The organism is Conexibacter sp. CPCC 205762, from assembly GCF_030646155.1.
Taxonomy (GTDB): Bacteria; Actinomycetota; Thermoleophilia; order Solirubrobacterales; family Solirubrobacteraceae; genus Conexibacter.
Map to the genome: position 1 here is coordinate 1 of NZ_JAUTDN010000016.1, position 101,917 is coordinate 101,917.

Below are 101,917 nucleotides of genomic sequence, written 5' to 3' on the forward strand. Positions count from 1 at the left end.
CGCCCGCACCGGCTCCCGCCCCGCCCGCGCCGGCCGCCGCCGCGGCGCCGGCCGGCAGCGCGGACGCGAACAGCGGCTCGCCGGCGCCCGACAACGGCCCCGCGCCGGCGAGCCGCAGCCCGTCAGGCGCGACGACCGACCCGCTGCGCTGCGCGAAGTGGTCGGCCGGCCAGGCGCTGTAGGCGACGATCGCCGAGGCGATCGCGAAGATGCACGCCGCCGCCGCCAGCAGCGCTCCCGTCGTCCCGATTCCCGCGATATAGGCTCGTGTCGCCCGCATCCTGCTCCCCCGCCGCTCGAATCCCGTTTCGATACCCAGACGATCGACGGTAATGCGACAAACAGGATAAGAGTGCGTCAGGTTGCTGACAGCGCCCTCCTCCGATGAGCAGGATTGGGGTGGTTCGCACGCAGTCGCGGCACGTCGCCGCTCCGTCTCCTCCTCCGCGCGTCCAAGCGGCGCTCGCGCGCGCCGCGGGCCCGTCAGGCGGTCGCCGGGCGGCGGCCTCTGGCCGGCTTCGCCGGTCTTCTGGCCGGCGGCTCGTCAGCGACGAAGGAGCCGCCGTTGCGCGCGCGCATCACCAGCAGCCAGACGACGCCGAGCACGAACATGATCAGGCTCTCGACCTGCGCCGCCGTCATGAAGCCGACGACGCTGTCGTTGCGACGCGCGAACTCGACCAGGAACCGCTCGACGCCGGCGCCGATCAGGTAGATGCCGAACAGCGTGCCCGGCTTGAAGCGGTCGCGCAGGTTCCACAGCACGAACGCGAGCAGCCCCATCGTCAGCGTCTCGTAGATCGGCGTCGGCTGCACCTCGACACCCGGGTCGGTCGGCACCGAGCCGTGCGGATAGCCCATCGCCCACGGCAGGTCGGAGGCCTTGCCGTAGTCGCCGTCGCCGGAGACCTGGCAGCCGATGCGGCCGATCGCGTAGCCGAGCGGCAGGCCTATCGCCGCCATATCGGTCAGCGCGAGCGAGAAGAAGTTGCGCCACTTGGCCCAGATCAGCACGGCGACGACGCCGCCGATCAGGCCGCCGTACCAGATCAGCCCGGCGCCGCTGAAGAGGTTGCCGAAGACGTCGTCCTTGACCTCGTCCCAGTTCTGCAGCAGGAAGTAGCCGCGCGCGCCGACGAGACCGCCGATCAGCGCGACGAAGAGGATCTCGTAGGCCCAGTCGACCGGCTTGCCCAACTCCTTCAGCCGGCGCGCTATGACCGCCGCCCAGCAGAGGAAGTTGAGTGCGAAGAAGATCCCGAAGGTCTGCAGCTGCAGCCCGAAGACGTCGACCGATTTCAGCACTCGCCGAAGGCTACAGCGCCGCCGCCGCGGGCGGTCAGCCGAGGTAGTTCAGCGGCTGCGTGACGGCGCCGTTGATGCGCACTTCGAAGTGCAGGTGCGGGCCGAACGAGAAGCCGGTGTTGCCGGAGAGGCCGATGACCTGGCCCTGGTTGACGTGCTGGCCGACGCTGACCTGGATGACCGACTGGTGGGCATAACAGGTCGAGACGCCGCCGCCGTGGTCGATGCAGGTGTAGTTGCCGTAGCCGCCGTTGTAGCCGGCCATGATCACGGTGCCGCTGCCGCCGGCGTGGATCGGCGTGCCCTCGCCGACGCCGATGTCGATGCCGGGGTGGCAGTTCTCCCACGAGCGCGCCTCGCAGAAGGGCGAGGTGATCGGGCCGTTGACCGGCCAGATGAAGCGCCCGTTGCCGGCGACCTGGCCGCCGCTGGTTGCCGTCGAGGAGGGGTTCTGCGCGGCCTGGATGCGCTTCTGGATCTTGTCCTGCTGCGCCTGCAGGCCTCTGATGTCCTCGTTCAGGTGGCCGGCGCGCTCGCGCACGGTGCCGAGCAGCGCGCGGCGGTCGCCGCGGACGCGGTCGATCGCGTCACGCTTTCTCTCGACCGCGATGCGGGCGCGGGCGACCTCGTTGCGGCGCTGGTAGATCTCGTCGGCGATCGACTGCTGTCTTCTCTCGAGCGTGTCGAGCCGTCTCGTCTCGGTCGCCGCCTCGGCCTTGGCGTCTCTGACGGCGGTGATGATCGTCTTGTCCTGCTCGCCGATCCGCTGCAGGTAGGCGCCGTTCTCCAGCAGCTCCGCGAAGCCGTCGGAGGAGAGCACGACGCTGACCATGTCGGGCTCGTCGGACTTGTAGAGCTCGACGAGGCGGGCGGCGAGCGTTCTGCGCGCCGAGTCGAGGCGGGTTCTCAGTCTCGCCAGGCGGGCGCGCACGTCGCGCAGGTCCTCCTGGGTGGTCGCCAGCTCGCGGCGCTTGTCGTCGAGCTGGCCCTGGATCTGGTCCTGTCTGGACTGCAGCACGTCGACGTTGCCCTGCAGGCTGTCGATTCTCTTCGTCAGCGCGGTGATGTCACTGGTGAGCACGCGCGCTCTGCCGCGCACCTGGTCGAGCTGACCCTGCTTCTGCTCGATGCGGCCCTGCAGCCGGTCGACGTCGTCCTGCGAGTCTGCGCCGGAGACGACCGGCAGCATGACCCAGACGACCAGGGGCAGCAGAAGAGTGACGAGCAGGAGGCGGAGGCGCATGCAGCGGGCGAGTCTAGGTACGGCCGTCGCCGGACACCAAGCCCGGGGTCACAGTTATGGAACTGCCTGGCGACCAGCCCTGCGGCGGTTTGCAGGGGTTTCGACGCAGCTCAGGGTAGCAACGGCGCGTGCGCGCTGCGACATTGGTCCAGAAGTTGCAGAAATTCCCATTTCACCCTTTTGGTTGCCGCACGCGCGTGTGTAACCTCGCCAGGTCGATGGCACCTGACCGTGACTACCGTCGTTCGCACGGCTCGATCGGCGGCGATCTCAGCGCCCAGATCGAGTCGATCGTGCACGCGGCCGAGCGCGAGGCGCGCGCCGTCGAGCGGACGATCGAGCAGCGCCGCCGCACGGCCGAGGAGGAGATCGACCGCTACCTCGCCGCCGCGCGCCTGCGGGTCGATGCCGAGGCGGCCGCCCGCGCCGCGCGGCTGGAGTCGCTCTCCGGCGCCGCCCGCCGCCTCGCCGACCAGCTGTCCGACGCCGCCGCCGCGCTCAACGAGGAGCTGCAGCGCGACGAGCAGGAGCTGAGCGGCGCACTGCCGCGCACGCCATGGCCCGCGCCCGAGCCCGCCGCGCCCCCGCGCCCCGCCGCCGCGCGCGAGCCGTTCGAGGACGACGCCTTCGCCGCCCCGTCCGCCCCACGCGAGCCGTTCGCGGACGACGCGCTCGGCGCGCCGCGCTCAGCGACCCCGCGCGAGCCGTTCGAGGACGACGCCTTCGCCGCGCCGCGCCCCGCGGCGCCGCGCGAGCCGCTCGAGGACGACGCCTTCGCCACGCGCGACCCGCGCGTCGCCGACCCCTTCCCCGCGCACGAGCCGGCCGCGCCGCCGGCGGCAGCGCCACGGCCGACCTGGTCGCGTGCCGCCGCGCCCCCGGAGCCGGCGCCGCTGCGCGTCGCCCAGCCGCCCGCCCCCGCCGCGCCCACGCCCACCGCCGCTCCCGCGCCGACCGGCGAGCTGACGAACGCCGCCCGCCTCGTCGCGATCGAGATGGCCGTCGGCGGCGCCTCCCGCGCCGATGTCGACGAGCACCTCCGCAGCCGCTTCGGCGTCGAGGACCCCTCGCCGCTGCTCGACGACGTCTTCGGCGCCGAGTCGCACCCCGCCAGCCGGCTGGCGTGGGGCGAGCCGTAGGCCGCGCGCGGCCCCGTGTAGGCACCGCGGCGCTTAGGAGCGCCTGATGCGGACCTGCGATCATGAGCTGCGACCTGCACTTCAGGAGGATCGCCGCAATGCCCCGCCCATCGAATTTCGGCAAGGACACCGGGCTCCAGGTCCGGATGACGATGACGTTGTTCCTGCTCGGCCTCGTCTACGCCGTGCTGATCGGCGTGATCGTCGCCGCCAACGCGCTGCCGCTGCTGATCATCGTCGGCGGCCTGCTGGCGGTGCAGTTCTTCGCCTCCGACAAGCTCGCGCTGCACGCGATGGGCGCCCGCGAGGTGACGCCGCAGGAGGCGCCGCAGCTGCACGCGATGGTCGAGCGCCTGTGCGTGCAGGCGAACCTGCCCAAGCCGCGCGTCGCCGTCGCCAACACGCCGATGCCGAACGCCTTCGCGATCGGCCGCTCGCCGAAGAAGGCGACCGTCTGCGCGACGACCGGGATCATGGAGCTGCTCTCGCCCGCCGAGCTGGAGGGCGTGATGGCGCACGAGCTGACGCACGTGCAGAACCGCGATGTGATGGTGATGACGATCGCCAGCTTCTTCGCCGCGATCGCCTCCTACATCGTCCAGTTCGGCTTCCTCTTCGGCGGTGGCGGCGACGACGATGACGACGGCCCCGGCTTCTTCGTCGTGATCCTCGTCTCGATCGGCGTCTACATCCTCTCGTTCCTGCTGCTGCAGGCGCTCTCGCGCTACCGCGAGTTCGCCGCCGACCGCGGCGCCGCGATCATCACCGGCCGCCCGAGCGCGCTCGCCTCGGCGCTGATGAGAATCTCCGGCACGATGGACCGCATCCCCCAGCGCGACCTGCGCGCCTCGGAGGAGCTGGCGGCCTTCTACATCTTCCCGCCGCACGCGAAGAACTCGCTGATGAACCTGTTCTCGACCCACCCGCCGATGGAGAAGCGGATCGCCGCGCTGAGCCGCCTCGAGGCGCAGCTCCAGGGCGCCGCGTAGGGTTCGCCTCCATGGGCCTCTTCGACATCCTCACCGGCAAGCGCAGACTGGCGAGACCGGCGCCGGACCGCCTGTTCGCGATGACGACCGCGAACATCAAGTTCGAGATCGAGCTGGGGATCAGAACCCGCGGCCTCGCCGGGATCGTCTTCCAGCCGCTCGCGACCGCCGACTTCGACGGCATCGTGAGAGACATGATCGAGGTCGTCCAGGGCATCTCGGGCGACTCCGACACCGAGGTCGAGTCGCGCGACGACGAGTACCAGTACCGCTGGATCGTCCTCAAGGACAAGGACTTCGACGACCTCGTCGTCGGCATCAACGCCGTCAGCGGCGCGCTCGAGGCCGGCGGCTACGGCGACCGCATCCTCTGCGCCGTGTTCGCCTTCGAGGGCGCCGACGGCAGACCGCTCTACTGGATCTACAACTACAAGCGCGGCGCCTTCTACCCCTTCGTCCCCGCCGGCGGCGCCCAGCAGCGCAACAGCGAGGCCGAGCTGCGGCTGAAGGCGCAGGTCGGCGCCGAGCTGCCGATCGAGGCCGAGCTGGAGCGTTGGTTCCCGCTCTGGGGCATCCCGATCTGAGCCGCTGAAACGACGAGCGCCGGCCCTCTCGGACCGGCGCTCGGCACATCTCAGGTGTTGCGGCTGTCAGCCGGGGATCAGGCCCTCGCCGGTGAACTCGTGGCGCGCCTCTTCGTAGGAGGTGTCGGCCGGCGGGATGATCACGTCGGAGCCGTGCAGCTCGTCGGCCTCCAGCGGCGTGCCCTCGGCGCGGACGAACGCGACGATCTGGCTGAACAGCTCCGTGAAGCGGGCCTCGTCCTCGGCCTCCGCGGCCGCGACCGCGTCGTTGTCGAGCTGGTTGAGGCGATCCGCGGCGTCGTCGGCGAGCCTCCACTGGCCCTCGCCCGAGATGCGCACGATCATGCCGGCTTCTCCGTGCTCGCGCCGGCGTCGCCGCCCGCGGCGGGCGCGTCGCCCGCGCTCAGCTCGGGAGCCGGGGCGCTGCCGCCCGACAGCTCCGCCTTCAGCTTCTCCAGCTCGTTGTCGACCGCGCCACCGGCGCCGAGCGCCGCCAGCTGACGGTCGATGTCGTCGGTGCCGGAGCCGAGCTCGGTCAGGTCCTCGAAGGCACCCGCTCTCTCCAGCTCGTCGACCGCCTGCGCGCGAGCGCGCATGTTCTCGGTCTTGTCGAGCGCGCGCTGCATCGCGAGGCCGACGTCGGCCATCTCCTCGCCGACGCCCGTCGCCGCCTCGGAGATCCGCACCTGCGCCTCGGCCGCCGAGTACTGCGCCTTGACGACTTCCTTCTTGGTGCGGAAGTTCTCGATCTTCGACTGCAGCTTGGCCTGGTTGTCGACCATCGACTGCTGCTGCTGCTCGAGCTCGGCGATCTGCGTGTCGAGGCCCTGCAGCTCACCCTGGATCGCGGCCTTGCGCTCCAGCGCGGTGCGCGCCAGCGGCTCGTTGCCCGCCGCCAGCGCCTGACGCGCCTGCGTGTCGAGCTTGACCACCTGCTGCTCCATCTTCTGCGACTGGAGCTGAAGGCGCTTCTTGGACGTGACGACGTCCGCGAGGCCCTTCTTCACGTTCTGCAGCAGCTCCATCTGCTTCTGGTAGCTGTACTCCAGCGTCTCCGACGGATCCTCGGCTTTGTCGAGCATCTTGGAGATCTTCGCCTTGACGACGGTGGAGAAGCGCCCGGACAAGCCGGCCATCAGGATCCTCCTCTGGCAGGGTCGGTAGTCACAGCGTCAAGCCTATCGAGCGCGGCCTTCCGCCGAAGGGCGGCAGACCGTGCGACCGACGCTCAGTAGTTCTCGGGGTGGCGCGCCTTGAAGCCGCGCGTCGACCATCTGCCGGGGCGCCAGCGCGGCCCCTCCTCGCCCGGGCCGCTCGTGTCGAGCCGCAGGCCGGCGATGATCACGAAGGCGTGGCCGGGGTTGGTGTAGACCGTGATCCACGTGCCCTTGCCGGCATCGCCCCATGACATGAAGCTGGACGAGTCGAGCGGGCTGTCGAGCAGGTCGGCGCCGTGAAGCGCGTAGGAGACCGTGCCGGAGCAGTCGTAGCCGGCCGCTCTGAAGCTCTGGTGGCCGCCGCCGTAGATGTACGGCTTGTCGAGCAGTTCGTTCGCTGCCCAGACCGCCTCCTGGACCTCCGGCGGCGCGGCCGCCGGGGCGTAGGCGATGCCGCCTCTGAGGACGGCGCGGCTGCCGGGAACCGTCGGGCGCGCGTCGGCGGGGGCGACGCTGTCGAGGCCGGCGCCACCTGCGGCGCTGCCCTGCTGCTGCTGAGACTCCTGCACCTGCGGGGCCTGGGCGGGCGACTTCTTCTTCGCCTTTCTCGCCTTCTTGGCCTTCGCGGCTCTCGTCGACGTCTGGGAGCTCGGGACGCCCGCACCCCCGGCCTCAGCGGCGTTCGCCGCGGGAGCCCAGGTGGCCGTGACCGTCATGAGACCCAACGCGACCAGGGTCCGTGCGCGCAACAGAATTCCTCTTTCGTAGGCCTCCGGGGTTAGCTGTCGGGCTGGCGCGGAAAGAGCCGGCGCCTCCCACCGGACTGCGTGAGATTCGCCCCAACGACTTGGGTCCCCCGGTCCAGGGCTTCAGGCCCCGGATTCGGCGTTGGCGGGCATCCTAGGGAGGCGAGCGGCGTTACGTCAACCCTCAGCGATTGTGAAAATTCCCGCGTATTGCGGTCTGGCGTCGCCGACGACGCCTAGGATGCCGAGCATGGCTCTCTCTCATCTTTCCTTTAGGCGCCGGATGCGCCCGCTCGCCGTGGGCGTCGCGGTGGCGCTCAGCGCCACCTTCGCGGTCGCCTGCGGCAGCAGTGACGACGAGTCGGCGTCGTCGCCGACCGAAGGGCCCGCGAAGCTCGCTCCCAGCAGCGCGACCGCGTACGGCGAGGTGCTCGTGCGCCCCTCGGGCGACGTCGCCGAGGGCGTCGAGACGGCCGCGCGCCGGATGCTGCGCGTCACCGACGCCGGCGGCGAGCTGCGCAGACTGCTCGACGAGGGCTTCGCCGAAGATGGCGAGAGAGACGTCTTCAGCAAGCGGATCGACCCGTTCCTGGGCGACACGATCGGCGGCTTCCTGCTGATCGACACCGCGCAGCAGGTCGAGAACCCCGACGGCGCGGTGGTCATCTCCGTCAGAGACAGAGACGCCGCCGAGAGATTCCTCGACGAGCAGGAGTCCAGAGGCAGACTCGGCGAGAGAAGAACCTACGCGGGCGTCGACTACTGGGTCGAGGACGACGGCTCCAGCGGCGCGCTCGTCGACGACTTCCTCGTCGCCGGCACCGAGACCGGCCTCAGAGCGGCGATCGACACCTCCAGAGGCGGCTCGCTCGCCGACGAGAGCCGCTTCAAGGATGCCGTCGACGACCTCCCCTCCGACCGCCTCGCGTGGGCGTACGCGGAGCCGCGCGCGATCGTCAACGCCGTCCAGGAGGGGCTCAGACAGCAGGCGCAGCTGAACCCGAGCCTGAGCGCTCAGCTCGAGCAGCAGCAGGAGCAGATCGAGAGAACGCTCGGCAACGAGCCGCTGACGGCCGCCGTGACCGCGCGCGCCGACCAGGTCGTCGTCGACTTCACCTCCGCCTCCGCCGAGATCCCGCAGGGCGGCGACGGCGCGGTCGACCTCGGCGGGCTGCCGGGCGCCGCCTGGGCCGCGCTGGCGATCCCGCCGCTCGGCGACGCCTTCCTCGACGAGCTGAGACAGTCGGGCGACTACGACGAGGTCGCGAGACAGCTGAGAGCGGCGACCGCGCTCGACCTCGAGCGCGACGTCTTCGGCTGGCTCGGCGGCATCGGCGCCTTCGTCGGCGGCACCTCGCCGCTCGACCTCAGCGCCGGCATCGTGATCGGCTCGACCGACGCGGCCGGCTCGGAGAGATTCGTGGCGAGACTGGAGCGGCTCGCCGGCGCGATCGGCCTGCAGACGACGCCGACGACCGGCGCCGGCAGAGGCTTCCAGGTGCGGATCCCGGACTTCCCGCAGCCGCTCGCCGTGATCGCGCGCGACGACAAGGTTGTGCTCGGCCTCGGCGTCTCCTCGACGCGCGACGCGGTCGATCCGAGCGAGACGCTCGGCGACACCGAGCCCGGCAAGTCGGCGATCGCCTCGCTCGGCGACGGCTACGACCCCGCCTTCGTGCTCGTGCCGCAGCCGCTGCTGACGCTCCTGAGCGCGGTCGGCGTCGACCAGGACCCCGAGTTCCAGCAGGCGCTGCCGTACCTCCAGGCCTACAGATCGATCGTCGCCGGCTCCCGCAGCGAGGACGGCAAGACGACCGGCCGGCTCGTGCTGAACCTGCAGGATCCGGACGAGAACCCCTGATCGTCGGAAGGCGCACGTTCACGGCGCCTTCACCGAACGTTCACCGCCCACCGGCTCCGGCCGGTGGGCGGGGCTCTATCGTGCTGGGGGCATGTTGCGCCGTAGCCTCGCCCTCGCCGGTCTGCTGCTGCTCCTGCTGACCGGGCTCGCCGGCTGCGGTGGTGGCGACGACGACGGCACCGCCCAGAAGACGCCGACGCCGGTGATCGGCTCCAGCGGCGACCAGCCGGAGGCGACCGAGCAGCTCGGCTTCCCGGCCTTCGCGACGAAGAACACGACCCGCGTCGGCGGCGCCGACGCGGTCGCCAACGCCGCCGCCGCCGCGCGCGCCGTCTATCCCGGCAGCGCGCCCAACACGCAGCCGCCGGCGGTCGCGGTCGCCGACGCCGGCGACTGGCAGTCGGGCCTCGCCGCGGCCGTGCTGATGAGCAGCCCGCTGCGCGCGCCGCTGCTGCTGAGCGACGGCAGATCGCTGCCGCAGGCGAGCGACGAGGCGCTCAGAGCGCTGGCGCCGACCGGCGTCGAGTCGCTCGGCGGGATGCAGGTCGTGCGCGTCGGCTCGAACACGCCGGCGCCCGCGGGCATGCGCTCGACGACGATCGAGGGCGAGGAGCCGGCGGCGCTGGCCGCGGCGATCGACAGATTCCAGGCGAGCGCGAGCGGCAGACCGACGCGCAACGTGATGGTCGTCTCGATGGAGGATCCGGCCTTCGCGATGCCGGCTGCTGCCTACGCGGCCAAGAGCGGCACGCCGATCCTGTTCGTCAGACGCGACGAGGTCCCGGGCGCGACCTTCGCCGCGCTGCGCAGCCACGGCAGACCGCGGATCTACCTGCTGGGCCCGGTGCCGGTGATCAGCCAGAGAGTCGAGAGAGCGCTGAGAGGGCTCGGCACGGTGACGCGGATCGCCGGCGAGGACTCGGTCAGAAACGCGATCGCCTTCGCGCGCTACAGCGACGGCAGCTTCGGCTGGGGCGTCGTCGACCCCGGCCACGGGCTCGTCTTCGCCAACGACAGACGGCCCGCGGACGCGGCCGCCGCGGCGCCGCTGTCGGCGAGCGGCTCATACGGCCCGCTGCTGCTGCTCGACGACGCCGCGACGCTGCCGCTGCCGCTGGGCGAGTACCTGCTCGACGTCCAGCCCGGCTACGAGCGCGATCCCGTCCGCGGCGTTTACAATCACGCCTGGCTGATCGGCGACGAGACGGCGATATCGCTTCCCGTCCAGTCGCGGATCGACAGCCTTCTGGAGATCTCCCCCGTCAGAGCGAGCGCGCCGTGAGCAGATACGAGCACCCCGACCGCCTGCGCCCCGGGCGCGAGGTCACCGTCGATGACGTCCGTCAGCTGATGGGCGCCTCCACCCCCCACTTCGCCGGGCAGCTGCGCGAGCGCATCGCGCGCCTGATCAGAGGCCTCCCGGCCGACCACCCCGCGCGCGTCGAGGGCGAGCGCGAGCTGGCCCGCCTCGAGACGATCGCCTTCCACGGCGAGAACCGCGGCACCCCGGCCCAGCCGGGCATGCAGACGCTCGCCAGCGTCGACGACGCGGCGTAGCGCCCGCGCTTCCGCACGACTCTGCGCCGTCACTGCGACGGCGCAGCAAAATTTTCGCCGACGGCACTCGTCGGCGCCCGTTCCTGCCCCATAGTCGGTCGCGATGCCGTCCGCGCCCGACCACCCGCTGCTCGCCGTCAGCCAGCTCGCCTACGAGCAGGCCAACGCCGCGCTGGCGCGGCAGCAGGACACGCTGCACGCGCTCGCGGGGCGCGCAGTCATGCTCAGCTCGGCCAACGCCGTAGCGGCGTCCTTCTTGACCAGCTCGACCATTGCTGTCGGCTCGCTCGGCCCATTCACCTGGGCTGCCCTCGCCGCCTTTGCAGTCGCTCTGATCATCACGCTGTCTGCCGCGATTCCGCCCCGCCGAGTTGAGAATCCACTGCGCGCGACCGTCCTCTTGGAAGCTGCGGCACACGATGCGCGTCTTCGTGACCCGGGTGCCGCGCACCGGGCAGTTGCACGCCATCTCGACGCCAGCCACCTGCGAAATCAGGCGTTGATCGCCCGAATTGCGACGTCTCTGCAAATCGCCTTCGCTTTCATTGGCGTTGCAGTACTTTGCTGGGTAGCGGATCTCGCCGTGAGGGGATAGGTTCGAACGATGCGACAGTTGCCGCCCAAGTACGACCACGATGTGATCGAGCGCGAGACCGGTCTTCCCAACCCAATGTGGACGGACGCCGATTTCGCATGGCCGAACGGCACGCCACGCGAGCGGATCGTGCGCGCTGCGAAGCGCGCCGCGCGCTGGCTGCGGCAGGTTCGAACAGCGGCCAGCGGCCGGGCGGTCGGATAGGGTCGGTCGCATGCGGCTCGGACTCTTTCTCGCCTACTGGCCCTGGTTCACGCCCCAGGAGCAGGTCGACCTGGCGGTGCTTGGCGACGAGCTCGGGCTCGACTCGATCTGGATCTCGGAGGCGTGGGGGCAGGACGCCGTCTCGGTGCTCGGCCTGCTCGCCGGCAAGACGGAGCGGATCGGGCTCGGCTCGGGCCTGATGCAGATCCCCGCCCGCCAGCCGACGGCGACGGCGATGGCCGCCGCCTCGCTCGACGTCTTGAGCGACGGGCGCTTCCGGCTCGGGCTCGGGCTGTCCGGCCCGCAGGTCTCCGAGGGCTGGTACGGGACCGCCTTCAAGAGACCGCTCGGCCGCACGCGCGAGTACGTCGAGATCGTGCGCATGGTGCTCGCGCGCAGAACGGTCGCCTACGACGGCGCCGAGTGGACGCTGCCGCTGCCGGCCGAGGCGCCCGGCGCGACCGGCCTCGGCCGCCCGCTGAAGCTGCTCGCCAAGCCGGTCCAGCAGCGGATCCCGATCTACCTCGGCGCGATCGGGCCGAAGGCGGTCGAGCAGACCGGCGCGCTCGCCGACGGCTGGCTGCCGTTCCTGCTCAACCCGGACGACCCCGACGTACTGCTCGACCCGCTGCGCAGGGGCGCCGCCGGCGCCGGGCGCACGATCGACCAGATCGACGTCGCGCCGGTCGTGCCGACCGCGATCGCCGACACGGTCGAGGAGGCGCGCGCGCACGTCCGCCCCTGGCTCGCCTTCTACCTCGGCGCGATGGGCGCGAAGGGCAAGAACTTCTACGTCGACCTCGCCGCCTCCTACGGCCATGGCGACGCCGCCCGCCGCTGCCAGGAGCTGTTCCTCGACGGCGACCGCGCCGGCGCCGCCGCCGCGCTCGACGACGAGCTGCTCGACATCTCGACGATCGCCGCGACGCCCGACACGCTCGCCGAGCGCGTCCGCCGCTACGAGGCGATCGGCGCCGACACGCTCGTCGTCGTCCCCGGCGGCCCCGACAAGGCCGCGACCGTGCGGGCGCTGGCCGAGGTCGTCGGCGCGTCCGCGGCGCCGGCGGCGTCGTGAACGCCGACGGCGACGTACGCGGGGCCGCGAGCGGCCCGCCCGCGGGCATCCCCGGCAGCTCGCTCCCCGGCCCCTTCGCCGTCGGCGTCTACGCCGACAAGCTCAGACAGCAGCTGCGCGGCTTCGCGCGCGTGCAGGTCTTCGGCGAGCTGTGGAACTTCCGCACCAGCCGCACGACGGTCTACTTCGAGCTGCGCGACCCGCGTGGCGCGCTGCCGTGCGCGATGTGGCGCAGCGACTTCGACGAGCTCGGCGTCGAGCCCAGCGACGGCGCCCAGGTCGTGCTCGCCGGCGGCTGCGACTACTACCCCGGCAGCGCAACCTCCTCGCCCTCCTTCTCGTTCCGCGCGACCGACCTGCGGATCGCTGGCGAGGGCGATCTGCTGGCGCAGGTCGAGCGGCTGCGGCGGATGCTCGCCGCCGAAGGCCTGCTGGAGCCGCAGAAGCACCTCCCCCGCCCGCTGCTGCCGCGCACGATCGGCGTCGTCACGGGCGAGACCGGCAAGGCGCGCGACGACGTCGTCGCGGCGCTGAAGCGGCGCGGCTGGGCCGGCCGGCTGGTGTGGGCGTTCGCGCCGGTGCAGGATCGTCACGCCGCGCCGAGAATCGCCCAGGCGCTGCGGGACCTCGCCGCGATCGAGCAGGTCGAGGTGGTGATCGTCGCGCGCGGCGGCGGCTCGCTCGCCGACCTGTTCGCCTTCTGCGACGAGACGCTCTGCCGCACCGTCGCGCTCCTGCGCGTGCCGGTGATCGCCTCTGTCGGCCACCACACCGACCGCACGCTGATCGACGACGTCGCCGCCGTCTGCTGCTCGACGCCGACGCACGCCGCCGAGGCGGCCGTGCAGCTCGACGTCGCGCAGGCGCGCGCGGCGCTGCTGCGCGAGACGCGCCGGCTCGACGCCCACGGCCGCCGCGCCGTGCTGGAGCGGGCGCGCACGCTCGCCGGCCTCGCGCGCGCTCCCGCCGAGCACATAGCGCGCCACCGTCGCCGCCTCCACCAGCAGCTGCGCGAGCTGCGCGCCGCAGCCCGCCGCCGCAACGCGCGCGAGGCAGACCTGACCGCGACCCGCCTGCTGGTGCTGCGGCGCAAGCGCGACGTCACCGCCGCGGAGCGCACGCGCGCCGAGACGCTGCTGCGCAGCGACGGCGAACGGCTGCGCCACAGCTCCGACGCCGCCATCAGCCGCCGTGCGCGCGACCTCGAGCGGCTGCGGCTGGCGCTCGCCGCGCACGACCCGGCACGCGCGCTCGAACGCGGCTACGCGCTCGTCGAGGACCGTGACGGCGCGCTCGTCACCTCCGCCGAGCAGGCGCGCGCCAGCGGCGCGCTGGAGCTGCGCTTCCACGACGGTCGCGTCCGGGCCGACGTGGAGGATGCGGCAAGATGAGCAGCGTGCAGATGGGCATCGAAGGAAGCGGCGACGAGCCCGGCGCCGCCGAGCAGCAGACGTACGAGCGCGCGAGCGCGCGGATCGAGGAGATCATCCGCCGGCTCGACTCCGGCGAGGCCGGCCTGCGCGAGACGCTGGAGCTGGTCGCCGAGGGCAGACGGCTGGTCGAGTTCTGTGCCGGCGAGCTGGAGGCGGTCGGCCGCGGGCTGGAGGAGCTGAAGCTGGACGAGCTGGTCGCGCGCCTCGAGCGCGGCCCCGAGGGAGGATCCGCCGCATGAGCACCTACGCGAAGCTCGCGCCGCTGCCGCTGCGCGTCGACGGCTACGAGCTGGAGGGGCTGCAGCTCGACGTCTCCTCCGGCTTCACGCGCAAGTCGACGGTGATCCACCTCCACGGCGGCGGCCATGAGGGCCTCGGCGAGGACGTCGTCTACGACGCCGAGGACCAGGAGAAGCTGCAGGCCGCGGGGCCGGTCCAGCCGCTGGAGGGCGACTGGACGCTGGGCGGCTTCTGCGCCCACGTCGACGCGCTCGACCTCTTCCCCGAGGAGCCCGTCCACGGCGAGGTCTCGCGTCTCTACCGTCGCTGGGCGTTCCACTCGGCGGCGCTCGACCTGGCGCTGCGCCAGGCCGGCAGAGCACTGCACGAGCTGCTGGAGCGGGAGCCGCGGCCGCTGACGTTCGTGATGTCGCTGTCGCTCGGCGAGGACCCCAGACCGGAGCGCGTCACGCAGCTGCTGGAGCGCTACCCGTCGCTGCGCTTCAAGCTCGACGCCTCGCCCGGCTGGGACGACGCCGTGATCGCGACGTTGAGAGCGACCGGCGCGATCGACTCGCTCGACTACAAGGGCATGTACAGAGGGACCGTCGTCGACACGCCGGCCGAGCCGGGCTGGTACAGACGCGTCGCCGACGCCTTCCCGGGCGCCTGGCTGGAGGATCCCGACCTGAGCGCGCCCGGCATCGTCGAGACGCTCGCCGGCGAGCGCGACCGCATCACCTGGGACGCGCCGATCCACTCGATCGCCGACGTCGAGTCGCTCGCCTTCCCGCCGAAGATGGTGAACATCAAGCCGTCGCGCTTCGGCGGGCTGGAGCGGCTCTGCGCCGGCTACGACTACTGCGCCGAGCACGACATCGGCGCCTACGGCGGCGGGCAGTTCGAGCTCGGCGTCGGGCGCGGGCAGGCGCAGCTGCTGGCGGCGATCTTCCACCCCCACGGGCCGAACGACCTCGCCCCGAGCGCCTACAACGTCTGGCCGCCGGCCGACGGGCTGCCGGCGAGCCCGCTGCAGCCGCGCCCGAGCGCGACCGGCTTCCGCTGGGAGTCGTAGGCCGTCGCCGCCGCGTGCCGCGCGCTGTGGTGCGCGCGGCGATGTGGCTGAGGGGGCGAACTTTCGCGTGAATGCCCTCTAACTGCTCATGCACGCACGCCTCAGCAGTCTCCCGCCGCTGCAACTGCGGCCGCCGCTGGACACTGTCCACGGCCGCCGCGCGGTCACCCCGCTCGCGCGCCTGCGCGGGCTCGCCGGCCTCCCTGCCCCACACGGCGCCGCGCTGCTGCTGCCGGGCACGCGCTCGGTCCACACCGTCGGGATGCGCTTCGCGCTCGACCTGATCTGGCTCGACCGCGACGGCCGCGCGCTGCGGATCGACCGCGCGGTGCCGCCGCGCCGGCTGCGCGCCTGTCGTCGCGCGCACGCCGTGCTGGAGGCGCCGCCGGGGGCGGCCTCCGCGCTCACGCCTGGATCGCGGGTGCTCTGAGGCCGTGCGCTCTGAGGTCGTGCGCGAACAGCTCGGTCAGCGGCGCCGGTCTGCCGATGTGGAAGCCCTGCGCGTCGTCGACGCCCAGCTCGCGCAGCAGCGCCATCGTCTCGACGTCGCCGACGAACTCGGCGACGGTGCGCTTGCCGAGACCTCTCGCGATCTCGACGATCGCGCGCACGACCAGCTGGTCCTCGTGGCTGCTCGTCAGCTGGCGGATGAAGTCGCCGTCGATCTTGAGGTAGTCGAACGGCAGCCGCTTGAGGTAGTAGAAGGAGCCGAAGCCGGCGCCGAAGTCGTCGAGCGCCAGCTCGCAGCCCAGCTCGGCGAGCGTCGCGGCGAAGGCGCGGGCGCGGTCGACGTTGACGATCGCCGCCGTCTCGGTCACCTCGAAGATGAGGCTGCCGCGCGGCGGCGCCATCGCCTCCAGGTCTCGCTCGATCATCTCCAGCAGCTCCGGGTCGGAGACCGAGGCGCCGGAGAGGTTGACGGCCAGCTTCAGCGAGCGGCCGGCGAGCCGCTGCTCGGCGATCGTCGTGATCGCCTGGTGGGTCACCCAGCGGTCGATCTCGGTGATCAGGCCGGAGCGCTCGGCGATCGGCAGGAAGGCGGCCGGCGGGATCAGGTCGCCGGCGTCGCTGCGCATCCGCAGCAGCAGCTCATGGCTCTTGGGCAGACCGGTCTGGAGGTCGACGACGGGCTGCTGGAAGAGCACGAACGAGTCGTGCTCGAGCGCGTCGCGCATCCGCTGCGACCAGGCCATCCGGTCAGTCATCGCCTGCTGGCGCTGCTCGGTCTCGACCGAGATCGCGTGACGGTCGCGGCCGGCCTCCTTCGCGTCGTACATCGCGATGTCGGCGCTGACGAGCAGCTCCTCCGCGCTCAGCGGCGTGTCGCCGTCGAACAGCGCGATGCCGGCGCTCGCGGTGAGGCCGATCGGGTGGCCGTTGTCGGAGACGACCGACTGCTCGCGCACGACTCTCAGCAGCTCGTGTATGACGCGCTCGGCCTCCTGCCGCGAGACGCCCGCGAGCAGCATCGCGAACTCGTCGCCGCCGAGGCGGCCGAGCACGTCGGTCTTGCGCAGCCGCTTCGCCAGCAGCCGCGCGACGCGCACGATCACCTCGTCGCCGGCGGCGTGGCCGAGCGTGTCGTTGATGTCCTTGAAGTGGTCGAGGTCGAGCACGACGACCGCGCCGCCGTCGCCGCCCGCGGCGCTGCGCTGCTCCAGCTCGCGCTGGAAGGCACGGCGGTTGTAGAGGCCGGTCAGCGCGTCGTGGTCGGCGAGGTAGGCGAGCTGGCCCTCGAAGCGCTTGCGGTCGGAGATGTCCTCCAACTGCTTGATGCAGTAGCGCGGCACGCCGGAGCTGTCGCGCACGAGCGAGACCGAGAGGCTGACCCAGACCGAGCGGCCGGTCGCGTGGATGATCCGCCGCTCGAGCCGGTAGGACCGCAGCTCGCCGCGCATCAGCTGGTCGAACTGCTCCTCCTCGGCGTCGGCGGCGTCGGAGTGGCCGAGCAGGTCGACGTTGGCCGCCAGCAGCTCGGCCTCGGTGTAGCCGGTGATCTCGCAGAGCGCGTCGTTGACGCGCAGGAAGCGGCCGTCGAGGTCGGCGAGCGCGATCCCGATCGGCGCGCCCTCGAAGGCGAGACGGAAGCGCTCCTCCGCCTCGGCCAGCGCCTCGGCCGCGCGGCGGCGGGCGCTGACGTCCTCGACCTGGGCGATGAAGTGGAGCGGCTCGCCGGCGGCGTCGCGCACGAGCGAGGCGCGCAGCTGGCACCAGATCTCCCTGCCGTCGGCGCGCCGCAGCCGCGACTCGGTGTGGAACGTCTGGCGGGCGCCGACCATCAGCTCGCGGAAGGCGGCGAGCGACTCGGGGCGGTCGGCCGGGGCGACGTGGTCGAGCACCCCGAGGCCGACGAGCCGCTCGCGGTCGCTGCCGACCATCTCGCAGAGCGCGCGGTTGACCTCGGTGAAGCGGCCGTCGACGTCGAACAGCGCTATGCCGATCGGCGCGTCCTCGAAGGCGGTGCGGAACTGCTGCTGGGCGTGGGCGAGCGCGTGCTGGCCGGCGCGCAGGTAGTTGACGAGCCAGCGGACGGCGGCGCCGATCGCGCAGGCGGCGGCGAGGAAGACGATCGTCCGCAGCCAGCGCGGCAGGTCCTGGCCGACCGACGACATCGGCACGAGTGCGAACGCCAGCACGACCCCGGTCACGAAAGGAGCCAGCTCGCGCAGTATTGCGCCCGCGCGCGTGGGGGCAGACGTCGTCGTCACTCCCCGAACATCGGCCGCGCGCGGCCGCTTTTGACACCCGGACGGTCGTTTTGGGAGCGCAAACGCGCCAGGGATCGGTGCAGGTCGGCCGGGCGCGCGGGGTCTAGCACGATTGGGAACGCGCGCTCCGCATGGTGGAACCGGCGCTGTTTGATCCTCCTCCTCCCTACTGTTCTCGCCGTCCAATAGGACGTTCAACGGAGTTCGATCGAAGAGGGAGCAAGGGCGTGGAGGAACGTCTCGGCATCGCAGGATCCGGCGCGATCGCGTGCGGCTTGGCGGCGACGGCGGCACAGCATGGCGAGGTACTCCTGTGGGCCCGCTCGGACGCCTCCGCCGACCGCGCCCGCAAGGCGGTCGCGAAGTGGTGCTCGAAGCTGAGCGAGGAGCCCACGGCCGACCGCGTCACGATCGTCTCGTCGCTGGAGGAGCTGGCCGGCGCGACCTACCTCGTCGAGGCCGTCGCGGAGGACCACGCGACGAAGGCCAGCGTGCTCAGCGAGCTGGGCCGCCACAGCAACGGCAGCTCGGTGCTGGCGACGACGACCTCGTCGCTGTCGGTCACCGCGCTCGCGCAGGAGACCGGCAAGTCGGAGCGGTTCGTCGGCCTGCACGTCTTCAATCCGGTCCCGAAGATGGACCTGATCGAGCTGGTCTACTCGCCGGACGCGACCGACGAGGTCAAGCAGCGCTCGCGCGAGCTGTGCGCGAAGCTCGGCAAGACCGCCGTCGAGGTGCCGGACATCGCCGGCTTCGTCGTCAACCGGCTGCTGTTCCCCTACCTCTTCAGCGCCGTCGACCTGCTTGAGGAGACCGGCCTCGAGCCGGCCGCGATCGACAAGTGCATGCAGCTCGGCGCCGGCCACCCGATGGGCCCGCTGGCGCTGCTCGACTACGTCGGCCTCGATGTCTCGAAGGCGATCGGCGAGGCGATCGGCGTGCAGGTGCCGTCGCGCGTCCAGCAGCTGGTCGCCGCCGGCGACCTCGGCAAGAAGACCGGCAAGGGCTTCATCGACTGGACGAAGTAGCCGCTGCTCCGCGCGCGTCCAGTTGGGCGCGCGCGACGCGGAGGCGCGCGGCGGCGGACAGCGCCTGCAGCGTGGAAGCGCGCGGCAGCAGAAGGACACGCGCGATGGGAAAAGTGCTGCAAACGAAACGTGAGAGTGTTCTCAGTCGCAGCTTAAGACTGGTTCAGGTGGTCGCCCAATACTCCTGAGTGCGACGTACCTCACAGCAGCACCTCCTCCCAGAAGCACAAAAGCGGCCCGCGCAAGCGGGCCGCTTTTGCGTTGTCGAGGCGGACCCACCTAGCCCACCACGCTCCTCCTCCACCCAACCGCCGGCTCCTCTCAGGCCGATAGTGCGGTTGCGCGCAAGGAAACGTAGCGGACTCTCAGGTTTCGTGCACTCTCAGGAGGGTTGACGCGGAACGCTCAGACACCCGCGATCGCGGCGTCGAGCTGCGCCGCGAGCGCGAAGTCAGCCTCCGTCAAACCGCCCTCGCTGTGGGTCGAAAGCGTCAGCCGAACCTTGTTCCAGCCGTGCACGAGGATGTCCGGATGGTGGTTCGCCGCCTCCGCGAGCGCGGCGACGCGGTTGACGAGCGCGATCGCGGCGGCGAAGTCCGCGACCTCCGTCTCACGCACGATCGCGTCGCCGTCGCGCGTCCAGTCGCTGCCGGAGAGCCGCTGCGCGACCTCCTCGTCGTTCAGTCGTGGCATATCGTTTCTCCCATGCGCATCGTGAGTCTCGTCCCGGCCGCCACCGAGCTGCTGTTCGCGCTCGGCAGAGGCGGCGACGTCGTCGGCGTCACCCACGAGTGCGACTACCCGGATGCGGCGCGGAGCGTGCCGAAGATCACGCGCGACACGCTGCCCGAAGGCCTCACGCCCGGTCAGGTCGACGCCGCCGTGCGCGCCCGCACGCAGCACGGCGAGGCGATCTACGAGCTCGACGAGGCCGCGCTGGTCGCGCTCAGACCTGACCTGATCGTGACGCAGGCGCTGTGCGCGGTCTGCGCCGTCTCCTACGACGACGTGCGCGCGATCGCCGCGCGGCTCGATCCCAGCCCGAACGTGATCTCGCTCGACCCGCACACCTTCGGCGAGGTGCTCGGCGACGTCCGCACGCTCGCGGAGGCGACCGACAGCAGAGACGCGGGCGTCGACCTGATCGCCGATGCCTCGGCGCGGGTCGACCGCGTACGGCTGGCGGTCCGCGGCCGGCCGCCGTTGAAGGTCGCCGCGCTCGAATGGCTCGACCCGCTCTACATCGCCGGCCATTGGACCCCGCAGCTGATCGAGTACGCCGGCGGCTTCGACGTGCTCGGCCTCGCCGGCGAGCGGTCGGAGCGGCGCGACTGGGACGAGATCGCGGCCGCGGAGCCCGACGTCGTGCTCGTGATGCAGTGCGGCTACGACGTTGCCAGAGCGCATGCGGAGGCGCTCAGATACGCCGACCGGCTGGCCGCGCTCGGTGCCGGCGAGGTCGTCGCCGTCGACGCCAACGCCTACTTCTCGCGGCCCGGCCCGCGGCTCGTCGACGGGCTCGAGCTGCTCGCCCATGTGCTCCACCCGGAGGCGGTGCCGAACGCCCCCTCCGAGCCGCTGACGGTCGAGCTGTAGCGACCGCTCGCCCGCCCGCTTCGCAGGCGCAACGGCGCTACCGGAAAGCGGTGTCAGAAATGCGCGGTTCCCGCTGGACACACTGGAACGCTCCTGTTTATAGTCGGGGGATGCTCCCCATCCGCAACAACCGCGCGCTCGTCGCTGCGGCCGCCACGGCGCTGCTGCTGGCCGCCGCACCGTCGGCGATGGCCGCGAGAGGCTCGCTCTCCGGCTCGATCAACCCGAACAAGGGCCCGATCGGCTCGCCGATCAACCTCAAGATCGGCGCCAAGCTCGACGCCGACAGCTCCGACAAGGAGCGCGGCACGCTCACCAAGATAGAGCTCTTCTTCCCGCCCAACGCGAGAACGAACGGCGCGAAGTTCCCGTCCTGCTCGCCGGACCAGATCAACGCCACGAGAAGCTTCAGCAGCTGCCCGAAGGGCTCCAAGATCGGCGGCGGCACGCTGCGCGCCGACGTGCCGGCCGTCCCGGTCTTCAACGTCCCGGGCGACATCACGATCTTCAACGGCAAGGGCGGCAAGAGCGTCACGATCAACATCGAGGCGCACAACCCGGTCGAGATCTTCGAGGCGTTCCCGGCGACGCTGGTGAAGACCAAGGGCAGATACGGCTACCACCTGACCGGCAACATCCCCTCCTCGCTGCAGGAGATCAACGACGGCTGGTTCGCCGAGGTCAGCAGATTCGACACGAGCATCTCCGCGAAGTGGAGAGGAACGCCGTACATCGAGTCGACGACGCTCTGCCCGAAGAGCCTCAAGGTGCCGATCGGCGGCAGATTCTCGTTCCTCAGAGACAACGCGCCGCTGAGCGTCACGTCGACGATCGCCTGCCGCCGCTGAGCTAGCGTCAGCGCAGGCCGAAAGGGCCGGTTCCACAAGGGAATCGGCCCTTTCTGAAACGCACAGCATCGTCCAAAGTTCCGGTCCCCAAACAGACCGTGTTCCGGCCCCGACCAGGCGGTCGGTTCGGGCTGGACGGGCTGGTACACGCTCGTTTACTGTGGCTGGATGGTTCGTACACGAGCAGGTCGCACTCTCGCCGTCGCAGCAGCCTCGACGCTGCTCCTCGCCACCGCCCCCGCGGCGATGGCGACCCAGTCGACGATCAGAGGAAGCATCAGCCCGAACAAGGGCAAGCCGGGCACCGCTCTGGCGCTCTCGGTCGGCTTCACGATCAAGAGAGAGAACAACGAGAACAACACGCTGAGCAAGGTCGTCCTCAGCTTCCCCAGAAACGCAACCGTCAACGGCGCGAAGTTCCCCTCCTGCAAGCCGGAGCAGATCAACGCGACGAGAAGCTTCAGCAGCTGCCCGAAGGGCTCCAAGATCGGCAGCGGCAGCCTCCGCGCCGACGTGCCGGCCGTCCCGGTCAGCAACGTCCCGGGCATAGTCACGCTCTTCAACGGCCCCGGCGGCAAGTCGATCACCGTCAACATCGTCGCCCACAACCCCGTCGAGATCTTCGAGGCGTTCAAGGCGCCGCTGAAGAAGGTCGGCGGCAGATACGGCTACGTCCTGACGGCGCCGATCCCGACGACCCTGCAGGAGATCAACGACGGCTGGTTCGCCCAGGTCACGTCGTTCCAGACGAAGGTCAAGGCGACCTGGAGAAACCTCCCCTACATCGCCGCGAAGAAGTGCCCGGCCGGCGGCAGAGCGCCGATCGCCGGCGCCTTCACGTTCAGCCCCGGCGGCGAGATCCCGGCCTCCGCGTCGACGACCGCGACGAGCTTCATCACCTGCAAGTAGCAGCTCGCAGCTGAACGACGGCAGTCCGCTTCACCGCAGCGCCCGCGCCCCGCGCGGGCGCTGCGTCGTTCCGGGGCCTACCCCGCGAGGGCGACGCCGCCGGCGAAGGCGGCCAGCCCGACGATCCCCGCGCCGACCGCGCCGAGCGCGTACGGCAGCCGCGCGCGATCGACCTGCTGGAAGACGAAGCCGATCAGCAGGCCGCCGAGGAAGCCGCCGACGTGGCCGCCGACCGAGATCCCCGGGAACAGGAAGGTGAAGAGGAAGTTGATGACCGCGACCGGGGCCAGGCCGGAGGCCCAGATGTCGATACCGCGGGCGCGCGCCTCGACGATCGCCGCGCCGAGCAGGCCGAAGGCCGCGCCGGAGGCGCCGACCGTCGCCGCGTTCGGCTCCATCACGAGCGCGCCGAAGGCGCCGGTCAGCAGCGTCGCGAAGTAGAGGACGGCGAAGCGCAGCTTTCCGAGCGCCGGCTCGAGCATGTTGCCGAGCACCCAGATGAACCAGCCGTTGAAGAGGATGTGCAGGAACCCCGAGTGGAGGAACCCGTACGTGATCATCCGGTAGTACTCGTTGTTGAACTCCAGCGCCGGTCTCCACAGCGCGAAGTTCTGGTAGAGCGTGCCGCCGGCCTGGCCGATCTGGCCGCCTGAGGCCATCTCGCCGACGAAGACGAGCACGCAGGCGGCGAGCAGGATCACCGTGACGCTCAGCCCGGAGCTGGCGAGGCTGGCGCCTCCGCCGACGGGCCCGCGCTGGACGCGCGTCTTCTCCTTCGCGCACTCGGGACAGCGCATGCCAACCGGCGTCGGCGTCATGCAGTCGGTGCAGATCGGGCGCCCGCAGTTGGAGCAGGCGACGCCCGTCTCACGGGTCGGATGGCGGTAACAGGTCGGCATGGAGGCGCTGACGCTAGCAGGGCGACCTTCAGGAAAGCTCAGCCCAGCGAGGCGCGAGTTCCCGCCGTCGTGGCGGGCGTCGCGCAGCCGGAGTGGAACTCGCTTGGCGGAGCCCTCAGTCCCGCTGCGGGAGCAGCTTGCGCGCCTCGTCGGCGACGTCGCGCACGGTCCGCTCGGCGAGGTCGAGCAGGTCGACCGACTGGTCCTTGCGCCGGCGGCGGCCGTTGCGGACGCGCAGCGCCACGAGCGCGGTGCCGGCGCCGGCGCCGATCACCGTCGCGACGACCGGGCGGACCCAGTTGCGCGGGTCGCGCATCGACGACAGCTCCCACGCCTCCAGCTCGTCGGCGGCCAGCTCGGTCAAGCTGACGAGCGTCCGCTCCAGCCGCAGCGCGAGCGCCTCCGGCGGCTCGACCGGCTTCAGCGCGGCCTTCAGCCGCTCCTCGAACTCGGTCGTGCTCATCTCGCCGTCGCCTCCGGCTGCGAGACGATCCCTTCCAGCTGCTTGATCGCGCGGTGGAGCAGCACCTTCGTGGCGCCGTCGCTGCGACCGAGGGCGCGCGCGATCTCGCGGTTGTCCATCCCCAGCGCGAAGCGCATGATCAGCGCCTCGCGGCGATCGTCGGGCAGCTGCTGGACGCCTGCGAGGATCTCCTCCAGCTCCTCGCGCCCCTCGACCAGCGTCTCGGTCGTGTGCGGGGAGGAGATCACGGCCGCGTCCTCGATCGCGGCCTGCGGCTTGCGCGCGCGGTCGCGGTAGAAGTTCGCCGCCAGGTTGTGGGCGATGCGGATGAGCCACGGCCGCAGCGGGCGGCCGTCGGACTCGCGCAGCGCGCGCTCGTAGTGGCGGTAGGCCTGCAGGAAGGTCTGCTCGGTGAGGTCTTCGGCGTCGTGATGGTTGCCGACGCGGTAGTACGAGTACGAGTACACGTCCCGCAGATGCGTCCGATAGAGGTCGGAGAACTCGCGGTCGAGCTCCGCCTTGGATCTGCTCGGGGGGTCGGGCACTGCATCGCAGTATCTCGCGCCAGCAGCGGCGGCGCTAGGCGGCCTTCGCCTTGCGCGGACGAACGGACGGCTTCGTCATCGACGCGGTCCACTGCTCGGGGTCGATTCTGCCCTCCACGAGAGCGGCGAGACCGCTCGTCGCGGGCGCGTCGACGCCCGCTCTGCCGAGCATCTCGGCGAGTAGCGCGACCGAGTCGACCGACTCGGCCGTCTGGCCGAGCGCACGGGCGATCTCGTCTGCCGTGAGGCCCTGCGCGAGCAGCTCCCCGGCACGGCGGTTGCGGCTGCCGTCGGCGACGACGGTCGCGACCAGGTCGCCCGCGCCGGCGAGGCCCGCGAAGGTCGCCGGATCGGCGCCGCCGTCACGGGCGAGCTGAGCGACCTCGGAGAAGACCTTGCCGGCGGCGGCGCCGGCGACGTTGGGGCCGGCGGTCGCGGCCGCGGCGGAGGCGGCGAGCACGGCGGCGTTCTTGGCGCAGCCGGCCAGCTCCACCCCGCGCACGTCGGCGGTCGTGTGGACGTCGATGCCGGCGGCGATCAGCACCCTCGCCAGCTCGTGCGCGAAGGCGTCGTCATGCGAGGCGAGCACGATCGAGGCGCCGTTGACGAGCGCGTCGGCGGCGTGCGACGGGCCGCCGAGGGCGGCGACCGAGCGCGCCTGCACGCGCTCGGCGGCGAACGCCGACGGCAGCGTGCCGAGCGGCGGCACAAGGCCCTTGGAGACGACCAGCACGCCGGCGCGCGCAGGGACGCGCGCGCCGTGGGCGGCGAGCGCCGCCGGCAGCGCCCGCGCCGGCACGGCGAAGCAGACGAGGTCGTGGGCGCTCAGCTCCAGCTCTGAGGCGGGCGCGACACGGACGTTCTTCGGCAGCTCGACGCCCGGCAGGTAGCGGCCGTTGGCGTGCTCGCGGCCGATCGCCTCGGCCTGCTCGCGGGTGCGCGTGCCGAGATCGACCTCGAGGCCGGCTCTGGCGAGCAGGACGGCGAGCGTCGTGCCCCACGGGCCGGCGCCGATGACGGCGGCGCGGCGCAGCGGCGTCTGGCCGCCGAGCCACTCCCACTGCAGCATCACGTTCGGCCAGATCCGATCCGTGACGGCGGCGGCCAGCTCGCGCGAAGGATCCTCGACGTGCGGGAAGCGCAGCGGCTGCCCGGCGCGGACGCGGACCTTGCGCGGGCGTATGCGCCAGCCCTTGCGGACGTCGGTCGTGCCGATCAGCGCCAGCGGCACGACCGGGACGCCGGCCTCCAGCGCGAGGCGGCCGACGCCGCGCTTCGCTCTCGCGGGTGGGCCCGGGCGCACGCGCGTGCCCTCGGGGAAGATCAGGACCGAGTCGCCGCGCGCGAGGATCGCCTTCGCGGTCTCGATCGTGTCCTTGTCGCCGTTGCCGCGCGAGACGGGGAAGGCACCGAGCGAGTTGAGGAACCACGCCTGCAGCCGCTTGGCGAACAGCTCCTCCTTCGCGACGTAGTACAGCGGCCGCCGCGACATCGTCCCGATGATGAACGGGTCGAGGAAGCTGCGGTGGTTGGCCGCGAAGATCACAGGCCCGTCCGGGATGTGCTCGCGGCCGATCCGCGACAGCCGGAAGTACAGATGGAAGAACGGCTGGAAGAACGCACGGACGACCCAGTAGACGATCGGGTTGACGCCGCGTTCGCGAGCACGTCGGTGCAGGGCGCTGTTTCTCTCGCTCATCGGTCTTACGTACACCGCTTCACCGCTCGGTTACAGCTCCGTTGGAGCGCGCTAAGGTGCTGCGGATGGCGATCGACCCCAGACGAACGTTGCGTGGAGCCCTCGCCGGAGGCGTCGCCGCCGGCCTCTGGGCGCTGCAGCAGCCGCTCGACAAGCGCCTCTTCCGCTCCCGCTACGACGACGTCGAGCTGCTCGGCCGCTTCGTCACCGGCGAGCGCGACGGCTGGCGTGCGCCAGGCGCCGCGATGCACGTCGCCAACGGCGCGTTGTTCGGCGCCGTCTACGCCCAGGTCGCGCCGCTGCTGCCCGGCCCGCCGGCCGCGCGCGGCGCGCAGACGGCGCTGTTCGAGCACCTCGCGCTGTGGCCGGCCGGCCGCCTCAGCGACCGCTTCCACCCCGGCCGCGCGGCGCTGCCGAGACTGACCGGCGACCGCCGCGCCTTCTGGCTGGCGGTCTGGCGCCACGCGCTCTTCGGCGTCGTGCTGGGAGAGCTGGAGGCGCGCCTCAACCGCCCGCCGGCCGATCCGGCCGCCGCGGACGACGCCGCCCCGGAGTCGAGCGTGCCCGGCTTCGACGGCGATGCCGCGCGCAACGGCCACGGCAACATCGAGCGCGCGATCATCAGCGGCGACGACTGACGCGGCCCGTCCGCGGCCGCCGCTCGAACCGCTCGCAGCCTGTTTACAAGGCGGTCTCGCAACCGGGCGGACGTGCCGGATCCGCCGTGACGACGGGTGATCGCGGGCTCCAGGGGCGCTCTCGCCGGAGCTTGGACCGGGGCTCGATCCGGTCCCGATCGGGACCGGGAACGGGACCAGGCGCTCAGGCCGCGCGCGCGGCCGGCGCCGGCCAGTCGATCTGATCGCGCGGGACGCCGACGGCGACCGCCAGCACGGCGCGCGTCGCGTTGCGGGGGGAGCAGCGGGCGTGCTCGATGTCGTAGATCTGGCGTGAGCTGACGCCGGAGCGACGCGCGAGATCCTCGCGCGAGAGACAGGCTCGTTGGCGGGCGTCTCGCAGCAGCACGGTCGCAAGCGTACCTGCTGCGACGGCCAAGATCCTGTTGAAGCGGCCGATCCGGAGGAACCTCCGGAGGAACCTCCGAAACGCTAGGCCGACGGCGCCGTCCACGGTGATGCTGCTGCCGCGATGACGCCCTCCTTCGACGGCCACCACGTCAGCGACGACTGGTTCAAGGTCCTTACGGCAGCCCGCCGTGCCGGTGTCTCGTTCCGTCTCAACAGCGGTCGCCGGACGCTCGCCGAGCAGCAGCGTCTGTACGACCTCTACCGGGCCGGCGTCGGCAACCTCGCCGCCGTCCCCTCCCCCACCGCGCCGCACATCCGCGTCGGCCGGCAGGATCACGCGCTCGACGTCGACGTCGCGTTCGGCGGCGGCGTCGCCGTGCTGCGCAGCTGGCTGCGCGGCCACGGCCTCGCGACCTCGCTGACGGTCGCCGGCGAGCCGTGGCACGTCGAGGCCGACAGCGCCGGCGAGCTGCGCGCAGCCGCCAAGCGGCTCGGCCGCAAGCCGACGGTGCTCGACCGCCTGCGCGCGCGCCCGCTCACGCGCGGGACCCGCGCGCCCGAGGTGAGAGCGGTGCTGACCTACCTGCGCCGCGCCAGGCTGATCAGCGGCAGCGTCGACAGCGCGGTCTACGGCGCGACGCTCGAGCGCGCCGTGCGCACCTTTCAGAGACGCGTCGGGCTGGTCGCCGACGGCGTCGTCGGACCGAAGACCTTCGCGGCGCTGCGGCGCCGCTACGGCTGGCGCGTCTGGAGCAGACGCGCGGCGGCGAAGCCGGCGGCGGGCACAGAGGCGCCGCCGGCGACGCTGCGCATCTCCGCCACCGGCCTCGACCTGATCGAGCAGTTCGAGGGCTTCTTCGCGAGACCGTACGACGACCCCGCCGGACACGCGACCGTCGGTTACGGCCACCTCCTGCACCTCGGCCCGGTGACCGCCGCCGACCGCGCCGCCAGCTGGGTCGCGAGACAGCAGACGCCGGGCCAGCTGACCGACGCCGAGGCGCGTCAGCTGCTCCGGCAACAGCTCGCAGCCGACTACGAGCCCGCCGTCCAGGCGCTCGCCCTGCCGCTGACGCAGGGCCAGCACGACGCGCTCGTCTCGTTCGTCTACAACGTCGGCACCGGCGCGCTCGCCAGCTCGACCGGCATCGGCAGAGCGCTGCGCGAGCGGCGCTGGGTCGTCGCCGCCGACGAGCTGCTGCGGTGGGACAAGGCCGGCGTGCCGCCGCAGCCGCTGCCCGGCCTCACGCGCCGCCGCCGCGCCGAGCGCGCGCGCTTCCTGGGGATCGCGTGATGCAGTTCGTGCGCGCCTTCCTCGACGACCTCGTGCGGCTCAAGCTGCCGGTCACCGCAGGGGCGGTGGTGACGACCGTGCTCGCGCTTGCGCAGCCGTTCGGGCTGACGCTCGGCGGTGACGCGACGGCGAAGGTCACCGGCGCGCTCGTCGCCGTCGGCGTCATCTCGCAGTACGTGCAGGACCGCCTGCTGGGCGGCGTCGTCGTCAAGACCAATCCGGCGACCCAGAGCGCGCCGCCGGCGGAGGTGAGCGAGTAGTGGCCGCAACCGACTGGGCGCCGTCGCCCGACTATGTCGCCGCGCTGATGCACACGCGCACGCGCGGGCGCGACTCGATCGCGGCGACCGCCGCCAGAGAGCTGGGCAGATTCACCGCCAACACGCGCCCGACGCTGACGCAGGTGCAGAGACTGATCGAGCTGGCGGCCGGCGAGGTCGCGTCCCACTTCCCCGGCCGCTCGCCTTGCACGCCCGACCTCGAGATCGCCGCCGGCGCCGCCGTCGCCTACCGTGCGGCGCAGCTGGTCGAAGCGTCGCTGGCGCCCGAGCGCACCAACTACCTCGGGAGTGCCCACGAGGCGTACCGCACGCTCGCCGACGACGCGATCAGAGCGCTCTCGGCGGCGGTCATCGCAGGCTGCCCGCTCGACGCCGGAGGCAGCTGATGGCCGGCAGCCCGCTCGGTCCGTTCGTCACGCCGTGGGCGCTCAGAAGAGCGGCCCGCGAGCTCTTGCTGGGTTACCACCTCGGCATCTACCTCGACGAGATCGTGCGGCAGCAGACGCCGACCGGCAGCCCCGTGCTGCGGATCGAGCGGCCCAACGACGTGCTCCTGCGCGAGACCCCGCGCGTGCGCGCCGACGAGCGGCTGCCGGCGCTGGTCGTCGGCTGCCACGGCACGCTCGACGACGTCCGCTACCGCGCCGGCGACGGCTGCTATCAGGGCACGTTGAAGCTCGACGTGCACGCGATCACGAGCGCGGCCGACGAGCTCGTCGGCGGCGAGACCGCCAGCATCCTCGCGCTCGGCGCCGCGACGCTGCTGCTGCATGAGCTGCCGCAGCTGACCGGCTTCCAGGCGCGCTGGCTCGGCGCCGTCGCGGGTGACCCGACCGGCGACCGCGGCCAGACCGAGGCGCCGCAGCAGAGCATGGGCGTCAACGTCAACGTGCGCGACGAAGCAGAGCGCACGCTGCACGCCGAGGGCCACGTGCTGGCCGTCTCCGGCGTCCTGCTGTCGGACCTCGGCGGCCCGCTCCCTGCGGCCGTGAGAGATCCGCCGATCGAGGATCCGGCGCTCGACCTGGAGGACGGGCCGAGCGTCGAGGAGATCGCCCTGACCACCACTCCGTTCGAGGAGATCCCATGAGCGAGGCCATGCAGGTGACGCACCTCGAGCTGTCCGCAACCAACGCAGGAGACGCAATCTGATGCCGCTGCCCGAAGTGATCGTGCGCCGCGGGGACCGCGGCGCCGCGCCCATCCCGGCCGACGACGTCTCGACCCGTTTCGAGGTCGTCGTCTGCGACCACGGCCCGATCGACGAGCCGATCGAGTGCCGCTCGTTCACGCAGGTCCGCCAAACCGTCGGTGACCACACCGCGACCTCGACGCTGCGCGCGGTCGAGTCCTTCTTCGCCGAGGGCGGCAGCCGCGTCGTGCTCTCGCGCGCTGTGGGTGCGGACGCCAGACCCGCCAGACTCGCGCTCAAGAACGGCACCGTCGACGTGCTGACCGTCGAGGCCGCCGGACCCGGCACCTTCTACCACGGCGTCAGAGTCGCGGTCGGCACGGCCGACAGCAACAGAGCTCAGAGCATCACGCTGACGCTGAACGGCTCTCCGCTCGTTAGCGGCACGGTCGCCGACGCCGCCGAGGCGGCCGAGCTGATCAACCTCTCCGGCCACGCGAAGGCGGTCGTCCTCAGAACCGACAGCTGGCCGCTCTCGCCGGTCACCAGCGGCGGCGAGCTCGCCGGCGGCGTCGACGACGCCGGCGTCGAGCCCGACGACGTCAGAAGAGCGCTCAGAGCGTTCGACGAGGATCTCGGCCCCGGCTCCGTCTGCGCCTCCGGCTGGGACGACTCGGCGGTCTTCGGCCACCTCGCCGACCATGCCGCGGCCACCAACCGCTTCGCGCGCGGCGATTTCGGTCTCACCACCCCGGTCGAGACGATGACGTCGACCGCGGCGCTGCTCCGCAGACACCAGAACGCGAGATACCTGCAGCTGTTCGCCGGCTGGCTCAACATCTCGATCGCCGGCGTCACCCTGTCGGTGCCGCCCTCGGGCGTCCACACCGGCCGCGAGGCGCTCGCAGACCGCGAGAACAGCGCCGGCCCCGGCCAGCCGGCCTCGTGGACGTTCGGCGAGTACCGCACGCCGACCGGCGTCGCGAACCTGTTCACCCGCGGCGAGCGCGAGCAGCTCAACAACGCGGGCGTCACCGTCGTGGTGCAGGACTCGCAGGGCGCGATCTACGCGGAGGACGCGATCACGCTCGTCGACCCGACGAGATACCCGCAGTACGCCGAGGTCTCGGCGATGCGCGTGACGATGGCGATCCACGCAGCGGCGAAGCAGGCCCTGCGCAAGCGAGTGATGCAGACGATCGACGGCAAGGGCCACCTGGCCGCGATCACCACCGGCGACATCGTCTCGGTCTGCGCCAACTGGTACACGCGCGGCGCGCTCTTTGGCGAAACGCCCGACGACGCCTACAGCGCCAGCGTCACGGCCGAGACCGAGCCGGGCAGACGGCCGCGTCTCGTCGGCTACCTCGCGCTGCGCCCGTCGCCGTCCGCGCACACGGTGGAGCTGACCATCACGCAGGTCGCTCCGAGCGACACGATCTAGGAGATCTGGACAATGCCGACCCCCAACATGACCGGCGACTGGCAGTTCATCGCCACGCTGACCGTCGACGGAGTCAAGCTCGAAGACAACTGGGATGCGATCGAGGGCGGGGACACGACCTCGGCGACGCGCACCTTCCGCGCCGGCGGCCAGCTCTACGCGGAGTCGATGCCCGGTCCGCCGACGACGGCCGACATCGTCCTCGAGCGCGCCTATCGCGGCTCGATCGACGGCGCGCTCCGCACCCAGCTGGCGAACGCGATCGGCAGAGAGGCGAGAGTCACGATCGTCACGCTCGGCGCCGACCACCGGCCGATCAGCGGTACCAGCGAGACGATCACGGGCGTCCTCAAGGAGGTCACGCGCCCGGACTTCAGATCCGAGAGCGCCGGCGTCGCCCTCTACAAGGTCGTCGTCGCGCCGCACGGCGTCTGGAAGGGCACGTGAGCACCTCCGACCCGTTCATGACGGACGGCGACGACGCCGTTGACGCGGTCGAGATCGACGAGGCAGCCGCGGCGGGCAGTGATGCCGTCGCGGCCGACTCGCCGCTCGAGCGGCTGCGCCGCACCTACGCGGCACGGCGCCGGCAGGCGGAGCTGTTCCTGCCGGTCCCGGGCTGGGGTGATGCGCTCGTCGCGCGGGTGACGGTCCCCGACCACGACTTCACGCGCAGAATCACCGGCACGCCGGGGACGGTCGACTGGATGGCCGACTTCGTCGCCGAGACCGTCGACGGGCTGTTCGAGATCGACGGCGTCGACGACGACGGCAGCCCACGGCTGACGGCGATCGAGAGCGAGTCCGGTCCGCTGCGCTTCAACGTCCACTACGCCGACACGGTCGGGCTGCCGGAGGCACTGTCGGCGCGCGAGGCGGTCCAGTCGGCGTTCACGATCGGCGGCGAGGATTCGCTGCCGGTCATCAACGTGGTCGCGCTCGCCGAGTTCGCCAACACGATCGAGCGCTGGCTCGGTGACACGTCCCGCGACATCGCCGAGGCGATCGTCCCGGGGCGCTGAGCCTCGGCGAGCAGAGTCATGTGGAGCTTGCGCTGGCACTCGGGCTGGACCGGATCGCCGAGCGACTGGTCGCCGGCGACGCCGTCGAGCGCGTGTTCTGGCGCGAGCGACTCGCCGGGGCTGATCGCTACGCCGCCAAGCGCGACGAGCGCCTCGCCCACTTCATCGCCCAGCTCATGTGGAGGTAACGGCTGATGGCGTATCGCAGAGCCCTCGACTACGAGCCTCTCTTCCCGAGACCCAAGGCGAGACCGCAGCCGCTGATGATGACGGTGCCGACGAACTCGGGGACCGTCGGTGCGAGAGTCGGCGGCAGACAGGTCGACGTCAACGCCGGCTACACCGGCTCGACGTACACCGGCGCCGGCAACACCGGCACCACCGGAGCGACCAACACGGGCTACGTGCCGGGAGTCTCGGCGCGCGGATCGGCGGGCACGTCCCTGGGACTCATCATCCCCAGCGCGCAGCCGCGGCGACGCCGCAGCGGGCTCGCGGCCGGCACGCCGCTGCAGGATCTGATCTGGCAGCGGCCGGCGGCGTGGGTTCCGCACTACACCGACCCGCTGCCCGCGGCAGCTCCCGCACCGCAGAAGAAGAGCGGCAGCAGCTGGTTCACGCGCGCGGTCGGAGACACCGTCGGCGGGATCGCCAAGACGGGTGGCGGCATCGCGGACGCCACCACCAGCGCCGCCCGTGGCGGCATCGCCCTCGCCGACGACGTCGGCAACACCGCCGCGCACGTCGTCAGCCGCGGCGTCAGCACCGCCTGGAACGCGTCGGGCGTCGTCCGCAACCCGTTTCTGGACGCGGCCGGCTTCGCCGGCGGCGCGGCGTTCGACGTGGGCGCCTTCACGCTGCGGCCGACCGTGCGAACGCTCTTGGCCGGTCGCGACGTCGCCAGCGACGTCGCGGGCATAGGCATCCGGGCGCTCGACGACAGCACCCGCGTGGCGCGCACCGTCGCGGGCGTCGGCGTACGCGGCGCGCGCGTCGTCGCCCGCGGCGTCGACGCCCACGTGAGCGACGTCGCGGACGGCGTCAGCACCGCCCTGCACGGCATCGGCGACGGCATCCAGTACACCGCCAACGCCGCCCAGCACGTGGGGACCGGCGTCGTCAAGGGTGGTCTGGCGGCCGCCGCCTTCAAGTTCAACACCGCCGCGAGCGTCGTGACGCCGGTGGCACGCACGGCGTGGGGCTTGGCGTCGGCGGGAGCCGACGCCGGTTGGGCCGCGACGCAGTGGAGCGCCAACGCCGCACTGAACACCGGACGCGTCGGGATGAGAGCCGTCACCGGGACCGACAAGTTCAGCGAGCTGCCCGGTGCGCTGTGGGACCAGGCCAAGATCAACTTCGTCTCGGGCGCGATGTTCAACCCCGGAATCGCGGCGCTGAACATGTACCACAACCTCGGCGACCCGCTGGGGCTCAGAGGGACGATGGAGTCGATCTCCGAACGTGGAGCTTTCGCCGGCCTGCTCAAGAACACGATCGGCGTCGAGCCGACGGGGTTCATGAAGGAGGCGTTCAAGGTGCTCGACGCCTCGGCGCTCGCCGGCTCGGTCTTCCTCGCGACGGAGTCGACGAACGACTGGGCGAAGGGCGAAGGAAGCTTCGGCAACATGGTCCGGAACAACGCCATGACCACAGCCGCGGCAGCGAGCTTCGCGATCCCGGAGCTGCGCGCCGGCGGCGTGCTTGCGCGGGTCGCCGGCAGAGCCGTCCTGAGAGAGACCGAGCTGCTGACCACCGAGGCGGTGCTCCAGACGCTGAGCAACCTCGACGCCGCGGAGAGCCTCGGCAGCAGATACCTGTGGGGTCCGGAGGACCAACGGGAGCCGATTCCGTGGAATGACATGGCGCTGCGCGCCGCCGGCCTCGGCTACATGGTCCGCGCCCGCGGCGGCCGCGTGCAGAGTGGTGAGACGACGCTCGTCGGCGAGCGCGGGCCCGAGATCGTGCGGCTGCCAGGCGGCTCGCAGGTGATGCCGGCGCATCGCTCGCGCGAGCTGATGGAGCGCATGGGGATGGGCGCGGGCGGATTCGGCCCGCAGGCCGACCGCGAGCTGCACATCCACCAGCACCTCGACGGGCGAGAGATCGCGCGCTCGACCCTGCGCAACTTCGACGACGACGAGCAGTGGGGACGCCTGTGAGCGACAAGATGAACTGGTCGGTCAGTCCCGGCGCCGGCACCGTGATCACGCGCGAGCGAGCCCGCGCCGAGCAACGCCGGGCCGAGCAGGCGGCGAGACGTGCGCGACGCGAAGCGCAGCGCAAGAACGCCGCCGCCTGGAACCGCAAGAAGCGGCGGGTCAACCTCGCCGGCGACGAGGTGCTGCTCGTCAGCAACGAGCAGAGAACGTTCGTGCGCGCGCGTCTCGACGACGGCTACCCGCCCTTCTTCGGAGGCTACGGCGGCTGGGAGGACGAGCCGCGGCCGGGACAGGTCTCGGCGACCGTCTACCGGGGCACCAGAGCACCGCAGCTGAGGCTCTCGCTGATCCTCGGCGGCTGGCCGTACCCGGCGCCGTGGGGAGCGGACTGCGACCGTGACATCCGCATGCTCGACCACTACGCCCGGCTTCCGCTCGAGACCGACGGCGAGGAGCGGCCGACGCTGCTGCGCGTCATGGGCAAGGTCCCGCATCACCATCGCCGCTGGTTCATCCAGAACCTGCAGTGGGGCGAGGTCGACGTCTACAGAGGGCAGCGCGTGCGCGCGCTCGTGACCGTCACGCTGAGAATGTACGTGCCGGTCGAGCTGCTGAAGCGCAAGGACAGAGCCGCCAGACCCACCAGAGTCCACGTCTTCAGAAGAGGCGAGAGATTCGACCGGCTGATCCACGAGGCGCTCGCGGTCAGAGGCGCCGGAGAGCTCAGCTGGGCGCGCAAGGTCGTGCTCGACCTCAACGACATGAGACTGGGCGCCAAGCCGCGAGTCGGGCAGCGACTCAAGCTGCCCGTCGGCGGCTGGTGGCGGAAAGGGATGAACAGAAGATGAGCGCGATCGCCTGGAAGCGCGACGCGCGCACGCTCGACGGCGACATCTGGCTCGACGGCCGCGGCGTCGACGTCGCGATCGGCGACGGGATCGTCAGCTTCGACGAGGAGTTGAGCCTGGTCGGCTCCTCGGTCGTGCGGATCGCCGTGTTCGATCCCGACCGGGTCCTGGTCGAGTCCGACCTCTTCAAGCGCGACAAGGACGACGAGGACAGACTCGAGAACAACGTCGAGCTCGAGCTCGACGGCATCTCCTACTGGCTGCGCTCCGTCGCCAAGGTCGGCGACCAGTTCCGGCTGACGTTCGAGGACCGCACCGTCAGCAGACTGCGGGCCAGAGGCAAGGCGTCGCTCGCGAACCCGACCTGGACCGACCACGTCGCGTTCGTCCAGAGACTGTGCAGACTCGCCGACGTCAGCGCGCCGGTGCTGGAGGCGCCGAGCGAGCAGGAGCGCAGAGCGAGCGACACGCTGAAGGGCACCTCGAGAGGCAAGCGCGCAAGCGCGTTGGCTGACGCCGACGACCGCCGTGCCGCCGGCATCGACGACGACGAGCGGCTGAGAATCAAGTCGCACTGGGCGAGACCGGCGCAGCTGGACGTCGCGACGCGGCTGCTGGCGACGGCGAAGCAGCTCGGCGCCTCGCCGAAGGCGATGCGCGCGCTGATCGCAGCTGCGATCGAATCGAGCGAGCTGCGCAACGAGACGAGAGCCGACGACCGCGGCGGCATCGGCGTCTTGCGGGCCGTCCCCGCCGTGACGCGCAGTCACGCCGGCAGATTCACGCGCTCGCGCGCGAACGACGTCGAGTTCAGCGCCGAAGCGTTCCTGCGCGACTCCGGGTTCACCGGCAAGGGCGGCGCGCTGAGAGCCGAGCGCGAGAACGGCACGTGGTCGATCGGCCGGATCGTCAAAGAGGCGCGCGGCGGCGTCCGTCCCGAGACGTTCGACCGCTGGAACGACCAGGCGCGCGCGATCGTCGACGCCTTCAAGGCCGACGACGCCGCCGGCGAGGACGAGAGCGATCGCAAGGACCAGTCGCTGTTCGTCTACCGCGGCGAGACCTACTGGGATGCCTGCGTCCGCATCGGCGAACTCAACGACTACGTCTTCTTCGTCGCCGCCAACAAGGTCTATTACCTGCCGGAGAGAACGCTGCGCACGAGCCGTCCGCGTCTGCGGATCGGCGAGCAGACGCCCGGGATCCACACGATCGACTGGGAGTGGGCGCCGCACAAGCGACTGAAGCGGGTCGAGGTGACCTGCGACGTCCTGAGAGGGACCGTGCCCGGTGCGGTCGTGGTGCTCGACGACGACTGCGGGCCGGCGAGAGGTCGCTGGATCGTCGGCGAGTACCGCCGCTCGCGCTACTCCCAGACGACCGTCGTGACGCTCGTCAGAACGCGCCGCAGAAAGAGAGGCGGAGACAGATGAGCGCACTTCGCCGCACGCTGCCGACCGGCAGGTCGGTCGCCACGCCGCTGGCGTTGGAGGCGCGCGTCTCCAACCCCGACCCGGACGAGCTGACGGTCACGATCGACGACTTCGACGGCAGCCAGCTCGCCCGCCACGGGTGGCCGGTCGTCTCCTGGCCCGCCGCTGCGAATGCGCTGCCGGCGCGCGGGGACCGCTGTCTGGTGGTGAAGTCGGAGATCGGCCGCGTCTGGGTCGTCGCCGGTGACTGGAGCGGAGCCGCCCTGAAATGGAGAGCGTTGACGCTCGGCAGCAGCTGGTCGGCGGAGGCGTCCAGCCCCACCCCGGCCTTCGCGAAGTCACCGACCGGCTGGGTGATGCTGCGCGGCCTGCTGACGAGCAGCAATCCGAGAGGCGGTCAGCAGCTGGCCAACGCGCTGCCCGACGGCTTCCAGCCGCCGACGCGGCGCAGCTTCCTGGCCTTCGCGGGCGGCAGCGTCACCGCACGCGTCGACGTGCTCGCCGACGGCAGCGTCATGACGGGCCCGATCTCGTCGCCGCCGGCCAACGCGATCGTGACGCTCGACGGCATCGGCTACTGGGCGGAGGACTGAAGAGATGAGCGACACCCCACACCTGTCACTGCCGCTGCGGCTTGACCGCTCCGCCTTCGCGCGGGTCGAGCAAGATTCCGCGCAGCACGTCGCCGAGTGCGTCGAGGCAGCCGCGCGCACCGAGCTCGGCTGGCGGTTGGAGGTGCCCGACTTCGGCGTGCCGTCCTACCTGATGGCCGTGGGCGGCGTCGACGTCGACGAGCTGCGCGAGGCGCTCCTCACGTCGGAGCCGCGCGCCGCGACGGTAGTGGAGCTGGTCGACTCGCTCGAGGACCTGCGTGCCGAGAGCATTCGCATCCTGATCGAAGAGGAGTCCTGACCGTGGCCGTGATCCGACCCGAGATCTCAACCGATCCAGCCGAGCTGGAGCAGATCGCGATCAGATACCTGCAGGACGGCTTCCCCGAGTGGCAGCCGGCCGACGGAGACCTGATGACGTGGCTGATCGGAGCGCACGCGCGGATGATCGCCGAGGAGCGCGACATCGCTGCCGACGTGCCGATCGAGCAGATCCTGCGGCCGCTCGGCGAGGAGGTCCATCAGATCCTCCCGCGCGTCGCGACCGGCGCGACGGTCAACGCGGTCGTCACGCTGATCGACGACAGCGGGTACACGGTCCCGGAAGGGACCGAGGTGCTCGTGCGCACCGCCGGCGACGACGGAGTGACGATGGCCGTCACCGACGACGTCACCGTCAGACCGGGCGAGGGCGTCGCGGGAGAGTTCGTCCGGACGACGGTCAGACTGCGGGCGATCAGCGGCAGAGAAGGCATCGCCGGCAACGGGCTGAGAGCCGGCAGAAACAGCGCCGTGCTGATCCGCCCGCTCGAGTTCGTCACCGAGGTCGCGCTGTTGGACGAGTCGACCGGCGGCACCGACGCCGAGACCGACGAGCAGTACCTGCAGCGGCTCGTCGACACGCTGGCGCTGACCTCTCCCGTCCCGATCCTGCCGGAGGACTTCGCCGCGCTCGCGCGGCAGCAGCCGGGAGTCAGCCGCGCGCTGGCGTTCAACGACACGGTGCTGCGCGAGGAGATCCTCAGAATCACGACCCAAGCATCCACGAGAGCGGAGATCGAGGACCTGACGAACGGCGTCAGAGCCTCGATCACGTCAGGCCTGACGGCCGCGCAGCTGACCACGGCGCTCAGCGCCCTCAACCCGGTTGTCGAAGGCGGCCCGGCCGGCACTGCGCCGTTCACGGTGCGTCTGCGCAACTACAGAAGATTTGGTCCCTGGCAGTTCACCATCTACGGCTCCTCGGTCACCGACGCAAGAACGCTCGGCAGCCTTGTCGTCGAGCAGAGAGCAGGCGTCGAGGCCGTCAAGGAGCGGGCGATCACCGTTGCCGTCGTCGGTCCGGACGGCGCGGAGGTCTCGGCGAACACGCTCAGAGGCGTCAAGGATGCGATCGAGGCCGTCCGCGAGCTCAACTGGGACGTCAGCGTCATCGGCCCGAGCTCGAACGTGATCAATGTCGACTTCGCCGCAGTCACCTGGCCGACCTATGCCGCGAGCACGGTTCAGCAAACCGCGGAAGCAGCGCTCGAGGCATACCTCTCACCGGCGAGATGGGGCATGGGAGATGCGCTCGGCGACGCCGACAGCAGCGTCTGGGTCGAGGAGCGGGTCGTCCGCTACCTCGAGATCGCCCAGGTGCTGAACGAGGTCCCGGGGCTGCGTTACGTGACGAGCCTGACCGTCACGGGCCCGACTGCTGCCGATGCGAGCGGCAACATCACGATGACGGGCCTCGCGCCGATGCCGAAGGCCGGCGAGATCAACGGCAGAGTGACGGAGGGCTGATCGATGGCGCTCTACACGAGAGGCGTGCCGGTCAGCGTCATCACCGACGGGCTCGAGACGGCGCTCACGGCCGAGATGGTCGCCGCCGACGTGCTCCGCCAGGTCGGCGGCGCGACGGCCGTGCGCGGCCCGCAGGGCGAGAGAGGCCCTCAGGGGCCGAGCGGCGTCGGCGTGCCCGACGGCGGCAGAACCGGCCAGCTGCTGGCGAAGACGGCCAACAGCGACTACGCGACCACGTGGGTGGCGGCGCCGGTGCCCGCGGCCGCCGTCGGCTTCGTCAGCCACGGCACGAGCGAGACCGAGCAGCGCCCGATCGGCTACGGGATCGTGATCTGGGTCGGCAGCGGCAGACCGCAGCTCGCCCAGGCCGGCGACCTCTGGATCGGAGGCTGACGATGGCCAAGCTGCGCCTGCAGGCCGAGCTGATCTTCGCCGACGACGATCCCGCCGCCGGTGAGACCTACGACGCACTCGTCGCGCTCGCGCCCAGACTCGGAACGATCGACGAGGGCAGAGGGACGACGCCCAGCCAGATCGCGCTGCACCGCTGCCACCATGACGAACCCGGCGGCCCGGCCTGCGAGCCGCTGCAGTCGTGGGAGGCCGAGTAGATGGCGCTGCTGCCCGTGCGCACCTTCGACGGCGACGACCAGATCCGCTGCCTGCCGGGCTCGGCCGACATCACCGGCGCGTGGTCGATCGCCGCGCTGATGCGCGTGCCGGTGTCCGGCTTCTACTCGGTCGTCCAGGGCCACGTCAGCTCGACGTCCGCGCGCGGCTACGGGCTCGAGACGAACAGCGGCCGCAGCCTGGGCGTCTACAGCACGAGCGGCGGCGAGCCGTTCACGGGCAGCAACTTCCTGCCCGCCAGCGGCTGGGCGCTGATCGCTGTGACGAAGGCCTCAGGCGCGGAGTACCCGACCTTCCACTGCTACGACTTCGACGAGAGAACGTGGCGCCCGCCCGCGAGAGGAGGCGCGAGAGTGAACAATCCGGCAGCGTTCGGCCCGAGCGGCGGCTTTCTCTACTTCGGCACCTATCAGACGAGCTACCGGTTCCGCGGTCAGCTGGCGGCGATCGCGATGTGGAACGCGGTCCTGACGACCGAGACCGTCAGACAGCTGAAGAGCGTGGCGGGGCTCGAGCGCTGGGCCGACGTCGCAGCGCCGAAAGCGTTGTGGCTGTTCGACCAGGCGAGTGCCGAGATCAGCGTGAGAGATCGCGTCGGCGGCGCGCACGAATACGACCACGTCGGCACCGTCGCCGAGCTGGTCGACGACCTGCCGATCCCCTACCGCCCCTCGATCGCCGTCTACGACGACACCGGCTGGAACCCGCAGTCGCTGCAGACGTACGACGGCGCGAACTGGACCAACGCGACCTTCGTGGGAGTGCTCTGATGGCTGACGGCGACGTGATCCTGCCGCTTGACTTCGGCGAGGGCCCGGACTTCGCGATGGGCTCGTGCGGTCGCGAGCTGTACGAGGCGCTGGCACCGCTCGCCTACGACGACGAGCTGTACGGCTGGCCGCTGGCGACGCTGTGCGAGGCGCTGGGTCGCATGCGCCAGCCGATCTCAGACCTCGTGCGCGCATGGAACGAGCCCGACGTCGAGGCCTACGCAGGCAACACCGACACCAGAGTCACGCTCACGATGCCGCGCTCAGGCTGGTCGAGAGCTGCCCATCCGAGCGAGGCCCCGGGCGCGCCGGCGGCCCCGGGCAGCGTCGACCTGCTGCCGTTCGTCGGCCAGCTCGTCGGCGTGCGCGGGATCGAGCAGCTCAGCAACGACGACCGCCGAGAAGCGATCAAGCGCCGCGACGGCTACTCGCGCGGTCAGCTCAGATCGATCCTCTCGTACGCGCGCAGCTTCACCGACGGCGACGGCGTGACGCTGCGCGAGCGCTACAACCCCGATGCAGCCTCAGGCGTCGATGCGCCGTACCGCGGGCGCGTCGTCATCAAGCGCTCGCGCGTGAGAGGGCTCGCTCGCGTCAACATGATCGCGAACCCGCGCGCGGAGGGGCCCTTCACGACCGTCAGACTGCTCTCCAGCAGCACGATGACGGCAACCTTCCTCTCGAGAGTCGCGTGGACGTGGTCGGAGATCGACCACGCCTTCGCCGTCGAGGGGACGCTGCCCGATGACCAGTCCTCCGGCTGGGTCGGCATCGCCTTCAGCGACGCCGGCAGAGCTGCTCATCCAGTGGTGCCCGGCCTCCCCTACACGGCCTCGGTGCTGCTCGCCGTGACGGACGCATCGTTTCTCGTCGACGGGGTGCGCTGGGTCGCCCGTTGGTTCGACTCGAACGGCGCGCCGCTCGCAACCGTGGAGGGAACGAGATGGGCGACGCTCAACATCTGGGGCTTCCCGTTCGCGTCGACGTGGGTCGCGCCGCCGGGTGCCGCCTACGGCCAGTTCTCCGTCGAGCAGAAGACGGACTTCCCGAACGGGGACCGGGTCGCGTTCGAGGTGACGGCCGCGATGCTGGAGCAGACGGCGAGAGCTGGTGAGTTCGGCGACGCCCTGACGCCCGGGTGGCGGCCGCTCGGCGCGCTCAACGCGTCGCCCGCGCAAGGCCCCGGGCTCTCGGCCGACGAGTTCGCCGCACGCATCCTGAAGCGCATCCCAGCCGGTCTCAGATACGACGTCTGGATCTCCGACGAGCTCGACTTCGACGACGTGAAGGGGACGTTCACCAGCTACGCCGACTTGCTGGACAGAACGACCGGATACAACGACCTCCTGGAGGACTGACGATGCCTGCCAGTCCATCGAGACGCATGCTGCTGTCCGCACCCACGGGCGGCGACCGCGCCGACGTTCCGACCCAGCTGCAGAAGCTGCGCGACCGCGTCGACGAGATCGCGCTCACCTTTGCGCAGGGGACGCTCGCCAATCGTCCCCCGGCGAGAACAGCGGGACGAATCTACGTCGTCACGAGCACGGGGCAGCTGTTCTACGACACGGGCAGTGCGTGGAGATCACCGGTCACGGAGCCACAACCGAGATGAACGACGCGATGACGAACCTCGACGACTTCTCAAAGGATTGAACGGATGCCGGTGAGACCTTCAACCCGCCTGCAGCTGCACGCACCAGCTTCCACCGACAGAGTCGACGTGCCCAGCGACCTGCTCAGACTCCGCGACCAGCTCGACGTCGCGGTGGCAGTCTTCGCGCAAGGCGGTGCGAGCGTCCGCCCGGCGGCAGGCGTCGTCGGGCGCTTTCACTTCGCGACCGACACCGGTCGACTCTCCTACGACACCGGCGTGACGTGGATTCCGCTTGTCCTGGTGGTCTGATGACGGAAGGACTGAACCGATGCCCGTGACACCCTCGAGCCGCCTCGGCCTCCATGCCCCCGCGGCCGACGACAGAGCAGACGTGCCCGGCGACATGCTGAGACTTCGCGATCAGATCGATCTCGTCGCCGCCACGTGCGGACAGGGCGTTCTGGCCGGACGGCCAGCCCCGAGCGTCGCCGGCCGGCTCTTCGTCGCGCTCGACAGCGGCGAGCTGTTCTACGACGTCGGCACGGAGTGGCGCCTGGTCGCGGTGCAGACGGAGTCTCCGCACATCGTTGGCGCCCCCGGAGAGCCGCCGTTCTACTCTCGCTATGTCGAATCCGACACGAGCAACATCGTTCGGTTCTGGAAGTCTGGACGACGGGTGTATCTCGCGGGGCTGGTGCGCGCCAGCGCGCGGCCGTTCGTCTCGGACTATTTCGTCCTGCCCGTCGGCTACCGACCCGCGGCAACGATCACGCGCACGATCAGCACCGCCGACGGCGATGGATTCACCCTCACGATCAGCAGCTCAGGGTGGGTGTCCGTGCCCGACACCCTGCCTCACTACCTGACCGCCCTGCTCGACGGCGTCTGGTTCGACGTCGCCTGACCGAAGCGACCGACCGGACGTGTGGCGATGGCACCACCCGAGGACTATGCGGCGGCGCGCTACGAGGCGCTCAGCGAGCGCATCACGCACGTGAAGGCCGGCGCCGACCGGCGGGCCGAGCAGCTCGGCGAGCGGATCGACCGGCTCGCCGATCGGCTCGACGCGAGAGTCGAGCAGCTCGACCTGCAGAAGGCCGACCAGGACGATCTCGACAAGGCCTCCAGCCTGCTCGACCGGATCCTGCTGGGCGTGCTCGGCGCGAGCCTCGCGTTCGGCGGCGGGGCCGTCTGGTTCGTCGTGCAGATCGGAGGAGGACGCTGATGACGGAGCGACGGATCCGCCGAAGGCTGCGTGCCGCGCGCGCGGCCGCCGACGCGCTCTACGCCGACAAGGCGCGCTTCGCGATCGTCTCGCTCGCCGTCTCCGGGCTCGCGCTCGGCGTCGGCGGCGGGGCGCTCGCCTACACCGCCGCGACGAAGGCCGACCAGGCCGAGCAGATCCAGCGCTCGCGCTACGAGGCGTCGCTGAGATCGTGCGAGTCGCGCAACGCCGACCGCCGCAACATCGCGACAAGAGTGCAGCCGCGGGCGCCATACACGGTCGCGGACCTGCAGCGCGACTTCGAGCCGATCGCGAGCGACTGCAGGGCCTACGCGCGCGAGCAGGTGCGGGCGCCGTAGCGGCGCCGGCGCCGCTCAGAAGGGGTCGCTCGGTGTCGGTCGGGTCGGCGTCCGCGGGGGCGGCACCGGCGGCGGCCCGCCGAGGCGCCGTTCGAGCCGCTCCAATCGCCGCTGCTGCTCGGCGACGACCGTCCGCAGCTGCTCCAGCTCACGCGCCCCTTCGCTCACCCCCAGATAGTGGATCGCCGCCTCGCGCAAGAGGCGCGCGCGGGTGATCCTGCGCTGACGCGCCTCGGCGCGGAGGCGCCGCTCGAGGTCCTCGTCGACAGTCGTGGCGATGCGCGGCATTGCAGCACCGTACGTGGGAGAGCGCGCAAGGTTCCGCAGGAAGCGCTGGCGCGGCGGCGTTCCAACCGCCTCCAGGAGGAGCGTCTGCACGCCAGCGTGCAACGTCATGCGCCGGTGTCGTCTCCGGGGGCCGTTCGCGGCACCTCTGAAACAGCCCCGTTGACACCTTCCCTCACTACTCATTTACTCCTGAGCATGCAGCGCTGAACGGGCGTGGCCGGGGAGCCGCGACCTGCGAGACCGTCCCGATCGCGCGTCGTCATCGCCGCGCGGCCGGGCCAGCGCTGCCCATCCACCAAGGAGCGAGCATGAGGCACGGGGGACTGAGCGACGCCGAGATCGCCGCGTTGACCGCGGCGGTGGCGGTGCTGAGACGTGAGGCAGCGGGGCTGGAGGACGGCTCGCCGACGCGCCGCGCGCTACTCGCTATCGGATCGAACCTCTTGCGCGCTGCCGGCGAAGCCCGGCAGCGGCAGAGACCGCCTCGTCGAGTGCATCGATCGCGGCTGACCTGCCGCGGATGAAGAGCGCGGGGGCTCTGTCGTCGGGAGCGATCGCGCCGAGCCGGTCGAGGTCGGCCCAGAACCATTCGAACGGCAGCCCGCAGCGCTCGGCGATCGCGCGCAGCTCCTCCCACGAGGCGCCGCGCAGGCGCGCGCGCTTGCCGGTGATCTCGTCGATCACGGAGCCGCTCTTGCCGATCGCGGCGCCGAGCTCGTCGCGTGAGAGCTTGGCGTAGGCCTGAGCGGCGCGCACGCGCCGGGCGACCTCCTCGGGCTCAGGGCGGTCGTCGACGGGGGGCATCGGTCCAGCTTTGGCGGCGGCCGATGCGATTGCAAGATCTTGTTGCAAGATCTTGTTGCAGTCCCTAATATCTTGGCCATGATCATCGTGACGCCACTGAAGCTCGCGATCGTCGCCTCGGGCAGGAGCCAGCGCGAGGTCGCGACCGCGGTCGGGATCAGCGAGTTCAAGCTCTCGCGGATCGTCAACCGCCACGTCAGTCCGGACGCCGCCACGCGCGCGGCGCTCGCGCGCGAACTCGGCAGCAGCGTCGAGGCGCTCTTCGGCGACGCGCGGCGGCGGCTCCCCGCCGCCGCCTGACGCCGCACGCACCCGCACGAACACGAGCGCTCCCGCGACGGCAGGTCCGGGGGCGGCACCCGAAATGGAGGATCGGATGCAGATCCGGCAACGCACGTCCCTGCGTGCGGCGCTGCACGGCGCCCTGCGCCTGCTCGCCGGCGACGACGGCCTCGACGCGCTGCGCGAGGCGCACTACGCGTCGGTCCGCGAATGGGCCGTGCGACCGCTCGTCGACCCCGACGAGATCGCCTTCGACGCCTGGCCGCACCCCGACGCCGCCGACGAGGCGCCGGTCGTCTTCCCGCGACGGAGAGCGGCATGAGCGACGGACGCACGGTCTGGTGGCCGAAGGACTCCGCCTGGTGGCGGCGCGAGCACGTCGTCGAGCTGGGCGAGGAGTTCGGTCCCGCCGGCCCTGCCGTGCTCGACTGGCTGACCTGCGAGGCGAAGGCGCAGAACGACGGCGGCAGGGTCAAGGCCGGGCTGCGCTCGTGCGCCCGCGGCGCCTTCGTCGAGGCCGACCTCGTCGATCGCGTGCTGCTGCGCGCTGCCGCACTCGGCGCGCTCGACGACTACGTCCGCGCCGACGGCCGCTTCACCGCCCGCATCTCCGGCTGGGAGCAGGACAACGAGCGTGGCCGAGCCGCCTTCCGCAAGGCGCGCCAGCGCGAGCGCGACGGCGCCGTGACCGACCGTGACGTGTCACGTCCCGTCACGCCCGGTCACGCCGAGGCCCCCACAGGAGAGGACAGGACAGGACAGCAGGAGACCGCTGGCGCGGTCATAGCGGCGCCGGCCGGCGCCGGCGGCTTCGATGAGCACGTGATCCGCCTCTGCCGGCTGCAGTCCGAGCTCGCCCGCGCCCGCACCAACCAGGCCAGCAGCTCGCGCAGGCTGCTGCCGACGCGCAGATGGCACGTCGCGATGGACCGCCTCATGCGGCTCGACGGCTGGACGCCGGAGCAGGTCGAGCACGTCATCCGCTGGGTCGACAGACACAGCTTCTGGGCCCCGAACGTGCTCACCGCCGAGGCGCTGCGACGCCACTTCGACCGCTTCGCGGCAGCGATCAACGCCGAGCGCAGAGGGCCTCCTCCCCCGGCCGGGCCTGCGGCGATCCACGATCGCGGCGCCGCCCGCCGCGCCCGCGCCGCCGCCGCCTTCGCCGAGCTTGTGCGCCCGGCCCCCGTCATCGAGCAGCTGGAAGGGAGCGAGAGCCGTGACGTCGCGTGAGTGGCAGCTGATCGCGGTGGTGCTGGAGAACTGCTGGAAGGGCGAGTGGGACGAGGCCCGCGCCGCCGCCTACTTCGTGCTGCTGAAGCCGTTCGCGGCCGCCGACGTCGAACGGGCGCTGCACGTGCTCGTCCGCAACGGCTCGCCGTTCATCCCCGCCGTCGCCGAGATCGTCACGACGATCGAGGAGGCGGAGCGGGTCGGCGTGCCGACCTGGCCAGAGGCCTTCCGCCAGCTGCGCAGACTGCTGCCGCGGCACTCGCGCGACCACGAGGCCGGCTTCGCCGCGCTCGCGGCGGTCCACCCGCTGCTGGCGTCGTTCGTCGCCGCCTACGGCTGGCGGCGGCTGGCGCACGAGCCGGTCGAAGACCCCGACTACGGCGGCGCGGTGCTGCGGCGGCTCGAGCGCTCGTGGCAGGAGCACGTCGAGCGCCAGCAGACGCGCGCCAGCCACGAGCTGGCGTTCGCGACCGTCGAGCGACGGCGGCTCGCCGGCCCGCGCAAGCTCGACGCGGCGTCGCTGCTGCCGGCGCCGCCGGAGCGGCTGCCGCTGCCGCCGGAGCAAGCGGCATGAGCGCCGCCTCGCAGCCGACCGGCGCGCTCGACGGCGAGCTGGCGGAGGCGATCGCGCGGCGCGTCGCGGAACTGGTCGCCCCGCGCCCGCCGGCGCCGCTGCTGACGGCCGAACAGGTCGCCGCGATGCTGCAGGTGAGAGCCGAGTGGGTCTACGAGCATGCCGCCGAGCTGGGCGCGCTGCGACTCGGCGGCGGCGCCCGCGGCCGGCTGCGCTTCGACGCCGAGCAGGTGCGCGAGCGACTGCGCGGACCGGCCGCCGCAGCCGATCGCCCCGCGCCCGCGGCCGGGCCGACCGCACGCCCGCGGCGCCGCAGACCACGGACCGGCGAGACGCCGCTGCTGCGCGTCGGCCCCAAACGATGAGGAGGAGGGCAGATGCCGCGCACACCGACAGGTGAGGCGCTCGCCTACGAGCGCGCCGACGGCGGGGTCACCTGGTACGCGCGCTTCCGCGCCGAGGGCAGACGCCGCAGAGTCCGGCTCGGAACCGACCACGAGGGCTGGAACGAGACGCGCGCGGAGAACGCGGTCGCCGAGCTGGTCGACCAGGTCCGCCGCGGCACCTGGCGGCCGCCACCGGCGCGCACCGCCACCGCCGCCGCCTCGGCCGACCCGACCTTCCACGAGTTCGCCTCCGGCTGGTTCGCCGGCAAGGCGCGCGGGCTGGCGGCGCGCACGGTCGAGGACTACCAGTGGCGGCTGTCCAACCACCTGCTGCCGCACTTCAAGGACCACTGCCTGTCGGAGATCGACGTGCGCGCCGTCGACGGCTACCGCGCGGCGAAGCTGGCCGAGCGCGAGGCAGCCCGCGCCGCCGGCCTGCGCGGGCTCTCCAACGACAGCGTCAACGCGACGATCGCGCTGCTGGCGCAGATCCTCGACGTCGCCGCCGAGCACAAGCTGGCGGTCGAGCGGCCGAACCCGGCGAAGGGGCGCCGGCGGCGACTGAAGACGCAGCGCGGGCGCCGCAGCTTCCTCGAGCCCGACCAGGCGGCCGCGCTGCTCGACGCCGCCGGCCGGCTCGACGCCGCCGGCGCGCTCAGCTGGGAGCAGGTGCTGGAGATCCGCGCCGCGAGCGCGTCGAACGTCGCGCTGGCGACGCGCTTCGGCGTCAGCGACTCGCTCGTCTCGCGGATCCGCCGCGGCCTCGTCTGGCGCACCCCGGCGAGCGCGCCGGCGCGCCGAGCGCTGATCGCGACGCTGCTGCTGGCGGGACCGCGCGTCGCCGAGCTGTGCGCGCTCGACGTGCGCGACGTCGACCTGCCCAACCGCCGCCTGCTGATCGCCGGCTCCAAGAGCGACGCGGCCCGCCGCCAGGTCGTCCTCAGCGACCTGCTGCTGGAGGAGCTGACCGTCCAGCTGGCCCGCTGCGGCCCCGACGGCCCACTCTTCCCCAACACGCGCGGCGCGCGCTACACCCCCTCCGGCGTCCGCACGGCGGTGCTGACGCCGGCGGCGGAGCTGGCCGCCCGCACGCTGCCGGGCCTGCCGGCGGTGACGCCGCACACGCTGCGACGGACCTTTATCTCGCTGCTGCTGGCCGGCGGCGCCGACGTCCCGTGGGTGATGGCGCAGGTCGGCCACACCGACCCGAAGGTGACGCTGCAGATCTACGCACAGGTGATCCAGTCGCGTCAGCGCGATTACGGCGCGCGCGTCGACCGCATGATCGCGGGCCGCGGCGAGCGGGACCAGGAACGGGACCAGTCCGCCATCCCGTTCCTGCCACGGCTGGCACCGGACGACCCCGCAACGACCGCGATCACCCTCGTGGCGGGCGATCCGGCGTGAAGCCCGAAAGGGGACTCGAACCCCTGACCCCCTGTTTACAAGACAGGTGCTCTACCAGCTGAGCTATTCGGGCGCTGAATCAGCAGTCTACGCGTCAGGGGCGGTACGGTGCCGGGGCCGCGACGCGCCAATCTCTTCCGTACAGGAGTGTGCAGGAATGCCCCGGATGGTCCTTCGTCGTGCTGTGATCGTCGCTGCCGCCTGCGGGCTGGCGGCCCCTGCGGCAGCGGATGCCGCCGTGCGCCACGCCGCGCCCGGCGGCAGCGGGAGCGCCTGCAGCGAGGCGGCGCCGTGCGACCTCACGACCGCGATCGAGGCCGCAGCGAGCGGCGACGAGGTCGTGATCGGTGCCGGCGACTACGCGCCCGGCGCGGGTATCAGCGGCGGGGAGATCGACGTTCACGGCGCCGCCGGGCAGGCGCGGCCGCGGATCAGATTCAACAGAGCGTTCGGGCTCAGCCTCTACGACGGCTCGCGGCTCAGCGACGTGGAGGTCACGACAACGGACATGGCCGGCGGCGCGGCGATCTACTTCTCCGGCGAGCAGATCGAGCGTGTCGTCGCGCGCCACGCCGGCCTCGGCGCGGCGATCCGCGTCGCCGACGGCAGCGTCCCGCTGATCCGCGACACGCTCGCGGTCAACAGCGGCAGCGGCGCCGCGATCCGTGTCACCGGGCCGGGCTCCAACGGCGAGGTGCAGGCGCGGCTGGAGCAGGTGACGGCGATCGCGACCGGCGCTGCCGGCACCGCGCTGGCGGTCGACAGCTCCGCGGGCCGCAGCGCGATCGTCTCCGTCGACCGCTCGATCCTGCGCAACACCGCCGGCGGCGACGACGTGGGCCTGGCGCAGTTGGGCGCGGCGCTGCAGGTGACGACGACGCGCTCGGCGTTCGCCAGAGTCTCGAGAGCCGGCAGCCCGCTGCTGACGAGCGTCGGCACGATCAGCGCGGCGCCGCTGCTCGGCGGCCCCGAGTTCCAGCAGCTGGCGGGCTCGCCGACGATCGACGCCGGCGGCAGCGAGACCTCCGGCGCCTTCGACCTCGACGGCGACCCGCGCTGGCTCGGCAGCGCGACCGACGTCGGCGCCGACGAGTTCCGGCCGCAGCCTGTGACGCCCGCGGCGACGGCGCGGCAGCTCGGTCCGACCGCGGTCGCGGTCGACGCGACGCTCGACACCGGCGGGCTCGCCGGCAGCTGGCGCGTCGACTACGGGCCGACCGCCGCCTACGGCGCGAGCACGGGGGAGCTGCCGCTCGTCGCCGCCCGCGGCTCGCGCGCGCTGACCGCCGCGCTCGCCGGCCTTGCCGCCGACGGCGACGTCCATTACCGCGTCACGCTCACAACCGCCGGCGGCACATCCCAGTCGGCCGACGGGGTCGTGCGGACCGCTGCGCCGGTGACGCTGCCGCCGGTCGTGCGCGAGCTGACGAGAACCGTCACGAGAACGGTCGTCGCCGCGCCGAAGGTGAGCGCGGTGTCGGTCACGAGAAGAGCCGTCACCTTCACACTCGACGGCAGAGCGCGTGTCACGGTGACGGTCAAGCGCGGGCGCAGAGCGGTCCGCACGATCGTCAGAACGCTCGCGGCCGGCCGCCGCACGGTCAGGCTGCCGCGGCTGGGCAGCGGCAGATTCAGCGTCAGCGTCCAGGCCGACGCGACCGGCAAGCCGGTCGTCAAGCCGCTGCGGATCCGCTGAGGCTCAGCAGCCGTCGGCGGGCAGGTTGCGCTCGGCCCAGAGCGCGATCTGCCCGAGCGCGGGCATCAGCGAGCTGCCGAGATCGGTCAGCGCGTAGGTGACGGCGACCGGCGGCCCCTCCTCGACGGTGCGGCTGATCAGGCCGCCGGCGGCGAGGTCGGCGAGGCGGGCGGAGAGGACCGAGTCGCTGATGCCGTCGATCGCGCGCGACAGCTCGCGGAAGCCGGCCGGGCCGCCGCTGAGGTGGCCGAGCACGACCGCGTTCCAGCGCTTGCCGAGGAATCTGAACGCCCGCGCCAACGCGTCGGAGGCGGTGATGCAGGCATCGGCGCTGTGCTGGACGTTCGCGGCCACGGTCCCAGTCTAGCTTCGACAGAGTCGCTACTATTTTAGAAGCGACTATTGAGATCGGTGCGCTACTGGCGCGCGGCGGACAGGCACCGCACGGCGCGAGCGGAAGCGCGGAAGGGACCCACCATGGCCGACTACGGCCACGAACTCGCCTTCGGCACGTTCATCACCCCGCAGAACCAGCGGCCCGAGGAGGTCGTCGCGCTCGCGCAGCTGACCGAGCGCGCCGGGCTCGACCTCGCGACCTTCCAGGACCACCCGTACCAGCCGGCCTACCTCGACACCTGGACGCTGCTGACCTGGGTCGCCGCCAGAACCGAGCGGCTGCGGATCGCCCCCAACGTCCTCAACCTGCCGCTGCGGCCGCCGGCCCCGCTCGCGCGCGCCGCCGCCAGCCTCGACCTGCTGTCCGGCGGGCGGCTGGAGCTGGGCCTCGGCGCCGGCGCCTTCTGGGACGCGATCGAGGCGATGGGCGGCCGCCGGCTGACGCCCGGCCAGGCCGTCGACGCGCTGTCGGAGTCGATCGACGCGATCCGGCAGCTGTGGGACGTCTCCGAGCGCGGCGGCGTCCGCGTCGAAGGCGAGCACGTGCGGGTGCGCGGCGCCAAGCGCGGCCCCGCGCCGGCGCACGAGGTCGAGCTGTGGATCGGCGCCTACAAGCCGCGCATGCTCAGACTGACCGGCAGCAAGGGCGACGGCTGGCTGCCGTCGCTCGCCTACCTGCCGCCCGAGCAGTTCGGCGCCGCCAACGGCGCGATCGACGCCGCCGCCGAGGAGGCCGGCCGCGACCCGCGCGCGATCCGCCGCCTGCTCAACGTCCAGGGCAGCTTCGCCGGCAGCGACCGCGGCTTCCTGCAGGGACCGCCGCAGCAGTGGATCGAGCAGCTGCTGGAGCTGGTGCTCGAGCACGGCTTCAGCACGTTCATCCTCGCCGGCGACGAGCCGAGCGCGATCGAGCGCTTCGGCGCGGAGGTCGCGCCGGCGCTGCGCGAGGCGGTCGCGCGTGAGCGGCAGGCCGCCGGGACCGAGACCGGGGCGGTGATCCGCGACCCAAAAGCACGCGCCCTCCGGCGTGAGGGCATCGACTACGAGGCCGTCCCGGCCACGCTGACGCACGCCGCCGTCGAGCCGGGCGACCGCGCCTACGGCTCGGTCCGCTCGACCTACGTCCGCACCGGCTCGCCCGGCCTCGTGCTGCGGCCGCGCGACGCCGAGCAGGTCCGCGAGGCGCTCCTGTACGCGAACGAGCAGGACGTGCCGCTGGCGATCCGCAGCGGCGGCCACGGCATCAGCGGCCGCTCGACCAACGACGGCGGGATCGTGATCGACCTCGGCGCGCTGAACGGCGTCGAGCTGCTAGACGGCGACAGCGGCCTCGTGCGGCTCGGCCCCGGCGCGCGCTGGGGCGAGGTTGCGGCCGCGCTGCAACCGCACGGGCTCGCGATCAGCTCCGGCGACTACGGCGACGTCGGCGTCGGCGGCCTCGCGACGACCGGCGGGCTCGGCTTCCTCGCACGCAAGCACGGCCTCACGATCGACCGCGTCCGCGCCGCCGAGCTGGTGCTCGCCGACGGCAGCCGCGTGCGCGCCGACGCGACGAGCGACCCGCAGCTGCTGTGGGCGGTGCGGGGCGCGGGCGCGAACTTCGGCATCGTGACGGCGCTGGAGCTGGAGGCCGCGCGCGTCGAGCAGGTGATCCACGCGACGATGGTGTTCGAGGCGAGCGCGGAGCTGCTGGAGCGCTGGGGCGCGCTCGTCGAGGCCGCCCCGCGCGAGCTGACGAGCTTCCTGTCGCTGTGGGCGCAGCGCGGCCGTTCACCGCTCGTCCAGACCCACACCGTCTGGGCCGGCGACGACGCCGAGGCCGCGACCGACGCGCTGACGCCGCTGCTGCGCGCCGGAACGCTGCTCGACCAGCAGGCCCAGCTCGTCCCCTACGCCGCCGTCGTGCCCGCGCACCGCAACCAGCACCACGGCGGGCTGCGTTCGCCCGCGATCCGCGCCGGGCTCGTCAACTCGATCACGCCGGAGCTGGCGGCGGCGATCATGGAGCTGGCCTCGAGCGGCGCGGCGCCGATGGCGCAGCTGCGCGCCGTCGGCGGCGCCGTCAACGACCTCGCGCCGGAGGCGACCGCCTACGCCCACCGCCACCAGCGCTTCTCGCTCAACGCGGTCGGCGCGCGGCTGGCGACGCTGAACCCGCTGTGGGACGAGCGGATCGCGCCGCACGTCGACGGCCTCTACCTCAGCTTCGACACCGACCCGCGGCCGCAGCGGCTGGCCGAGGCCTTCCCCGGCGCGACGCTGACGAGACTGCGGCGGCTGAAGGCGATCTACGACCCCGCCAACCGCTTCGACCAGAACTACGCGATCCCGCCGGCGGCGGGCGCAGACGCGGACGGCTCGGCCGCGGAGGCGGAGCCGGCGCTCGCCTAGATGATCCCGGCCTCTTCCAGCTCCGCTCGCCAGGCGGCCGGGCGGGCGGGGCCGTCGTGGACGATCACGACGGCGTCGGCTCTGTCGGTCGGCAGCACGTCGACGACCTCGGGGAAGAGGTACAGCTCCGAGCGCACCAGCGCCGCTGCCATCGAGCGCGGGGTCAGGTCGGTGCCGAGCGAGAGCTGCGTCGCCCAGACGAATTCACCGGTGCTCATCGGCAGCGCTCCATCGGTCAGTAACGGGTCGGCGGGCCGGCCGGCGGCTGCGGGCCAGGCGGGGTGCCCGGGCCGGGGTCGCGGTCGCGGTTGGCGAGCGCCAGCATCGTCAGCGCGATCACGAGGGCGGCGCCGCCCGCGATCATCAGGATCAGCCCGACCGTTCTCAGGTCGACGCCCGCCACCTGCTTGGTGACGGCGAAGCGCAGGATCGCGCCGATCGCGATGACGAAGATCGAGCCGCCTATCGACATGCGGCCATCCTAACCCGTCTGCGACGACTCCACTCCGGTGACCGTCAGCTCGGCGGCCCGCTGCTCGGTCCGCCAGGTCCACCAGTCTCTCGCGGCGATCTGCAGCGAGGCGGCGACCGGGACGGCCAGCAGCGCGCCCGGGATCCCCAGCAGCGTGCCGCCGCAGAGGACGGCGAAGATCACCCCGAACGGGTGGATGCCGACGGCGCGGTTCTGGATCCGCGGCTGGATCAGGTTGTTCTCGACCTGCTGGTAGACGATCGCCCACACGACCCAGATGATCGTGTCGAGCGGGAAGTCGGAGAAGACCGTGACGATGCCGACGATGACGGCGCCGAGCGTCGCGCCGACCATCGGGATCAGGTCGAACAACGCCGTCAGGACCGCCAACGGCGCCGCGAACGGGATCCCCAGGATCGTCAGCACGATGAACGTCGTCACACCGGCGACGAACGCCTGGAACAGCGCGCCCGCGACGTAGGCGCCGACCGCCTGCCCCATTCTCTCCAGCGTGTTGCCCATCCGTCTGGCGCGCTCGGCTGGTTGCAACGCCAGCAGCGCGCGTGTCCAGCGTGGTCCGCTGCCGAGGATGAACGCGACCATGATGAAGATCGTCACCGCCGCGAAGATCGAGTTGACGATCCCGACGCCGACGTCGCCGAGCAGCTTCGCCGCGTCACCCGCTCTGGAGGGCAGGTCGTTCGCCCAGTCCTGCACCTTTCTGGTGATGTCGTACTGGTCGTTGATTCTCTGCAGGCGCTCGTTGTCGTTCACCCATCTGGTGAACTCCTTCGCGTAGTCGGGCACCTTCTCGACCAGCTTCGTGCCCTCTCTGACGATCGGCGGCACGACGATCGCGACCGCCGCGACCGGCACCAGCAGCACGCCGAGCAGCGTCAGCGTGATCGCGAAGCCGCGCTTCATCCGCCGGCTCAGCCACGCGACCGGGCCCGACAGCGCGACCGCGATGAAGGTCGCGATCAGCAGCCAGCCGATCGGCTTGCGCAGCAGGTATACGAGGTACAGGCCGGCGACGACCGCCAGCACGGTGACCGTCGTCGTGAAGACGGTCCGCGCAAGCGATCCCTGCCGTGGGTCGGCGTTCATCGGGTGCTGATTCGCGCCGCGCGGCGCGGCTCCTGCTCAGGACGCGGCGGCTTCTGCGCGCGCGTCGAGCACGCGCACGATCCGCAGCGAGACGGCCAGCAGCGCAAGCGTCACGACCGTCCCTATCCCCCACGCGGCGACCATCCCGCCGGTCGGGTCGGCGAGGTCGAAGAAGTCGCGTCCTGCCGGGATCGCGAAGACGATCAGGAAGCCGACCGCCATCAGCGCGCAGAGCGCGCCGACGATCAGCCGCCGCCTGCCGGGCTCGTCCTCCAGCACCATCACGATCGCCAGGCCCGAGGCGGTGACGGTCGCGACGGTGACGGTGCGCGCCTCCATCAGGTTCGCGTCGAAGCCGTGGCGGGCGAGCAGGTAGGCGACGACGATGCCGGCGCCGCTGGCGACGCCCGCAGGTATCGAGAAGCGCGCGATCGCTCTGAGGAACCCGTCGGGCCGCCATGGGCCGGTCGACGGCGCGAGCGCGAGGAAGAAGGCGGGGATGCCGATCGTCAGCGACGAGACGAGCGTGAACTGGCGCGGCAGCAGCGGGAAGACGCCGCTGGGGATCGCGATCACGATCAGCAGGAACGCCGTGAAGACGGCCTTCGTCACGAACAGCCGCGCCACGCGCTGGATGTTGCGGAGGATCTGACGGCCCTCGTGGACCATCTGCGGGACCTCGTTGAACTCGCCGCTGACGAGCACGATGTCGGAGACCGAGCGCGCCATCTGCGTGCCGCTGCCCTGCGCGATCGCGAGCCGCGCCTGCTTCAGCGCCGGCACGTCGTTGACGCCGTCGCCGAGCATGCCGACGTACTCGCCCTGCTCGGCCAGGACGCGCACGACGCGCGCCTTGTCCTCCGGCGAGATGCGGCCGATCGCGGGCGCCGCGAGGACGGCCTCCAGCAGCTCGCCGTCGCCCTCCGGCAGCGCGCCGCCGTCGAGCGCCGCTGACTTCGCCGGCACGCCGGCGTCGCGCGCGATCGCGCCGACCGTCGCCGGGTTGTCGCCCGAGAGGACCTTCAGCGCGACCTCCTCTCTGGCGAAGAAGTCGACCGTCTTGTCGGCGTCGTTGCGCAGCCGCTCGGCCAGCACGACGGCGCCGAGCGGTCTGATCCCGTCCGGCAGCGGCGCGTCGGGCGCGGCCTCCGGCAGCGGGCCGTCGGCGGCGATCAGCGCCAGCACGCGGCGGCCGGTCGCGGCCTGCTCGGCCGCCTGCTCGCGCAGCTCGGGGGCCGCTCTCAGCAGCGCCTCCGGCGCGCCGAGCACGTAGCGGCCGCCGTCCAGCTCCAGCGCGCTCCAGCGGCGGCGGGAGGAGAACGGCACCTGCGCGGTCGGCTCGACGGCGGCGTCGTCGCCGGCCAGTCTCGCCTCGTGGACCGCGTCGAGCGTGCCGTTGCGCGACGGCGCGGAGGCGGCGAAGCGGCCGAGCGCCGCGCGCAGCTCCTCGTCGCTGACGCCCTCCGCCGGCAGCGTCTCGACGACGCGCAGCGACGCCTCCGTCAGCGTGCCGGTCTTGTCCGTGCACATGACCGAGACCGACGCGAGCGACTCGATCGCGTTGAGCTGCTGCGCCAGCACGCCGCGGCGGGCCATCTTCGCGGCCGAGACCGCCATCGTCAGCGAGACGAGCAGGATCAGGCCCTCGGGCACGATGTTGACGACCGCCGCCGTCAGCGTCTCGACCGCCTGCGCCTGCGACACGTCGCGGATCGCGAGCGAGACGCCGAGCGCGATCGCCAGCGGCAGCATCACCGCGACGAAGACGATCAGCAGTCTGTCCATCGCCTTCTCCAACGGCGAGCGCGGGTGACGGAAGGCGCGCGCGGTGGCGGCCAGTCTCGAGGCGCGGCTGTCGGGGCCGACCGCGGTCGCCTCGAACGTGCCGACGCCCTCGACCACGAAGGAGCCGGAGAAGACGTCGCGGCCGGGCTCGCCGCGGACCGCCTCGGACTCGCCGGTCAGGTTCGACTCGTCGAGCGCGAGCCCCTCGGCGGCGGTGAGGCGGCCGTCGGCGACGACCTGGTCGCCGGTCCCGAGCCGCACGAGGTCGCCGACGACGACGTCGCCGACCGGGAGTCTGCGCGGCTGGCCGTCGCGGACGACGACCGCGGCCGGGGCGACGAGCGCAGCGAGGCCGTCAAGCGCCCGCTTCGCGCGCACCTCCTGGAAGATGCCGATCGTCATGTTCGCGATCAGGATCCCGACGAACAGCGCGTCCTTCGGATCGCCGAAGAAGATCGTCAGCAGCCCGAAGACGAGCAGGATCAGGTTGAAGACCGTGAAGGTGTTGGCGACGACGATCGAGCGGTAGGAGCGGCTCGTCGCCTGCTCGGGCAGTGGGCCGCGCGCCTCCAGCCGGCGCTTCGCCTCAGCCTCCGTGAGGCCGGTCGACGGGGTCTGGGACTCCAGCGTCGTGCTCGTCACAGCGCGGACAGTAGTAGACGCGCCGGCCTACGGCCGTACGGCTGGCCCGAGATCGCGCTCGGCGCGCAGCGCGGCGGCGGTCGCCCGCAGCGTCTCGGCGGTTTGCCGCTCGTGCGCGGGCGTCGCGAGGCCCGTGCCGCAGGAGGCGCTCAGCAGCGAGCCGCGCGCGAGCTGGTCGAGATCGACCCCGAGTGCATGCAGGCCGGCGCGGGCGCCGTCGAGGACGGTGCGGGGCGGCGGCGCGGCCGGCGCCGGTCCGGAGCCGGCCGCGGGCATCGCGCCGGCAGCCGGCGCGACGCCCCACGCGACCCGGCCGCCGCGCGCGAGCAGCTCGCGCAGGGCCGGCAGGGCCGGGCCGGCGAGCGCGCCCGGCAGCAGCAGGTCGAGCGACAGCAGGTCCGGTCGCGCCGCCCGCACGACCTCCCACGGCACCGCGCAGCAGAGGTGCAGCCCCCAGACCGGGGCGACGATCCGCAGTGGATCCCAGACGGCCTCGTCGGTCGCGGCCGTCAGCGACGGCTCGTCGACGACCAGCAGCGCGTCGAGGCCGCGCTCGCGCAGGGCGCGCACCTGGCCGGCGACGTTGGCCGCGAGCCACGCGGCCAGCTCGCCCGCGAGCGCGGCGCGCGCGCCAGAGCCGGAGCCGGGCCCCGCGCCGCCGCCGCGGGCACCCTCCAGCGCCCGCGCCAGCGTCACCGGCCCGGTCACCTGCAGCTTCACGAGCCGGTGCGGCGGCGGGGCGGCGGCGAGCCGTGTCAGCAGCGCGTCCCACGCAGGCGGGCGCTCGCGGTCGCGCGCGGGCGACCAGCCGCAGCGGCCCGGGTCAGCCCCGAGCCACTCGCCGATCATGTCGCCCTCGACGCGCGGCAGCTGCGGGCAGAACGGCAGGTCGTAGGCCGCGACGGCATGCGCCGCGGCCTCCGCCGGGTCCTCATGCGGCAGGCTGCCGACGCCGGTCGTCGCCCACGCCGGCAGCCGCTCCAGGATCGCCACCGCCCTGCTCACGCCACCGCAGCCTCCGCGGGCGCCGCCGCTCGTCGCCGCCGGGTCGCCTCGACGAGCGCCGTCAGCGCCGGCTCGACCTCCTCCCAGCGGCGGGTCTTCAGCCCGCAGTCGGGGTTGACCCACAGCCGCTCGCGGCCGATCCGCGCCTCGGCCGCCGCCAGCAGCGCCTCGATCTCGTCGGCGTCCGGCACGCGCGGCGCGTGGATGTCGTAGACGCCGGGGCCGATCTCGTTCGGGTAGACGCCGCCGCCGAAGGAGTCGAGCACGTCCATCCCCGAGCGCGACGCCTCGATCGAGATCACGTCGGCGTCGAGCCGCACGATCTGGTCGACGATCGACCCGAACTCGGAGTAGCACATGTGCGTGTGCACCTGCGTCTCCGAGCGGGCCGGCGCGACCGTCAGGCGGAAGGCGTCGATCGCCCACGCGACCCACTCGGCGCGCGCCGCCGCCTGCAGCGGGAGTCCCTCGCGCAGCGCGGCCTCGTCGACCTGGATCGCGAACGCGCCCTCGGCCTCCAGCTCGCGCACCTCGTCCTGGATCGCGAGCGCGATCTGCGTGGCGGTCTCGCGGCGCGGCTGGTCGTCGCGCACGAACGACCACTGCAGGATCGTCACCGGGCCGGTCAGCATCCCCTTCACCGGCTTGCTCGTGCGCGACTGCGCCCAGCGCCACCAGCGGACCGTCATCGCCTGCGGGCGCGAGACGTCGCCGAACAGGATCGGCGGCTTGACGCAGCGCGAGCCGTACGACTGCACCCAGCCGTTGGCCGAGAAGGCGAAGCCGCGCAGCTGCTCGCCGAAGTGCTCGACCATGTCGTTGCGCTCCGGCTCGCCGTGCACGAGCAGGTCGAGCCCGAGCCGCTCCTGGAAGCGGATCGCCTGCTCGATCTCGCGCTCCAGGAACGCCTCGTAGTCGGCCTCGCTCAGCTCGCCGTCGCGGCGGGCTCTGCGGGCGGCGCGGATCTCGGCAGTCTGCGGGAAGGAGCCGATCGTCGTCGTCGGCAGCTCAGGCAGCGTCACGCGCGCCCGCTGCGCCGCCTGACGCGCCGCGAACGGCTCGGCGCGGGCGTAGTCGGCCGGCGTCAGCGCCGCGACGCGCTCGCGCACCGCCTCGTCGTTGGTGTGCGCCGAGCCGCGGCGCGCGGCGCCGATCGCGCGCGACGGCGCCAGCAGCGCCTCGCGCTTGACGGTCCCGGCGGCGGTCCGCAGCGTCCGCAGCTCCTCCAGCTTCTGCGCCGCGAACGCCAGCCAGCCGCGCACCTCCGGGTCGATCGCGGTCTCGCGCGCGGCGTCGTAGGGGACGTGCAGCAGCGATCAGGAGGCGGCGACCGTGACGCGCTCGCCGCCGAGCGCCGTCGTCGCGCGGTCGACCAGCGCGAGCGCCGCGTCGAGGTCGGTCGCCCAGACGTTGCGGCCGTCGACGACGCCGAGGCTGAGGCGGGTGCGCGCCGGCCGCTCGCCCGAGGGCGCGTGGCCGGCCGGGTCGGCGTCGAGCGCCGCGAGCGCGGCCAGCGCCGGCTCCAGCTGCTCGGGCGCGCGCACGAGGTCGAGGTGCAGCTCGTCCGGCCGCAGCGCGATCGCCGGCTCGAGCGCGCCGACGGCATCGAGGCCGGCGAAGTAGGTCGCGAGCGTCAGCTCGACGCCGTGCTCGCGTGCCGCGTCCGCGAGCGTCCGCCAGGCGGCGGCGAAGGCGTCGAGGTCGCCGCGCGCGTGGTCGCGCACGAGCGCCGGCTCGTCGATCTGCAGCTCGCGCGCGCCCGCTCGCGCGAGCGCGCCGATCAGCTCGCCGTAGACCGGCGCCAGCCGCGGCAGCAGGTCGAGCGGGCGGTCGATCCCCTTCGAGAGGCTGAGGAAGGTGAACGGGCCGATCGCGACCGGGCGCGTCCTGACGCCGAGCGCGAGCGCCTCCTCGAACTGGCCGACCCAGTGGCGCGGGTCGAGCGCGAACGCCTGGTCGGCGGTCAGCTCCGGCACGAGGTGGTGGTAGTTGGTGTCGAACCACTTCGTCAGCTCCAGCGGCCTGCGCGCGTCGTCGCCGCGCGCGAGCGCGAAGTACTGGCCGAGGTCGCCGCGGTCGGGGGCGCCGTAGCGGGGCGGGACGACGCCGAGCGCCCAGGCGGTGTCGAGCACCTGGTCGTAGAGGCTGAAGTCGCCGGAGGGGATCGTGTCGAGGCCGGCGGCCTGGGCGCTGCGCCAGCTCGCGCCGCGCAGGCCGCGCGCGGTCGCGTGCAGGGTGGCGGCGTCGGTGCGGCCGGCCCAATGGGACTCCAGCGCGAACTTCAGCTCGCGGTCGGGTCCGATGCGGGGAAGCCCGAGGACGGCAGATCGTGCCATCGGTGTTGCTCCTGTTGTCCGTGCGGCCCGTGTCGCGGGGCCGCGGTTGTCGGTGCCCGCCGCCTGTGTGGGCGGTGGGCGGAGACGACAGGTCTTCGGGCTCGGATGCGGTCGGGACGACACGCCTTCCCAGGTCTTCTGCGACCCAGTGGCCTGCGTCGTCTCGCACATCCCTACCGCTGCGCGTCAGCTCCGGATTTCGAACCGGATTCCCTGACCCGTGTGCTGCGTCGGGTGCGATCGACTCCGCCGACGACGATAGCGGACGGGGGCGGCCGAAGCCGGCGCTCAGCGCATCTTCCGCAGCCCGGGATGGATCCCGGGCGCGAGGCCCTCGGCGTCGGCGAGGCGGCGCAGCATCGCGGCGAGCTGGTCGCGCTCGGCGCGGGACAGCGGCGCCAGGATCGCGGCCTCGTGCTCGGCGCCGAGCGCGCGCACGCGCGCGGTCATCTGCTCCCCCTCCGGCGTCAGCTGGAGGGCGAAGGCGCGGCGGTCGGCCGGCGTGCGCTCGCGGCGTATCAGCTCGCGCGCCTCCAGCTCGTCGATCAGCCCGACGAGCCGGTTGGCGGGGATCCCGAGCTTGCTCGAGAGCGCCTGCTGGCTCTGGCCCGGCTCGCGCGCGACGAGCTGGAGGATGCCGACGTGCGGCGGGATCAGCCCCAGCGGCGCGATCGCCTCGCCGAACCGCTGCGAGACGTGGAAGCCGAGCTGCGACAGCACGAACGTGACTCCTCGCATGGCGTCGGGCTCAGACGGGCACATGATGCTGTCAGCGTAGCAATTCGTTCCACGCCTGAAACATGACTTGCAGGAATCATTCAGAAGTGGAACGATTCCTCACGAGACCGATCCGGAGGAACGATTCCATGTCAGGCCCCGACACGCCCGCATTCTCAGCCGACGAACCGCTGCCACGCCGCGTCTGGCTCGTCGCGGCCGTCGTCGTGCTCGGCGCGATCATGACGATCCTCGACACGACGATCGTCAACGTCGCGATCGACGCGCTCGCGAGAGACTTCGACGTCTCGCTGTCGACGATCCAATGGGTCTCGACCGCGTACCTGCTCGCGCTCGCGATCGTGATCCCGCTGACCGGCTGGGCAGCCGACCGCTTCGGCACCAAACGGCTGTGGATGACCTCCGTCACCCTGTTCGTGCTCGGATCCGCCCTCTGCGGCCTCGCCTGGAGCGCCGAGTCGCTCATAGCCTTCCGCGTCCTGCAGGGCCTCGGCGGCGGCATGGTGATGCCGGCCGGCATGACCGTGCTGGCGCAGACGGCCGGCCCGCAGCGGGTCGGGCGCGTGATGTCGATCGTCGGCGTGCCGATGCTGCTCGGCCCGATCCTCGGCCCGGTGCTCGGCGGCTGGCTGGTCGATGACGTCGACTGGCGCTGGATCTTCTACGTCAACGTCCCGATCGGCCTGGTCGCGCTGCCGCTCGCCTTCCGGATCCTCGAGCGCGACGTGCCGAGACCGCACCTGAAGCTCGACCTGCGCGGCTTCCTGCTCGTCTCCCCCGGCCTCGCGCTGTTCGTCTACGGCCTCGCCGAGACCTCGTCGCACGGCGGCATCGGCTCGGCCGGCGCGCTCGTGCCGATGGTCGCCGGGCTGATCCTCGTCGTGCTGTTCGTCGTGCACGCGCTCAGAACCGAGCAGGCGCTGCTCGACCTGCACCTCTTCAAGACGCGCGCCTTCGCCGCCGCGGCCGGCGTCACGACCCTGTTCGGCGCCGCGATGTTCGGCGCGATGCTGCTGTTCCCGCTCTACTACCAGGTCGTGCGCGGCCAGTCCGCGCTCGACGCCGGCCTGCTGATGGCGCCGCAGGGGCTCGGCGCGGCGGTGATGATGCCGATCTCCGGCCGGATCGTCGACAGGGGCGCGGCCGGCAAGGTCGTGCTCTGCGGCCTGCCGCTGGTCGCGCTCGGCTACCTGACCTACACGCAGCTCGGCGCCGACACCAGCTACGCGCTGCTGGCCGGCTCGCTGTTCGTCGCCGGCCTCGGCACCGGCGCGACGATGATGCCGGCGATGTCGGCCGCCTACCAGACGCTCAACCACGCGCAGGTGCCGCGCGCGACGACGACGCTCAACATCCTCATGCGCGTCGGCGGCTCGATCGGCACGGCGCTGTTCGCGGTCGTGCTGCAGCACCAGATCAGAAGCAACGTCGGCGCCGCGACCGGCGGCGGCGAGAGCGGCCTCGGGGCGGTCGGCGCGATCCCGGCCGCGGTCCGCGACAGAGTCGCCCCCGCGCTCGCCGACGCCTTCGCGCACACCTTCTGGTTCCCGGTCGCGCTGCTGCTGGTCGCGATCCTGCCGGCGCTGCTGCTGCCGCGCCGGCGCCCGGCCGCGCCGCCCGCCGCACCCGCCGCCGGCGGTCCGCCCGCGGAGGCGCCGCCGGAGCCGGTCGTGCAGGCGTAGCCCGCGCTCCCGCAGCCGCCGCTCAGTAGGGCGGCGGCTCGGGCAGGAAGTCGCCGACCTCGATCCGCGCCGCGCTGCCGTCGATCCCGGCCCGTCTGAGCGCGGCGGCGAGGCGCGGATCGGAGCCGCGCAGGGCGGCGCCGGCGGACCGTTCGTCGATGTCGAAGAGGACGTGGATGCCGTCGTCCTCCAGCCGATCCGCGATCACCTCGCCGACGCCCCGCTCGCCGCGCAGCTCCTCGCGCAGCCGCGCGACGACCGCCTCGGTCACGCCCCGGCCCGGCACCTTCACGAGCGCGCGCAGGCGCCAGTCGCGCCGCTGGACGCTGCCGTCGAGCGGCGTGCCCGGCGGGCGCGGGTGCACGACCTGCCCCTCCGGCCACTGATCGATCCCCTGCTCGACGCGCGACTCGCTGCCGGCCGACCAGCGCTGCCCGCCGAGCTGCACGTAGACGACCGTCGCCCGCTCGCGCGCCCACGCGAGCGCCTCCTCCAGCGGAACGTCGCGCGGCCCGTCGAAGCCGCCGTCGGCCTCGCCGCGGACCTGCACCGTGACGCTGAAGCGCGCCGCCAGCCGCTCCGTCTCGTCGTCCCAGTCCTCGACCACGAAGGCGACGTGACGCTCCGGCTCACCGCTCATGCCAGCGATCGTAGCGTCCGCCCGCGCGGGTAGAACCGACCAATGAGATCGCTGTCGCGTTTCGCCCTCCTCGCCGGCGCCGCCCTGCTGCTGCCGGCGGCACCCGCTGCCGCCGACCCGCAGGGACGCTCCACCCTCGACGAGACGGTCCAGGTCGAGGGCGGCTACGGCCGCGGTCCCTACCACCCGCTCCAGCGCGGCGCCGGCGAGCCGTACGTGACGCGCACGACGCTCGCGCCGGCGAGCAGAAGACGGACGAGAACGCGCCGCTCGCTCGCCTTCTTCGGCCAGCTGACCGACCCGCAGATCGCCGACACGATGTCGCCCGCGCGGGTCGAGCTGCTCGACCCGGCCGGCGGCGCCGTCAGCGCCTCGTGGCGGCCGCAGGAGACGCTCGGCCCGCACGTCTTCGACGCGACGATCCGCAACCTCAACCGCAACCGCACCAGCGGCGTCCGCCAGGGCGACGGCAGACGCGCGCGGCTCGGCTTCGCGATCACGACCGGCGACCTGCCCGACAACTCGCAGCGCAACGAGACGCAGTGGATGGTGCGCGTGCTCGACGGCGGCCGCGTCGACCCCTTCTCCGGCAAGCCGATCACCGCCGCGAACACGTGCGCCGGCGCGACGCCCGAGCAGATCGCCAAGCTCAACGGCGACGTCGCCGCCCGCCGCTACACCGGCGTGCAGGACTACGACGACTATCCCGCGAGCGCGCCGGCCGAGCGCAGAACCGGCTTCTGGGATCCCGACACCGCGCCCGGCGGCGGCGTCTACGCGAGCTTCCCGCGCTACCCGGGGCTGCTGGAGCGGGCGCTGCGGCCGTTCGACGCCGAAGGGCTGAAGGTGCCGTGGTACTCCTCGCGCGGCAACCACGACGGGCTGGTGCAGGGCAACGCGCCGGCCTCCAGCGTGCTCTTCCGCACGATCGCGACGAGCTGCCTGAAGATCTTCCCGTCGGCGAAGTTCGACCCGGCGTCGCTCGTCGGCAGAAGCGCCGACGAGGTCTTCGCGCAGATCGGCAGCCCGCTGTTCGCCGCCAGCCTGCTCGCCGGCGCCGGCCAGACGCCGCCCGACCCCGACCGCGCCTTCGTCTCCAAGCCCGAGTACAAGCGGCTGCAGGGCACGGCCGACAGACAGCACGGCTTCGGCCTGACCGAGCGGGCGGAGCTGCGCGCCTCGCGCGGGACCGCGCTCTACTACTCGTTCGCGCCGCGCAGAGGGCTGCGGATGATCGCGCTCGACACGGTCGCCGAAGGCGGCGGCGCCTCCGGCAACGTCGACGACCCGCAGTACCGCTGGCTGGTCAAGACGCTGAGAGCGGCGGCGAGACGCGACGAGCTGGTGATCGTCTACTCCCACCACACGCTCGAGACGATGACGAACAGAACGCCCGACGAGGCGGCCGGCTGCAGCGACCCGACCGAGGCCGGCTGCGACGGCGACCCGCGCAGATCGACGCCGCTGCACCTCGGCATGGGCGGCAAGCAGAGCATCCGCGACCTGCTGCTGAGCGATCCGCACGTGATCGCCTACGTCAACGGCCACACCCACCACAACGCCGTGCGCGCCTTCAAGCGCGGCCGCCACGGCTTCTGGCAGGTCAACACCGCCGCCCACATCGACTTCCCGCAGCAGTCGCGCGAGCTGGAGCTGATGGACAACCGCGACGGCACGCTGTCGCTGTTCGGCACGATCCTCGACACCGCCGCGCCGATCGCCGCGCCGGCGCCCGGCACGCCGGCCGACGGCTTCAGCGACGTCCAGCTCGGCGCACTCGCCCGCACGCTCGCAGCCAACGACCCGCAGACGCGCGAGGTGACCGGCGGCGGCGGACCGGGCAAGCGCAGCGACCGCAACGTCGAGCTGCTGGTGCGCGACCCGCGCTAGACGCGCGGCTGGCGCGCGGCCGTGCGCGCGCGTCAGCCGCCGATCGGGGCGCGCGGGTTGGCGCCCCAGAACAGCTGGGTGCCCATCATGCCGATCAGATGGACGTAGACGAGGTTGAGCACCATCGACTTGGCGGTCGCGGTGCCGACGCCGACCGGGCCGCCGCTGGCGTTGTAGCCGTAGTAGCAGCCGACGACGACGATGCCGGTCGCCATGAAGGCGCCCTTCAGCAGCGAGAACAACAGGTCGGTCGGATTCTGGAAGGCCCAGAAGATCAGCTCGTAGCCGCCCGCAGAGACCTCGTGGATCTGCACCACCACCGCGAGGTACGACGCGATGAAGGCGGCGCCGACGCCGCCGATGTAGACGAACGGCAGCACCATCCAGGAGGCGAGCAGGCGCGTGCCGCAGAGGAAGGTCATCGAGCTGATGCCCATCACCTCGAGCGCGTCGATCTCCTCGGTGATCCGCATCGAGCCGATCTCGGCCACGATGCCGGTGCCGACCTTCGCGGCCATCATGTAGCCGAAGGCGTACGGGACCAGCTCGCGCAGGTCGCACCAGGCGGTGAAGACGCCGGCGTAGTTCGGCGTGCCGGTGCCGCGCGTGAAGTACGCGCCCTCGATGCCGCACTGCAGGCCGATGATGAAGACGAGGCCCCAGATGACGAGCGTCGAGGAGAGGATCAGCAGGCCCGCCTGCCGCAGCGCCTCGCCGAAGAAGCGGAAGACGCGGCCGCCGTAGACCTCGCCGAAGATCCGCATCGTGAAGCGGACGATGTCGCCGAACGACTCGATCCACCCTCGCGGAACCGCCCACCAACTCATGCGGTCACCCCGCCAATCGCTCTCCACCGGGCCATGCCGGAGGCGATACTAAGCGATGCCGAGGCGGCCGGCGCCGATACCCCGCCGGGGCGCCGGCTCGACACCGTCAGGAGACGTCGCGGCGCTTCAGCAGGACCGTGCCGGCGATCGCGAAGATCGCCGTGTACAGCAGCAGCATCAGCCCGGCCGGGACCTGCGCCAGCACGTCGCTGCCGCCGGTGTCGGTGCCGGAGAGGCCGTTGGCGACGCCGCCGAGGCCGAACTTCGAGATCACGTCGTCGAAGCCGGGGATGATCGTCAGCAGCGACTCGACGACGAAGATCCACGCGAGCGTGCCGACGATCGCGCCGACCTGGTTGCGCACGACCGCGCCGACGCCGACGCCGAGCGCGGCGTAGAACGCGACCGCCAGCGTCGTGCCGAGGCCGGCCTTGACGACCTCCGAGCCGGTCAGCCCGGCGTCGATGTCGCGCAGCCCGAAGACGAGCGAGGTCAGCAGCAGCACGCCGATCACCGTCAGCAGGCCGAAGACGATCCCGGCGACGAGATGGACGATCAGCTTCGCACCCATCAGCCGCGTGCGGTCCGGGACCGCCAGCAGCGACGGCGTGATCGTGCCGTGGCGGAACTCGGAGGTGACCGCCAGTATCCCCAGCACGATCGCGAACAGCTGCGCGATCGAGGCGAGCGTGAGCAGGTCGATCCCCGGCGGCTTGTCGCCGGGCGAGGTGTGCCAGCTGCCGGTGGCGGCGGCGATCACGGCGATCACCAGCACCAGCCCGAGGCTGCTGCCGACGAGCGCGTAGAAGGTCTTGGTCGTGCGCAGCTTCAGCAGCTCGCTGGAGAGCGACCGGCTCATGCGGGTCCTCCGGTCGATCCGGTCAGCTCGAAGAAGACGTCCTCCAGCGACTGCGCGACCGGCGCCAGCTCGGAGACGACGACCGCGTTGGCGGCGATCACCCGGCCGATCTGCTCGCCGTCGCGGTCGGCGACGACGATCGCGCCGTCGCCGTCGGCGGCGCGCACGTTCGCGCCCTCGGCGCGCAGCAGCTCCGCCAGCCGGCCGACGTCGGGCCCGGCGACGCGCGTGCCGCCGGCGTGCTGCGCCAGCAGCTGCGGCAGCGGCGCCTGCAGGATCGATCTGCCGCGGTGGATCACGACGACGTCGTCGGCCGTCTGCGACACCTCCGACAGCACGTGCGAGGAGACGAGCACGGCGCGGCCTTCGGCGGCGAGCGCGCGCAGGAAGTCGCGCAGCCAGCGGATCCCCTGCGGGTCGAGGCCGTTGGCGGGCTCGTCGAGCACGAGCACTCTCGGGTCGCCGATCAGCGCCGCGGCGAGGCCGAGCCGCTGACGCATGCCGAGCGAGTAGCCCTTCGTGCGGCGGTTGCCGTCCTGCTTGAGCTGGACCAGCTCCAGCAGCTCCTCGACGCGCGCGTCCGAGACGCCGGAGGCGCGCGCGAGCGTGCGCAGGTGGTTGCGGCCGCTGCGGCCGGGATGGAAGAGGCCGCCGTCGAGCAGCGCCCCGACGGTGCCGGCCGGGTCGTCCAGCTCGGTGTACGCCTTGCCGGTGATCGTGGCGGTGCCGCCGGTCGGGTTGATCAGCCCGAGCACGGCCCGCAGGGTCGTCGTCTTGCCGGCGCCGTTGGGGCCGAGGAAGCCGACGATGCGGCCGAACGTGACCGTGAACGAGAGGTCGTCGACGGCGAGCTTGTCGCCGAACCGCTTGCTGAGTCCGTGAACTTCGACGGCAGTCTCCATCGCGCCAGGACCCTACCCCGTCCCACGGTCGGCAAGCGGTGCGGCTGGCCGTGCCTTCGGCCTAGACCCGTTCCGCCGCGTCGGCGGTCAGCAGCCGCGCCAGCTCGGTTCGCGAGCGCACGTCGAGCTTGCGGTAGATGCGGCTGAGGTGGCGCTCGATCGTCTTCGGCGACAGGAACAGCGCCGCCGCGACCTCGCGGTTGGTCATCCCGTGCGCGACCATCAGCGCGACCTTCAGCTCGTGCGGCGACAGCTCGTCGCGGCCGCGCCGCGCGCCCTCCGCGGCCGGGTGCGCGCCGCCGGCCGCCGCCAGCTCGTCGGCGGCGCGGCGCGCCCACGGCGCGGCGCCGAGCGCGCGGAAGGTCGCCAGCGCCCGTTCGAGCGGCTCGCGCGCGTCCATCCGCCGGCGCCGTCGCCGCAGCCGCTCGCCCCACGCCAGCTCGGTGCGGGCGCGCTCGAACGGACCGCCGTCGCGCATGTGCAGGTCGAGCCCGCGGACGGCGCAGGCGTCCAGCTCGTCGGGCGGCGCCAGCAGCATCCGCCCCCGCTCCAGCACCGCCGCGCCCCAGGCGCAGCCGGTCAGCGCGACGTCGTCGGCGAGCGCGGCGAGCGCCGTGCGCGCCTCCTCCTCCCGCCCCAGCCGCACCAGCGCCTCGACGCGGTCGCCGGCGAACTGGACGACGTTCGGCTCGCGCCAGCCGAGCGCGACCGCCTCGCGGGCGGCGAGCTCGAGCGGCCCGATCGCCTCCTCCGGCCGGTCGGCGGCCAGCTCGGCACGGCCGAGCGCGGCGTTGACGTAGATCGCGAGGTTGCGCGCGCGGGCGGCGTCGAGCAGCTCCAACGCCTCACGCGCGTGCGCGCGGGCGTCGTCGACCCGCCCGAGGCCGGCCTCGACGTTGACGAGCGTCGAAAGGCAGAAGCCGGCGATCGTCGCCTGGTCGATCTCGCGCGCCAGCCGCACCGCCTCCTCGGCGTCCGCCTCCGCCTCGGCCCAGCGGCCGCGGCGCTCGTTCAGCATCGCGCGGACGGTCAGCGGGAACGGCAGCGCACCGAAGGCGCTCGCCTCGCGGTAGCGGCCGATCAGCCAGTCGAGCGTGCGCTCGGCGCGGTCCCGGTCACGCCACAGCGACGCCTGCGCGTAGAGGCCGAGCGGCTCGCTGAGCCCGCTCGGGTCGAGGCCGGCCAGCAGCGGCTCGATCCGCGCCAGCTCGTCGGCGGCGCCCTCGCGCGCACGGCCGACGACCATCCCCGAGACGGCGAGCATGATCCGCACGATCAGCGCCGCCGGGCCGCCGGCCTGCGCGGCCGAGACGCTCGCGCGCTCCAGCGTCGTGAACATCCCGTCGGGATCGCCGGTCATCGTGTAGCCGATCGACGACTCCAGCAGCAGCGCGGCGGCGGCGCCGTGGTCGCCGGCCGCGAGCGCGCGATCGGCCTCGCCGTGGAGGATCTGCAGCGCGGCGTGCGGCTCGCCGCGGCGCATCGCGAGGTTGCCGCGCAGCCGCGCGAGCGCCGGCCCCAGCTGCGGCTCGATCCGCGGCTCGGCCTGCTCCAGCAGCGCCAGCGCGGTCGCGACGTGGCCGGCGACGGCGTGCTCCTGGGCCGCGTCGAGCGCGCGCCGGCCCTGCGCGGCGCGGTCGGTCGAGAGCTCCGCCGCGCGCGCGAAGGCGCGCGCCGCCTCGGCGTGGCCGCTGCGCGCGCGGGCGTCGCGCGCCGCCTCCTCCAGCGCCGCCGCGACCGTCTCGTCGGCGCCCGCGGCGGCATGCGCGAGATGCCAGGCGCGCACGCGCGGATCGCTCGCGACGGCGCCGAGCGCGGCGTGCGCGGCGCGCCGATCGCTGCTCGCCGCCGCCTGGTAGACGGCCGCCCGCAGCAGCGGATGGCGGAAGCTCAGCTCGCCGCCGCGCTCGGCGACGATGCGCGCCTGCTCGGCCGGCGCGAGCACGTCGTCGGGCAGGCCGAGGCGGCGCAACGCGGCCGTCAGCAGGTCGAGCTGGCCGCGGTGGAGGGTCGCGGCGACGAGCAGCGCCGCGCGCGTGTCGGCCGGCAGCGCCAGCGCCTGGCGCGCGAAGGCGCGCTCGATCGCGGCGCTCGCCGGCAGCGGGTCGGCGAGCGGCGCCTCGCCGGTCAGCTGCGCCGGCGTCAGCGCCTCCGGCAGCTCGGTCAGCGCGAGCGGGTTGCCGGCGGTCGCGCTGACGAGCGCCTCGGCCGTGCCGGGCGGCAGCGACGGCGCGGCGCGCCGCAGCAGCGCCAGCGCGGCCGGCCGCTCCAATCCCTGCAGCCGCAGCTGCTCGACGCCGCTGAGGTCGGCGTCGCCCTCGGCTCCCTCGCGCACCGCCAGCAGCATCCCGACGCCGCCGGCGACGAGCCGGCGGGCGGCGAACATGATCGCGTCGCGCGAGGCGTCGTCGAGCCAGTGGACGTCGTCGACGACGGCCAGCAGCGGGCGGCGCTCGGCGGCGCGCGCGAGCAGGCCGAGCAGCCCGGCCGGGACGGCGAGGCGGTCGTGCGGGGTCGGCGGCTCGAGCGCGAAGGCGGAGGCGAGCGCGTCGCGCTGGGCGGCGGGCAGGCGCTCGCGCAGCGGCAGCAGCGGCGTCACCAGCTCCAGCAGGCCGGCGTAGGGGATCTCGGTGTCGGACTCGTAGCCGCGGGCGCGCAGCACGCGCACGCCGTCGCCGGCCGCCGCGACGACGGCCTCGATCAGCGCGCTCTTGCCGACGCCGGCCTCGCCGCGCACCAGCACGGCGCAGGCGCCGCCCTCGTGCAACCCGTGCGTCCGTTCGCCGATCCAGGCGAGCTCCCTCGTGCGACCCTCCAGCATTGGGAGCGAGTCTCGCACGGCGATGGGGGTCGCGGGAGGGCTTGGCGGGGGAAGTTCCTCCCGCGAACGTCCCCACCCGCAGAGACGTTCGTCGCAGACGCCCCCGCAGGGCGCGCCGGCCACCTGCGAAGATGAGGCGATGAGCGACATCCAGCGCCGATCCTCCAACCGTCCCACCCGCCGGCAGAGAGAGCAGCAGGCCTACCGGCTGCTGATGACCGGCGGCGCCGCAGGCGTCGTCGCCGTCGTCGGGCTCCTGCTGTCGATCGTGACCGCCTTCCCGAACGCCGTCTGGGTGATCGCTGCGGTCGTCGCGGTCGTCTGCCTGCTGCTGTTCCGCCGCGCCACCGGCGGCCGCTGAGCTTCAGGCCTTCAGCGTCTCCTCGCGGGCGGCCTCGCCGCCCGCGAAGTAGCTGACGACGAGCGCGATCATCCCCGTCACGGCGAGCGTCATCGCCGCCAGCCCCCAGCCGCCGGCGACGTCGGAGAACCAGTGGACCCGCAGGTAGATGCGCGTCAGCCCGACCGTGACGGCGATCGCGATCCCCGCGACGAGCACGATCGCGCGCGAGGCGAGGCCGGGGAAGACGCGCCGCAGCGCGACCGCGATCGCGACCCAGAAGACGGCGTAGGCGGCGTGGCCCGACGGATAGGAGGAGCCGGCCGTATCGATCATCGCCTGCAGCGGCCGCGGCCGGTCGGTCGCGGCCTTCGTGATGTGGACGCCGGCGTAGGTGAGCACGCCGCCGGCCAGCAGCGCGGCCCCTTCGAGCCATTCGCGGCGGCTCAGCAGCACCGCGGCCGTGATCGCGAGCGCGCTGCCGGCGACCGCGAGCGCGCCGAGGTTGGTGACCACCTTCGCGAGGTCGGTCAGCCAGCCGGTCTCGATGTCGGTCGCCCAGCGCAGGCCGCGGCGGTCGCCGGTCGTCAGCTCGGTGATCGGGTCAAGCACGATCAGGTAGCCGAAGAAGACGAACGAGCCGACGGCCGCGATCGCCAGCAGCGAGGTCAGCTCGAGGCCGAGCTGACCGGGCGTCAGCCGCTCCCAGAGGAAGCGGGCGGGGCCGCCGAGGCGGCGGCCGAGCGCGCGCAGGAAGCGGATGACGGGGCCGATCGCGGGCTTGGCCGACTGCGCATCGAGCCAGGCGTCGAGCTTCTCGCGGTTGCCCTCGACGCGCAGCCAGCGGACCACGACGACGATCGCGACGACGACCGTGATGACGGTGCCGAGCGCGAGCGTGCCCTGTCTGGCGATCTTCAGGACTCTGTCGAGCGAGTGCCAGAAGAGGTAGCCGAGCAGCGAGAAGGCGGTGCACATGATGCCGGCGGCGAGCACGTCGTAGGGCAGGAAGCGCCGCAGCGGCATGCCGGAGGAGCCGGCGACGAACGGCGAGACGGCGCGCACGAGGCCGACGAAGCGGCCGAGGAAGACGGCCTTGCCGCCGTGCTTGTCGTAGAAGGCCTCGACCTGCTCGATCTTCGGCTCGTCGATCTTGAAGCGGGGACCGTGCTTGACGAGGAACTGACGGCCGAGCCGGCGGCCTATGAAGAAGCTCGTGAGGTCGCCGGCGACGGCGGACGCCCAGGCGATCGCGATCAGCAGGACGATGTTGATCTCGCCCTGGCCGGCGACGACGCCGCCGACGATGATCGCCGTCTCGCCGGGGATCAGCAGGCCGATCCCGGCGCCGGACTCGAGGAAGCAGAGGACGCCGACGAGCAGGTAGGTCCAGGTGCCGAGCGCCTCGCCGAGGTCGGTCAGCAGCTTCTCCAGGTCCGGCATCTCGACGAGGCCGGTGGCGTAGACGGCGGCGCCGATCGCGACCAGCACGAGCCCGACCAGCAGCGGCGGCTCAGCTCTGCGCCGTCTCCACCAGGCGAAGGCGAGCACCGCGACGGCGACGACGAACCAGATCGGCTTCATGCCGGACATCCTGACGGACGGCGCGGCGCTGCTCGTACGGCTGACCGCACCGTCGGCTCAGCCTTCGGGGCGGCCGTCGGGCCGGCCGTGGAGCGCGAGCGCCTGATTCTTCCAGCGCGGGTCGTCGGTCACCTCGCGGCCGAGCCACTCGGGCGACCTGAAGGCGTTGGCGGCGGCGTCGTCGGGGAACTCGACCTCGGCGACGACGAGCCCCGCCAGCTCCTGCTCGTAGACGTCGACCTCGAACATCAGCGCGTCCTGCGCCGGGACGACGTAGCGGCGCTTGACGATCCGGCGGCCGGCGGTCAGCGGCCAGAGCGCCTCGAACCGCGCGGCCTCGATCTCCAGCTCCTGCTCGACGCGGCGGCGGCCGCCGCCGGCCTTGATCGTCAGGTAGGCGCGCTCGCCGCGTCTGCGGACGCGCACCTCGACGTCGCCGTCGAGCGCGACGTAGCCCTGCGAGATCGGCTCGGAGGGATGCTCGTCGAGCCCCTGCGGCGGGGCGTCGAGGACGAACTTGCGCTCGATCTCGTCAGCCATCAGCTGGACGCGCCGTTCGCGCCGTCGGCCGCCGCGTTCGCCTCGGCGACGGCGGCCGCGACCCAGCCGCCGACGCGGCGCTCGAACGCCTTCGGCTTCTCGACGTAGAGGCGCGCGGCGACGAGCCGCGCCTGCGCCTGCAGCTCGCCCCGCCGCTGCTCGACGAGCGCCAGCAGCGGCGCGAGCTCCAGCGGCGCGTCGAGGCCCTGCTCGAGCCGCTCGCGCAGGACGGCGAGGTCGTGGTCGTCGCCGAGCTGCTCGGAGAGGATGTGCGCCTCCTCCCCCCACGCCTTGACGACGTCGGGCCAGACCGGCTTCAGCAGCCGGTGGTGGTACCAGAGGTCCTTCACCCGCTTGCGCCAGTCGTGCAGGTGGACGACGCTCGGATGCGCCTCCGCCAGCTCCCGCTCCGCGCGCCCGCGCGCGTAGGCGACCGAGATGCCGGCGACCACCGTCTCCCAGCCGGCGCCGTCGAGCGGCCACTGCTCGACCCGCGCGTGCGCCGCCCGCAGCTCCAGCGCGACGGACGCGGCGACGGCGGCGAGGGAGCTCTCGCCCTCGCTGGGGGCATGATGCGCCGCGGCCTCCGCGACGAGCGCCGCGCGCACGGCGGCGAAGTCGCTCGCGGGCAGCCTGCCGGCGGCGTGCTGCGCGAGCGCGTCGACGGTCGCGACGAGCACGTCGGCGTCACGTGTCGCCGACAGCTGCGCGGCGGCGTCGCGGAGCGCGCCGTTCTCGGCGCGGTAGGTGCGCTTGCCGAGCGCGGGCCGCACGAGCCGCAGCAGCGCGCGCGTCTTCTTGAGCGACTTGCGCGCCTCGTGGATCGCCGTCGCCGGCGCATCCCCCTCCCCTTCCAGCTGCCGCACCGCGCCCCACAGCTGCTCGCGGGCGCAGGCACGGACGGAGTCGGGCAGCGGATCTCTGACGCTGAGACGGTAGGACATCACCACAACGCTATCCCGCCCCGCCCGCGATGAAAACTCCTGGCGCCTTCAAACGACGACGGGGCGGCGCGCCGATCGGCGCGCCGCCCCGTGGTTCGCGACCTCGTCGGCGGGCTCAGCGCCTCGCCGCGATCGCCGCTCTAGTAGGTGAAGCCGAAGTTGCTCGTGAGCGCGAACGAGTTGCCGGTCGCGGCCGGAACGCCGAGGCGCGCGCTCAGCAGTCTGTTGAACGGCACGCAGCCCTTGACGGCCGGGACCGCGAAGGCGTCGGTCGCCTGCTGGTTGCCGAGGAACGAGAAGTACGTCTCGGTGTCGTCGAACGTGCCCCGCGAGGAGGGTGTCAGCGCGAGCTGGATCGGCTCGCTGTCCGAGCCGATGTGGCAGCTGCCGAGCAGCGGGTTCTTCAGCTTCAGCTTGACCGGCAGGGTGAGCGCGGTGGTCGAGCTGGCGAGCGTGATCGGACCGGAGCCCGCGAGCTTGATCTCGACCGTCAGTCTGTTGAGCGGGGAGGTCGAGCCGCTACCGGTCAGACCGCCCGGGATCGCGAGCGGAGTCGCGGTCAGGCCGGTCGTGCCGGCAGCCGGGACGACCGTCGAGATCGGGCCGCTTCTGACGAGCGCGCCTCTGATCTCGAGCGAGCTGCCGAGCGCGACCTCGGCGGTGCCGAATCTCAGCGTGCCGGCCGTCGACTGCACGTCGAGGCAGGTCCAGGCGCCGGGCGTCTCCTCCAGCGGGCAGCCGGTGAAGTCCGGGAAGGCGGCGACGGCGTTGCCGGCGAAGGCGAGGCTGGCGGCGGCGGACACGACGACGGCCGCGGACGCGACACGAGTGCGAAGACGCATGTGCAGTGATCCCTCTCTAGAAACGATGAATACGTTGCAGAGGGAGGTCTATCTGCGAAGCCATTGCACCCAAGTGACAACTCCGTAAACAAACTGCTGACGAATGTTTACGTCGATCACCATTCGGTCACGCCCGCGGGTCAGCTCACTCCTCAGCTCTCGCCGCGCCCTGCGCCTTGTCGTAGGCGCAGCGGAAGCGCTCCGGGGTGTTGATCGGCTTGCCGCCCGCGAAGCCGCCACGGTTGCGGTTGTCGTAGACCGTCATGTACTGGACCGTCGCCGGGCGCGGATCGGCCGGACGCACCTGCGGGTCGGGCTCGCCCGCGAGCGGGTTGCCCTTCGAGCCGGCGGAGACGCCCTCCGAGCCGGCGGCGCTCGCGCCGGCGATCGTCGTGAACAGCGTGCTGCTCATCTCGCGCTGGTCCTTGTAGCCGTCGCTTCTGTCCTCGTCGACGGAGGCCGTCACGACGTCGTCGTCGATCGTGCTGGCGAGCTTGACGCGATCCGCCGCGCCGATCAGCTGCGCGGCGCTGGGCAGGTAGCCGCCCGCGTCGATGCAGGTCTTCGTCGCATAGAAGAAGTCGTCCTTGCCGGCGTCCTCCGGCGGGATCGGCTGGGTAGAGGCGTCGAGGCACCAGGTGCCGAGGTCGACCGTCGTCGCCGCGCAGCCGAGCGTCAGCGCATCGCGGGTCGCCCCGCCGAGCCGGTCGGCAGCGCGCGCGGAGGCGATCTTCGGGATCACGCTCGCGGGGAAGCGCTTGCTGCGATCGAGCCGCAGGATCCCGAGCGGGCGGGGTCTCGTGCTCGCGCCCGGAAGCGCCGGCGCACGTCTCTTCGACGCCCTTCTCTTGGCCGTTCTTCTCGCAGCGGCGACAGCAGTCGGCCCGGCGTCGCGATCGGGCGCGGCCGGGGAGCTGGCGGTCATCGCGAAGACGCAGCCGATGATCGCCACCGCCAGCGCGCTGCCGCCGAGCAGACGCGCGACGGGATCTGAACGGCGCGAGCCGGACGGGGTCTGATCGGGACGCATGCGAGGAACCTCCGGTGGTTGAGCAGCGGCGGAAGATAGGCGCCGCGTCGACACACCCTGTAAACATCCGGAGAACTGCGCGTTTGCGATCGCACCTCCGCGCGGTGACCGGCCGTGTCACCGCGCGGAGGTGAGGTGCGGTGTCGGTGTCCCCGTCAACCGCGGCGGACTCCCCCTCGGATCCGCAATGGTCATGATGCCGGCGCCTCGATCCACCGTCGTGACGATCGTGTTGCCGCGTGTGGCCGCGACGTAAACTCTGTGGCAACGTGCCATTCATTGAGGCCGAGTTCGTTCCCAAGTTGTAAACAGATTGGGAAACAGGGTGGTACACCACTGATCGCCGCCCTACTGTCCGTCGGCCTCGCCGCCCCCAGACTTCCCCACGAAGGAGCCGTTGATGAGCAACCCACGCCTCTCGTCCGCCCAACGCAGACGTTCACCTGCGCAGGTCGCGGTCGGCCGTGCGCGGGAGCTGTTCGACGCGATCCTGAGATTCCTGCTGAGAGATCCGCTCTCGACCTTCCTGCTGTTCTCCTCGATCGTGATCGCGATCCTCTTCTTCACGATGCTGGGGCGGCTCGGACCCGACGCGAGCGGCCGCCAGGTCGATCTCTCGAGCATCCAGCGGCTGATCGACCAGGAGCACGTGCGGACGGCGACGCTGCTCGACTACGACCACCAGATCGAGGCCACGACCGACACCGGCCTGCAGCTGACGGCCGACTACCTCGGCTCCGACGCCGGCACGCAGCAGCTGATGACGGCGCTCGACAGAGGCGGCGCGTCGTACAGAATCGATCCGCAGAGCGGCAAGGCGCTGCGCACGATCGTGATCCAGTTCCTGCTGCCGATCCTGCTGCTCGTCTGCCTGTTCGCCTTCTTCACGCGTCAGACCGGCGACAGCGGCGGCATCGCCGCGTTCTCCAACTTCCGCGGCAGAGGCAGAAGAAAGAAGAGAGGCGGCGGCGCGGCCGTCACGTTCGACTCGGTCGCCGGCGCCGGCGAGGCGCTCACCGAGCTGAAGGAGATCCGCGACTTCCTCGCCGATCCCTCCAGATACCTCGACGCCGGTGCGGCGGCGCCGAAGGGCGTGCTGCTCGTCGGCCCCCCCGGCACCGGCAAGACGCTCCTCGCGCGCGCGACCGCGGGCGAGGCCGACGCCGCCTTCTTCACCGCCTCGGGCGCCGAGTTCGTCGAGTCGCTCGTCGGCGTCGGCGCCGCCCGCGTCCGCGACCTGTTCGCGAAGGCCCGCAGAATGGCCCCCGCGATCGTCTTCATCGACGAGATCGACGCCGCCGGCCGCAAGCGCGGCGCCGGCGTCGGCCAGGGCAACGACGAGCGCGAGCAGACGCTCAACCAGCTGCTCGTCGAGATGGACGGCTTCGGCGGCGACGCCGGCCTGGTCGTGATGGCCGCGACCAACCGGCCCGACATCCTCGACCCCGCGCTGCTGCGCCCGGGCCGCTTCGACCGTCAGGTCGTGATCGACGTGCCCGACGTCCACGGCCGCTACGAGATCCTCACGCTCCACGGGCGCGGCCGCAGATTCCACCAGGACGTCGACCTGATGGAGATCGCGAGACTGTGCCCGGGCTTCTCCGGCGCGGAGATCGCCAACATCGTCAACGAGGCGGCGCTCCTGACCGTGCGCGAGGGCCGCACGGAGGTCGACCAGGCGACGCTCGAGGAGGCGATCGACCGCGTCGTCGCCGGTCCCGCGAAAAAGCACGTCCTGACCGAGGACGAGCGCTGGACGATAGCCGTGCACGAGTCCGGCCACGCGGTCGCGACCCGCGCGATCGGCCAGACCGTCTCGTCGCAGAAGCTGTCGATCGTCGCCCGCGGCCGCCAGCTGGGCACCGCCGCGCACATGCTGACCGACCGCGACGCCGTCATGCACGGCCGCAGCGACCTCGAGCGTCAGCTGGTCGCGGTCATGGCCGGCACCGCCGCCGAGGTGATCGAGTTCGGCGAGGAGTCGACCGGCGTCTCCGACGACCTCCACGCCGCCACCAGACTGGCCCGCTCGATGGTGACGAGCTTCGGCATGTCGCCGCGGCTGGGCCATGTGACGATCGGCGAGCCGCAGGGCGAGGTCTTCCTCGGCGCCGCGCTGCAGGAGCTGGGCTCGGTCGGCAACGCGACGCTCAACCTGATCGACGAGGAGACCGAGCGGATCGTCGAGGAGGCCGAGGCGCGCGCCGAGCACGTCCTGCGCGCCAACTGGGACGCCGTCCGCGAGACCGCCAACGCGCTGCTCGAGCACGAGACGCTCTCCGGCGTCGCGCTCGAAGCGGTGCTGTCGACCGTCCGCCCCGTCGAACTCGGCGAGATCCCGCTGCCGCAGCGCAACGGCGCCGGCGCGCAGCACGGCAACGGCGACCGCCGCGGCCCGGAGTCGCGCTAGCGAACGAGGATGCCGGCGCCGGCACCGTCACTGACAGCGACCGCCGCGCGCGGTCGGGGCCTGTGGCCGATGGTGCTCGTGCTCGCCTGCGCGATGGTCGTGACCGACTTCGTCCGCCATCCCTTCACCGGCACGCCGCCCGGCAGAGCCGCCAGCGCCCAGCGCGCGCTGACGCTGTGGACGTCCGGCACCGACAGCAGCAGCGGAGCCGGGCAGCTCGCGCGCGCGGCCGCGCGCGCACTCGACGAGCCGACCGCCCCCGCCGGCGTGCGCAAGGTCGACGGCGGCGTCTCCGCCGCCGTGCTCGCGCTGCTCGACGACGACATCGGCGGCGACGACGATCTGCTCGTCGTCGACGGCGGCACCTTCGCCGACCTCGAGCGCGAGCGGCGTGACGTCGGCATCTCCGACGTCGCGCGCCAGGCCGCCCGCGCCGAGCGGCTGCTGCTCGCCGCGCAGCCGGTCGCGCTGCTCGCCCGCGACACGCTCGCGGTCGCGGCGCCGGCGCGGTCGCAGCTCGATTCCGCCGAGGAACTGCTCGCGCGGCTGCGCACCGACGCGGGCTCGCTCGTGCTCGGCGTCAGCCCCGACCCGTGGTCGGTCGACGCGCTGGCCGCCTTCGTCGACGACGCCGACGCGCACGGGCCCGTGCGCTACCGGGTGCTGCCTGCCGACAACGCCGCCGGGCTGGTCGACCACGGCGGCATCGACGCGGTCGTGGCGCCGGCCAGCGAACTGCGCCGGAAGGGGCTGTCGCGCGTGCTGCGACCGCTCGCCCGGAGCGACGGCGGGCCTCGCGCGACAACCGCGGACGGGGCGCCGCTGCCGCTGCTGCGCGACCTGCTCGGCCACGGCAGCGCCGCGTCGCTGGACCGCTGGGTCGCGGTCGTCGCACCGCAGGCGCTGCGCGGTGAGCGCCGCACACGTGTGGACCAGCGACTGCGGCGGATGGTGCGCCGGCCGCAGTGGGCCGAGGCGCTCGCGCGACGCGGCTTCGAGCGCCCGGCAGCTGGCGACGTCGCGGCCTCCGGCGCGCTGCTGCAGAAGTCCTTCGAGCAGACGCGGGAGCTGGTCGCGGTCGCCGCTCGCATCGCCCGCCGCTCCGACCAGAGCCGCGATTGACGTGTACCTGGCATCGACGCTCGTGACGCTCCATCAAGATGACTTCGCACGCCTCTACCGACGCAACGCACAGACGTTGGTCGTCTTCTTCCAGCGGCGGCTGCACGACCCCGAGCTGGCGGTCGACCTGATGTCCGAGACGTTCGCGACCGCGCTCGACCGCCGCGAGCAGTTTCGCGGCAGCTCCGAGACGGAGCTGTCGGGCTGGCTGTGGGCGATCGCGCGCAGCACGCTGCGAGACCATCAGCGGCGCGACGCGACCGAGCGCGCGAACGCCCGCCGCCTCGGGATAGAGCGGCGCGCATTGAGCGACCGCGAGATCGAGCGGATCGAGGAGCTGGCCGGCTTGGCCCAGATGAGGGAGCTGATCGCCGGCCATCTCGCCCTGCTTCCGCCCGACCAGCGCACGGCGGTGCGCCTGCGCGTCATAGAAGATCTCCCCTACCGCGAGATCGCCGATCAGATGGGGCTCGAGGTGCCGGCCGTGCGGACGCATGTCTCGCGCGCGCTGAGGCGGCTGAGCCGAGAACTGCGTGACGCCTGGACCGCCGAGGTGAGACCGTGACCGCCGACGAGCCCACGGACGAGTTCGATCCCGACCTGCCGATCCTGTGGGAGATCGAGCATGAGCTGGAGCGCCGGATGGCCGCCGCAGTCGAGGCGGGCGAGGGCAGCGGCAGCTGGCTCGCTGGACGCTCCATCTCGCGCGGCGAGCGGACCTCGTCACCGTCCTACCGTCCCAGCAGCACGCGCGCAGGAGCTGTCCCGCCGCCGCGCCCGGCCAGCTCCGACGACACCACCCAGGTGACGACGCTGCCGCCGCGTCGGCGCCGCGCCAGCGCGAGCCGGCGCGCGCTGCGGCGGACCGGCGTGGTCGCGCGCCGCTCAGGCGCGCTGGTCGGGCTCGGGCTGCTGGTCGGCGCGACGGCGCTGGCGACGCGCTCGTTCGTCAGCAGCGCCGGTGACGGCGACCCGTCTCTGCGCACGACCGACCCCGCGCAGATCGGCTCCGGTCATGTGAACGGCGAGGCGTGGACGCTGTCAGCGTCGCGACGCGGCGACGACCTCTGCGACGCCTTCTTCGTCGACGGCCTCGTCTCGACCCGCTGCGACGCTCCGCCGGCGGCTGGCGAGACGCTCGTCGACGACCTCGTCAGCCCCAGCTCGCACTACGTCCTCGGCCTGACGGCGGCGAACGTGCGCGCGGTCTCGGTCCAGATCGGCATGAGCTCGCGGACCACCTCGACCCGTCCCGTCTCGCACGCGCCCGCGATCGACCGCGCCCGCCTGCCGCGTGGCCTGCGCTGGTTCGTCGTGCGCGTGCCGCGCGACGCGAGCACGCCCGGCAGACGCGACGTGCGCGTCAACTCCCACGTGCGCTGAAACGCGAGCATCGCGCTCGCGCGCCGACGGGCCTCGCGAGAGCAGCCGCTGTCAGCACTCGCGCACGCCCATATTGACACACCGACTTGTAATCAAGTCGTAAATTCGATGTCATGTCCGGCGCGCTCATGCCTCATACTACGGACACCCTGACGCACCCCCCTGGCACGCCGATCCCCGAGAAGGTCATGAGTCCCACCGTCGATGAGATCCGCCGTACCGCGGAGGCGCGGCTCGACGAACTGAAGCCGCTGCTGGCTGAGGCCGCGCAACTGCAGTCGCTGCTCGCCGCGCTCGACACGAACACGTCGATGGAATGGCCCGCCGCCGACGAGGTCGCGCCGATGCCGGTGCGCGCCGCGCGTTCTTCGCACCGCCCGGGCCGCCCGAGCACCTTGCGCGGCCGCGACGGCCGCGCCCCGCAGGGCTCCAACAAGCGCGTGATCCTCGACATCGTCGCCGATCATCCGGGCATCGCCGCACCGGCGATCGCCGCGCTGACGGGGATGAAGCGGACCGTCATCGCCTCGACGATCAGCCGCCTGAAGCGGACCGGCGAGCTCGAGCCCGAGGGCGCGGGCGTGCGCATTCCGCGCGCCGCCCGCGTCGCCTGACGCAGCTGGAGCGCCCCGGCGTGTTCACGCGGCTCGGTGCCGCCGCGTGAACACCGCAGAGGGGAGCGCTCGCGTCAGCGAGCTACTTCTTCTTTCTGCCTCTCGCTCTCGCTCTCGCCACCGTCAGCGTGAGCGTCTTTCTGAGCGTGCTGGCGTTACCGGCCGCATCTCTCGTCACCACCGTGACGAGGACCTTGAGCTTCTTCGCTCTCGCCAGCAGCTTCTTGCCGGCCGCGGACAGCTTCACCTTGACGTTCGCGGTCGCACCGCCGGTCGCGGTGAACGTCGCTCTGCCGAGCGTGAGGATGCTTCTTCTCGCTCTGGCCTTTCTCTTCGCCGCCGCGCTCGCCGCGACCGCGCTCGCCGTCTTGACCTCGACACTGCCGCTGCAGCTGGTCTCAGCGGCCGGGCAGCCCAGCTGAAGCGACAGCAGACCAGTCGACGGCACCGCGGTGGTCGCCTTGAACGTCAACGCCGGGGCGGTGGTGTCGGCCGGCGGCTTCGGGCACAGCGACGCGTCCGTCGCGCACGTTCTCACCGGCGGCGGGCAGAGCGACGGGGTGTTGGCGCAGCTCGGCGGAGGCTGGCACGACGACGGGTTCGTCACGCACGGGTCCTGCACCGCCGCCGGTCTGATCGTGATCGTTCTCGTCGCCGAGAGCGTCGCCAGGCCGCTCGACGTGTCGGTCACTCTGACCTGCACCGTGTAGTTGACGTTGCCGGCCGGGTTCGCGTACGTGTGCGCCTGTCTCGCGGTGCCCACGGTCCAGTCGCCGCCGTCGCCGAACTTCCACTCGAATCTGAGCGTCGCCGTGCTGCCGTCGGGCTGCGCTCTCGAGCCGCTGGCGTCGAGCGTGACCGCCTGGCCGCCGGTGCCGAAGCTCGGCACGCTGAGGCTCGCCGTCGGAGCGATCGCGGCGGCGGCGACTCTGATCTCACGTGAGATCTCGCGCGTGCCGCCGGTCGTCAACAGCCGCGCACGGACCGTGACCGTTCTGGCGCTGTTGTACGTCACTCTGTGCGTCAACGCCGGCGCCGGCGACGTCGGGTCGACCGACGGGAGCGGACGACGGTCCGTCACCTCGAACCCGTTGCTGCTGTCGCCGTCGACGTCCCAGTCGACCTCCAGCAGGTCCCAGCCTCTGAGGTCCGCGCCGCTCAGGTCCAGCGTCGTCTCAGCGCCGATCGGCACCGTGCCGTCAGTCGGCACCGTCTGACCGTTCGCTCTGACGGCGAAACTCGCCGACGGCACCGGGCAGCCGCTGCCGCCAGGACCGAAGCGGACGATCTCGTTCGTTCCGTCGGCGAGCGTCGAGATCGCGTAGAACGTGCCGGCAGAGCCGAGCTGGATGCCGAATGCTCCGGCCGGGCTGCCGGTTGCCGCCGCGATCCGGCTGATCGAGCAGCTGCCGCTCGCGGTGCCCCCGCCGACGATGCCTCCGTCGTCGCCGGCGGCGCTGAGCCGCCGGACGCCGATCGCCGACTGGAAGGTCCCGCTCGGTGCGAACGGATCAGCGATCGCGACCCCTGTGAACGGGCGCCACACGCCGATCGTCGTCGCCAGCAGCGAGCCGTCGGGCGCGGTCGCAAGCGCCGAACCGAGCACCTTTGCGCCGTAGCTGCCGGAGCTGAAGTCCGGATCCGGCGGGATGCCGGCGATGATCCCCTGGCCGCCCTGAGCGGTGGTCGGCAGGAACGGCGTCGCCGTTCTGAGGTCCGCGCTGAGTCTGGTCACTCTGACGAGGTCGTAGAGCGAGACCGACGGATCGACCTTCCACGCCAGCAGCACGTCGCCGCTCGCGGCGACCGCGAGGCTGACCGGTGCGGGCGTGTTCGGATCGACCACGTTCCAGTCGGCGACGGCGTCGCCGGGCTGTCCGCCGCCAGCGGCGACGCCGGCGACGCGACGGACGTCCATGCTGTAGTCAGCGCCGTCGAGACCCGCGACGAGGACGTCGTGCGTCTGCGGATCGACGGCGATCGGAGCAGTCCACACGAGCGACGGCACGGTGTCGAGCAGGTTGCCGTCGGCGACGTCGCCCGGGGCGCTGAGCGTGCCACCGCTGACGTCGGTGCTGAAGACCTTGATCTGCTGCAGCGCCGGGAAGTCCTCGGCCGTGTTCTGCGCCGTCACCGTGAGGTAGACGTGTCTCGCGCCGTGGTCGACGGCGACGCCGCCGATCGACGGCAGCGAGTTGGTCAGCGGGCCTCTGGCCGTGAAGGTCGCACTGCCCTCCACCACCCCGGTGTCCCCGGCGAACTTGCGCAGCCGAAAGGTCGCCTCGCCAGCCGCGGCATTGCTGCTCTGTTGGTCGACGATGTAGACGCTGTCGTCGACTGGATCTGCGGCGAAGCCGACCGCCTGGCCGATTCTGTCCGTGCCGGTGGCGCCCCAGCGGGCGACCTGGCCGTACGGATCCGGATCGGCGGCGCGAGCGCTCGACGCCCACCCCGTCAACACGATGGCAACCGCGAGGGCGGCCATCAACCATCGACGTGCGATGCGCACGCCGACGGTGCTTTCTGCCAACTTCATCGACAACCTCCCGGCCCCTGGCCGATCGTTCTCGGATTCGAGAGGTCGACGTTACGGCTGAGGTGTGACGCAGGGAAGACGTGTTTACGCGTTCATCACAAACGTCAATGTCTCTTTTCGACGCGATGACACCGCGCTCTCCGCGAGGGTGCATGCCCGCGAACGGCCGAAGCCGGGCCCGCGAACGGACCCGGCTTCGAGTTGCGACCCCGCGGCCGCCGCGCCGAAGCGAGCGGCAGCGGGCTGCTGCCTTGGAGCGGAGTGACTAGTTGATGCGCGCGGCGCCGGTGGCGGCGATCGTCTGGATCGCGCCCGGGAGCGCAGCGTAGTTCTGGGCGTTGATGTCGAGCTGGCCCGACAGCGAGTCGGTGATGTACTGGTAGTACGCGGCAACCGATAGACCCTCGGCAGCCGTGAACGCCGTGCCGTCGCTGCGTCTCGGCAGGCTGGTGTACGCATCGCTGTAGCCGAGCACGTAGGTCAGCGCGCAGATCGGGTAACCCGAGTACGACACGTTGCTCAGATCCGGGAAGACACCGTTCCAGTCGGCGTTCGCCGTCGTCGTCGGCGTTCTTCTGTAGATCGCGCCGTTGCAGTTCGAGCGGAGTCTCGTGCCCGATCTGGTCTGCGCGGCGATCGTGTCGACGTTGGCGATGAAGCCCGCCGTCGTCGACGTGGTCGTCAGACCACCCGAGATCGCGTCGGCCAGGTTCGCGTAGCCGATCGAACCCTTCGTCGTGTTGACGAGCGAGACGAGGTTGCCACCGCTGCTGGCGAGCGGTCTCACGACCCCGGTCCACGTGGTCGCGAACGCATCGACGGCGCCCCCGTAGCCTCTCTGCGCGATGTAGTTCTTGAAGTTGAGCGTGGTGCCCGACGTCGTCGAACGCGCGATCGGCGTCAGCACCGTGGTGCAGCTCGCGCCGCTGACGGCCGTGCCGAAGACGTCGGAGGCCGACGCCCCGCTGTTGAACGCTCTGCCGACCTGGGCCGAGCTCGCGTTCAGCGGCCCGGTGCCCGTGCAGCCCGTGGGCAGGTTGGCGATGACGGCGACGGCCGCCTGCGCAACCGGAATGACCTCGACGCCGGTGACGCCGCCTGCGTTGCTTCTGATGTTGCTGACCTGCGTCGCCGTCGGCGGGTCGTCCGATCCGTAGACCTCTAGGTGGGTCGGCGTGACGCCGGTGGCGTTAGCGCCGATCGACGCGAGCGCCGCGCCGCTGCTGTTGCCGGTGTAGGTGAGCGTTCTACCGCCAGAAAGGGTCGAGTAGGCCGGACCCCAGATGCTGTTCTGCGCAAGGTTCTGGAGCGAAGCGCCCTCGCCGACGAGGTTGGTGTAGGTCGACGCGGACGCGACGCCCGTGCCGAGTGCCGCAACGGCAGCGCCGGCAGCGAGCACCGACGCCACGCGCTTGGTGGACAGAAGTCCCATTCGGTGAATCCCCCTTCTCTCCCGCCAGTTCCCCCCGGCGGGAATCGTTAGCATGCGTCACGCAGCGTAGATGTGTTGACGCACCGCGCGCAAGATCTGTTTACGCAATCTTCAAGACTGAACAAAGAATGCCCAGGTTCGCTGAATTTCTACTTTTCAGTGTTTGAGTCGGACGGCTGACTCGTGCGGGCCGCCGGGGCCACTCCGCCGCTGGACGTCAGTGAATTAGTTGATGCGGGCCGCGCCGGTGGCGGCGATGGCCTGGATCGTGCCCGGAAGCGCAGCGTAGTTCTGAGCGTTGATGTCGATCGCTCCCGACAGCGAGCCGGTGACGTACTGGTAGTACGCGGCAACCGATAGACCCTCGGCAGCCGTGAACGCGCCGCCCGTGGCACGTGTCGGCAGGCTGGTGTACGGATCGCTGTACCCGAGCACGTACGTCAACGCGCAGATCGGATACCCCGAGTACGACGGGTTGGCCAGATCTGGGAAGACACCGTTCCAATCGGCGTTCGCCGTCGTGAACGGCGTGCTCGTGTACGCGGCGCCGTTGCAGTTCGAACGGACTCTCGTGCCCACTCTGACCTGCGCCGCCTGGCCATCGACGTTCGCGATGAAGCCCGCCGTCGTCGACGTGGTCGTCAGTCCACCCGAGATCGCATGAGCGAGTGCGACGTAGCCAATCGAGCCCTTCGTCGTGTTGACGAGCGAGACGAGGTTGCCACCGCTGCTCGCGCTCGCTCTCACGTTCGCGGGCCAGGTGCCCGCAAGCGCGTCGACCGCACCCGAGTAGCCTCTCAACGCGAGGTAGCGCTTGAAATTGAGCGTCATGCCCGACGGTCTCGCATATGCGACCGGAGTCATCAACCCGGTGCATGCCGTTCCGCTCACAGCGGTGCCGAAGACATCAGCGGCCGTCGCACCACCCGAGTTGTACGCTCTCGCGATCTGGGCGGGTCTCGCGTTCAGCGGGCCCGTGCCGGTGCAGCCTGTCGGCAGGTTCGCGATCACCGCGATCGCGGCCTGGGCGACCGGGATCACCTCGACGCCCGTCGTCCCGCCGGCGTTGCTTCTGATGTTCGCGATCCCCGTCGCCGACGGCGGATCGTCGGTGGCATACACCTCTAGGTGCGTCGGGACGTTGCCCAGCGCATTCGCGCCGATCGCCGTCAGCGCGTTGTCGTTTGCGGTGTACGTGAGCGTTCTCCCGCCGGAGAGCGTCGAGTAACCGCTGCCCCAGATGCTGCTCTGCGCGATCGACTGGAGCAACGACCCCTCGCCGGTGAGGTCGGTGTAGGTCGCCCCCGACGCGACGCCTGTGGCGGCGGTCGACAGCGCCGCCGTGGCGACGCCTGCGGCGAGCACCGCGATTCCCCGTTTTGCTGACAGCAGTCCCATGCGGTCCACCCCGTTTCGCTCGCCGGCCGAGCCGGCGAGAACGCTTGATGTGAATTGACGCAGTTGATCCATGCGCGGCGTCAACGGGGCCAGCCTAGCCGCGCCTCACTCTCTTTTCAAGAGTGTATTTACGCCGGTCATCGCCCGCGGTGTTTACGCATGGGAGGCCCGTCAGCCCGCGCGACGCTGAGCGCGAGCGTGTCGCCGTCGCGTGACCGGCCGCGGCGGATCGTCACGCCGGCGATCGCCCCGAGCAGCGCGATGCCCGCGAGGTAGGCCGGGAACAGGTCCCGGTGCGGCTGCTCGTACGCGGCCATGTTGTGAGCCATGTCGACCGCGACCTCTTCCTCTCTCTTCTCCTCCGGAGCGACCGCGGTCTGCGTGACCTGACCGGAGACGGGCGAGGTGCCGCTCGGCGGGCTCGGGCGCGCCGACGGCGGTGCCGGCGGGTTTATCACCGGGGGGAGGAAGGTGTTGTTCGGCAGCTGCACCAGGAACGGCGGGATGATCGCCGCCGGCAGGAATGGCGGGATCGTCGGCTTCGGTGTCGGCGGAGGTGTCGGCGATGCTCTGACCGCTGGCACCGGCCCGGGCGGCGGCAGGTCGATCGGGAACGAGCCGCCGGCCGGAGTGGTCGGCCCAGGCCCGTCGTCGGGCGTCGGCTCCGGCGGATCCTCTGGCACGGCGGGCTCGGGCTCCTCCGGCGGCGGCGGGTCTTCCAGCGGCACGGTGCCGCACGGCCGTCTGACGCTGCCCTGCTGGACCGTGACCTGCTGCGAGTAGACGAGCCCGCCGGCGCGGACCGAGACCGTCGTGGTGCCTCTGTTGAACGGGCAGAACAACCCCGAGCTCGAATCCGCGATCGGTTTGTCGTTGCTGCCGAGCAGCACCGCGTGGGGATCGGTCGACGCGGGATCCTGCTTGACGAAGTCCCCGATGTCTCTTCTGGAGGAGACGAATTGGTACTCGGGGCGAATGAATCTCGCGCAGTCGCCGGTGACGCAGCGGCTCGGGATCGAGACGTACGGGTCAGGGACGGTCTCCCCCGGCACCGCGTACTTGAAGCCGCCGCGTGGCCGGCGCGCGAGCGCGTCGAACAGCGCTGGGACGCTGCGCTGCAGCAGCGTGCCGTCAGTCGAGTCGAGCGCCAGCTCAGAGATGTTCGGGATCAGCCGCACCGAGATCTTCACCTGGTTCGTCGACGGCGAGTAGCCGCCCGGACCGAAGTCGGCGACAGCAAGCAGGAAGCCGCTCGCGCTGAAGTTGGCGAAGCTGGCCGTCAGCTCGAGCGCCGTGTAGCCGAGCGAGCCGGTTCCCCACGCCGGGATTCTCTCGCCGCGCGCCGTCAGCTGCTCGGCACGGTTCTCGCCGCTGAGCAGGAAGAAGTAGGCCGACGCGCGGCCCGCTGTGACGTCCGGGCAGGCATCCGGCGTCACGCCGGCCGCCAGCAGCGCCGAGACGGCCGTTGCGTCCGCGGCGATGCCGTTGAGGCCGGGGGTCAGCGGGCGCGAGCCGACGACGATTGCCGGCACCTGGTCCGCGGCGGCTCTGCCGAGTCCTCTGGCAAGCCAGCAGAGCTGCTCGGTGCCGAGCGTCGTGGCGCTGTAGTCGAGCACGAAGACGCGGACGCCACCTCTGCCCGCGGCGTCCGCGGAGTCGAACGTGTAATAGGTCCGCGCCGGGTCGGTTGACTGCAACTGCGGATCGGACGAGATCCCTGCCGCTGCCGCAGCCGTACCGAACGGCGCGCCGAAACCGGTGAAGGCAGCGCGGAACGACGCGGTCGATCCGCTTGCGTCGGCGTCCGGTGCGGTCGCAGCGGCGAAGGTCGGCAGCGACGGTGCGCTCCCGAGCAGTTGCGCGTAGCGGTTCAGCTCGGCGCTGCGCTGCGCGGCGCTCGCGCTCGTCGCCTGCGGGGCGAGGCGGCCTCCGGTGTACAAGAAGGCGCGCACGCCCGCGATGCCTGCCGCCCGCTGCAGTGCTGTCGGCAGCCAGCGATCCGGTCCTGGCGCGGTGTTCGCCAGCCGCGCGCAAAGTGAGGCGCACTGTGCTCCGCCGCCGATGGCGAACGTCGCGGTGTCGCCAGAAGGCGCGGTCACCGGCGCGCTGTCGGTTCCGGGAGGCGCCTGGCCGGTCGCGGGATAGCGCATCACGCCAGCCGTCTGGATCGCCTCGCTCGCTCCGCGCACGGCCGACGACACGACCGATCCGACCTCGCCGCCGACCACCCAGCCGCTGTCGCCGCTCGTCGACAGCGCCATCGCGAGCGTCGCGTCTGGGCGCAGCGGACCGTCTCCGGGTGCGAGACCGAACGACGCATGCTGCTCGTCTCGCCACCCGTCGGCCGTCTCGCGCAGGAGGAAGCCGATCGCCGGCAGCGGGTCCGGCTCGACGAGGAATGGCGGCGCCCCGTCCGGAATCGGTGCTGCCGGGAGGTCGCCCAGTCGGTAGGTGGTGTTGCCGCGTGCCTGCCCGGTCGAGTCGACCGAGACGACGGCGCGGACGCGATCGCCCTCGCGGATCGCCGCGACGGCCGCGAAGTCGTTGGCCTGGGCGAGCGGCTGGGCCGAGTAGCGCCACGGCTGCCCCGGACCGTCGCGCTCGATCACGACCGCGTCTGCGCCGATGCCCGCCGCGACGGCCCCGCCGTCCGGGAGCCCGGCGACCGTGCGCAGCACGACCGGCACGTTCGGCGACGCCTGAGCGAGCATGCCGGCCGCCTGGTCATCGACCCGCCAGCCGGTGCCGTCGTTGACGACCAGGCCGCTGACCTGCCGCGTCGGATTCGTCGGATCGATGACGCGGTACGTGGCGATCGCTTGCGAGCCCGCAAACGCCAACGAGCTGAACTGCGCCTGCTCGAGCCCCGCCGGAGGCTGATCAGCCTCCCACGACTTCTCGTACCGCAGCAGCGTGCCGTTCTTGCCGACCGCGTAGCCGCGATCGGGGTTGGCGGGGTCGAACGCGACCCCCATCAGGTGCTCCTTGAAGTTGAGCGGCTTGCCGGGATCCGGCTCCCACAGCCCGGTCACCGACCGCCAGCGCCACATCGCGCCGTCGTCCCCGACCGCGAACGCGAGGTCGGGCGTCGGCCATGCGACCGCTCGCAGCGTCGGCGTCGCGCGCGTGTCGTTGCCGTCGAGCAGGAACTCGGGTCGCCAGCCGCTGCCCGGCGCGTAGCGCGCCACCTGTCCCCCGTCGCCGACCGCAAGCGCTCCGGCGTCGGCCGCGCCGACCGGCTTCCCCGGCTCCGGAGCGATCGCCAGCAGCGGCCGCCGGAACGGGACCGGCCACGCCTCGACGTTCTCAGCGACAGGTGTCGCGGTCACACGCGCCAGGGCGCGGCCGCCGCCGACCCAGCCATCGCTGGACGAGCTGAAGGCGATCGCACCCGTCGTGCCCTGGCTGAGTCCGGCACCCAGCACCAGCTCGAAGCTCGTCCCCTCCAGTCGCAGCAGCTGTCCGTCGCCGTAGCCGGAGACGATCCGGCCTCCGATCCCGCCGTCGCCCGCGGCGAACGCGACGCTGCGGTAGTCGGGCTCGGTACGGTCGAGCCCAAGCGGGTGGGTGCAGAGCGCGGCCCCCGCGCCGGTCGCGTCGCACCAGCTCGCGACGGCGGTTGCATCCGTGCCCGTGCTGGCTCTGACGAAGAGCGTCAAGTCGTGTCTGACGCCGTCGGCGGCGATCGTGCCGTCGACCCAGACGCCGTCTGCCGTCGCGGTCAGGGGCTGGCCACGCTCTCCCGGCGCGATCGTCACACCGGCCGGCACGCTCGCCGGCGCCGACAGCAGCGGGGAGGCGGCGTCGCTGACGCGCACCCATCTCGGGATCGCGGCGCTGATGTCGCGGCGGAACAGCAGCAGCGGCCCATCCGCTCTCGCCGAGCTCGCGAGCAGCCAGGAGTCGCCCGGTCCGGCGCTTGCGAGCGCGACGACGCGCAGGTCGTCGACGCCCGTCGGCAGCTCGATCGGCTCGCGTCTCCACTCGCTCCCGTCCCAATGCAGGACGGCTGAATCGCCGGTTCCCGCAGGCGCCGCGGGAGCCAGCAGCACCCCGGTGCGACCGTTCTCGTCGAGCGGAGCCGCGGGCAGCCGGTCCTCGCTCGGCGCGTAGAGGCGCTCACCGGTCTGCAGCATCGCGGTCGCGGGCCCGGGCGGCACAGCCGCGGTCGTCGCAGTGGTCGTCGTCGGCGTCGTCGCGGTGGTCGCGGTCGTCGCGGTCGGCGTCGTCGCGGTGGTCGTCGTCGGGGTCGTCGCGGCCGGCGGGATCGTTTCGGCCGGCGTCGTCGCCGCGGTGGTCGCGGTCGAGGTCGTCGCGGTCGTCGCCGTCGGTGCGTCGGAATCCTGTGCGAGCGGGTCGGGGTCGTCGGGCATGACCGTCGGCGACGGAATCGCTTTGAACTGACCGCCCGGATCGCGCACGAGCAGCATCGGCACGCCGTCCTCGTCGCTGCCCACCAGCAGGCCGCCGCCGGCTGACGTCATCTGCGCGGCGAGCGCACGCGTTCCGCCGACCCCGGCCGCGAGCCGGAAGCCGGGCAGCACCGACCCGTCAGCTGCCGCCGGTGCCCCGACGACCTGCCAGATCCCGTCGCTGCCGGCGTGCAACAGCACCACCGCCGGCTGTCTGCCGCCGAGCGGCGCCAGCAGCGCGCCGCCGACGAGCACCGGCTGGCCGAGCGGCTGACCGTACGCCCAGACGCTGCCCGGACCCTCGCCCGGCGCGGCGCCGAACGGTGTGATCTTGGTCGCCGGCGCGCCCAGCACCGGCTGTGAGACGAGCGTGTCAGCACGCGCGGCGGTCGCGCTCGCGGCGAACGCGACGACGACGGCAGCCAGCAACCGACCCGCAGCACGGCGGGTGTGGCGTGACAGGCGCATGCTCATCGGCTGCCGCTCGCTCTGCCGGCGGAGACGGACGCTGTCACGGCGACCGCCGCGCCTCTTCTTGCGAGCGGCTTCGCCTTGACGGCGAGCCCGGTCGGCCAGCGGCGGCGGTCGAGTCTGATCCGCAGCGCATGCCGGCCCTTGCCGAGCTTGACGGGCTTCGTCCGCGCGACGACGCGCTTGCGACGGCTCGCGACGATGCTGACGCGGGCGCGAGCGGTCAGCGTGAAGCTGATTCTGAGCGTCGTCGTCCCCTTCAGCAGTCTCGGTGTGCCGACGCGGGTCACGAGCGACCGCACGCGTTGCGGTCTGCGGCTGATTCTGTCGCCGCCGTCGCCGCCTGTGCCCGGCTCCTCGGGCGCCGACGCTCTCCGCTGTCTCGCGAGCGAGTCGTCGATCGGCAGGTCGATCGGCGGCTGATACGGGATGCCGTCGTCGATCGGGCGTGTCGTGATGACGCCCGCGAAAGCGGGATCGGTGTCACGCGCGTGCGTGCTGCCGTCGGTCAGGTGGAACAACCAGCCGCGCGTGGTCGTCAGCCAGCAGTCGTCGGTGGCCGGGCAGGCGAGCTTGTCGGCCGTGCCCTTCGGACCGGCCGGATCGTCGATCGCCGGGACCACGTCGCTGCGCGTGACGGTGCCGTCGGCGGCGATGCGAGCGACCTGCGCCCGCTCGCTCGGCCCGCCGTTCGAGCGGTATGCGACCCACACGGCGCCCGTGCCGGGCTCAGCCGCGATGTCGGTCACAGCAGCGCCTGCCGGCAGCACCTCGCCGCCGCCCGCGGTCAGTCTCAGCTGCACGAAGTCGCCGCCCGCCGGAAGCTGCAGCACGATCGGGTTGGCACGTCCGGCCGCGGCACCCGCGATCGCCCACAGCGTCGAGCCGTCGCTGCTGAGGTCGAACGCGTCGAGGTCGGCCGGCCGGGCTCTCGCGTTCGTGACCGTTCTGCCGAGATCGACCGTGAGCGGCAGGGAGGTGAAGGGATTCGACAGGTCCGGGCTCAGCAGATGCAGGAACGACGGCTGCTCGCCGTCCGGCGCGTCGGGGTTCACCGGGTCCTCGTCGCGGATCGCGACGCTCTCGAAGACGCTGCCCTGGTGGCTCACGAGGTCGAGCACAGCGTGGGCGGGATCGTTGCCCGCCGGAGCGTCGACCGACGGCACAGACGTCAGCCGCTGCCCGTCCCAGTGCAGGTGGAAGGCGCCGAACGGCGGCGGCGACTGCAGCAGGCCGCCGGCGAACCAGCAGTCGTCGGCCGTCGCGCAGGTTGCGGCGTCCATCGGCATGTACGAGCCTGGCTGGCCTTGAGGTGTGGCGTACGAGGCGACGACGCGCCCGCCGGCTATCCGGCAGAGCGAGCGATCGTTGAAACGCAGCGCCAGGTCGCTCTGCTGTGCGGCCCGCTGATCGGCGACGGCCCAGAACTCGTTCGGACCGGACCAGGCGATCCGCCCGTCCTCGCCGCCGCAGACGGTCGCGAGCAGGTGCCACGCGACACCGTCGTAGGCGTAGAGGCCGCGCGGGACCGGCCCGTTGCCGGCTGTTGTCAGCACGCCGCGGTTGGGCGCGACGAAGTCGACGTCGCCGACCGGACCGAGCGGAACCGGGAACGGAGCGGGTGCGACGCCGGCCGGCGGTGGCGGTGCAGCCGGCTGCTCCAGCTGCCAGGTCGCGTCTGCCTGCGCCTGCGTCGTCGCGACCAGCGGCAGAAGGCCGCACACGACGGTTACGACGGCGAGACGGAACACGGACCTCATCTGGCTCCTCTGCTGTTGGAACGGGTGCTGCTGCTTCTGCGCGATCTCGCTCTTCTGCTCGCCTGCTGGCGGAAGCGCACCGCGACGGTGGTCCGCAGCGTTCTGCCGCTGCGCAGCGCGAAGGCGACGGTGACCGTCGCCGCGAGTCCTCTGCCGCGCCGCGTCGCCGCAACGAATCTGCGGCTCGCTCTCAGCGGCAGCACGATCAGGCCCGGCGTACCGGCGACCGCTCGTGCCTGTGCGGCGACGACTCTTCTGGCGCGCGCTCGGCGACGCGCTCTGGCGCCGGTGCTGCTGGTGCGCGCACGCACCACCGTGACGGCTCGCGCCGACAGCTTCCCGGCGCCGGGCACGACGACCTGCAGCGAGACTCGTCCGTCCCGCCGTGAGCTGGCTGTGACGCCCAGCTTCCAGCTCGGTCTCAGCACGACGTTCGCCGGCGGAGGCGAGAGCTGCTCGAGCGGCGGTCCCGGGCCCTGCAGCGGGTCGCTCCAGTCGATGACGAAGACGTCCGCGGCCTCGTTCCCGTCCCCGTAGAAGAGGTCGTCAGCCCCCGAGCCGAAGGCGATCCGGCGATCGTCACCGCTGTAGGTCGGCTGATATGAGCCGTAGGCCAAGCCGCCGGGAGACCCTGTGCCGACCGGATCGCCGCCGAACGTACGGGTCGCCCGGCGCATCGTGCCGGTGCGGAGGTCGACGTCATAGAGGTTGGCTCCGCTGGCGCGCGCGAGCGGCGGGTCGAGCAGCAGCGGCGGCGACAACGGAAAGGCGCCACGCGCGGTCGTGAAGGCGACGTGCGTCCCGTCAGGTGAGATCGAGATCGTGTCGATCGACGCACCGAGCAACGAGTTGGCCGACGAGACCGCCGCCCACTTCGTCAGCGGTCGCAGCGCCTGCCAACGCGAAAGACCTGGCCGCATGTCGACGACGTACGCGTTCGACGCAGCGATCTGATCCATCGGAAGGACAGTCGTGTCACGCAACGGCACTGACGCGAGGATCGCGGTCGTCCAGCCGTCGGCGCTCAACTGCGGCGCTGCCTGCGGCACCGACGGCAGGTCACCGGCCTGGACGAGCGTTCCCGGGACACCTGTCGCGGAGCCGACGCGCAGGATCGCAAACGGTCCGTCGCAGGGGTTCTGCCCGTGGACGACGGCGCTGCCGTCATCCGGCGTGACGGCGCCGTCGGCCGGGCAGGCGGCGTTGAACGGATCGCCTCCACCCGTGACGCGACGCGTCGGCGCCGTGGGGCCGTCAGCGACCCGTCGCCACAACGGCTCGGCATAGCCGTCGCGGTTGATCGGCTGGGCGGCCGCCTCGTTCGCGACCGTCCGCGTCTGTTCGGCGACATAGGCGCCGAACCATGCGACGGTCGTGCCGTCGGCGCTGATCGACGCCGTCGGCGCCATGTTCGCGCGGACCGTGCCGTTCGGCGCGGGCGCCGTCGTCTGCTCGCGGGTCGCTGGATCGATCGCGGTGCTGACGAGGATCGTCTCGCGCGTGTCGAGGCGGCGGACGGCGACCTGGCCGGCCGGTGTCGTCGGCGCGGCGCCGCCGTCGGCGAGGTTCGACGTGCTCGTCACGGTGAAGACGACGCTGCGGCCGTCGGCGCTGATCGCGCCGCGCGGGGCGGTGCGGGAGCCGGCACCGGGGCCGTAGAGCAGACCGCTGTCGGCGCCGTCGAGCGCGGAGGCGAGCGTGTAGGCGCCAGTGGCGTCGGCGGCGAGGTCCATGTCGCGCACGTAGACGTCGTCGGCCGTGTTTCTGTCGAGGTCGGGGGCGAGCGCGACCGCCGTCGTGAACGCGACCCAGCGACCGTCGGCGCTGATCGACGGTGCGCCGGCGCCCTCCGCGACCAGCTCGATCCCACCGTCGCCGACGCGCTTGCGCCAGACGCCGGCCTTGCCGGCATACGTGCCCTCGAAGACGACGAAGCGGCCGTCCTGCGACAGCGCGGGCGCGGTCGCGACCTCGGCCTGCTGGGTCGACGTGGCCGACATCACCTGCGCCGGCCCCCAGTCGGCGCGCGCGATCGGCGAGCCGGCCAGGGTCGTGGCGAAGACGGCGGCGAGCAGGGCGAGGAGCGGTCGGCGCACGCTCATCTGACCGTCACCTCGAGTCCGATCTTCGCCGTCAGGCCGACGCGGTCTCTCGCGCCGACCACGATCCGGTAGCGGCCGGGACGAGCGTAGCTGTGCTGCGCTCTCGCGCGACCGCGCGTGGCCGCGGTGCCGTCGCCCCAGGCGATCGTCGTCGCCGCGGCTCTGACTCTCGAAGCGGCGTCGACGGCGGTGACCGTGACCGTGCGCCGCTTGCCGCGAACGCGCGTGACCTTCGCCGTCGGCGGCGTGCGGTCGACGCGCACGCGCCGCTCGCTGGTCGCGGTCTGCTGGCCGGATCTGTCGGTCGCGATCACCTGCACCTGGTGAGCACCGTCGTCGAGGCCGCGCGGATCGAGCGTCACGCGCGTTCTTCTCAGGCCCCGCGTGCGGACGATGCCGTCGACCGCCAGCTCGTAGCTGAGTCCGCCGGTGACGGAGACCGGCCGGTCCCACGCGACCCGCGCCCGTCTCGGCTGCACCCAGCCGTCCGGCCCGCGCAGCAGGAACTCCGCCGGCGGGGCGTTGACGACCGTCGCGGCGATCTGCACGTCGCCGTCGCCTCCCTGACCGAAGCCGACGATCGCGTCGCCGAGGCCTGAGCTGCCGAGGTTGAGGCCGTTGACCGGCCCGGAGCGGTCGGCGCCGACGGTCGCCGTCTGGAAGGCGCCGGAGGCGAAGTCCTGCCGCACCGCGACAGCGGGCCCGCCGAGCGCGTCGGTCGACGCCCACGCGGTCGTGCCGCCGCCGGAGGGGTCGATCGCAGCCGCGACCGAGCCCTGCTGCGGCGTCGCGCCGAGCTGCCCGGCGACGGGATCGCTGTCCTGCCCGCCGGTCACAAGCGTGATCGCCGGCCCGCTGCTGAAGACCGCGCGGAAGTCGTCCTCGCCGTCGAGTGCGACCGCCGGCAGCCCGAGCTGGCCGCCCGGGGCCGAGCCGATCGTTCTCGCGCCGGTGAATCTCGCGCCGCCGTCCTCGATCTCGAGCGGCAGCCGGTTGATCATCACCTGCGCGGCAGCGGTCGAGCCACCGCTCGCCGGCGCCGCGACGCGGAAGCCGACGACGGCGCTCCCGAACGGCGAGACGGCGACCGCGATCCCATCGGAATCCTCTGCGATCGGCTGGTCGCCGGTTCTGTCCGGGCTGACCGCGAGCACGTCGCCGAGCCGGGCGCCGAAGACACGGCGCGCGTACACGTGCGCGACGCCGCTGGTGATGTCCGGCTCCTGCCAGGCGACGACGGCGTTGCCGCCCGGCGTCGCCGCGATCTGGGGGCCGTTCTGCTCGTTCGGCTTGCGCATCGTCGCCGATCTGTTGCGGTTGACGACGCCGGCCGAGGACCAGGTGCGGCCGTCGAGGAAGGCGACGCGTATCTCGCCGAGCACGTCGCCATCTCGGAGCGGGGTGTAGGCCGTCGTCGTCTGGTCGCCGAGCACGACGCGGTAGGCGACGAACGCGCGACCGGTCGGCGTGATCGAGACCGACGGGTCGATCGCGTTGCCGGCGCGCACGTTGCCGTCGACGACGAGCAGCGGGTTGAAGCCGCTGGCGCCCGGGTCCAGCGACGCCGACGAGAGGCGGTAGCGGACGCTGCCGTCGGAGAGGGTCGCGTACGCCTCGGTCCAGACGGCCAGCAGCCGTCCGCCGCTGGCCGCCGCGATCCGCGGCGAGGAGGCGGCGTAGGGCGAGTCACCGTCGACCCGCACCGGGGCGAACCAGCGCGAGCGCGACCAGCGCGCGGCGAAGACGTGCGGGACGCCGCCGACGAGTCTGCGGTAGACGACGGCGCCGGTGCCGTCGGGCGCCATCGCGGCGTCACCGAAGTCGACCACGTCTCTCGACGCGTCGATCGTCGTCGCGGGCGTGATCACCGCGCCGGCAGGATCGACGCCGCGCGTAAGCACGAGCGTCAACACAGCTGCGGCGATCAGCAGCACGAGGGGGATGTGACCGCTCCCACGCAGGGACCGGCGAGTGTTGTCCGTCGACAGCAAAGAGGGAGACATAAGACCGGGCGCCTTCCCGACGCGACCCAGCAAGCTACTGCTCAGAGACATTGACGTACAGAAGCGTTTACATGGCCATCACACTCTGCCGCACACCTCTGTTGTCTCAAGGAATGGTCGAACGTTGATTGCGTCGTTGAGCGTGCACACGTGCTAGGTGTTGACGCCCGCGAGCGAGCGCCCGGCGGGCCGTCCCCCGCTCCGCTAGCGTCACGCCCGTGACCAGCGACCGCAACCGCGACACGGGCCCGGCCGGCGGCGGCAGCTTCGACTCCGCCGGCGACGCGACGCGACGCACCCACCTCGCCAACGAGCGCACCTACCTGGCCTGGTGGCGGACCGGGCTGGCGTGCATGGCCGGCAGCCTCGGCGTGCCCGCGCTGACGAGCGGCAGCGAGACGCTGGCGATCGTCGCCGGGGTGATCTTCGGGCTGCTGGCGATCTCGTGCTTCGTCTACGGCCTGGTGCGCTACCAGCAGGTCAACGCGGCGGTCCACCGCGGCGAGTACGTGCGGCCCGACGCGCGCATGCTCGCGGCGCTCGCGGGCGTCGGCATCATCCTCGCGCTGCTGGTCGTCGCGATCGTGCTCGTCGACGCCTGACGCGCGGCCGCCGCGCTCCTCGGCGGCCTAGAAGACGACTGTCTTGTTGCCGTGCACCAGCACGCGGTCGGCGAGATGGCGGGCGACGGCGCGCGCGAGCACGCTGCGCTCGATGTCTCTGCCGATCCGCACGAGGTCGGCGACGCTGTCGCGGTGGCTGACGCGGGCGACGTCCTGCTCGATGATCGGCCCCGCGTCCAGCTCCTCGGTCACGTAGTGGGCGGTCGCGCCGATGATCTTCACGCCCCGCTCGCTCGCGCGCCGGTACGGGTCGGCGCCGGCGAACGCCGGCAGGAACGAGTGGTGGATGTTGATCAGCGGCGCATCGACGCGCGCGAGGAAGTCGCCGGAGACGATCTGCATGTAGCGCGCGAGCACGACCAGCTCGAACGGTCCGTGCTCGCCCTGCAGCTGCCGCAGGATCTCAGCCTCAGCCTGAGGCTTCGTGTCTCTCGTGACCGGGACGTGGACGAACGGCACGCCGAAGCTCTCGACGTCGCGCTGCGCGTCACGGTGGTTGGAGATCACCAGCCCGACCTCCGCGTCGAGCTCACCGCTGCGCCAGCGCCACAGCAGATCGAGCAGGCAGTGCTCCTCGCGCGAGACCAGCAGCGCGACGCGCTTGTGGCGACGGGCGTAGGAGATCCGCCAGTCCATCCCGAACTGCTCGGCGACCGTCGTCGCGAACGCGCGCTCCAGCTCTCTGTGGCCGAGGTCGAGCCCGGCGAGGTGGAACTCCATCCGCATGAAGAAGGTGCCGCCGCCGGGCTCGGTCGAGTGCTGGTCGGCGTCGAGCACGTTCGCGCCGTGCTCGAAGAGGAAGCGCGAGACGGCTGCGACGATCCCGCGCCGATCCGGGCACGAGATCAGCAGTCGCGCGGTGTTCGGGCGCCCGTTCGCGCCGTTGGTCTCAGCTTCGTCGTCCGCCATCCTGCGGCTGATCCTACGCGCTGCCCGCCGGCCGCGGTCACACTTCCGTGGCTGCGATCGCCCGCGCTCGCGCGGGCGATCTGCCGGCGCCTCAGCGCTCGTCGACGATGGCCTTCGGGTACCAGCTGCCGGAGCGGCGTCCGAGCGTCATCTGCGTGCTCGCACCGGCGGCGGTCGCGCGGAAGACGGCGAGGTCGGAGTCGGTGCCCGGCTCGTCGACGATCTGGATCAGCTCCAGCTGCTCGAGCTCGGTGCCGGGGCGATGCTCGGCGAAGGCGGCGCGCGCGGCCGCGTCGAGCGTCGTGCGCTCCCAGCCGTGGTCGGTCGCGGTCGCGGCGGCGAGCTGGCGGTCGACGGCGGTGAGGCTCTCGCTGAAGGAGGCGGCGCCGGCGCGGTTGCGGCGCGTCGCGACGACGGCGCCGAGCGCGGCGACGACCAGGAACAGGCCGAGCAGCGCGAGGATGACGATCAGGACGGTGTCCACGCCCGCCATCGTAGACGGACGCGGCCGGAGCGGCAGCGCGGGGTGTGGGCGCGCCGCCGCTCCGTGTCGCTGTTCGAGACCTACAGCAGGACGTTGCGCGCGGCCAGGTGCGTGCCGACCTTGCGCTTGACGCGCTGGAGCGCGTTGTCGACCGTCTTCGTATCGCAGCCGAGCTTGTCGCCGACGGCCTCGTAGGAGTGGCCGTCGAGGTAGAGCGACAGCACGCGCGACTCGAGGTCTGACAGCACGGTCGAGAGGCAGGCGACGAGCGCGCGCAGCTCCTCGCTGCTGATCACCTGGTTGACCGGGTCGTGGACGGTCGGGCCCGGGATCACCTCGTCGAGCGTCGGGTCGCCGTCACCGGTCGCGGACGCGGGCGAGGCCGAGAACGAGACGTACTGGTTGAGCGGCGTGTGCTTGTTGCGCGTCGCCGTCTTGACGGCGGTGATGATCTGGCGCGTGATGCACAGCTCCGCGAAGTTGCGGAAGCTCGACTCGCGATCGGTGCGGTAGTCGCGGATCGCCTTGTAGAGCCCGACGAGGCCTTCCTGGATCAGGTCGTCGGAGTCGCCCCCGGCGAGGAAGTAGGAGGAGGCCTTCAGCCGGACGAAGCCGTAGTAGCGGCGCACGAGTCTGTCGTACGCGTCCGGGTTGCCCTGCTTCGCGAGGGCGATGAGGAACCCGTCGTCAAGCTGGACTTGACCTTGAGGGTTATGGGAGATTCGAGCCACGAGCACACCCTTCTGACGCCCACCTGCTCGGTGTGAGCGTCCTGTCGTAGCGCATTACCTCCCCAGGCGCTGCTACTTGATAGGTCAGGGTGGATCGAAAGCCTCTATGACCCTCGACGAGCCTCAAGCTGAGGTCCACCCTTATCGGGCGTGGAGACTGCCACAGTTATGGAACGCCTGTCAAGCGCTCGCTGCAGGATCGGTTGCAGGCCGGACCTGGGAAAGCAGGAAAGCCCGCCGTCACGGCGGTTTCTGGCGCACGGACGCGACCAGGCAGGGGTGGACGAGCGGGCTCGCGCCCCCCTCCCCCACTCCGCCCAGCGACGCTCGGCGCGCCGCCGAGCGGCGGCGCGCATAGCGCGTCAGTGTCTGCGGCGCCGGCTCAGCCGCGCTTGGCGGCGTCGCGCTGGCGCACGATCTCGTAGACCAGCGCGGAGGCGGCGGCGCTGACGTTGAGCGACTCGATCTGGCCGCGCAGCGGCAGCGCGATCAGCGCGTCGCAGTTGGCCGCGACGCGCGGCCGCAAGCCGCGCCCCTCGGAGCCGAGCACGAGCACGACGCCCGCCCCGGCGTAGTCGACCTGCGTGTACGGTCTCCCGCCCGCGCCCTCGGCGCCGTAGCGCCAGCAGCCGGCGGCGCTGGCCGCGGCGAGGAAGTCGGCGAGGTTGCGCACCTGCGCGATCGGCATGTGCTCGACGGCGCCGGCCGACGCCTTGCAGACGGCCGGCGTCACCTCCGCCGCGCGCCGCTCCGGCATCACGACGCCGGTCGCGCCGGCGCACTCCGCCGTGCGCACGATCGCGCCGAGGTTCTGCGGATCCTGGATCTCGTCGAGCGCGACGATCAGCGGCCGGTGGACTCTCAGCAGCTCGTCGACATAGGCGTATCTGAACGCCTGCACCTGCGCGCAGACGCCCTGGTGGTCGGGCGAGCCGCAGCGGCGCTCGATCCAGTCGTTGTCGGTGACGACGTTGACGTCGACCATGCCGCCGCCCTGCGCCTCCGCCAGCCACGGCTCCTGCGCGGCCGAGGAGGTCGCCCAGACGTGCTCGACGGTCCGCGGCCCGCGCAGCGCCTCGTGGACGGCGTTGCGGCCGTAGAGGACCTGGCGGTCGTCCGGCGGCGTCCACGCCTCGCGCTCGCGTCTGGGGGGCGTCGGCGCGACCTGCGCCAGCCGCTGCTCGGAGCCGCGCGCGCCGGGGCGGCCGGGGCCGCGCACGCCGGGCTCGGCGAGGCCGCGCGCTCTGCGCGCGCGGGCGCTTCTCGCGCCCGGTCCGTGCTTGCCGCCGGCTCTGCGCGATCTGCGCGTCGGCGCACGCTCCGGGCGCTCCTCGCGCCGGTCGCCGAAGCCGCGCCCGCCGCCGTCGCCGCCGTCGAAGCCGCGCCCGCCGCCGGCCGCGTCACCGCCGAAGCCGCGTCTGCCGCCATGACCGCCCGCGCGCCCGCCGGACGCCCCGCGCCCAGCGTCATCGCCAAAGCCGCGCCCGCCGCCGTCGCCGAAACCGCGCCCGCCGCCGGACGCCCCGCGCCCGCCGCCGTCGCCGAAACCGCGCCCGCCGCCGGACGCCCCGCGCCCGCCGCCGTCG

At 72.3% G+C, this 101,917-nt stretch carries 103 protein-coding genes, 1 tRNA gene and 2 riboswitches; of the genes, 58 read left to right on the forward strand and 46 right to left on the reverse strand.

Features of this window, described 5'->3' with window-relative positions; translation table 11 throughout:
• The 3 genes from Q7L73_RS14010 to Q7L73_RS14020 form a co-directional block, all read right to left on the reverse strand.
• Positions 1–280: hypothetical protein (locus Q7L73_RS14010; RefSeq protein ID WP_304715575.1), on the reverse strand; the 280-nt coding region annotated here is incomplete at its 3' end.
• A 203-nt stretch (positions 281–483) separates the two neighbouring features.
• On the reverse strand, positions 484–1,305 hold the full coding sequence (locus Q7L73_RS14015) for a prolipoprotein diacylglyceryl transferase (protein WP_304696307.1): 822 nt from the start codon (positions 1,303–1,305) through the stop codon (positions 484–486).
• Between the two features lie 34 nt (positions 1,306–1,339).
• Complete coding sequence (locus Q7L73_RS14020) at positions 1,340–2,548, reverse strand: murein hydrolase activator EnvC (protein WP_304696305.1); 1,209 nt, start codon at positions 2,546–2,548, stop codon at positions 1,340–1,342.
• 218 nt (positions 2,549–2,766) lie between these two features.
• On the opposite strand from Q7L73_RS14020, the gene Q7L73_RS14025 reads away from it, so the two are divergent.
• From Q7L73_RS14025 to Q7L73_RS14035, 3 genes are all read left to right on the forward strand, one after another.
• On the forward strand, positions 2,767–3,687 hold the full coding sequence (locus tag Q7L73_RS14025; protein WP_304715577.1) for a hypothetical protein: 921 nt from the start codon (positions 2,767–2,769) through the stop codon (positions 3,685–3,687).
• A 98-nt stretch (positions 3,688–3,785) separates the two neighbouring features.
• Positions 3,786–4,676, forward strand: a complete 891-nt coding sequence (htpX, locus tag Q7L73_RS14030) for a zinc metalloprotease HtpX (RefSeq protein WP_304691853.1) — start codon at positions 3,786–3,788, stop codon at positions 4,674–4,676.
• An 11-nt stretch (positions 4,677–4,687) separates the two neighbouring features.
• Positions 4,688–5,260: a hypothetical protein gene (locus tag Q7L73_RS14035; protein ID WP_304691854.1), complete on the forward strand. Its 573-nt coding sequence runs from the start codon at positions 4,688–4,690 to the stop codon at positions 5,258–5,260.
• 66 nt (positions 5,261–5,326) lie between these two features.
• On the opposite strand, the gene Q7L73_RS14040 is transcribed toward Q7L73_RS14035, so the two are convergent.
• The 3 genes from Q7L73_RS14040 to Q7L73_RS14050 form a co-directional block, all read right to left on the reverse strand.
• Positions 5,327–5,605, reverse strand: coding sequence for a hypothetical protein (locus Q7L73_RS14040; protein ID WP_304691855.1), 279 nt, complete (start codon positions 5,603–5,605; stop codon positions 5,327–5,329).
• Positions 5,602–6,396 carry a PspA/IM30 family protein gene (locus Q7L73_RS14045; RefSeq protein ID WP_304691856.1) on the reverse strand — a complete coding sequence of 265 codons (795 nt, stop codon included), beginning with the start codon at positions 6,394–6,396 and terminating at the stop codon, positions 5,602–5,604. Before Q7L73_RS14045 ends, Q7L73_RS14040 begins: the two co-directional genes overlap by 4 nt.
• A gap of 92 nt (positions 6,397–6,488) precedes the next feature.
• Positions 6,489–7,133 carry a hypothetical protein gene (locus tag Q7L73_RS14050; RefSeq protein ID WP_304691857.1) on the reverse strand — a complete coding sequence of 215 codons (645 nt, stop codon included), beginning with the start codon at positions 7,131–7,133 and terminating at the stop codon, positions 6,489–6,491.
• Positions 7,134–7,169: 36 nt separating this feature from the next.
• Positions 7,170–7,315, reverse strand: a riboswitch (cyclic di-AMP (ydaO/yuaA leader).
• Between the two features lie 131 nt (positions 7,316–7,446).
• Between Q7L73_RS14050 and Q7L73_RS14055 the strand changes: the two genes are divergently transcribed.
• From Q7L73_RS14055 to Q7L73_RS14100, 10 genes are all read left to right on the forward strand, one after another.
• Entirely contained in the window at positions 7,447–9,024 is a 1,578-nt protein-coding gene (locus Q7L73_RS14055; protein ID WP_304691858.1) for a DUF3352 domain-containing protein, read from the forward strand.
• 91 nt (positions 9,025–9,115) lie between these two features.
• On the forward strand, positions 9,116–10,306 hold the full coding sequence (locus Q7L73_RS14060; RefSeq protein WP_304691859.1) for a cell wall-binding repeat-containing protein: 1,191 nt from the start codon (positions 9,116–9,118) through the stop codon (positions 10,304–10,306).
• Positions 10,303–10,581, forward strand: a complete 279-nt coding sequence (locus tag Q7L73_RS14065) for a hypothetical protein (protein ID WP_304691860.1) — start codon at positions 10,303–10,305, stop codon at positions 10,579–10,581. The genes Q7L73_RS14060 and Q7L73_RS14065 overlap by 4 nt, the downstream gene beginning before the upstream one ends.
• Before the next feature lie 103 nt (positions 10,582–10,684).
• Positions 10,685–11,176, forward strand: coding sequence for a hypothetical protein (locus Q7L73_RS14070; RefSeq protein ID WP_304691861.1), 492 nt, complete (start codon positions 10,685–10,687; stop codon positions 11,174–11,176).
• A gap of 9 nt (positions 11,177–11,185) precedes the next feature.
• On the forward strand, positions 11,186–11,380 hold the full coding sequence (locus Q7L73_RS14075) for a hypothetical protein (RefSeq protein WP_304691862.1): 195 nt from the start codon (positions 11,186–11,188) through the stop codon (positions 11,378–11,380).
• A 10-nt stretch (positions 11,381–11,390) separates the two neighbouring features.
• Positions 11,391–12,455 (forward strand): LLM class F420-dependent oxidoreductase, encoded by a 1,065-nt coding sequence (locus Q7L73_RS14080; RefSeq protein WP_304691863.1) that lies wholly within the window; start codon positions 11,391–11,393, stop codon positions 12,453–12,455.
• The gene (gene xseA / locus Q7L73_RS14085) at positions 12,452–13,846 is read left to right on the forward strand and encodes an exodeoxyribonuclease VII large subunit (protein ID WP_304691864.1); all 1,395 of its coding nucleotides are present in this window, start codon (positions 12,452–12,454) and stop codon (positions 13,844–13,846) included. The genes Q7L73_RS14080 and xseA overlap by 4 nt, the downstream gene beginning before the upstream one ends.
• Positions 13,843–14,127: an exodeoxyribonuclease VII small subunit gene (gene xseB, locus Q7L73_RS14090; RefSeq protein ID WP_304691865.1), complete on the forward strand. Its 285-nt coding sequence runs from the start codon at positions 13,843–13,845 to the stop codon at positions 14,125–14,127. The genes xseA and xseB overlap by 4 nt, the downstream gene beginning before the upstream one ends.
• On the forward strand, positions 14,124–15,182 hold the full coding sequence (locus tag Q7L73_RS14095) for a hypothetical protein (RefSeq protein ID WP_304691866.1): 1,059 nt from the start codon (positions 14,124–14,126) through the stop codon (positions 15,180–15,182). The genes xseB and Q7L73_RS14095 overlap by 4 nt, the downstream gene beginning before the upstream one ends.
• 88 nt (positions 15,183–15,270) lie before the next feature.
• Positions 15,271–15,612, forward strand: a complete 342-nt coding sequence (locus Q7L73_RS14100) for a DUF192 domain-containing protein (protein WP_304691867.1) — start codon at positions 15,271–15,273, stop codon at positions 15,610–15,612.
• On the opposite strand, the gene Q7L73_RS14105 is transcribed toward Q7L73_RS14100, so the two are convergent.
• On the reverse strand, positions 15,587–17,830 hold the full coding sequence (locus Q7L73_RS14105; protein ID WP_304691868.1) for a bifunctional diguanylate cyclase/phosphodiesterase: 2,244 nt from the start codon (positions 17,828–17,830) through the stop codon (positions 15,587–15,589). The genes Q7L73_RS14100 and Q7L73_RS14105 overlap by 26 nt on opposite strands.
• 287 nt (positions 17,831–18,117) lie before the next feature.
• Here Q7L73_RS14105 and Q7L73_RS14110 point away from each other — a divergent pair, with 287 nt between their 5' ends.
• Complete coding sequence (locus Q7L73_RS14110; protein ID WP_304691869.1) at positions 18,118–18,918, forward strand: 3-hydroxyacyl-CoA dehydrogenase family protein; 801 nt, start codon at positions 18,118–18,120, stop codon at positions 18,916–18,918.
• Between the two features lie 405 nt (positions 18,919–19,323).
• On the opposite strand, the gene Q7L73_RS14115 is transcribed toward Q7L73_RS14110, so the two are convergent.
• Positions 19,324–19,611: a 4a-hydroxytetrahydrobiopterin dehydratase gene (locus tag Q7L73_RS14115; protein WP_304691870.1), complete on the reverse strand. Its 288-nt coding sequence runs from the start codon at positions 19,609–19,611 to the stop codon at positions 19,324–19,326.
• 12 nt (positions 19,612–19,623) lie between these two features.
• Between Q7L73_RS14115 and Q7L73_RS14120 the strand changes: the two genes are divergently transcribed.
• From Q7L73_RS14120 to Q7L73_RS14130, 3 genes are all read left to right on the forward strand, one after another.
• On the forward strand, positions 19,624–20,514 hold the full coding sequence (locus Q7L73_RS14120) for a cobalamin-binding protein (RefSeq protein WP_304691871.1): 891 nt from the start codon (positions 19,624–19,626) through the stop codon (positions 20,512–20,514).
• A gap of 110 nt (positions 20,515–20,624) precedes the next feature.
• Entirely contained in the window at positions 20,625–21,362 is a 738-nt protein-coding gene (locus tag Q7L73_RS14125) for a hypothetical protein (RefSeq protein WP_304691872.1), read from the forward strand.
• Between the two features lie 168 nt (positions 21,363–21,530).
• The gene (locus Q7L73_RS14130; RefSeq protein WP_304691873.1) at positions 21,531–22,271 is read left to right on the forward strand and encodes a hypothetical protein; all 741 of its coding nucleotides are present in this window, start codon (positions 21,531–21,533) and stop codon (positions 22,269–22,271) included.
• A 77-nt stretch (positions 22,272–22,348) separates the two neighbouring features.
• On the opposite strand, the gene Q7L73_RS14135 is transcribed toward Q7L73_RS14130, so the two are convergent.
• The 4 genes from Q7L73_RS14135 to Q7L73_RS14150 all read right to left on the reverse strand — a co-directional run bounded on the left by Q7L73_RS14135 (position 22,349) and on the right by Q7L73_RS14150 (position 25,877).
• Entirely contained in the window at positions 22,349–23,170 is an 822-nt protein-coding gene (locus Q7L73_RS14135; RefSeq protein ID WP_304691874.1) for a rhomboid family intramembrane serine protease, read from the reverse strand.
• A gap of 115 nt (positions 23,171–23,285) precedes the next feature.
• Positions 23,286–23,633, reverse strand: coding sequence for a hypothetical protein (locus Q7L73_RS14140; protein ID WP_304691875.1), 348 nt, complete (start codon positions 23,631–23,633; stop codon positions 23,286–23,288).
• Positions 23,630–24,178, reverse strand: coding sequence for an RNA polymerase sigma factor (locus tag Q7L73_RS14145; RefSeq protein WP_304691876.1), 549 nt, complete (start codon positions 24,176–24,178; stop codon positions 23,630–23,632). The genes Q7L73_RS14140 and Q7L73_RS14145 overlap by 4 nt, the downstream gene beginning before the upstream one ends.
• Before the next feature lie 34 nt (positions 24,179–24,212).
• Positions 24,213–25,877: a 1-acyl-sn-glycerol-3-phosphate acyltransferase gene (locus Q7L73_RS14150; protein WP_304691877.1), complete on the reverse strand. Its 1,665-nt coding sequence runs from the start codon at positions 25,875–25,877 to the stop codon at positions 24,213–24,215.
• Between the two features lie 65 nt (positions 25,878–25,942).
• Here Q7L73_RS14150 and Q7L73_RS14155 point away from each other — a divergent pair, with 65 nt between their 5' ends.
• Positions 25,943–26,515, forward strand: coding sequence for a hypothetical protein (locus Q7L73_RS14155; protein WP_304691878.1), 573 nt, complete (start codon positions 25,943–25,945; stop codon positions 26,513–26,515).
• Positions 26,516–26,699: 184 nt separating this feature from the next.
• Here the strand turns inward: Q7L73_RS14155 and Q7L73_RS14160 are convergent, their stop codons facing one another.
• Complete coding sequence (locus Q7L73_RS14160) at positions 26,700–26,903, reverse strand: helix-turn-helix transcriptional regulator (RefSeq protein ID WP_304691879.1); 204 nt, start codon at positions 26,901–26,903, stop codon at positions 26,700–26,702.
• 123 nt (positions 26,904–27,026) lie between these two features.
• On the opposite strand from Q7L73_RS14160, the gene Q7L73_RS14165 reads away from it, so the two are divergent.
• The 23 genes from Q7L73_RS14165 to Q7L73_RS14275 all read left to right on the forward strand — a co-directional run bounded on the left by Q7L73_RS14165 (position 27,027) and on the right by Q7L73_RS14275 (position 43,498).
• Positions 27,027–28,199, forward strand: coding sequence for a peptidoglycan-binding protein (locus Q7L73_RS14165; RefSeq protein ID WP_304691880.1), 1,173 nt, complete (start codon positions 27,027–27,029; stop codon positions 28,197–28,199).
• The gene (locus Q7L73_RS14170) at positions 28,199–28,459 is read left to right on the forward strand and encodes a hypothetical protein (RefSeq protein WP_304691881.1); all 261 of its coding nucleotides are present in this window, start codon (positions 28,199–28,201) and stop codon (positions 28,457–28,459) included. The genes Q7L73_RS14165 and Q7L73_RS14170 overlap by 1 nt, the downstream gene beginning before the upstream one ends.
• The gene (locus Q7L73_RS14175; protein ID WP_304691882.1) at positions 28,459–28,866 is read left to right on the forward strand and encodes a hypothetical protein; all 408 of its coding nucleotides are present in this window, start codon (positions 28,459–28,461) and stop codon (positions 28,864–28,866) included. The genes Q7L73_RS14170 and Q7L73_RS14175 overlap by 1 nt, the downstream gene beginning before the upstream one ends.
• On the forward strand, positions 28,866–29,570 hold the full coding sequence (locus Q7L73_RS14180; RefSeq protein ID WP_304691883.1) for a hypothetical protein: 705 nt from the start codon (positions 28,866–28,868) through the stop codon (positions 29,568–29,570). Before Q7L73_RS14175 ends, Q7L73_RS14180 begins: the two co-directional genes overlap by 1 nt.
• 61 nt (positions 29,571–29,631) lie before the next feature.
• Complete coding sequence (locus Q7L73_RS14185) at positions 29,632–31,056, forward strand: hypothetical protein (protein ID WP_304691884.1); 1,425 nt, start codon at positions 29,632–29,634, stop codon at positions 31,054–31,056.
• A gap of 12 nt (positions 31,057–31,068) precedes the next feature.
• Positions 31,069–31,503: a hypothetical protein gene (locus Q7L73_RS14190; protein ID WP_304691885.1), complete on the forward strand. Its 435-nt coding sequence runs from the start codon at positions 31,069–31,071 to the stop codon at positions 31,501–31,503.
• A complete protein-coding gene (locus Q7L73_RS14195) occupies positions 31,500–32,078 on the forward strand; it encodes a hypothetical protein (RefSeq protein WP_304691886.1) in 579 nt (192 codons plus the stop codon). The genes Q7L73_RS14190 and Q7L73_RS14195 overlap by 4 nt, the downstream gene beginning before the upstream one ends.
• Positions 32,079–32,098: 20 nt before the next feature.
• Complete coding sequence (locus Q7L73_RS14200) at positions 32,099–32,266, forward strand: hypothetical protein (RefSeq protein WP_304691887.1); 168 nt, start codon at positions 32,099–32,101, stop codon at positions 32,264–32,266.
• 6 nt (positions 32,267–32,272) lie between these two features.
• The gene (locus Q7L73_RS14205; RefSeq protein WP_304691888.1) at positions 32,273–34,237 is read left to right on the forward strand and encodes a hypothetical protein; all 1,965 of its coding nucleotides are present in this window, start codon (positions 32,273–32,275) and stop codon (positions 34,235–34,237) included.
• Entirely contained in the window at positions 34,234–35,085 is an 852-nt protein-coding gene (locus Q7L73_RS14210) for a hypothetical protein (RefSeq protein ID WP_304691889.1), read from the forward strand. Before Q7L73_RS14205 ends, Q7L73_RS14210 begins: the two co-directional genes overlap by 4 nt.
• Positions 35,082–36,518 carry a hypothetical protein gene (locus Q7L73_RS14215; RefSeq protein WP_304691890.1) on the forward strand — a complete coding sequence of 479 codons (1,437 nt, stop codon included), beginning with the start codon at positions 35,082–35,084 and terminating at the stop codon, positions 36,516–36,518. Before Q7L73_RS14210 ends, Q7L73_RS14215 begins: the two co-directional genes overlap by 4 nt.
• Positions 36,515–37,111 (forward strand): hypothetical protein, encoded by a 597-nt coding sequence (locus Q7L73_RS14220; protein WP_304691891.1) that lies wholly within the window; start codon positions 36,515–36,517, stop codon positions 37,109–37,111. The genes Q7L73_RS14215 and Q7L73_RS14220 overlap by 4 nt, the downstream gene beginning before the upstream one ends.
• A 4-nt stretch (positions 37,112–37,115) precedes the next feature.
• Positions 37,116–37,430 carry a hypothetical protein gene (locus Q7L73_RS14225; RefSeq protein ID WP_304691892.1) on the forward strand — a complete coding sequence of 105 codons (315 nt, stop codon included), beginning with the start codon at positions 37,116–37,118 and terminating at the stop codon, positions 37,428–37,430.
• Positions 37,431–37,432: 2 nt separating this feature from the next.
• Complete coding sequence (locus Q7L73_RS14230) at positions 37,433–38,917, forward strand: baseplate J/gp47 family protein (RefSeq protein WP_304691893.1); 1,485 nt, start codon at positions 37,433–37,435, stop codon at positions 38,915–38,917.
• Between the two features lie 3 nt (positions 38,918–38,920).
• Positions 38,921–39,310 (forward strand): hypothetical protein, encoded by a 390-nt coding sequence (locus tag Q7L73_RS14235; protein WP_304691895.1) that lies wholly within the window; start codon positions 38,921–38,923, stop codon positions 39,308–39,310.
• 2 nt (positions 39,311–39,312) lie between these two features.
• Entirely contained in the window at positions 39,313–39,528 is a 216-nt protein-coding gene (locus tag Q7L73_RS14240) for a hypothetical protein (protein WP_304691896.1), read from the forward strand.
• Positions 39,529–40,317 carry a hypothetical protein gene (locus Q7L73_RS14245; RefSeq protein ID WP_304691897.1) on the forward strand — a complete coding sequence of 263 codons (789 nt, stop codon included), beginning with the start codon at positions 39,529–39,531 and terminating at the stop codon, positions 40,315–40,317.
• The gene (locus Q7L73_RS14250; protein ID WP_304691898.1) at positions 40,317–41,675 is read left to right on the forward strand and encodes a hypothetical protein; all 1,359 of its coding nucleotides are present in this window, start codon (positions 40,317–40,319) and stop codon (positions 41,673–41,675) included. Before Q7L73_RS14245 ends, Q7L73_RS14250 begins: the two co-directional genes overlap by 1 nt.
• 2 nt (positions 41,676–41,677) lie before the next feature.
• Positions 41,678–41,932: a hypothetical protein gene (locus Q7L73_RS14255; protein WP_304691899.1), complete on the forward strand. Its 255-nt coding sequence runs from the start codon at positions 41,678–41,680 to the stop codon at positions 41,930–41,932.
• A gap of 45 nt (positions 41,933–41,977) precedes the next feature.
• The gene (locus Q7L73_RS14260) at positions 41,978–42,223 is read left to right on the forward strand and encodes a hypothetical protein (protein ID WP_304691900.1); all 246 of its coding nucleotides are present in this window, start codon (positions 41,978–41,980) and stop codon (positions 42,221–42,223) included.
• Between the two features lie 19 nt (positions 42,224–42,242).
• Positions 42,243–42,818 carry a hypothetical protein gene (locus Q7L73_RS14265; RefSeq protein ID WP_304691901.1) on the forward strand — a complete coding sequence of 192 codons (576 nt, stop codon included), beginning with the start codon at positions 42,243–42,245 and terminating at the stop codon, positions 42,816–42,818.
• A gap of 27 nt (positions 42,819–42,845) precedes the next feature.
• Positions 42,846–43,139, forward strand: coding sequence for a hypothetical protein (locus tag Q7L73_RS14270; RefSeq protein WP_304691902.1), 294 nt, complete (start codon positions 42,846–42,848; stop codon positions 43,137–43,139).
• Positions 43,139–43,498 (forward strand): hypothetical protein, encoded by a 360-nt coding sequence (locus tag Q7L73_RS14275; protein ID WP_304691903.1) that lies wholly within the window; start codon positions 43,139–43,141, stop codon positions 43,496–43,498. The genes Q7L73_RS14270 and Q7L73_RS14275 overlap by 1 nt, the downstream gene beginning before the upstream one ends.
• A 15-nt stretch (positions 43,499–43,513) precedes the next feature.
• On the opposite strand, the gene Q7L73_RS14280 is transcribed toward Q7L73_RS14275, so the two are convergent.
• The gene (locus Q7L73_RS14280) at positions 43,514–43,786 is read right to left on the reverse strand and encodes a hypothetical protein (RefSeq protein ID WP_304691904.1); all 273 of its coding nucleotides are present in this window, start codon (positions 43,784–43,786) and stop codon (positions 43,514–43,516) included.
• A gap of 426 nt (positions 43,787–44,212) precedes the next feature.
• Complete coding sequence (locus Q7L73_RS14285) at positions 44,213–44,590, reverse strand: hypothetical protein (RefSeq protein WP_304691905.1); 378 nt, start codon at positions 44,588–44,590, stop codon at positions 44,213–44,215.
• A gap of 78 nt (positions 44,591–44,668) precedes the next feature.
• Between Q7L73_RS14285 and Q7L73_RS14290 the strand changes: the two genes are divergently transcribed.
• The 6 genes from Q7L73_RS14290 to Q7L73_RS14315 all read left to right on the forward strand — a co-directional run bounded on the left by Q7L73_RS14290 (position 44,669) and on the right by Q7L73_RS14315 (position 48,472).
• Positions 44,669–44,890 (forward strand): helix-turn-helix domain-containing protein, encoded by a 222-nt coding sequence (locus Q7L73_RS14290; protein WP_304691906.1) that lies wholly within the window; start codon positions 44,669–44,671, stop codon positions 44,888–44,890.
• Between the two features lie 76 nt (positions 44,891–44,966).
• Complete coding sequence (locus Q7L73_RS14295) at positions 44,967–45,194, forward strand: hypothetical protein (RefSeq protein ID WP_304691907.1); 228 nt, start codon at positions 44,967–44,969, stop codon at positions 45,192–45,194.
• Entirely contained in the window at positions 45,191–46,105 is a 915-nt protein-coding gene (locus Q7L73_RS14300; RefSeq protein ID WP_304691908.1) for a hypothetical protein, read from the forward strand. The genes Q7L73_RS14295 and Q7L73_RS14300 overlap by 4 nt, the downstream gene beginning before the upstream one ends.
• Complete coding sequence (locus tag Q7L73_RS14305; protein ID WP_304691909.1) at positions 46,092–46,679, forward strand: hypothetical protein; 588 nt, start codon at positions 46,092–46,094, stop codon at positions 46,677–46,679. The genes Q7L73_RS14300 and Q7L73_RS14305 overlap by 14 nt, the downstream gene beginning before the upstream one ends.
• On the forward strand, positions 46,676–47,044 hold the full coding sequence (locus Q7L73_RS14310; RefSeq protein ID WP_304691910.1) for a hypothetical protein: 369 nt from the start codon (positions 46,676–46,678) through the stop codon (positions 47,042–47,044). Before Q7L73_RS14305 ends, Q7L73_RS14310 begins: the two co-directional genes overlap by 4 nt.
• A gap of 12 nt (positions 47,045–47,056) precedes the next feature.
• Positions 47,057–48,472 (forward strand): site-specific integrase, encoded by a 1,416-nt coding sequence (locus Q7L73_RS14315; protein WP_304691911.1) that lies wholly within the window; start codon positions 47,057–47,059, stop codon positions 48,470–48,472.
• On the opposite strand, the gene Q7L73_RS14320 is transcribed toward Q7L73_RS14315, so the two are convergent.
• Positions 48,473–48,545 (reverse strand) — tRNA-Thr (locus Q7L73_RS14320). It lies immediately after the preceding gene.
• A 93-nt stretch (positions 48,546–48,638) separates the two neighbouring features.
• Between Q7L73_RS14320 and Q7L73_RS14325 the strand changes: the two genes are divergently transcribed.
• On the forward strand, positions 48,639–50,168 hold the full coding sequence (locus tag Q7L73_RS14325) for a choice-of-anchor Q domain-containing protein (protein WP_304691912.1): 1,530 nt from the start codon (positions 48,639–48,641) through the stop codon (positions 50,166–50,168).
• 3 nt (positions 50,169–50,171) lie between these two features.
• On the opposite strand, the gene Q7L73_RS14330 is transcribed toward Q7L73_RS14325, so the two are convergent.
• Complete coding sequence (locus Q7L73_RS14330; protein WP_304691913.1) at positions 50,172–50,522, reverse strand: helix-turn-helix domain-containing protein; 351 nt, start codon at positions 50,520–50,522, stop codon at positions 50,172–50,174.
• A 123-nt stretch (positions 50,523–50,645) separates the two neighbouring features.
• Between Q7L73_RS14330 and Q7L73_RS14335 the strand changes: the two genes are divergently transcribed.
• On the forward strand, positions 50,646–52,955 hold the full coding sequence (locus Q7L73_RS14335) for an LLM class flavin-dependent oxidoreductase (protein ID WP_304691914.1): 2,310 nt from the start codon (positions 50,646–50,648) through the stop codon (positions 52,953–52,955).
• Here the strand turns inward: Q7L73_RS14335 and Q7L73_RS14340 are convergent.
• The 8 genes from Q7L73_RS14340 to Q7L73_RS14375 form a co-directional block, all read right to left on the reverse strand.
• On the reverse strand, positions 52,952–53,173 hold the full coding sequence (locus Q7L73_RS14340; protein WP_304691915.1) for a hypothetical protein: 222 nt from the start codon (positions 53,171–53,173) through the stop codon (positions 52,952–52,954). The two genes, Q7L73_RS14335 and Q7L73_RS14340, sit on opposite strands and share 4 nt — an antisense overlap.
• 17 nt (positions 53,174–53,190) lie before the next feature.
• Entirely contained in the window at positions 53,191–53,427 is a 237-nt protein-coding gene (locus tag Q7L73_RS14345; RefSeq protein ID WP_304691917.1) for a DUF6458 family protein, read from the reverse strand.
• Between the two features lie 9 nt (positions 53,428–53,436).
• Positions 53,437–54,534, reverse strand: coding sequence for an AI-2E family transporter (locus Q7L73_RS14350; RefSeq protein WP_304691918.1), 1,098 nt, complete (start codon positions 54,532–54,534; stop codon positions 53,437–53,439).
• A gap of 36 nt (positions 54,535–54,570) precedes the next feature.
• Positions 54,571–56,961: an HAD-IC family P-type ATPase gene (locus Q7L73_RS14355; protein WP_304691919.1), complete on the reverse strand. Its 2,391-nt coding sequence runs from the start codon at positions 56,959–56,961 to the stop codon at positions 54,571–54,573.
• A gap of 27 nt (positions 56,962–56,988) precedes the next feature.
• Positions 56,989–57,966: a hypothetical protein gene (locus tag Q7L73_RS14360; protein WP_304691920.1), complete on the reverse strand. Its 978-nt coding sequence runs from the start codon at positions 57,964–57,966 to the stop codon at positions 56,989–56,991.
• Positions 57,963–59,228 carry a 5-methyltetrahydropteroyltriglutamate--homocysteine S-methyltransferase gene (metE, locus tag Q7L73_RS14365; RefSeq protein WP_370552648.1) on the reverse strand — a complete coding sequence of 422 codons (1,266 nt, stop codon included), beginning with the start codon at positions 59,226–59,228 and terminating at the stop codon, positions 57,963–57,965. Before metE ends, Q7L73_RS14360 begins: the two co-directional genes overlap by 4 nt.
• A gap of 54 nt (positions 59,229–59,282) precedes the next feature.
• Positions 59,283–60,302, reverse strand: a complete 1,020-nt coding sequence (locus tag Q7L73_RS14370) for a hypothetical protein (RefSeq protein ID WP_304691921.1) — start codon at positions 60,300–60,302, stop codon at positions 59,283–59,285.
• A gap of 68 nt (positions 60,303–60,370) precedes the next feature.
• A riboswitch (cobalamin riboswitch) is annotated at positions 60,371–60,562 on the reverse strand.
• Between the two features lie 28 nt (positions 60,563–60,590).
• Positions 60,591–61,040 (reverse strand): MarR family winged helix-turn-helix transcriptional regulator, encoded by a 450-nt coding sequence (locus Q7L73_RS14375; protein ID WP_304691922.1) that lies wholly within the window; start codon positions 61,038–61,040, stop codon positions 60,591–60,593.
• 128 nt (positions 61,041–61,168) lie between these two features.
• Between Q7L73_RS14375 and Q7L73_RS14380 the strand changes: the two genes are divergently transcribed.
• Positions 61,169–62,722, forward strand: a complete 1,554-nt coding sequence (locus tag Q7L73_RS14380; protein ID WP_304691923.1) for a DHA2 family efflux MFS transporter permease subunit — start codon at positions 61,169–61,171, stop codon at positions 62,720–62,722.
• Between the two features lie 22 nt (positions 62,723–62,744).
• On the opposite strand, the gene Q7L73_RS14385 is transcribed toward Q7L73_RS14380, so the two are convergent.
• Positions 62,745–63,362: a hypothetical protein gene (locus Q7L73_RS14385; RefSeq protein WP_304691924.1), complete on the reverse strand. Its 618-nt coding sequence runs from the start codon at positions 63,360–63,362 to the stop codon at positions 62,745–62,747.
• Positions 63,363–63,404: 42 nt separating this feature from the next.
• Here Q7L73_RS14385 and Q7L73_RS14390 point away from each other — a divergent pair, with 42 nt between their 5' ends.
• The gene (locus Q7L73_RS14390; RefSeq protein WP_304691925.1) at positions 63,405–65,252 is read left to right on the forward strand and encodes a metallophosphoesterase; all 1,848 of its coding nucleotides are present in this window, start codon (positions 63,405–63,407) and stop codon (positions 65,250–65,252) included.
• Positions 65,253–65,284: 32 nt separating this feature from the next.
• Here Q7L73_RS14390 and Q7L73_RS14395 read toward each other — a convergent pair whose 3' ends face one another.
• From Q7L73_RS14395 to Q7L73_RS14410, 4 genes are all read right to left on the reverse strand, one after another.
• Positions 65,285–66,079: an ABC transporter permease gene (locus Q7L73_RS14395; protein ID WP_304691926.1), complete on the reverse strand. Its 795-nt coding sequence runs from the start codon at positions 66,077–66,079 to the stop codon at positions 65,285–65,287.
• A gap of 106 nt (positions 66,080–66,185) precedes the next feature.
• Positions 66,186–66,938, reverse strand: a complete 753-nt coding sequence (locus tag Q7L73_RS14400) for an ABC transporter permease (RefSeq protein ID WP_304691927.1) — start codon at positions 66,936–66,938, stop codon at positions 66,186–66,188.
• Positions 66,935–67,840: an ATP-binding cassette domain-containing protein gene (locus Q7L73_RS14405; protein WP_304691928.1), complete on the reverse strand. Its 906-nt coding sequence runs from the start codon at positions 67,838–67,840 to the stop codon at positions 66,935–66,937. The genes Q7L73_RS14400 and Q7L73_RS14405 overlap by 4 nt, the downstream gene beginning before the upstream one ends.
• Before the next feature lie 61 nt (positions 67,841–67,901).
• Positions 67,902–70,661, reverse strand: a complete 2,760-nt coding sequence (locus Q7L73_RS14410) for a helix-turn-helix transcriptional regulator (protein WP_304715578.1) — start codon at positions 70,659–70,661, stop codon at positions 67,902–67,904.
• Between the two features lie 139 nt (positions 70,662–70,800).
• On the opposite strand from Q7L73_RS14410, the gene Q7L73_RS14415 reads away from it, so the two are divergent.
• A complete protein-coding gene (locus Q7L73_RS14415) occupies positions 70,801–71,022 on the forward strand; it encodes a hypothetical protein (protein WP_304694622.1) in 222 nt (73 codons plus the stop codon).
• A gap of 3 nt (positions 71,023–71,025) precedes the next feature.
• Here Q7L73_RS14415 and Q7L73_RS14420 read toward each other — a convergent pair whose 3' ends face one another.
• From Q7L73_RS14420 to Q7L73_RS14440, 5 genes are all read right to left on the reverse strand, one after another.
• Positions 71,026–72,585 carry a bifunctional DedA family/phosphatase PAP2 family protein gene (locus Q7L73_RS14420; protein WP_304694620.1) on the reverse strand — a complete coding sequence of 520 codons (1,560 nt, stop codon included), beginning with the start codon at positions 72,583–72,585 and terminating at the stop codon, positions 71,026–71,028.
• 57 nt (positions 72,586–72,642) lie between these two features.
• Positions 72,643–73,125, reverse strand: a complete 483-nt coding sequence (locus Q7L73_RS14425; RefSeq protein WP_304694619.1) for a CYTH domain-containing protein — start codon at positions 73,123–73,125, stop codon at positions 72,643–72,645.
• Positions 73,125–74,069, reverse strand: coding sequence for a CHAD domain-containing protein (locus tag Q7L73_RS14430; protein WP_304694617.1), 945 nt, complete (start codon positions 74,067–74,069; stop codon positions 73,125–73,127). Before Q7L73_RS14430 ends, Q7L73_RS14425 begins: the two co-directional genes overlap by 1 nt.
• Positions 74,070–74,209: 140 nt before the next feature.
• Complete coding sequence (locus tag Q7L73_RS14435) at positions 74,210–74,911, reverse strand: hypothetical protein (RefSeq protein WP_304694615.1); 702 nt, start codon at positions 74,909–74,911, stop codon at positions 74,210–74,212.
• 145 nt (positions 74,912–75,056) lie between these two features.
• Entirely contained in the window at positions 75,057–75,941 is an 885-nt protein-coding gene (locus Q7L73_RS14440; RefSeq protein ID WP_304694613.1) for a hypothetical protein, read from the reverse strand.
• A 400-nt stretch (positions 75,942–76,341) separates the two neighbouring features.
• Here Q7L73_RS14440 and ftsH point away from each other — a divergent pair, with 400 nt between their 5' ends.
• The 5 genes from ftsH to Q7L73_RS14465 all read left to right on the forward strand — a co-directional run bounded on the left by ftsH (position 76,342) and on the right by Q7L73_RS14465 (position 81,470).
• The gene (ftsH, locus tag Q7L73_RS14445; protein WP_304694611.1) at positions 76,342–78,351 is read left to right on the forward strand and encodes an ATP-dependent zinc metalloprotease FtsH; all 2,010 of its coding nucleotides are present in this window, start codon (positions 76,342–76,344) and stop codon (positions 78,349–78,351) included.
• Positions 78,352–78,420: 69 nt separating this feature from the next.
• Entirely contained in the window at positions 78,421–79,473 is a 1,053-nt protein-coding gene (locus tag Q7L73_RS14450) for a hypothetical protein (RefSeq protein WP_304694609.1), read from the forward strand.
• Between the two features lies 1 nt (position 79,474).
• Positions 79,475–80,038, forward strand: a complete 564-nt coding sequence (locus Q7L73_RS14455; RefSeq protein ID WP_304694607.1) for an RNA polymerase sigma factor — start codon at positions 79,475–79,477, stop codon at positions 80,036–80,038.
• Complete coding sequence (locus Q7L73_RS14460) at positions 80,035–80,856, forward strand: hypothetical protein (protein WP_304694605.1); 822 nt, start codon at positions 80,035–80,037, stop codon at positions 80,854–80,856. Before Q7L73_RS14455 ends, Q7L73_RS14460 begins: the two co-directional genes overlap by 4 nt.
• A 113-nt stretch (positions 80,857–80,969) precedes the next feature.
• The gene (locus Q7L73_RS14465; RefSeq protein WP_304694603.1) at positions 80,970–81,470 is read left to right on the forward strand and encodes a hypothetical protein; all 501 of its coding nucleotides are present in this window, start codon (positions 80,970–80,972) and stop codon (positions 81,468–81,470) included.
• An 82-nt stretch (positions 81,471–81,552) separates the two neighbouring features.
• On the opposite strand, the gene Q7L73_RS14470 is transcribed toward Q7L73_RS14465, so the two are convergent.
• The 7 genes from Q7L73_RS14470 to Q7L73_RS14500 form a co-directional block, all read right to left on the reverse strand.
• Positions 81,553–83,931: a PKD domain-containing protein gene (locus Q7L73_RS14470; RefSeq protein WP_304694601.1), complete on the reverse strand. Its 2,379-nt coding sequence runs from the start codon at positions 83,929–83,931 to the stop codon at positions 81,553–81,555.
• A 340-nt stretch (positions 83,932–84,271) separates the two neighbouring features.
• Positions 84,272–85,438 (reverse strand): substrate-binding domain-containing protein, encoded by a 1,167-nt coding sequence (locus Q7L73_RS14475; protein ID WP_304694599.1) that lies wholly within the window; start codon positions 85,436–85,438, stop codon positions 84,272–84,274.
• A 225-nt stretch (positions 85,439–85,663) separates the two neighbouring features.
• Positions 85,664–86,920, reverse strand: coding sequence for a hypothetical protein (locus Q7L73_RS14480; protein WP_304694597.1), 1,257 nt, complete (start codon positions 86,918–86,920; stop codon positions 85,664–85,666).
• 53 nt (positions 86,921–86,973) lie between these two features.
• A complete protein-coding gene (locus tag Q7L73_RS14485; RefSeq protein ID WP_304694595.1) occupies positions 86,974–91,722 on the reverse strand; it encodes a hypothetical protein in 4,749 nt (1,582 codons plus the stop codon).
• The gene (locus tag Q7L73_RS14490; protein WP_304694593.1) at positions 91,719–93,479 is read right to left on the reverse strand and encodes a hypothetical protein; all 1,761 of its coding nucleotides are present in this window, start codon (positions 93,477–93,479) and stop codon (positions 91,719–91,721) included. The genes Q7L73_RS14485 and Q7L73_RS14490 overlap by 4 nt, the downstream gene beginning before the upstream one ends.
• Positions 93,476–95,581: a hypothetical protein gene (locus tag Q7L73_RS14495; protein ID WP_304694591.1), complete on the reverse strand. Its 2,106-nt coding sequence runs from the start codon at positions 95,579–95,581 to the stop codon at positions 93,476–93,478. Before Q7L73_RS14495 ends, Q7L73_RS14490 begins: the two co-directional genes overlap by 4 nt.
• Positions 95,578–97,515, reverse strand: coding sequence for a PKD domain-containing protein (locus Q7L73_RS14500; RefSeq protein WP_304694589.1), 1,938 nt, complete (start codon positions 97,513–97,515; stop codon positions 95,578–95,580). The genes Q7L73_RS14495 and Q7L73_RS14500 overlap by 4 nt, the downstream gene beginning before the upstream one ends.
• A gap of 287 nt (positions 97,516–97,802) precedes the next feature.
• Between Q7L73_RS14500 and Q7L73_RS14505 the strand changes: the two genes are divergently transcribed.
• The gene (locus Q7L73_RS14505; protein WP_304694587.1) at positions 97,803–98,186 is read left to right on the forward strand and encodes a YidH family protein; all 384 of its coding nucleotides are present in this window, start codon (positions 97,803–97,805) and stop codon (positions 98,184–98,186) included.
• A gap of 27 nt (positions 98,187–98,213) precedes the next feature.
• On the opposite strand, the gene purU is transcribed toward Q7L73_RS14505, so the two are convergent.
• From purU to rlmB, 4 genes are all read right to left on the reverse strand, one after another.
• Positions 98,214–99,116 (reverse strand): formyltetrahydrofolate deformylase, encoded by a 903-nt coding sequence (gene purU / locus Q7L73_RS14510; RefSeq protein WP_304694585.1) that lies wholly within the window; start codon positions 99,114–99,116, stop codon positions 98,214–98,216.
• 91 nt (positions 99,117–99,207) lie between these two features.
• Complete coding sequence (locus Q7L73_RS14515) at positions 99,208–99,600, reverse strand: hypothetical protein (protein WP_304694584.1); 393 nt, start codon at positions 99,598–99,600, stop codon at positions 99,208–99,210.
• An 80-nt stretch (positions 99,601–99,680) separates the two neighbouring features.
• Entirely contained in the window at positions 99,681–100,337 is a 657-nt protein-coding gene (gene sigH / locus Q7L73_RS14520; protein ID WP_370552649.1) for an RNA polymerase sporulation sigma factor SigH, read from the reverse strand.
• A gap of 376 nt (positions 100,338–100,713) precedes the next feature.
• A partial coding sequence (rlmB, locus tag Q7L73_RS14525; RefSeq protein ID WP_304715580.1) for a 23S rRNA (guanosine(2251)-2'-O)-methyltransferase RlmB occupies positions 100,714–101,917 on the reverse strand: 1,204 nt, incomplete at its 5' end.

Coding starts and splice junctions, on each gene's coding strand:
- Q7L73_RS14020 (WP_304696305.1), bottom strand. CDS start 2,548: ATGCGCCTCCGCCTCCTGCTCGTCACTCTTCTGCTGCCCCTGGTCGTC.
- Q7L73_RS14025 (WP_304715577.1), top strand. CDS start 2,767: ATGGCACCTGACCGTGACTACCGTCGTTCGCACGGCTCGATCGGCGGC.
- htpX (WP_304691853.1), top strand. CDS start 3,786: ATGCCCCGCCCATCGAATTTCGGCAAGGACACCGGGCTCCAGGTCCGG.
- Q7L73_RS14035 (WP_304691854.1), top strand. CDS start 4,688: ATGGGCCTCTTCGACATCCTCACCGGCAAGCGCAGACTGGCGAGACCG.
- Q7L73_RS14040 (WP_304691855.1), bottom strand. CDS start 5,605: ATGATCGTGCGCATCTCGGGCGAGGGCCAGTGGAGGCTCGCCGACGAC.
- Q7L73_RS14045 (WP_304691856.1), bottom strand. CDS start 6,396: ATGGCCGGCTTGTCCGGGCGCTTCTCCACCGTCGTCAAGGCGAAGATC.
- Q7L73_RS14050 (WP_304691857.1), bottom strand. CDS start 7,133: ATGACGGTCACGGCCACCTGGGCTCCCGCGGCGAACGCCGCTGAGGCC.
- Q7L73_RS14055 (WP_304691858.1), top strand. CDS start 7,447: ATGCGCCCGCTCGCCGTGGGCGTCGCGGTGGCGCTCAGCGCCACCTTC.
- Q7L73_RS14060 (WP_304691859.1), top strand. CDS start 9,116: ATGTTGCGCCGTAGCCTCGCCCTCGCCGGTCTGCTGCTGCTCCTGCTG.
- Q7L73_RS14070 (WP_304691861.1), top strand. CDS start 10,685: ATGCCGTCCGCGCCCGACCACCCGCTGCTCGCCGTCAGCCAGCTCGCC.
- Q7L73_RS14075 (WP_304691862.1), top strand. CDS start 11,186: ATGCGACAGTTGCCGCCCAAGTACGACCACGATGTGATCGAGCGCGAG.
- Q7L73_RS14080 (WP_304691863.1), top strand. CDS start 11,391: ATGCGGCTCGGACTCTTTCTCGCCTACTGGCCCTGGTTCACGCCCCAG.
- xseB (WP_304691865.1), top strand. CDS start 13,843: ATGAGCAGCGTGCAGATGGGCATCGAAGGAAGCGGCGACGAGCCCGGC.
- Q7L73_RS14095 (WP_304691866.1), top strand. CDS start 14,124: ATGAGCACCTACGCGAAGCTCGCGCCGCTGCCGCTGCGCGTCGACGGC.
- Q7L73_RS14100 (WP_304691867.1), top strand. CDS start 15,271: ATGCACGCACGCCTCAGCAGTCTCCCGCCGCTGCAACTGCGGCCGCCG.
- Q7L73_RS14115 (WP_304691870.1), bottom strand. CDS start 19,611: ATGCCACGACTGAACGACGAGGAGGTCGCGCAGCGGCTCTCCGGCAGC.
- Q7L73_RS14120 (WP_304691871.1), top strand. CDS start 19,624: ATGCGCATCGTGAGTCTCGTCCCGGCCGCCACCGAGCTGCTGTTCGCG.
- Q7L73_RS14125 (WP_304691872.1), top strand. CDS start 20,625: ATGCTCCCCATCCGCAACAACCGCGCGCTCGTCGCTGCGGCCGCCACG.
- Q7L73_RS14130 (WP_304691873.1), top strand. CDS start 21,531: ATGGTTCGTACACGAGCAGGTCGCACTCTCGCCGTCGCAGCAGCCTCG.
- Q7L73_RS14135 (WP_304691874.1), bottom strand. CDS start 23,170: ATGCCGACCTGTTACCGCCATCCGACCCGTGAGACGGGCGTCGCCTGC.
- Q7L73_RS14140 (WP_304691875.1), bottom strand. CDS start 23,633: ATGAGCACGACCGAGTTCGAGGAGCGGCTGAAGGCCGCGCTGAAGCCG.
- Q7L73_RS14150 (WP_304691877.1), bottom strand. CDS start 25,877: ATGAGCGAGAGAAACAGCGCCCTGCACCGACGTGCTCGCGAACGCGGC.
- Q7L73_RS14155 (WP_304691878.1), top strand. CDS start 25,943: ATGGCGATCGACCCCAGACGAACGTTGCGTGGAGCCCTCGCCGGAGGC.
- Q7L73_RS14165 (WP_304691880.1), top strand. CDS start 27,027: ATGACGCCCTCCTTCGACGGCCACCACGTCAGCGACGACTGGTTCAAG.
- Q7L73_RS14170 (WP_304691881.1), top strand. CDS start 28,199: ATGCAGTTCGTGCGCGCCTTCCTCGACGACCTCGTGCGGCTCAAGCTG.
- Q7L73_RS14180 (WP_304691883.1), top strand. CDS start 28,866: ATGGCCGGCAGCCCGCTCGGTCCGTTCGTCACGCCGTGGGCGCTCAGA.
- Q7L73_RS14185 (WP_304691884.1), top strand. CDS start 29,632: ATGCCGCTGCCCGAAGTGATCGTGCGCCGCGGGGACCGCGGCGCCGCG.
- Q7L73_RS14190 (WP_304691885.1), top strand. CDS start 31,069: ATGCCGACCCCCAACATGACCGGCGACTGGCAGTTCATCGCCACGCTG.
- Q7L73_RS14205 (WP_304691888.1), top strand. CDS start 32,273: ATGGCGTATCGCAGAGCCCTCGACTACGAGCCTCTCTTCCCGAGACCC.
- Q7L73_RS14215 (WP_304691890.1), top strand. CDS start 35,082: ATGAGCGCGATCGCCTGGAAGCGCGACGCGCGCACGCTCGACGGCGAC.
- Q7L73_RS14220 (WP_304691891.1), top strand. CDS start 36,515: ATGAGCGCACTTCGCCGCACGCTGCCGACCGGCAGGTCGGTCGCCACG.
- Q7L73_RS14225 (WP_304691892.1), top strand. CDS start 37,116: ATGAGCGACACCCCACACCTGTCACTGCCGCTGCGGCTTGACCGCTCC.
- Q7L73_RS14235 (WP_304691895.1), top strand. CDS start 38,921: ATGGCGCTCTACACGAGAGGCGTGCCGGTCAGCGTCATCACCGACGGG.
- Q7L73_RS14240 (WP_304691896.1), top strand. CDS start 39,313: ATGGCCAAGCTGCGCCTGCAGGCCGAGCTGATCTTCGCCGACGACGAT.
- Q7L73_RS14245 (WP_304691897.1), top strand. CDS start 39,529: ATGGCGCTGCTGCCCGTGCGCACCTTCGACGGCGACGACCAGATCCGC.
- Q7L73_RS14250 (WP_304691898.1), top strand. CDS start 40,317: ATGGCTGACGGCGACGTGATCCTGCCGCTTGACTTCGGCGAGGGCCCG.
- Q7L73_RS14255 (WP_304691899.1), top strand. CDS start 41,678: ATGCCTGCCAGTCCATCGAGACGCATGCTGCTGTCCGCACCCACGGGC.
- Q7L73_RS14260 (WP_304691900.1), top strand. CDS start 41,978: ATGCCGGTGAGACCTTCAACCCGCCTGCAGCTGCACGCACCAGCTTCC.
- Q7L73_RS14265 (WP_304691901.1), top strand. CDS start 42,243: ATGCCCGTGACACCCTCGAGCCGCCTCGGCCTCCATGCCCCCGCGGCC.
- Q7L73_RS14270 (WP_304691902.1), top strand. CDS start 42,846: ATGGCACCACCCGAGGACTATGCGGCGGCGCGCTACGAGGCGCTCAGC.
- Q7L73_RS14275 (WP_304691903.1), top strand. CDS start 43,139: ATGACGGAGCGACGGATCCGCCGAAGGCTGCGTGCCGCGCGCGCGGCC.
- Q7L73_RS14280 (WP_304691904.1), bottom strand. CDS start 43,786: ATGCCGCGCATCGCCACGACTGTCGACGAGGACCTCGAGCGGCGCCTC.
- Q7L73_RS14285 (WP_304691905.1), bottom strand. CDS start 44,590: ATGCCCCCCGTCGACGACCGCCCTGAGCCCGAGGAGGTCGCCCGGCGC.
- Q7L73_RS14290 (WP_304691906.1), top strand. CDS start 44,669: ATGATCATCGTGACGCCACTGAAGCTCGCGATCGTCGCCTCGGGCAGG.
- Q7L73_RS14295 (WP_304691907.1), top strand. CDS start 44,967: ATGCAGATCCGGCAACGCACGTCCCTGCGTGCGGCGCTGCACGGCGCC.
- Q7L73_RS14300 (WP_304691908.1), top strand. CDS start 45,191: ATGAGCGACGGACGCACGGTCTGGTGGCCGAAGGACTCCGCCTGGTGG.
- Q7L73_RS14310 (WP_304691910.1), top strand. CDS start 46,676: ATGAGCGCCGCCTCGCAGCCGACCGGCGCGCTCGACGGCGAGCTGGCG.
- Q7L73_RS14315 (WP_304691911.1), top strand. CDS start 47,057: ATGCCGCGCACACCGACAGGTGAGGCGCTCGCCTACGAGCGCGCCGAC.
- Q7L73_RS14325 (WP_304691912.1), top strand. CDS start 48,639: ATGGTCCTTCGTCGTGCTGTGATCGTCGCTGCCGCCTGCGGGCTGGCG.
- Q7L73_RS14335 (WP_304691914.1), top strand. CDS start 50,646: ATGGCCGACTACGGCCACGAACTCGCCTTCGGCACGTTCATCACCCCG.
- Q7L73_RS14340 (WP_304691915.1), bottom strand. CDS start 53,173: ATGAGCACCGGTGAATTCGTCTGGGCGACGCAGCTCTCGCTCGGCACC.
- Q7L73_RS14345 (WP_304691917.1), bottom strand. CDS start 53,427: ATGTCGATAGGCGGCTCGATCTTCGTCATCGCGATCGGCGCGATCCTG.
- Q7L73_RS14350 (WP_304691918.1), bottom strand. CDS start 54,534: ATGAACGCCGACCCACGGCAGGGATCGCTTGCGCGGACCGTCTTCACG.
- Q7L73_RS14370 (WP_304691921.1), bottom strand. CDS start 60,302: ATGGCACGATCTGCCGTCCTCGGGCTTCCCCGCATCGGACCCGACCGC.
- Q7L73_RS14375 (WP_304691922.1), bottom strand. CDS start 61,040: ATGCGAGGAGTCACGTTCGTGCTGTCGCAGCTCGGCTTCCACGTCTCG.
- Q7L73_RS14380 (WP_304691923.1), top strand. CDS start 61,169: ATGTCAGGCCCCGACACGCCCGCATTCTCAGCCGACGAACCGCTGCCA.
- Q7L73_RS14385 (WP_304691924.1), bottom strand. CDS start 63,362: ATGAGCGGTGAGCCGGAGCGTCACGTCGCCTTCGTGGTCGAGGACTGG.
- Q7L73_RS14390 (WP_304691925.1), top strand. CDS start 63,405: ATGAGATCGCTGTCGCGTTTCGCCCTCCTCGCCGGCGCCGCCCTGCTG.
- Q7L73_RS14395 (WP_304691926.1), bottom strand. CDS start 66,079: ATGAGTTGGTGGGCGGTTCCGCGAGGGTGGATCGAGTCGTTCGGCGAC.
- Q7L73_RS14400 (WP_304691927.1), bottom strand. CDS start 66,938: ATGAGCCGGTCGCTCTCCAGCGAGCTGCTGAAGCTGCGCACGACCAAG.
- Q7L73_RS14405 (WP_304691928.1), bottom strand. CDS start 67,840: ATGGAGACTGCCGTCGAAGTTCACGGACTCAGCAAGCGGTTCGGCGAC.
- Q7L73_RS14410 (WP_304715578.1), bottom strand. CDS start 70,661: ATGCTGGAGGGTCGCACGAGGGAGCTCGCCTGGATCGGCGAACGGACG.
- Q7L73_RS14415 (WP_304694622.1), top strand. CDS start 70,801: ATGAGCGACATCCAGCGCCGATCCTCCAACCGTCCCACCCGCCGGCAG.
- Q7L73_RS14420 (WP_304694620.1), bottom strand. CDS start 72,585: ATGAAGCCGATCTGGTTCGTCGTCGCCGTCGCGGTGCTCGCCTTCGCC.
- Q7L73_RS14425 (WP_304694619.1), bottom strand. CDS start 73,125: ATGGCTGACGAGATCGAGCGCAAGTTCGTCCTCGACGCCCCGCCGCAG.
- Q7L73_RS14430 (WP_304694617.1), bottom strand. CDS start 74,069: ATGTCCTACCGTCTCAGCGTCAGAGATCCGCTGCCCGACTCCGTCCGT.
- Q7L73_RS14435 (WP_304694615.1), bottom strand. CDS start 74,911: ATGCGTCTTCGCACTCGTGTCGCGTCCGCGGCCGTCGTCGTGTCCGCC.
- Q7L73_RS14440 (WP_304694613.1), bottom strand. CDS start 75,941: ATGCGTCCCGATCAGACCCCGTCCGGCTCGCGCCGTTCAGATCCCGTC.
- ftsH (WP_304694611.1), top strand. CDS start 76,342: ATGAGCAACCCACGCCTCTCGTCCGCCCAACGCAGACGTTCACCTGCG.
- Q7L73_RS14450 (WP_304694609.1), top strand. CDS start 78,421: ATGGTGCTCGTGCTCGCCTGCGCGATGGTCGTGACCGACTTCGTCCGC.
- Q7L73_RS14465 (WP_304694603.1), top strand. CDS start 80,970: ATGTCCGGCGCGCTCATGCCTCATACTACGGACACCCTGACGCACCCC.
- Q7L73_RS14475 (WP_304694599.1), bottom strand. CDS start 85,438: ATGGGACTTCTGTCCACCAAGCGCGTGGCGTCGGTGCTCGCTGCCGGC.
- Q7L73_RS14485 (WP_304694595.1), bottom strand. CDS start 91,722: ATGAGCATGCGCCTGTCACGCCACACCCGCCGTGCTGCGGGTCGGTTG.
- Q7L73_RS14490 (WP_304694593.1), bottom strand. CDS start 93,479: ATGAGGTCCGTGTTCCGTCTCGCCGTCGTAACCGTCGTGTGCGGCCTT.
- Q7L73_RS14495 (WP_304694591.1), bottom strand. CDS start 95,581: ATGAGCGTGCGCCGACCGCTCCTCGCCCTGCTCGCCGCCGTCTTCGCC.
- purU (WP_304694585.1), bottom strand. CDS start 99,116: ATGGCGGACGACGAAGCTGAGACCAACGGCGCGAACGGGCGCCCGAAC.